The following is a 115,343-nucleotide window of genomic DNA, read 5'->3' as shown; positions in this document are numbered from 1 at the left end:
CGAACAGTTTCATAGCGAACTGAAGAGCGACTTAGATTTAGAGCGGCTTCCATCTGGGAAGATGAAAACGAATGCGCTCGTGTTGGTCATGGGAGCCTTCGTTTACAATCTTCTTCGTCTGATTGGACAAGATCTATTAAGCGATCCGAGACATCCGTTGCACCACAAAGTGAAACGCCGCCGCATCAAGACGATTATTCAGACGGTGATCACGATGGCAGGGCGACTCGTCCGTCGATCACGACAGATCTGGATGAAACTGACGCGAAGGAGTGGCTATAGCGAGCCCCTACTGAACGTCTATCAGAAATGGAGAGAGGCAAGATAACGAACGAATGTTCGGGAACTGATGTCCAACGTCACTCCCTGTGCTTTTTTGTCTATTTTTTTGGTTCGTATACCTAAAAAAGAGATTTGTTCCATTTTCGGAAATAGAGATGACATAGGTCATAAGCATAAAAGGGGTTTTATGGATTATCAATCCATCAAAATTACAACAAAATCAAAGTCGATTTCAATTCATCACGGATTCAGGTTAAATGTCTTCTCACTTCTTGAATAATCCACATGCCCATAATATTTTTTAAAAAACGGTATGTCCCAAACACTCCCCACTCATTTGTATAATTGTAAAATAATGATTTTTCCGTAATGATTGGCGCATCCGATTCAATCCCAATCAAAGACCAAGTTCCGCTGCTTAAATACGCCCAATTTTTTTCAGCAGCAGGTACTCCTGCAACTGCGGAAGCTGTATCATGAGAACCAACTATAATCACTTTTGTTTCGGGCAGATCGTAATCAGGAAAATATTCGTTTCTGACATATCCGAGCATGTCCCCGGGGTAAGAAAACGGCGGAAACTGCTCACGCTCAATTGACAGCAGCTGAAGCAAATCTTGATCAAAATCTTTTTCTTTCACGTTTAAAAGCTGAGTACAAGATGCGCTTGTCACTTCCGTCACTGCACATCCAGTCAGTTTGTATCCTAAGTAATCAGGAACTGTCATAATCATTTTCGTTTTTTCAAGATTTTCTTTTTTTTCTTCATATAACTGGTATAAGGTGTTGAAGGATAAAAACTGAATGCCTGTTTTTTCATATATATCTTTTTTGGAAATATGCTTCGTAATTTTCTCAATCGTCCGTTCTGTTCTTTTATCTCTGTATGCTATGACCTCTTGCACCCTTTTTCCTTCTTGATCGACCAGCACATAATCTGTAGCCCAAGTATCGATTCCAAGTGTACACCTTTTCACTCCCAATGTTTTGGCATATGCCAATCCCTTTACAATTTCCGTCAGCAAATGATCAATATCCCAATAATACGTTCCATTTCGTTCCGTAAAACCATTGGCAAATCGGTGTATTTCTTCAATTGTCAATTTTCCATTTTTTATATCCCCTATGACAAGCCGTCCGCTTGATGCACCGATGTCAACTGCGATATGTGTCATTTTATCCCTCCTAAAATTCACACAATCTATGAAGCTGCTAAATGTTTCGCTTAAAAATTAGGATAGCGTTCCATAACTAGACATTTTCTTGCTGCTCATGCAGCAGGTCAAAATCTGAGTAAACATTTGTAAACAACTTTTCTTCCATTCTTCAAAAAATTCATTGGCAGTAACCATTAAAAAAATTTTCCCTTTCCACAAATCTCTTTACGTTTCCTGCCAATAAAAATATTGATATTTTAGCCTTCACTCTTTTTATTTCAAGGCAAAGAACTTACCAGACCTGCAAAAATAGAAATACTTTCCAAAATAACGAAACCCCTCTCCAATTGCAAAAATGTGAGAGGGGTAATCTCTTTAACGAAAATTAGAAGTCATAGTCTTTGGCATTATCCTTTGTGAAATCTGTAGGCGGTCCCATAATGACCGTTTTACCATCCTCCCAAACTTCCACTTCTCCTACACCATCTATATTTTGGCCGTTTTCAGGCTTTTTGCCATCAACAAGATCTTTAGCTAAAGCGACTGTCAAATATCCTAATTTGTCAGGCTCCCAAAGGATTGCTACATCTAATGAGCCATCCTCTAAAAATGGAGCTGAATCCTTCGGAAGTGCTGTTCCGACAACAGCGATTTTGTCTTGAAGACCTTTCTCTTGAATAGCTTGAGCTGCGCCAAGAGGAGCAGGAGTTGAAAATGCCATAATCCCTTTAAGGTTCGGATATGATTTAATTAAATCAAGCGTTTTTTGGTATGCCACTTGCTGCTTTTCATCAGTCGCAATTTTATCTGTTACTAGCTTTATTCCTGGATAATTTTCTTCAAGTTCCTTCTTCGCTGCATCGATCCATGAATTTAAGTTTGCTGCCGCAAGACCACCTGTGAGAATGGCAATTTCCCCTTCTTCAGTCCCCATTTGTTCAACTAATGATTTTGCGATATGACGGCCATAAGCTTCGTCATCAATTTGGTGGACAGAAAGTTCAACTAAAGATTGATCTGCTGGTGTATCCCAGTCCATCACGATAATTCCTTTATCCTTCGCTTTTTGTAATACAGGCGATAATGCAGCTGCATCATTCGGTGCAACAGCAATTACATCCACATCTTGACTAATTAAATCTTCAATCACCTTAACCTGCTGGGCAGCATCTGCCTCTGTCGGACCTGTATAAATCACTTCGACTCCAAGATCTTTTCCCGCTTGAATTGCTCCTTTTTCAGATGCATTGAAATAAGGAATGCCAATTAGTTTAGGAACAACAGCAATTTTGATTTTTCCATCGCCCCCGCCAGCCTCATCTTTTCCATCTTTAGATGAATTTGAATTCCCCCCTGCACCCTGCTGAGAAACACATCCTGCAAGAAGACCAAATACAAGCAATAAAGCGACAAATAAACCTGCAATTTTTTTCATACTTTTCCTCCTTGTAAATTTATAGTTTATAAATCTTTTAACCAATTAAAGAAAAGTCATTATGCTGTTTCTGCAAGCTTTTTTTGCTTGTTTTCATCAGCCTTTACTTTAATAAAGTTAATAATTAACACCGCGATTAAAATAACCCCCATAATCACTGTCACAATCGGTCTCGGCACTCCCATTAGATTTAAGCCGCTGGATATCATTTGAAAAATCATAACTGCATATAACGTGCCGATCACTTTCCCATAGCCTCCTTGGATTTCAGTACCGCCAAGAACGGCTGCTGCAACGCTTTGCAATAAATAGGATGATCCAAGATCAACTTTTACTGTGTTATATCTTGATGTCATGATGATAGAAGCAATTGCTGCTAACAAAGCACTATATAAATACACCTTCATCAAAACCTTGCTGTTATTAACCCCTGAAAACAAGGATGCAACCGGATTGCTTCCAACCATATAAACTGATCTTCCCCATACTGTTTTATTCAGCAGTACGGAAGTCAAAATAGCGACAAAGAGAAAGATTATAATCGAAAGCGGAATGAGCCCCAGGTAATAACCATTTCCAATCAGCGTGTACTCAGGGCTGAATCCGGATATTGAATTTCCTTTTGTAATGCTGAGAATAAGCCCTTCAAACAATACCATTGTCCCAAGGGTTACAAGAATCGGTGATACTCCGATCTTGGCAATAATAAATCCATTCATAAAACCGCAAAGAAGTCCAACTGCAATGCCTCCTAAAATCGCAATGATTATCGGATATCCATTGCTTGATAATATCGCAATTGCTACCCCTGCCAGCGCTGCCGTATACGTGATCGACAAATCGATTCCGCCTGTTACGATCACCACCATCATGGCTAAAGCAAACAAACCGAACTCAGGCAGCTGAAACATCATATTTGTCAAGTTATTGCTTGATAAAAATCCCGGAACACTTATGCTCATCAAAACAAATAGACCGATGGCAATGAGTCCGAGTATATTTTCTTTTGAAAGCGTAACCTGTTTCATCCTCTCCCCCCTTATGCTTCCACTTCAATTTTTGAAAGCTGCTTTTGCGAGCGTTTATATTGAATATGGTCATACGATACAGCGATTAATATAATTGCCCCTGTAAAAACCTTTTGCCAGAAAGTATCAATTTTCGCTAATATTAATCCATTTTGTATAATTCCTAGCAGAAGAACACCTAATATCGTTCCAAATATTGTTCCGCGTCCTCCCATTATATTGGCTCCTCCCAGCACCACTGCAGCAATAACCATTAATTCCAAGCCAATCATTCCGTTCGGATCTACCGCTTTTGTATAAGAAGTTTGAGCAATCGCAGCAATCCCTGCTAAAAAGCCCATATAAGAAAATACAAATATTTGAACTTTGCTATAGTTAATTCCGACTCGGACAGCCGATTCTTTGTTTCCGCCAATAGCCATTACTTCGCGGCCGATTAATGTGTATTTAAGAATGTACCATGTCAAAGCTGCTGTAATGATAAAAAGCCAAATAATAATGGATATTCCAAAAACAGAGAAATTCGAAAATTTCAAGAAAACAGTTGGGAAGTTGCTGCTGTTCAAGTATTGGCCGTTTGTAATATACAGAACAAGTCCGTTAATAATACTCATCATCCCTAAAGTAACGACAATCGCCGGAATTTGAATTTTTGCAACTAAAATTCCATTGATGGAGCCTAACAGCACTCCGAAAAGCGGAGCAATGACAAAAATCAACACAATGGTCAGTGGGCTATCAGGCAAAAACATCATCGTCTTGCCCAAAACGACACATACTGCGCTTGTCACTGCTGCAACAGATACATCAATCCCCCCTGTAATGATGACAAGCGTCATTCCAATAGCCAAAATGCCTAATACTGCATTTCCTTTCACAACATCCAACAAATTATCTGCTGTTAAAAATACCGGGCTAATGAAGGCCAATATGATGCATAGAAGTAAAATAATGACAGCAACGCTCATTTCTTTTGATTTTAAAAACGCTTTCATAATTGTGCCTCCTCGCGGATCTTACCCTTTTGCCCAAGCAATGCAAGGTTCATGATGCTTTCCTGTGTCGCTTCATGAATCCCGAGTTCGCCTGCAATTCGTCCATGGCGCATAACGATAATGCGATCGCTAACAGCAAGCACCTCAGGAAGTTCAGAAGAAATCACAATGATTCCCATTCCATTTGCCGCTAATCCTCTTAAAAGCTTATGGATTTCTGACTTGGCACCGATGTCAATTCCGTTAGTCGGCTCATCGATAATCAAAATTTTAGGATTTGTTGACAGCCACTTTCCTATGACTACCTTTTGTTGATTTCCACCTGACAAATCGCCGGCAGCCCTGTATGGCAGCGGCGGTCTGACATCTAATGATTGTATATAATGCTCAGCTAATTCTATTTCTTTTCTTCGATTAATCAGCAAAAATTTATTTTTTAATTTTTTCAACACAGGAAGCGAAATATTGTTAATGATTGATTGCCTTAAAATAAGCCCTTGTGTCTTCCGGCTTTCAGGAATATAAGCAATTCCTTTTTTTACTGCCTCTTCTGAAGACTTGATCACAGTCTTTTGACCGTTAATGATGATGTCCCCTTTGTAAGGACGATTAATGCCGAAAATAGCTTGCGCCAGCTCGGTTCGACCAGAGCCTACAAGCCCTGTAATTCCAAGAACCTCCCCTTCCCTCAGTTCAAATGAAATATCTTTGAAATTTCCTTCTTTCGCAAGGTTTCTTACTTCAAGCAATGTTTTGCCTGAGGCTGCCTTTTCTTTATTTTTTTCATATAAAATTTTCCGGCCAACCATTAACGTAATTAGTTTTTCTTCTGTTAATTCATTTGCATGATACGTACCGACATATTTGCCATCTCTTAGAACGGTGAATCGATCAGAAACTGTAAAAAGTTCTTTTAATTTATGGCTTACAAAAATAATTGAAATCCCTCTCTTTTTCAAAGAAAATATAACTTCGTACAGCTTCTCTACTTCACCGGCGGAAAGTGATGATGTCGGCTCATCCATGACGATTAATTTCGCATCAAACGCAAGCGCCCTCGCTATTTCGACCATCTGCTGCTGGGCTATGCTCAGTTTTTCTACCGGTGTTGAAACGTCAATCTCAAAATCAAGCTCTTTTAAAGCCTTTTTGGCCGTTTTTTCCATAAGAGCCCAATCAACTTTTTTCCAAGAATGCTTATCGCTGTCTCTTCCTATTTGAACTACCACTAGGCTAAAGCCGTAGTGGATTCCTAAGTACAGAGTTCTACCGAACTCTAATTGATTAGGCTATCCCCGTAGTTCCTACGGTTAATCGCAAGGCTTCCTTGCGAAGATTTAAACTTGCGTTAATATCTCGGTTATGATGGGTATGACAATTAGGACACACCCATTCACGCAATGCAAGATTTTTAACGTCTTTGTTTTTGTAGCCACAGCACGAACAAAGCTGGCTGGATGGAAAATTTTTCGATACGGTAACAACTTGCTTTCCGTACCATTTCGCTTTGTATTCTAACATCGTTCTAAATTGTGACCATGATACTTCGCTAATTGCTTTAGCAAGATTGTTATTTTTTAACATATTACTTACAGACAAATCTTCCATCCCGATAATGTCGTGGTTTTTGACAATATAGGTGGAGATTTTATGCAAGTAATCGTTTCTAGCGTTTGTGATTTTTTCATGAATACGAGCAACTTTAATTCGTTGTTTGTTCCAATTAGAACCACCTTTTTTACGTCTTGATAGAATCCGTTGTGCTTTTGCTAATTTTTCTTCTAATCTTCGAAAAAACTTAGGATTAGAGTAAATCGTTCCATCTGAAAGAATAGCAAATTCTTTCAAGCCGACATCTATGCCAACAGCAGAGTCAGTTTTAGGTAATTCCTGAACTTCTGTTTCTACAAGAATGGATACAAAATATTTTCCACTTGGATTACGTCTAATTGTTGCATTGAGAATGCGACCTTCTACTTCACGACTCTTTGCAAAACGAATCCATCCAAGTTTAGGCAGCTTGATTTTATTATCATCAATAGCAATATTGTCATTTGTATACTTTGTCGTGTAAGACTGAACAGGATTTTTCTTGGACTTAAAACGTGGTTTATCGTTTTGTTTCTTGAAGAAACGGGAATAAGCGTCAGCAAGATTTTTTAATGACGATTGAAGTGCAATACTATCCACTTCTTTTAGCCAAGTTAATTCTTTTTTTAATTGTGTTAACTGAGCAGAACAAGAATTATAAGTTAAACCTTTTCCTGCCTCTTTGTAAGTATTATCCCATTTTGCTAAAAAATGATTAAATACAAATCGACAGCACCCAAAGGTTTTATTAATTAATATTTCTTGTTCTTTGTTCGGATAGAGCCGAAACTTATATGCTTTATTTACAATCATTGATTTTTCACCTCCTTTAATATATACTAAAAGTATATACTTAATTAAAATATATGTCAATAGTATATACCGAGGAGGATTGTAAAATGGAACGTATACCAAAATTAATTAAATTTCCTGTCGATTTAGTAACAAGAATCGAAGAGTACAAAAAAAAGAACAATATTAAAAATTTTTCAGTTGCAGTTTACGAATTAATTCGTAAAGGTTTAGAAAAATAATGGAATACATTTCTGAAAATCACAGTAAGCATTTACTTTTGTGCCATTTGATATTTGTTTGTAAGTATCGAAAAAAGTTATTATTAAAAGTTGGTGATGATATTAAAACCGAAATCGAATCTATATCTAATCGTTATGGTTGGCAAATTATCGAGCAAGAAATAGACCAAGACCATATTCATATTTTGATTCGTTATTCTCCGAAATGGAGCATTCTTGAAATCGTTAGATTATTGAAGCAACTTACAACCTATCGAATATGGCAAAAGCATAACGAATATCTTTCTCAACATTTTTGGAAAGAAAGAACCTTTTGGAGTGATGGATATTTTTCTTGTAGTATTGGAAATGTAAGCAAAGAGATTATCCAAAAATATATTCAAGAACAAGGTCATTAGAGCTTACATCCCCTAGGCTAAAGCCATAGGGGTTTTACGCCATTTCCTATAAAGCTTTAATCATATTACGCGTTCCAATGACCCATGCAGCAAGACGATTGATGCTGGCATCAAAGAAATCAAGTCCGATTAAAACCTTATGCAGCGCATCATTGCGCACGATTTCAAGCGCTATTTCACGCAATTCATCATCCAAAATCACGACATGGTCGCTGTCCCACCGAACCGGTCTCGATACGTGTAAAGCAAGCCTGTCGCTATAAAGCAAAATCGATGAAATTTTATTTGAGACTGTTTCAGTAGGATGAAAATGACCTGTATCTAATAAATATATTTTATTATTTTGTAAGGCGTACCCTAGATAAAATTCATGCGAGCCGACAACAAAAGACTCAGATCCTATTCCAAACAATTTGCTTTCGACTGCATCCAAATTATATTTCTCATTGATCTCTACACTAAAAATTTTATCCAATGATTCTTTTAATCGCTTCCTTGGAGTCAATCGGTCGCTTGGAATGTCCTTATAGCCGTCCGGAATCCATATATTTGTTAAGCATGGTGTTCCAAGCTCCTTGCCAAAGTACTCACCGATTTTTCGGCTCCTAATACAGTGGTTGATCCAAAATTCTCTAATTCCCGGATCAGGATGAGACAACGTCAGTCCATCTGCTGCTTTTTCATGCGAAAATAAGGTAGGATTAAAATCCAGCCCTATACCAATTTTTTTCGCCCAATTAACCCAGTTTTCAAAATGTTTCGGTTCTAACTGATCTCTTTCCACTTTTTCACCATTTGTTTCTGCATAAATGGCGTGTAGGTTGACACGATGTTTTCCTGGAATTAATGACAGCGCTTTCTCTAAATCCTGCCTTAATTCTTCAGCATTTCTTGCCTTCCCCGGATAATTTCCTGTTACATCAATCCCCCCTGAAAGCTCGCTTGCATCTGCTTCAAATCCTTTTACGTCATCACCTTGCCAGCAATGGATAGAGATTGACGCTTGCTGCAAGTTTTCTAATACTTCTTCAATATTTATTCCCCATTTTTCATAGACTTGCCTTGCTAGCTCAAAAGATTCTTTTATAACCATAAATTATCCATCTCCTTTAGTAAACTAGTACTTTTTTCTAATACATTATGAATGTACCTTATGCTGTTTTTATGAACTGTTATGAAAATTTAGAAATTTTAAAGTAAACGGTTTCAATTTTCTTCACTAACTGTCGAACATTCCTTCACCTTTGGACAAATTAAATTCTTTAGCTTGATAAATGCCAGCGTCGGCGCCAAGGAAAGGGGGAAGAGTTCATGACATCTTTTATTTTCGCTTTTTGCATAAATATAAAAATATTCCAAACATACTAGTTGGTTTTTACTGTAATTTCAATTATATAACACTTTTGTTTGTTATTGAATATATTTTTTTATTTTTGTTCTTTATGTTATTTCCTACCTCTGTCCTAATCAAAGAGGTGAACGCAACTTTAGCATCAATGTTTGAATTTTTGACAGATGCTCAGCTTATTTCGAACTTCTTTACAAAGTCTTATTTCCCGCTTTAATTGATAGAATTTTCATTATATAATGAAAATAACATTTTTTCAGGAGGGTACATAATGGAAGGATTCCGTTTTTCACACCGCCTGCGGGTGCGCTACTCAGAAATTGACGGACAAAAAATTGTCTTTAACGCCCATTACTTGACATATATTGACGTTGCGGTTATTGACTATTTTGAGGAAGTGTTTGGGCGGGATCTCGAGGAGCTTGCCCAAGAAAATATATTTGATATTGCAATGGTCAAATCAACGCTGGAATATAAAAAGCCAGCCCGTTTTAAAGATATGCTTGAGATCTGGTGCCGAACATCACGAATTGGCGGCTCTAGCCTGACAATGGAGTTTATCATCACAAAAGCGGGAGAAAAAGACCCGCTGGTTCAGGCTGAAGTGATCTATGTCAATTATGATGCCGCCGCTGGAAAATCGAGAGCGATTCCTGATTTCGTCCGTCAGCGAATTAAAGAATACGAACCGGGAGTCAGCCTATAAACAAAATACAATCGTTTAGACCTATAGCTGACTCCTTGCGCCCTTCAGACAAGGGGTCAGTTTTTATAAAACTTTATCTGGACTTTTTGGAGCATTTAATAAAGTCACCCCGCCAATGATCAATACTAGACCAACTAATGTAATAATATTAAATGGGTCCCGCCATACTAGAACACCAATTAACGCTGTAAAAGCTGTCCCCAGCCCCGACCAAATCGCGTAGGCCAAGCTTAGCGGAACTGTCTTAAGACATAACGACAAACAATAAAAAGATAATCCATAACCAACTATAACACCAATGGAAGGGAAAAAACTTGTAAATCCATCTGACAATTTAAGCATTGTCGTACCAAATACTTCGCTGATAATAGAAATTCCTAATGCGATATAACCTTTCATACAATTGCCTCCTCTCTCATCGTTAATGAGAACTGCTGAGTTTCAAAACAACCACTCCACAAATGATTAGAACTAAACCTAAACATTTTTTAAGATCAATACTTTCTTTATAAAAGATAACACCAACTAATGCAGTTAAAGCCGTACCGACGCCTGACCATATCGCATAAGCCGTACCAAGCGGTATTGCTTTTAGAGATAAAGATAAGAGATAAAAAGCTGCGCCATACCCCATTACGACTCCGATGGAAGGAAACAACTTTTTAAATCCATTTGATACTTTCAGCATTGAACTTGCAAATACTTCACTTATGATGGCTACTGCCAAAATTACATATTCCTTCATGTGAATCCTCCTAAAACTTAACGGTCCTTCGCACTTTTGTCCTTTGATATAACAATTTGATAGTCTTTGAAAAATACGTTTTGACTGACCTGATAAAATCCAATCCATCGCTTACTCACAGTCATGCACGCAGACTCTCGTCTTTTCACCAGCAACTAGTACAAAATACTAGGAAAAATCATGTCCGCAACATTACGTGGAGAAGAGTTAGAAAAAAAGGAATTCCAGAAAGGTCCAAGGAGATTTTTACAATGGATCTAACGTCTAATCAATAAATGGATCCCCTTGAAAATGGCCACCCACACTATAAATGGTAAGTTCATCGTTTGATGAACTTGAACTTCGTAATCATACATTTCTAAAAGATTTTTAAATATCGAAGAAATTTTGTTCGCTGTCAGAATGACCTCTTTTCCATTACTAATCGTTATCGTTTTAAATGCAAGAGTAGAGTTTATATGAAAGCTGTTCTGGCTATAAACCATTCGAAGCTCTTTAAAAATAGATTTTTTCTTATGTAGTGACAAATTTTTCATTCGTACAATTTCTTTTCCGTCTGGTTGAAGCACAACAAAGGCGTTATGTATGAAATGTTCTTTTGTAGATATTGCCTTATATTCTTCTTTTCCAGAAAAAAACGAATACTTTCCAATTGGAAAGCTCCATTTAGGATGAAGCAACACTTCTTCATCAGTCTGTATTTCACGGATACGAGTTTTCGTTAAATCCATAAATGAATCTTTAAAAATAAACGAATAAGTCATTTTTTCTCTCCATCTTTGTCAAATCCTTTATACTGCTTCCCATTATATTGAAAAAGAATTTCCTTCTATGCATATTTTATCACAGGTTTTCATCATTCTTTCTTCCTCTTATCTATCCACCTTCTCCCCCCTCACCCTTCGACTCCCATACAGCTACAAGGCTTCGAGAGAATAGAAGATATCATCAATTTTCCACAAAAGAAGAAGCCGAACATGCGCCTGGTGATCAAGTTCGACTTCTTGGACACTTTTTTAAACATGAAAATAAAGATCCGCACTGCGGTGATATCGAGCTATCGCTTCCCGTTAGCGGTACTCGGAAGCATTCGCTGGCTTACCAGCATCCTGCACTTCTCCGATATATCGCCAGGCATCTGGCTGTGAGCCATCAAGATCATAAAACCATACACTTGCGCGAGCTGACCGCTTGACACAGATTGACCGTTCCAGCGAGCAATCTTCGGATCACCGGCTAAAGTGGCCGACAAAACGCGGCGTTTCCGAGATGATGAATTGGGGTTCCTTTACAAGGGCATCACGCCAGTTTTCTTCTGTCATACCATAGTGATCAAGCATAATTTCAGAACGCATCCAACCCGGAGTCTGCTACGGCGGTGCATTGATATGGTAAAAGCTTATGGGCTAAAGACTTTGCCATACGAATGACAGACATCTTGGCAAGATCGTAGAACAGTGATAAACGGTAGTTTTTCTCGTTGTATTCTGCCGTGCCATCCGTTATCTCAACGACCAGCCCGTTCTTATTTCGGATTAACAGGGGTAATGCAAAGTGGAGCGTCAAATACTCTATCTGCAGAGGCATCAAAAGAACGTTTCATCGTTAAGGTTATTGTAGATGTACTAACCATTCTCATCACCCTTTACAAAATAATGAATTTGTTGCAAATACTTTATTTTTTTCTCCTTTTTGCTTTATTCAGCTCATGTTCAAGAACGTCAAACTGTCTGTTCCAAAAACGTTCATAAAATCGAAGCCATCTTTAGCAGTAGAAAACGATTTGGAGGTAAGACGACAAATATGCGTTCGTCCTTGCATAGTCCTTTCAAACAGGGTTGACCGTTCTAATGTTTTGATATGCTTAGCAAAGCTGCTAAAGACATATCAAAAAGGTTCCGCCAATTCCCATACTGTTCGGTCATGAGAGGCAAGTAGACGAATTATTTCTCTTCGCGTCAGATCAGTTAGGCTTGAAAGATGTTGTCTAGTAAGTATAGAACTTGAATTTATTCAACTATTAGTTTAACTATTTCTGTACAGTAATTACTTTTAAGTTCAGATGCATGATAGTAATTCTTTTTTATATCCTGCCCGTTAAAACCGGATATTTTTCTGTACAATCATGGGGCTGTCCAGAAAGTCAGATCCCCATTGAAAACAAAAAATCATAAACACCGATATATCAACGTTTCTAAAACATTAATGGGGGCGTCAATAAGCCGTAAAAACGAATTATTAGACACCCCCATCACCTATTTTGTTAAATTTCTCCTTTTTAGCAGGTGAAACGCTTATAAGAAGTGAATTCATTGTATGAGAAAAAATGGCGGATAGCATATAAGGAGAGATATAATGAAATTTTTTACAAAAGAATGGTATGACGAAATGCAGAAGGCGCACCTGCTTACAATTCCCGAGTCTGATGAAGAATGGGTGGATTTTATCAAAAGCTTTGAAGAAGACGGCGAGGATGTTTACGACTATTTGCGGCAAAATCTTGAATCTATTAAAGACGAATTATTGCAAACATTGCCGGAAACATTTCATCCCTATATTCTGGACGGCACCATTAATCAGCCGACACTGCCAAAGGAAGTGCGGGACGAACTCATCATTTGGTTTAAGGCTAAAATAGAGGAATGCGAAAAAGTGTTAGATGAAGCGAATAATCATTTTGAACATATTCGCGAAAATCTGCCGGAAGAGCTGATCAGCATTTTGGAAGATGGATTACATGACGCAGAATTACAATATATCCATCGCGATCACGATGCACTCAGATTAACGTTAAATGGGGAAGGCAGTTTCAGCAAGGGGGATGCCATCGTTATTGAGATTACTGGAATCAAAGAGGAACAATCCGAAATACCTTTAACACCAGGTATGTTTTGGCTTTATGAAGAAGGGGATCTTAATAACAAAAGCTTCATCTTAAGTGTTTTATTTGACAATCCGATGACGGAATGGAAGGTAGCTGCAAAACAATTTTCCATTACCCATTTTTATAAAACACAAATTTTTCACCACGATCAGGAATTTGAGAAGGAAAATCATAGCCGCCATAAAGCAAAAAAAGAGAGACATAGTCTTCCTTACAAACTGCCGGATCAGTATGCGTCTTTCGTGACCGCTTTACACGAAGGAGAAGCGGAGAAAATGTATTTTTTAACGGAAAAGGAAGCTATAGAAATCGACCGCTTTTTATCTCTTGAGGAATTGAAATTAGAAGGCAGCGTCATCCCGATTGCAGTTTGTACCAATGGAAATATTGTACTTCACCTTGAAACTCAGAAAATATTGTATCTTGGTGCAAATACAGAGGAGCTAGCTGAAAACTTTGGAAAATTTTTAGAAGGACTTTATTCAAAACAGTTCGTGGATGAAATGCCCCTATTATCAGAGCCGTTACCGACGGAAGAATTGGAAAGCGCACTGTTCAGTGAAGACTTAGAGCTGATCATACGTGCATGGAACACCATTGTTCAAGAACCAGAAAAACATATACCATTAATAGAAAAAACTCTCCCATATTCTTTACAGCATGAAAATGAAGAGATACAACTAATCGGTGAAGTGTATATGGACCATATTCTTTCCTTCAACATTTTGTCTGAGCAATTCATCAATAAACTGAGAAAAAGCACTTAGGAACGAATGCTAAGGCAAGGCTCTTTCTAAATGATCCTGTTCCATACCCCATCGAATGAATTTGGACAACAAACTTATGGTCCCGGGGGTCATGACCTTTTCACCGCTTCTACTAATCGAGTAGGAGGGGGTGACTAACCCCCGACCTCTCACACCACCGTACGTACCGTTACTTCTGCCTTCACGGCTTGGGGCTTTCACCCTAGAGATTATTACACTCTGCCGGGTGTACAAAAATAGCAGCACAGACCTTGCCGTAGTCTGTGCTGCTAATCTTAATATGTTTTATTTAAAACAGATTTGGGGTGTGCTAAAAGTACGTTTTATTTGTTGATCAGTTACTATTTATTTTAAGTAGCAAGTGTCAAGTAATCTACTAATAGACAGCGTCCCGGATTATTTCAAACTGCGGTTCAAGAAAGCTTTCGTTCGTTCAAACTTCGGGTTTGTAAAAATCTCAGTCGGAAGACCGGATTCGATGATTTCCCCGTTGTCCATGAAAATGACTCGGTTTGCAACCTCCTTGGCGAACCCCATCTCATGTGTCACCACAATCATCGTCATGTGCTCTTCAGCCAGCTGCTTCATTACTTGCAGTACTTCTCCGGTTAACTCCGGGTCCAAGGCGGAAGTAGGTTCATCAAACAGCAGGATTTCAGGGTTCATCATAAGCGCACGAGCAATGGCGACTCTTTGTTTTTGACCGCCCGAAAGTTTTGCAGGATAAGCTGATGCCCGATCGGAGAGCCCGATTTTCTTCAGAAGTTCTGTGCTGCGTCGTTCAATTTCCGCATTTAACTCCTTCTTTACTAGCTTAGGAGCAAGTTCCAAATTTTCTTTAACCGTGAGGTGAGGAAAGAGATTGAAATGTTGGAAAACCATTCCCATCTTAGAGGTGATCCGCTTAATCTCCTGCGGTTTTGAGTAAATCCCGTCCTTCACCAAATAATCCCCGGATATACAAATGCTGCCTCCGTCAATTTCCTCAAGATGGACCAGGCTACGGAGCATTGTACTTTTACCAGAGCCAGATGGTCCGATCACAGCAATTACGTCGTTCTTGTTAACATCAAATGTTATCTGTTTTAATACATCCAACTTGCCATATGATTTTTTGAGGTTGGATACTTCAATGAGAACCACACTCACTACTCCTTTTTAATCAAATTTGAACCGTCGTTCGAGCCACTTAAAGAGAACAGTTAATAAGAGCGTCATGATCAGATAAATAATGCCTGCGATGAAGAAAGGCACGATTGTAAAATCACGGTTCACAGCAGTCTGTGCATAGTGTAATAATTCTGGTACGGCAACAGCATAGAGCAGTGCGGTATCCTTAACTAGTGTAACCGATTCGTTAGCGACGGCAGGAAGTGCGATGCGGAACATTTGTGGAAGTATGATTCGCGTCATCGTCTGCCATTTATTCAAGCCTAGGACTTGTGATGCCTCATACTGACCTTTATCAATAGCCAGCAAACCGCCGCGGAAAATCTCGGCAAAATATGCAGCATAGTTCAATATAAAACCCAAACAAGCTGCGACAAAGCGGTCTAATACCAAATAATCTCCGATCACAGGGATCATCGGCAGTCCAAAACATATAAAAAGCAGCTGAAGCAGCAATGGAGTGCCCCGCATCACATATATATAAATCTGTGTAAGCCACGATAAAGGCTTGAACCTGCTTCTTACAGCAAGTGTTAGTATGAAGCCGAGCGGAATTGACAACACAATGACGATCAAAAACAAGAGAACCGTCATCTGTGCCCCTAGCAGCATCGGCTTAATGATTGAGTTGAAATAATCTACGGACATGAAAGAATTCCTCCAAAAGCAAAACAGGGTTTCTCAAGGAAATCCAAGTTCGGTCTATTTTACTTTAATACCTTATTTTCGCCAAACCACTTTTGCGAGATTTCGGCGGCAGTGCCGTCCTCATTCAGCTCATCGAGAGCTTTTTGCAGTTTATTCAGCAGTTCCTCATTACCCTTTTTAACACCAATTCCATATTCTTCTTGTGCAAGGGATTCATCGAGCAGTTTATAAGTATCTTTTTCTTTCGACATGTAATATTTAATGACAACTTCATCAATCACTACTGCATCAACACGTTTTAGCTTTAGATCCTTCAATGCCAGAACATTGTCGGCATACTCCGTAACCGTCTTGATTTTCGATTTAATCGGATTTTTATCCAACGCATCGGCTGCAGAAGATAGAGATTGAAGACCAACCACTTTGCCTTCTAGATCATCAAGTTTAGAAATGTTTGAATCAGCAAGTGTGACCACAACTTGTGCATTTTTCATATAAGGCTTTGTAAAAAGAACCTTCTTTTTGCGCTCCTCCGTAATGGTATACCCGTTCCAAATGAGATCGATCCGTCCGCTGCTTAATTCAGATTCTTTTGTTTTCCAATCGATCGGCTGAAATTTTACCTTTGTTCCCATTTTTTCGGCAGCTGCCTTGGCGTAGTCAATGTCAAACCCTACAATTTCATTATTCTCATCCCGGAACCCCATAGGTGCAAATTTATCATCTATTCCAATTACTAGCGTTTTGTCTTTTTCCTCCGATTTGGAGCATCCTATCAGGAGCGAGAATAACGCTGCCATAGTTAGAATAAACATTGCTAATCGTTTCATACTGTAGATAACCACCTTTAATTTATTTTCATTTTGTTTTTAACCTATTGCATGTCCAAAAAATTTAAATGTCCCCCGCTACTACTCACAATTAAACCATCCGTAAATGCATCTGCAATAGTTCGGACAACATTTGCATCAAATAAGCTCAAAAAAGCAATAACGATAATTGCTATAAAAACGCATCTATAAAGATATCAGCGAGTGTACTTTAATTCGATAATATATTAGAGTAATAAATTAACATAAAATAAAAATAACACAACATAAAAATGAATGTCAATGGATATTTTTAGTTCATTAGCATACTAAAGTATTTGAGAATTATAGTTTTCTATACATATAATTGTATGTTCAATGTTTGATTTGCTTTTTAAATCTCCACCATAAAAACAGGGCTCGAATGACTTGATCGATTACAATGGATAGCCATACTCCTGCTATTCCTAAATTTAATTGGATGCCCAATACATATACACCTACAATACGAATGACCCACATGCCGACCGCTGTACTGTACATGGGGCTTTTTGTATCTCCTGCTCCTTGTAAAGCTCCAGTCAACACCAATCCCATAGCTAATGCTGGTTGGGCAAAAGCATCAATTCTTAATGCCGTAGTAACCATCTCAATAGCCTGTTTATCTGTTGTAAACCAAGTAGCAAGCCAAGGAGAAAGAAAAAACAACAGAACACCTATAATAGACATAAATAACATGGCGATATAAGTCGTCAGCATTCCATATGTATAAGCCTCTTTTTCAAGCTTTGCCCCAATATGCTGCCCTACAAGTGTTGATGCTGCCGCAGCTAAGCCATATCCTAGCATATAGGAAAATGTTTCGATATTCCCGGCAATTGTATGAGCTGCATACGTTTCCGTTCCAATTCGAACAATTAATCCAAAGTAAAGCACTTGCCCTAAACGCATAATTAAGCGTTCAATTGCTGCAGGAGCAGACAGCCTCAAAATAGGCAATGTGAATTTCTTTATATCCAAAGAAGATTTCTGAAATAAAGAAAATGATATAGACGATTTTTGAATGTAATAATAAAGAGCGATGGCTCCCAGCACTCTTACAATGACTGTCGCCCAGGCTGCTCCTGCTAAGCCCAACCCGTGAAATCCCAATAAACCAAAAATGAAAAAGTAGTCCAAAACGATATGGATGATATTAATCCACCAGCTTACTTTCATCGGTGTTTTTGTATCGCCAGCAGCTCGTAAAATACTTCCAAAGATAAACATTAAAGAAATAAAAACAGACGGGACAGCTACAATCCGAAAATAAACAGAGGCGTCTACTAAAACGCTTGGTTCTGCTCCCATAATACGAAGTAAAGGTTCTGTGAAAAATAAGGTGATAAAACCAAAAAATAAACCTATAAAAAAAGAAAGAATGGTTGACTGCTTAGCAACGGCTTTTGCTTGGCCAATATTACCAGCACCGACATGACGTGCGATCAAAGAAGAAGCCCCTACTCCAACTGCCATGAAAATGGCAATATATACGGCTAGAACAGCATTTGCCACGCCTACTGCTGTGACTTCGTTTAATCCTAATTTTGATACAAAAAGTGTGTCTACAAATCCTACCACTGTTTGCAAAATATTTTCGATCATGGCAGGAACAGCTAATGCTAGGATGATCTTTATTTTTTGTTTTGTTGATCGCTCCTGACTGATACCCTCTGGAATCATCAAAAAAGTTAATCCCCTTATCGAATGAAATTCTCTAATGCTTTTTTTAAATCGTTTAATACTTGTTCCTCATTTCCTTGATGAACAGCATTTACTAGACAATTCTCCATATGATCAACAAAAATTACTTTTGCTGCATTATCTAACGCTTTCCTTACAGCCGCAATTTGCAGAAGAATTTCAGGACAGTCTCTTCCTTCTATCGCCATTTCTTTAATGGAACGAACATGTCCCTCAATTCGCGCTAATCGATTAATGACCTGCTTGCGATATTTATGTTCATGATTTTGATGATGGTGGTTTTGACACATATTTCATTCCTCCTTATTATAATAATATCCCCCCAGGGGGGATATGTCATTTTAAAATTTTTTCACCTTTTCAAAATATAAATATGCTGTTCAATCATAGTTAACATAATAGTCACAAAAACCCCTTTAGGCTATAAGTGGTTTCTTATTGATGTAAACTTCGTTGATATTTACGTGCAACCAAGCACATCTTATATCTGCATAGAAAAAGCTGGATTTTAATATAGGGCGATATTGTGAGAACAACTTTGTAAAGTATACAAGTCCTATTATCACTCTTCACAAAACATACTAAGATTAGTATGTTTTTTTGTCATAGAAAAACTCCCCTAGTGAAGGGGAGCATATATTTTAAGAGAGCCTTTACTTTTTCTTAAAAAATTATTATATCCATTCTTTTTGTTAGGATTATTGTTTTGCGCCAAATGATGACTTATTATGAGCGGGCCATGTTGCCCGTTTTTTATTTGTTGCAATGATGTAAACGGCGGCAACTGCGATCAAGACTGCAATCAAGGAACCGAGATTAAATATTCCCTTTTCGGAGTACCATGCAATCGAGTATCCAATCGAACCGGCCATTAAAGCATAATACGTAAATGGGAGCAATGTTTTTCTAATAACTTCTCCTTCTTTTCCTACCAACCCGACTACTGCCGAAGCAGCGACGACATTGTGTACACAAATCATATTCCCAGCCGCACCACCTACCGCCTGAAGGGCAACAATCCAAGTGGGATCAACACCAATTTGGGAACCTACATTATATTGAAATAAAGAAAACATCATATTACTGACCGTGTTGCTGCCAGCTATAAAAGCGCCCAGTCCACCAATAAATGTGGAGAAAAAGGGCCAATAATTGCCCGCCAGCGCTGCTACTCCGTTCGCCAATTCAATTGGCATTTGATCATAACCTGCAGCACCGCCGCCTGAATTTAAAAACACTTGAACCATTGGAACGGTAAAAATTAGCGCGGTTGAAGCTGAGATCATCGTTTTCCCTGAATGCATCCAAGCACGTTTGTATGCGCTTCCATTCATACCGTGAATAAAAAAGGTAATCAGTGACGCAACAATAAAAATTGTTCCTGGTGAATAAAGCGGTTGAAAGCTAGCCGTAATATTTGTTCCAAACATATTCCGAATCTCAATCGTCCACGCTTGCAGCCATCCGCCGATCGGAAGCGATTTCAACCTGGTCGCCACTAAAAACAGGCCAACTAAAATATACGGAGTCCAAGCGCGAATCATGCTCATCTTGCCGTTCTTGTGTGCGATATCTTTAATCTCAATTTTTCCTATCCAATCCGGATCCCATTTAGACTTTTCTTCAAAATCCCATACTTCTTCTTGAGATGGCATTAAAAAACCTTTTTTCGCAGCGGCAATAACGATTGCTAATCCGACCAAGCCGCCAACCATGGAAGGAAATTCAGGGCCAAGGACATTGGCAACGATGAGATATGGTATCGTCATTGTAAAAGCCGCAAACAAGGCAAATTTCCAAACTTTAATTCCTTCAGAAAACGACTTGTTTTTTCCAAAAAATTTGGTCATTAGGGCTACAACAAATAATGGAACAAGAGTGCCCGTTATCATATGAAGAATAGCAACTTTCGCTCCAATCAAAGTGACCAACGACAGCAAGTTATCAGTAATCGTTGCATCAGCGGATAATCCTGATTGTACGCCGACAAGAATCGGTGTGCCGACAGCACCGAATGAAACGGGTGTGCTTTGTATGACCATGCCCGCCACAACGGCTGCCATCGCTGGGAATCCCAATCCTACTAATAATGGAACAGCAACTGCAGCTGGTGTACCAAAGCCTGCGGATCCTTCAATAAACGAACCAAATAACCATGCGACAATAATTACTTGAATGCGCCGGTCTGGAGAAATATCGGTGAACCCTTGCCGGATTGTTTTAATTCCCCCACTTTCTTGCAAAGTATTTAAAAGCAAAATGGCGCCAAAAATGATGTACAATAGTGTAGCAGCTACAACCAAACCATTTATGGAGGCAGCTATTACATTGGCTGCTGATACTTTCCAAACAAAGAGCGCAAGTATGACGGCCACAACATATGAAATCGGCATCGCTTTGCTAGCTGACCATCGAAACCCAACCAAGAAAATTCCGACGATTAAAATTGGAAGAAGCGATAAAAAAGCCAACAATCCAGTACTCACAAGAGATTTTCCCCTCTCTTATTCAAAATGTAATTCACCCACATGAATGGAAAATCATTGTACACTCATTATATCTTTTATTTTTTTAATTATCAATATTTTCTGAATTTTTTATCATTAACTAATTCCTTTGTTATGCAATAATCAAACCCTTGCCCTATTTGAAAAGTTGGAGCGAAATCCAATTCAAATAAGGCGAAGGTATTACTCAAGCATATTCAACAAAACCAAGCCGAGCAGAAATTTGCTTTCCTATTTCAATCATCCGCGGCTGAAGTTGTTTGAGCCTCTCATCTGTCATTCGAATGGTTGGTCCTGATACGCTCACGGCAGCAATGACCTTCCCCAAATGATCAAAAATTGGGGCGGCAATACAACGAATCCCATATTCGTTTTCTTCTAAATCTAGTGCATATCCTTGTTGTTTTACTCGAATGAGCTCTTTCAAAAATGCATCCTTATTCGTAATCGTATTTTTCGTATGCATCGGCAACCCTTTTCTGTCAAGGATGTCTAAAACGACACTTGACGGCAAATTGGCGAGAATGGCCTTTCCTACAGAGGTGCAATGCATTGGGGCACGCTTTCCGACTTTTGAATGCATGCGCAGCGTTTCATTTCCTTCCAATTTTTCAATATAAACGACTTCTCCTTGGTCATAAACAACCAGATGGATGACTTCGTTCGTCTCATTTTCTAATTTTTGCAGGAAAGGTTTTGCTTCTTTGCGAAGATCAATCGATTCTAATAGCTTCGAACTGATTTCCAAAAATTTATACCCCAGTTTATATCGTCCTGTTTCGGAATCTTGTTCAATATAGCCGTACCGGGCAAGTGTAGATAAGATTCGATACACGGAGCTTTTGTTGATATCAATCTGATTGGCAATCTCTGTGACGCCTAAACCTTCTTTTTTTAAGCTGACAAGTTGAATAATGTCCAACGCCCTGCTTACAGACTTGACCATATTGTCCCTTTCCACAGCCGTTCACCTTCTAAAATCTTGGCGGAATTTGCTAGAGTGCAAATTCCGCCATATAAATTTTCTTGATTCCCTTATATTATGACAGGAAGAACAAAAACTGCCAAGTTCTTTCTGTTCCATTATTCACTTTATCATTTGAATACTAAGATTGTTTCCTTCATAACGTGTTAACACGTTTTTTTTGCAGTAACAACGTGCCGATTCCTTTCATTTCACATTCAATTACATCTCCTGCTTGAACAAAATCGGCTCCAACCGGACTTCCTGTTAAAAGGACATCACCGGGTTTAAGTGTCATGACAGATGGTAAATAGGAAATCATTTTCCGAATGGAAATAATCATCAATTCCGTTGAATTATCTTGTTTTTTAACACTGTTCAACTTTGCTTCAACATGAATGCGAAATGTATCAAGTTCTGTTTCAATGACAGGGCCAAGGGGGGGGTAAATGTGTCAAACGATTTACCGATTGTCCAATGGCCATCTTCATGGAAAACTGCGGCGCCGTTACGTCGTTGCCCACCGTGTACCCAAATACATAATTCAATGCTCCGGCACCATTTTCGTTTGTTTACCGATGACAATTGCCAGCTTAGATTCAAACTTTACCCTGTCTATTCCCTCTGGAATAACAATCTGTTCTTCAGGACAAATAACGGATTTTTATGAACTTCCAGCGCCTTTTCCTGAAGGTTTTTCATACATTCAACTCCTTCATAATAAAACTTTTCATTCATAACCAAAGCCGCGCAACTAAAGATTTTGATCGGTTTTTGTGCATGGAAGATGTAGCTTTTAAATAGAAGGCACCCTTTGGTAGGATGCCTTCATGATGAGAAGTTATTGTTTTACAGCATATTTTGCTTTTGCTTCAAGACGGCGGCGATGCAAAATCGGTTCTGTGTAGCCGTTAGGTTGATCATAACCTTTAAATACGAGGTCACACGCAGCTTGAAATGCGACGGAACGGTCATAATCTTTTGACATCGGGCGGTAGCCAGGTTCATTTTCATTTTGCTTGTCGACTATTTTCGCCATCCGCTTAAGTGTTTCAAGAACTTGTTCTTTCGTAACAATGCCGTGATGCAGCCAGTTTGCGATATGCTGGCTTGAAATCCGCAACGTTGCCCGGTCTTCCATCAAAGCAATATTATTAATATCCGGAACTTTTGAACAGCCGATTCCTAACTCCACCCAACGAACAACATATCCTAAAATTCCTTGTGCATTATTATCTAACTCTTCTTGTATTTCTTCAGGGGTCCAATTCGGGTTTTCTGCAACCGGAATTTGTAAAATTTCATCACGGAGATCTTCAATCGTTTCAGCCAATTTGTTTTGGACATCTGTTACATTTACTTGGTGATAATGGAGAGCATGCAATGTAGCCGCTGTTGGTGATGGCACCCACGCAGTATTGCCGCCTGCTTTTAGATGGCCAATCTTTTGCTTGAGCATTTCCGCCATCATGTCCGGCATTGCCCACATGCCTTTTCCAATTTGCGCACGGCCTTGGAAGCCGCTTTGTAAACCGATATAGACGTTTGAGCGTTCATAGGCTTGCAGCCATTGAGATGTTTTCATATCATTTTTCCGAATCATCGGACCTGCTTCCATTGATGTATGGATTTCATCGCCAGTTCGGTCCAAAAACCCTGTGTTAATAAATACAACACGATCTTTTACTTCCCGAATACAAGCTTTCAAATTCAAAGTTGTGCGCCGTTCCTCATCCATCACACCAATTTTCAGCGTATTCCGTTTTAATCCCAGCAAATCTTCGACGCAGTTAAATAGCAAGTTGGCAAACGCCACTTCCTCAGACCCGTGCATTTTAGGTTTTACAATGTAGATCGAACCTTTCCTGGAGTTTTCAAATTTGCCATTTCCTAAAAGGGAATGTTTAGCAATCAAACTTGTTACAACCGTATCCAATATTCCTTCTGGGATCTCTTCTCCCTCTCCAATGAGCACTGCACTATTTGTCATCAAATGCCCAACGTTACGAATGAGCATAAGTGAACGACCTGGGAGAGTGAACTTTTCTCCTGTTTTGGATGTGTATGTTCTGTCAGCATTAAGCGTACGTGTAATCGTTTTATCGTTTTTTGTAAAAGTAGCTGTCAAATCTCCTTTTATGAGGCCAAGCCAATTGCGATAAACAAGCACTTTGTCTTCCGCATCCACTGCCGCCACAGAATCTTCGCAATCCATAATCGTTGTAACAGCCGCTTCCAATAGAATATCTTTAATTCCCGCATCGTCATTTTTTCCAATTGGATGGCTTCGATCGATCTGGATTTCAATATGAAGACCGTTGTTCTTCAATAAAATGGCAGATGGTTTATCCGACTCTCCTCTATAGCCTACGAACTTTTCTCTTTCTTTAAGAGCGGTTGTCTTGCCATTCATTAAAGTGACAAGCAAATTCCCGTCTTCAACTGCGTATTGAACAGCGTCTCGGTGGAAATGTTCTTGCAACGGCACTACTTCATCAAGGAAGTTTTTCGAAAAGGCAATGACTTTTTCCCCGCGAATCGGATTATACTCTCCTTTTCGTTCAGCCCCATCTTCTTCGCTGATGACATCCGTTCCATAAAGAGCGTCATAAAGGCTTCCCCATCGGGCATTGGCGGCGTTAAGAGCGTACCGTGCGTTATTAATCGGCACTACTAACTGCGGCCCGGCTTGTAGAGCAATTTCCTCATCGACATTTTCTGTTGTAATCTTAAAGTCTTCCACTTCTTGTTCTAAATAGCCGATTTCCTGCAAAAATGATTTATAGGCTTCAAAGTTGAATTTGTTGCGATGTTTTTTGTGCCATTCGTTGATTTTTTGCTGGATTTCATCACGACGCTTAAGCAAATTTTTATTAATAGGTGTCAGTTCATAAACAAGGTTCTCAAACTGAAGCCAGAATTCATCTTTTTCCACACCACTTCCCGGCAATGCTTCATTGTTGATAAAATCATACAAATTTTCAGCTACTTGCAAATTGCCGACTTTTACATAGTTTGTTTTCATGGGCACAATTCCTCCTTTAAATGTTATAATTGTTGTTTGTTATTACGAAACACTGTTTCGTAATTGTTTAAAAAAGGATAACATGATGATGGAATCATTTCAATAATTTTCTTAAAATTCTTTTTTATGATGCTGTAACAGATTTCCCCTCTTTTTTCACTTCCAAACAACGTCCCGGAGTTGGGAAGAGCTTCCCGGCATTTAATAAATTTTTCGGATTAAATACTTCCCGAATATCCGTTTGCGCCGCTATTTCTTCGTCGCTAAAAATGAAGCGCATCTCTTCTCTTTTCTCGATCCCTACTCCATGTTCACCTGTAATCGATCCGCCGGCATCTGCACATGCTTGCAAACAGGCGCTGCCAGCTTTTAAAGCCTTTTCTGTTTCGCCCGGTTTTCTGGCATCAAAAAGTACAAGCGGGTGCAGATTGCCATCGCCAGCATGAAAGATATTTGCGATGCGCAGACCATACTCTCGACTAATTTCGTGAATTCTGTTTAACACTTCGGGTAATTTGCTGCGGGGAATCACACCATCCTGAACTAAATAATCAGGAGAGATCGCCCCCATTGCGCCAAATCCAGTTTTGCGGTTTGCCCACCATCTAGCTCTTTCCTCTTCACTTTGTGCCACTTTTACTTCTCGAACATGATTTCTCTTGCAAACTTCTAAAATTTGATGGATTTGCTCGTCTATACCTGCGGATATTCCATCCACTTCAATGAGCAAAAGCGCTTCAATGTCTTTTGGATGGCCGACAGGAAACGCTGCCGCTTCAACCGCTTCTATTGCTATTTGATCCATCATTTCAAGGGCTGCTGGTACAATTCCGGCAGAAATAATGTCCGATACGGCTTGACTGCCATCCGCAACGTTGTCAAAATAAGCGAGCACCGTTTGCTTTGCTTCCGGGTTTTTTAAAATACGAACCGTTATTTTCGTCACAATTCCTAAAGTTCCTTCTGATCCTGTTAAAAGTCCTAATAAATCATAGCCCGGTGCATCAGGTATTCCATCCTTGCCTATTTCAATGACTTCGCCATTTGGCAATACCACTTCAAGCCCTAAAATGTGATTTGTCGTCACACCATATTTTAGACAGTGTGCACCGCCCGCATTTTCACCGACATTTCCGCCGATGGTGCAGCAATATTGGCTTGATGGATCAGGCGCATAATAATATCCTTTGTCCGAAATGGAGTTCGTCAGTTTTAAGTTGACAAATCCAGGTTCCACTACTGCACGCCTGTTTTCAAAATCAACACTTATAAGGCGTTTCATTTTTACAAGACTAATGATTACTTCCCCATTCAACGGGATCGCCCCGCCGCTGAGACCAGTTCCGGCGCCGCGGGCAAGGAACGGCAAATCATGTTCGTGGCAATATTTCACAATTTTTGCGACTTCTTCTGTATTATTCGGGAAAACGACTGCCCTCGGCAAACGACGATGAATGGTAAAGCCATCGCAATCATAAGCTAATAAATCTTCTTTTTTATACAAGATGGAACGGTTTCCTTCAACAATGTTTGCAAGGTTTTTTATATGTTTGTCATTTGTTCTTATCCCTTTTAGAGACATTCCTCTCCCTCCTTTAGCCGATCTTCTTTTTGGTACGCCCAATCCAGCAGCTGTACGGTATGAACAATTTTTTGATTTCTTCCGTTTCTTTGAACACCCATCGCCATCTGCAGCATACAGCCGGGGTTTCCCATTACAATCATTTCTGCTTCTTTAGGAACATTCTTCATTTTGCTATCAAGCACTTCTTTAGCCATCTCCGGATTTGTTATATTGTAAATGCCAGCACTGCCGCAGCATCGGTCGGCATTCGCCATTTCAACCATTTCGACCCCAGGTATATCAAGAAGAAGGCTGCGAGGTTCGTCACGAATGCCCTGTCCATGAGCTAAATGGCATGCATCATGATAGACAACACGAGCCTTGATTTCGGCGATGGGCCTTTTATAACCAGTGTCATAAAGGTATTTTGAAATGTCTTCCACCTTGTTTGAAAATGTTTCAGCTTTTTGGCGCCAAACGGGGTCTTCACGGAACAGCTCCGGATATTCTTTTAACATACATCCGCAACCGGCAGAATTTACAATTACTTTTTCAGCATGTTGGAATGCTTCAATATTTTGTTTCGCTAATTTTCTCCCCATTTCCCGGTCGCCTGCATGAACATGAAGAGCCCCGCAGCAAGTTTGATTTTGCGGAATCATAACGTCATTTCCATTTCGAGTTAACACGTTAATTGTTGCTTCATTAATTTCGCTGAACATGACATCCATTACGCAGCCAGTTAAAAACGCAACCGTACTCTTCGTTTCTCCTTTTGCTTTAATGACTTTTTCATGTTTGTACTTTTTCCGCACAGGCTTTTTCACTTCCGGCATGATCGCTTCCATTTCGGCTAAGTGCTGCGGTATGATATTGATCAGCCCTGTTTTACGGACAAACGTTTGCATGCCGCTTTTTTGATACAATTTCAACACATTTCCTAACGTGTACAAGCGATTGTGGTGCGGAAACAAACTATGCAAAAACAGATGGCTGACCGCCTTTTTCCAGCCTTTTAACGGCATGGCTTGGCGAATTTGACCGCGCGCTTCTTCTATCAATCCCCCTACATCGACGTCCGCAGGACAAGCGGTAGTACAAGCGCGGCAATCAAGACAAGCAAAGACAGGATCCATAAAATGTTCGTTCACTTCAAGCTTTCCTTCTGCAACTGATTTAATCAAATGGACGCGTCCGCGGGGAGAATGCTGTTCCTGACCCGTGATCTCATAAGTGGGGCACGATTCTAAACACATACCGCAATGGACACAATCCGCCCATTTGTTTTCATCAGGCGGATCACTCCAAAGGTAATTGCTGAAGCTGTTGGTTTGACAGGCTGGTTCTTTGATAAGATCACTTTCATTTAATCCCATATTTAAATCCCTCCCACAAATCGCTTCGGATTGAGAATGTTGTTCGGATCAATCTTTGTTTTGATTCCTTTGAAAAGAAAGAAATATGGCGGATTTTCCCCCCAAACCTCTATTTTCTGGCGTAAAATAAACGGCAAATGTTTAATGACTGCATACCCATTGAGCTCTTTGACAAAATTCCTTAAATGCTGAATTGCTGAAATGACGTTTTCGCTGCCGCCTCTTAAAATGATTTGACACAATCCGTGGCCTAATCCACCGTGGGCTTCGATAAGCAAATTGTGCGTATCCTGTAATAAATGGCTTTCCCTAATAACTTTTAGGACATCTAAATTGACAACTCCGATTTTCAATACTGCTTCAGTCTCCCCTGTCTGATTAGACACCCTGCCATTCGGGCTGATTGTATAAAAAGATTGCCAAAACTTGCGCGCTTTCTCTTGAGCAAGAATGGTCATTTTCGTTTTAGGAGGCTGAATGCTTTTTAGAAAAGATTCTTGGTAATGAACCGAACTTTCATTATCTTCAAAACTAATGGCCAATGTATAAAATTTTTCACCCGTTAGCTTTTCAGCCAAAGACGGACTTATCAGTTCCAGTGAGACAGGTTCCATCTGCGAATCTAAAAACGCCGCGGCAAATGATCGCATTTCAGCAAAATCTCCTTCTGTAAATGATAAAAGAACATTGCTTTCATATTTTGGCAAAGGACGGAGTTTTAAAGTGATTTCCGTCAAAACCCCCAAAGTGCCCATGGAACCGACAAAAAGTTTGTTCATATCATATCCGGCGACATTTTTCACGACCTTTCCGCCTGTTCGGATGACCTTGCCATTTGGATAAACAACTCGAAGCCCGATGACTGCATCTCTGGCGGATCCATATGCCAAACGTTTGGGACCGCTTTCATTCGCAGCGATAATACCTCCGATGGTCGCATAATCCGGCCAAGCAGGATCTAGAGATATTTTTTGGTTATGTTCTTCTAAGTACTGTTGCAATTCTTGAAATGGTGTACCTGCTTTCACTGTTAATGTCATATCTCCCACTGTATGCTCGACGATTCCTTTTAGATTTGCTAAGGAAAGCAAAATATCAGCCGAATCAATTAGACCGCCAAACCCCCGCTTTGTTCCTCCGCCCACAATGGAAACGGTTTTCCCATTTTTGTTTGCATATTGCAAGATGTGTGAAATTTCGTTTTCAGTTTTTGGATAGACTGCGACTTTTCCGCCATTTCCAAGTGGATGACCTTCATTTTCCTTTACTTCCATTTGACTTTCGGGGAAAACATCTTTTAATTCTGTGTACAACTCTCCTTGGAGCAAATCAAGCACCTCCTATGTTTTGTAATAAGAAACACCGTTTCTATAAATGCGCAAAAGAGCAAGCGTTTTAAATCATTTTCTTTCAATCGACTGCAACACTTCTCTTATTACACATATTTGATATGTTATATGTTTACAATTATTAAAACACTCTTATGAAGATTTTTCAACGAATTTTTTGAATTTACAAAAAAATAAGAAAAATGAAATTCTATTAAACTTACCGTACGTCAAGATGATCTGATGTATAGCCCCCTATCTTTTTTCTCCCTGCCAATATCCTATCAACGAAAAAAAGAGACTGAATTGAAAAAGAATTTTTTATGGTCCTTTCCAAACAGCCTCTTTTGAACAAAAATTATTTTGTATCTGGAAGAAATATGGTACAAGCGGCAGCGGAAAATCTTATTATTCAGAATAGTCCAAAATGATAGCCCTCGGAAAAGAAATCCAGTTCTTGGGTAGAATAGCGCTTAAAACAACACTTAAACACGCATGCCTGGAAGTTCAAACGTTAGCTGTTTCAAAAGTACAATATATGTCAACGAACAACAGCAGCAAATTAATTGGATATTTAACAGCTGTTTATGGTTTCCACCCGTTTATACTAATGAAGAAAGGAACTAGAATACTACACAAGAAAATCCCAATCCCTACACCACTATAAAACAAACCGTTAAATATTTGCATATTATGCTTTTTCAATACTTGAAGCACTATACTAGAAACTAAGACAAAGACTACACCGCTGCTAAGGCCTGAAAAAAACCTGAACAGGTACCAAAATATATTATTTACTGACCATTCCCATGAGCAGAGTCGTAAAAATGTTCAAAGCTAAAAATATCTTTAAATAAATTGATTCATATCTTCTCAAATTAAAAAAGCTAACAAATAAAGTTCCAGCCAAATTTCCAGCCATCGATTTAGTTATATTCAAGTAGGGGAGGATAGGGGTATAAGCAAATCTTCTGATCCCCATTACAATAATCAATGCAATAATACCGCCGCATAAAGTAAGCCGCGGTTTCATAGTCATCCTTTTATTAATGGGAAGTTACTTATAATTTCTTCTATTTGATTGATGATTGTTTCGATCAGTTCGGCGGCATGCAAATTTTTGCTTAGTCGAGGATTTTGCCCGCACCAAAGCGACATCCACTCTTTATTTTTCTGTTTTGCAGCTTCTGACCGGATATCTTGGGTGAGCATATTTTGAATCGGATAAGCTGGCAAAGCATCTTCATGCTCTTTCATTTTGATGATAAATTCATTTTTTAATCCCCTTGCTGGCTTGCCGCTGAATGCTGAAGTGATTACTGCCTGTTCTTCGGTACCGTTTAATATTGCTTCTTTATGGAGTTCATTTGCTCCGCTTTCTATACAGGTAAGAAAGGCTGTTCCCATTTGAACCGCTTGCGCTCCCAATACAAGAGAAGCTAAAACTCCTCTGCCATCCATGATACCGCCAGCTGCAATAATAGGAATTGAAACATGATCCGCTACTTGCGGAATAAGGGCCATTGTTCCGATCATTGAATCATCAAAGGATCCTGCAAAACTGCCCCTATGCCCCCCAGCGTCACTGCCTTGAACGACAATCATATCCATCCCAGCCTCTTCATTCAATATGGCTTCTTTTACTGTTGTGGCTGTTCCAATTGTGACAATACCATTATTCTTTAATTGATGAATAATTTCTCTCTGAGGAATGCCAAATGTGAAGCTGCAAACGGGTACTTCATATTTTAAAACGATTTGAATTTGTTCATCAAAAACAGAAGTGTTGATTTGCGGAACATCATTCTTTTTTTCGATCCCTAACATTTGGCGGATAGGTTCCAGCAGTTGATTCGCTCTTTCAATTTCTTCTTGAATGACTGCCGGATGTTCAGGAACAAACAGATTGACACCAAATGGTTTTGAAGTCAATTCCTTTATTTTTTGAATATCCGACTCCAATTTTTCCGGCGTCATATAACCCGCCCCTATCATCCCTAGACCACCTGCATTGGATACAGCAGCAACAAGCTCGGGAGTCGTGATCCCTCCCGCCATTCCCGCTTGTATAATCGGAATTTTAATTGATAGTTTGTCTGTTATTTTTGTATGATTCCACATGCCATGTTCCTCCTTGCCTTATATACGTCAAATCTATAGGTTAACAATACAATAATCATAGCTGTTGGCATTCAATTAATAATGCCATTCATACGATTTGGTCAGCAGCAGAAAAAACGATCACCCAAAACTTAGTGAAACATCAGTTGTCCGGCTTTTTTATTTCTCTTGTTCCCATCCTTCCATCCTAAAATTCACATTATTGGACTGAAATCATGTTGTTCATTCAAGCTGCCTCTACATTCATCTGAAATTGACTTGTATAAAGATGAAAATTTATTTTTTTAATATTTCGCAAATTGTCTTCTATAAATAGTTTATGACCCCATTTTGATGGTGTAAAATAGAAAAAAATGATAATTGTTGTTATGAATCAATTTGAGTGATGGGGGAGAAATAATGTTTGAGCTACAAGATTTAAGAATCATTGCAGCAATAGCAAAAAATAAGGGGATTACGAAGGCTGCAAAAGAGCTTGGATATGTACAGCCCAATGTTACGGCTAGACTAAATAAATTAGAAAGCTGTTTAGGTTTTCCATTATTTATAAGAACCAAAAAAGAGGTTATTCTCACACCGAACGGCAAAGTCTTTCTTAACTATGCTAATTTGATTTTAAATTTGTGTCGCGAAGCTGAAAAAGCAATGACTAAACTGGCAATCCCCGATGGAGAATTAAACATAGGCTCCATGGAAACAACCTCCTATGTACGTCTTCCCCACATATTAAAACAATATTCAGCTAATTATCCTAATGTAAAAATTAAATTGCAAACCGGTACCACAAAAGAATTAATAGATAAGGTCTTACATCATGATATAGAGGGTGCATTTGTTGCTGGACCTGTTAATCATCCGGATCTTACCGAAAACGTTATTTTTAAAGAAAGACTGGTACTTATCACCAATACTCCTGACAATCCTCTTAAAAACAAGGAATGCACTTTAGTTGTATTTAAAGAAGGGTGTTACTATCGAGAAGTGTTTACCAGAATCATGAACGACTATCATATCACGATTCAAAATGTCATAGAGGTAGACGCCGCACAAGCTATTTTAAATTGTGTTCGTGCAGGAGTTGGAATTTCTTTGATTCCCGAGTCTATGTCAAAATTAACAAAAAGTCTATACACATATCCCATTGATAAGGACTACGTAAACGTAGATACTGTGTTTATCACTCGTAAGTCACTTGCCAAAACATTAGCTTTTAACAAATTTGTTGAACTTTTAACTCTATAAAAATGAAGCAACAAGTTTTTTCAAGAAAATCATGAATGATTGAATTCATAAAATAGCTTTCTTTTCTTTTGATAAATGACTCCTGTTCTCTGCGGCTTTACCCAACTATATCAAGACATACTTATCAAATTTAAGATGCGAAAGTTGAGTAAAATTCTGGCCTTATAAAAAATCCAAATTAAATATTCGGCGCTTTTATTGCACTCTGATCCGGAAAGGAAAGGTGAAACAATTTAATAAATATATAATGAAAAAAAATCTTGGAAAGACGATAGGAGGTGTAAAGAAAGGAAAACATAAGGAAGAAAACTAAATTTCATTCTTAAAGAACTACAAAGTTTAAACAAACGGGTAAATGATATAAAATCGGCAATAAGGATTAGGAGAAATAGTCGGCGCGATTCGTAACCGCAAAGAAATACAGTGCAAGCTGGAAGCTTTTGCAATAAAAGTTCATAAAAATAAACAGAGTAGTTAATGGATATACGAAAAAATAGATGCAATTGTTAAAAGTCAACATGAGACACTTGCACTTCGTTAAATTGAGCAAGAATCAGAACTTTGTAAGTTAAGTGAAATCAGCTTGGACATAATCACTGTCTGGCTGAATTGAATTAGAAAACTTCCTCCAATTGTACAATAGGTTGTTCAAAAACCTTTAAAGCAAGCGGGGACAGTCCCCTCTTGTAAGCAACTGCCCCTACTTCCCTTATTCAAAAAGGTCAGTTGATAAATATCTCAATCCAGTATCCGGCAGGATTGTAACAATTCTTTTCCCTTTGTTTTCTTGACGTTTTGCTAACTGCGTTGCTGCCCATATGGCTGCACCTGAGGAAGTTCCGACTAGAATACCATCGGATTTGGCCACGGCTCTTGCTGCTTCATAAGCTTGGCTTGTTTCAACTTCTATAATTTCATCAATCACATCCGTATGCACATTATCCGGAATTCTATCCTCTTCTACATCTGAAAATCTGTGTACACCTGTTATTTCGATAATATCAGGATTTTCTAGAGTTGCAATAGATGCCCATCCTGGTTCTACTCCAACCACTTTTATATTAGGATTTTTCGACTTTAAATACGCTCCCGCACCGCTAATAGTTCCGCCTGTACCTACAGTAGCTACAAAGATATCTATATTGCCATCTGTATCTTCCCAAATTTCCGGACCTGTGGTTTCTTTATGAATGTTAGGGTTTGCTTTGTTAGAAAGCTGGTCTAAAAAAACAACATTTTCTTCTTTTTCAACGACTTCCTTCCTGAAAACATTAATCGCTTTTACAAAGTCCCCATCTGTTTCTTCAATTGTTTCTGCAATTTGTGGAACATCGGAAAATGGTATGACTTCCGTTCCAAATGCCCTAATTACTTTTGTTCTTTCTTCACTCACCCCATCCTGTATATAAACTCTCAATTTGTATCCCTTTGAAGCTGCAATCGCTGCCAATCCAATTCCTGTATTCCCACTAGTCGTCTCTAAAATCGTAGCTCCTTCTTTTAGTACTCCCCGGTTTTCAGCGTCTTCAATCATTGCCTTTGCAATTCTATCTTTGACACTATTTGCCGGATTGAAGTACTCGAGTTTTGCAACAATTTCAGCCTTCAGTTGATGTTCCTTTTCATAATTCACGAGTTCCAATAGCGGCGTTCTGCCCACTAACTCAATAATTGATTTCTTAATTTTGTTTGTAGCAACCTTACTCATGCTCTTTTCCTCCCATCTTTGTTTACAAATTTATATTTATCCGATTTGAATAATGAGGTTTGAAAATAAAGTATCATGTTAAACCGTAAAATAGCAATACTTTAACTGATTCGAAAAAATATTCTATTAATAGAAAAGAATGATTAATAGGTTCTTGTTTGCAATTTTTCTAAAGTGATATGATTCAATAAATTTCTCGCACTTTCAGATAAAAAATAAGCCGCCTTTATAAGGGCTTTCTCATCGACTGTGAAGGCAGGATGATGCCAATCTTCAGTACCGCTTGTTCCAAAAAAGGCAAAAGTACCAGGAACAAGCTGCAAATAACTTGAAAAATCCTCTCCAGCCATCGATGGTTCAGGATCGATTACCTTTAACGGAAGCTGTTCAGCCGTTTGTTTTACGATCTTCGTTATCCTTTTATCATTAGCAAGGGGGGGAGGTCCTGTATACCAGGAAATAATTGATTCTTGGGAAAAGGCTGCTGCAACATGCTTTACTATAGTTTCGATCCTTTGTTTAACCTCTTCGCGGATAATTGGATCGAAAGTTCTCACTGTCCCCTCCAGTTTGACCTCTTCTGGAATCACATTCCATGTTTTACCGGCTTCTATTTTTGTCACACTTATAACGGCACTTTCCAATGGTGAAACATTCCGGCTAACTATACTCTGCAGTGCAGTGATTAGGTGTGCAGAAGCAACGACAGGATCCTTTCCTGTATGAGGAAGAGCCCCGTGGCCTCCTTTGCCACGAATGGTGACATACAGGCGATCTACAGCTGCCATTAATGGCCCTTCTTTCAATCCGACCGTTCCTACTGGAAGATCCGGCTTGTTGTGCAGTCCTATAATCGCATCAACCCCATCCAACTGACCGTCCCTAATCACCTTGACAGCTCCGCCTCCTGTTTCCTCTGCAGGCTGAAAAATCAACCTTATTGCGCCATGAAGCTCTGATTCCGATTCCTTTAACAAATAGGCTGCCCCAATCGCAGCTGCCGTGTGAAAATCATGGCCGCATGCATGCATTACTCCTTTGATTTTGGATGCATAAGGAAGCCCTGTTTGTTCTTCAATCGGCAAAGCATCAATGTCCGCCCGGATAGCTACAACCGGTCCGCTTTTCTTCCCCTTAATTTCTGCAAAAACACCTGTTGGGAGTTTGGTCTTGCGAATTTCAATGCCTTCTTCAAGAAGCCAATTTTGAATCGCTTTAGTTGTTTCGAACTCTTCTTTTGATAATTCCGGATACTGATGCAAATGGCGCCTAATCTCGATTAAGCGCGTTTCTAATTCTTTCTCATTCATGCGATCACACCCCTTATAAATCTAAGCGGAAGCACTTTACTAAATAATCTGATTTTTGGAATTCCTTCGTCTGATCACGTTTAAAACCCAGCCATTCATACAGTCTGATCGCTTTATGCATTTTATCGCTTGAATGGAGGTACAAGCTTTTTGCTCCCAGTTCTTTCGCATATGCAATACTGGCTTTTAATAACTCCTGGGCCACCCCGCGTCCTCTTGCTTTAGGATGAACACCAAGCAGCCTCACGATTGGTGCTTGAATGTCAAGTTCCGGTATACCATAAGCTTGCTCCGATGAACGAAACAGCTGCAGTGAACCAAGTACTTCCTTGCCGCTCTTTGCAACCAAAATTTTATCTACTTTAGGATTATCAACCGAAGCCTTAATTTCCTCCAAATAATCCTTCCATACTTGCGGATCCGTATATTCTGTTTCGTACTCTAAATAACTTTCTACTAAAATACGACGCACCTCTTCTTTATCTTCCTCCGCTAGTTCTGATACAACAATTTGCTCTGCAAGTTTGGGATCTGACAATGTAAACCCCCCTTTTCTAATTTTTTTACTTTCTCGCCTCCCTTTCATCGGGATTGTGATAGCAACAAAATGCTTATTTTTCACCTCCGACCAAATAAAGATTGGACTTGCTTTCCTTGCGCTTCTAAATTTTAAGTTTTCCGATGAGATTAATTAAATTATTTTCAAGTATCCTAACATTGAAAAAGCAAAAACATCAATACTTTTACTGATAGAAAAAAATATTGTTTTCATTAAGAAATTTAATCATCTAGCCAGCTGTTTTTCTCTTTGTCTTCCTTCATTAAACATTTCTACTGTTATGAGAATGTCATTCCAAATCTTAGAATAATCAAAACTATTTTCTAAATAGGCAGCAATAATCGGCTGGTTAATTTGAATAATATTAGAGATATCAATTTCAATAAGTTCTCCTCTTTCTAGTTCTTGTTTAATGCTTAAGTAGGGCAAAAAGCCGATGCCGTTTCCGCTTCTAATGATCGACTTAGCCACTGCAAGATGATCAACCAAAAATTCAATACGGGGCTCCAGCTTCGATACCTCAAATAGTTTGTAAACACGGTTCCAGTCAAAGGCACCACATTCAAAGAATACTAATGGCTCTGCGGCTAACTGCTGAACCGTTACACCATTTTGCTGCTCAAAAGGATGACCTGGAAAAACAACTAATCGAACAGAATTGTCAAGAAGCTCCTGCTTGTGAATGCCGCGATGGGGTGTATCTCTCATAAAGGCAATATCAATTTGATTTTGAAGAAGTTTTTCGAGCAAGATCTCGTTTGAAGCCGAAATAAGTTTAAAACGCAACTCCGGATTTGCTTTTTTTAACAGAGGAAGGGCAAAAGGAAGAAAATATTGTGAAGTAATGATATTGGCCCCGATCACAATTTCATTTTTTCTGTTTTCTTTTTTAAATAAATTTTTCCCTTGGCGGTATGTGCGGATGATTCGTTCTGCATAAGGGATAAATGCTTTCCCTTCTTCTGTTAAAATCATACTTCTGCCTTTTCGTAAAAACAGTTGTGTGCCAAGGTCACGTTCTAATGTTTTAATCCTTGCTGTAATAGTCGGCTGGGATAGGTACAATGCGTCGGCCGCCTTATGGATGCTCTCCAAATGAACGACATACATAAATGCTTCAAGATATTCAATATTCATATCTTTCATCCCCACTTTATAAATTATGAATTAACTATAAAGACTAAAAAACGATATCTTTTCAGACCATCTTAATCCCTGTTTTCCCCCGCCTGGATCAGTTACAGATTTAACCTTTTTTCATAACTAAAAAGGAGGAACCCAGTCCAAGAATCATCTTGAATTGAGAGCCTCCAGTTTTCCGGTTGGCCATATGGATTTTAAAATCAACAACCTTTCAGCATGTACTCTCGTTTAATACTAAGAAAGATTAATTGATCACAACATGCTGAAAAATAAATCGCTATGAAATCTCTGTGAATTCTTCTTTCATCTGACATTTCCATTCCTCCCGATTTTTCGACAAAACCTATAAAATCAATGGGAATAATTTTGTTTATCTACTAATATAAACCTTATTTACTTTTATTGTCAACAAAAAATTAAGACTTTTCGTAAAAATTAGATTTTTTATAGTCCTCTAAAACACAATTTTTACAGCCTTTTTCCATTTTTCAGATATGCTATTTAAAGCTATAAAATTCTTGTTATTGTCCTCGAGATTGAGAAAAAACGAATGATTGTACTTTGGAGGTTCTGAATTTTTATGCATCATCGTAAAGACGGCATCGTTTAATGCTTCCTCCGTTGTATTCGATATATGCAACACTCTTGCCACCGGTCCAATCAGGCTTTTTAGGTTCATTGCCGTAATAACCAAGCCTCTCGCGGTATGTTCAATCAACTTATCCATAGGATGAAAGTATTTGATGAAAAAATCGGGTCTCTATTTTTCGGTTAGGTTCACTAGAAAGCTTACTTGAAGCACTGCTTAGCCAAATTCGCATCTGTTTTGAAACGATTGCGGCAGAATCGTCACTTTTTCAATGGAGGTCTGTATTTATCGGACCTCGTAACATGTTCTCTTCATTTCATAACTTTTTAAGAAGGTAATATCGCTCCGCAATGGATGATTTCCAACGCTCATCCTCTCTTATGCCAAAAGCGGATTGTGGCTGGGATCATTTCTTTGTCCGATGATCATATTAACCGACCTGCTGAAAGATTGTCCAACGTGAAATTGTTTCTATAACACGGACGGTATTAAGAATGATAACGGCAACAGTTGTCAGAAGCCGGATTTTTGAATTTTTTTGGCACAATGGCCCACTCAAGAACCGCTGTTGGGAAAATACAATGTCTCTCATCAACACCATTACCGCAAAACCAAATTTTTAGGAAAAGATGTTTAATACCTTTTTGAAATACTTGCTGCTCTGTCAAAGTCTTGTCTGTTACACTATTTGAATGTTTATTCATTAAATAAAACGAATTTCATGATAAACCTCCAAGATTTATGGAGTGTGATACGGCAGATCTTAAAGACAATTTTCCAGCATTTCATATTTTAAATATGATCAATTTGCTGGAAAATTGTCATCATGGAATGTTGCTTTATTGGCTATTTACTAGGATTTTAACAACCTTTTTGTTATTAAGTTCTTTCAAGCGCTTTTTCCAGATATTCTAGGCCCAATTCTGTTATCCCTTTATATACGGATCCTTCTCCAATTTCTACAACAGGCACATGACGAACACCGTATTTGATCTCCAAAATATCCCGATATTCATCATGATTGGTTACATCCACTGTTTGATAAGGAATACCTTTATTCTCTAAATAATTTTTGACCTCTGCACAATATTTGCAGCTTTGCTTTGACCAGACAATAACGGATAATTCTTTACTCAACGGTTATGCCTCCTTAAATGTATTTTACTAGACGGAACTTTTTCTATCCGAGTTTCTTCTATAAATCTTATTGTTTTAATGCTTCAATTGTATATCTATTTACAGGGAAGGGAAGCCCTAAATTGCCCCGTAAGGTATCTGCCTCGTATTCAGTACGGAAGATTCCTCGTTTCTGAAGGATCGGAACAACATGATCTACAAAATCCTCCAGCGTATTTGGTACGGTCACAGTTAAGTTAAACCCATCAGCCCCTCTTTCCTCAAACCATTGCTGCACTAAGTCTGCTATTTTTTCCGGAGTTCCAATGAAAGGGGATCTAGGTGTAGTTTCCCTTAAGGCCACTTGACGAAGCGTTAAATTTTGCTCTTTTGCTTCCCTCTTGATTCGATCTGTTGTACTTTGGAAGCTGTTTTTACCTATATCGCCAATGTCAGGGAAAGGTGCATCCAAGTCATATTGGGAAAAGTCATGATGATCAAAATATCGTCCTAAGTAATCAAGTGCTTTGTCAATCGATACTAAATTGGCAATTTCCTCGTACTTCCGTTCTGCTTCTTCCTCCGTTGAGCCAATTATCGGAGAGAAGCCTGGCAAAATAACAATATCATCTGGATTTCTTCCGTAAGCCCTTGCTCTGTTTTTCACATCGCGATAAAATTCCTTCGCTTCCTCTAATGTTGGATGTCCCGTAAAAATTGCATCGGCCTCTTTAGCAGCCAAGTCTTTTCCTGCTTCCGAAGAGCCTGCCTGAAAAATAACCGGGTGGCCTTGCTTAGACCTGGAAATGTTAAGGGGACCTTGAACAGAGAAAAATTCCCCTTTATGATTTAATCGGTGCATTTTGGAAGGATCAAAAAATACGCCTGATTCTTTGTCTCTTATAAATGCATCATCTTCCCAAGAATCCCACAGGCCCTTGACCACCTGTAAAAATTCAGCAGCAATGCGGTAACGCGTAGGATGATCAGGATGTTCTTCAACCGTTTTGTTATAATTTAAAGCTGTCTTTTCAAGAGGGGTCGTGACTACATTCCATCCTGCACGTCCATGGCTGATATGATCGAGGGAAGCAAATTGCCGGGCTACTGTAAATGGCTCACTGTAGGAAGTGGAAACGGTTCCTATCAGACCGATATGGGAAGTAACCGCAGCAAGTGCAGACAAAATAGTAATCGGTTCAAACCTGTTTAAAAAATGTGGAATTGATTTTTCGTTGATATATAAGCCATCTGCAATAAACACTAAATCGAACTTTCCTTCCTCTGCTTTTTGTGCCTGTCTCTTATAAAAGTCAAAACTGATACTTGCATCAGGCTGAACGTCCGGATGCCTCCAGGCGGCAATATGTCCTCCAACTCCATGAATAAGTACACCAAATTTCAATTTTCTTTCCTTCGACATGATAGACCCTCCCTTTGATAAAGTTAAAAAACATATTCCCCATTTTCGGCATTGTTGTTATCTGACGAATTACCTTTTTCTAATTGTTGAGGGCTCAACAATTCAAATGACCTAAATCGTTCTTCTTTTTTTAAAATTGGGGTGTGTAAAATAAACTCATCTATTCCCAATTTAAGGTGAAGTTCATTTAAAATCTTAAATACATATGAAGGAGTCCCCGATACAATATTGGAATCCTGTTCTTCTAGTTTGTAAGGTTCTCCAGACTGCTTGCCAAACAATTCTCCTTGCTCCATTGTTAAAACTCTAACCGTTCTTCCACTCTGCAAAGTAACTTTCACAATTTTGCCGTAGTCCCTTGCTAGTAATTCAGCTTCTTGCTGTTCAGGAGCAGCTACGACGCCAATTCCCACCATAAACCTTCCTTTAGGAAAAAGTTCATGGTATATATTTGCAGCCCTTTCCAGTTCGTTATGGTCACTGTTAAAAAAGAGCCCATAAACAAACGGTGTTTCGTATTCAGCAGCCAGCTTGGCGCTCGATGCACTTGCACCAAGTAAAATTAATTCCGGCTTTATCGGAGGAAGAGGGGTTGCTTGAATACCCGCAAGTGGATGGGATTCTTCGACTGAATCTTCAATTAATTTTTTCAAAAAGGAAAAACGGCTTTCGAAATCACTTCCATCGTTTAATGTTCCATACTGGAGCGCCCTTGTTGACAGCGGAAGTCCTCCAGGTGCTTTTCCAATTCCTAAATCTACTCTCCCTGGCGCTAAATTAGATAACACATGGAAATTTTCTGCCACTTTGTACGGACTGTAGTGCTGAAGCAGAACACCTCCAGATCCGACCCGAATCGTCTTCGTATGTGCCAGCAAATAGGATATAAGTATTTCAGGTGAAGCCCCTGCTAGTTGATCCGTGTAATGATGTTCAGACAGCCAAAAACGTAAATACCCCCATTTTTCAGCATTTTTGGCCAAATTTACTGTTTCTTGCAAAGCTTCCGCCGCAGAGGTTTCCGGAAAGATAGGGCTTTGATCTAAAATGCTAAGCTCATAACTCATTTTTCTTCCTCCTATTTTCATTTCATACTTTTTCAGTATGAATAGTTCACATTAATTAGGATTAATCCTATCACCTAAATCCATCCATCGGCAATAGTTTCCATGATAGAAAAAATATAATATATTGATAGAAAATTTTAATGAAAACAATTTTTTACTACATACTAAATCCCCCATCTGTGATGGTCTGACGGGGGATTTAGGTCTATGCCATGATTAATGACCGTTATAGTCAGGGATTGCCTTGAAGAACATTCTTTCAAACAGTTCTTTCTCATCAGTAGTCGGTTCAAGAATTCCCTGCTCTTTTTGTTCTTTAATGAAGAATTTTACACTTTCCTCTGCTGTAAGCACACCAGGTTTCCAATGATATCCGCCAATCAGTTTTCCTGCTTCTTGAGCATCTACAGGAACATGTTTTGCATCTGCTACGATATGTCCCGCTTCACCTGTATTGTGACCTACCCAGTCTGCAGCTTTCAAAAGTGCTCGTGTTAAAGCAGCTGCTGTTTCAGGATCTGCTTTTGCCAGTCGTCCGCTGATGACAGAGTAGCAGCAATATCCAGATTTAAATGGTTCGTCATGAGCATTGCTCAGCAAGCGGTGAAATTTTCCTGTGTCAAGTGCCTTTTGGGCAGCCGGATCCCATGTAATAAATGCATCAATTTCCCCTTTTTCTGCTGCTGTGGCTAGCTGCGGACCAGGATATACTTTCCACTCAACATCTTTTTTTGGATCAATGCCCGCTTTCTTTAACTGAATAGTTAGAGTAATTTGCGGTCCTCCCCCTATTAAATCGATCCCGATTCTTTTCCCTTTCAAGTCTTTAATTTCTTTAATACCTGAACTTTTCAAAGTTGCAGCTTGAATACATCCCGCATGCAAACCGCCGGTCAGCTTCACATCCAGTCCTTGTTCAATTGGTTTAAACCAGGCGAAATTCCCGACAGTCGCGTCCACTTTTCCGGAAGCAATTCCATTTTTCAGCGTTTCAAAATCCATTTTTACAAGCTCTACATCCAATCCTTCTTTCTCGAAGAAACCTTTTGTTTCTGCTGAGAATATCGGTGCTTCACATGGAGAAGTACCTGCGTGGGCTAAGGTTATTTTTTTGATTTTTTTATCCCCTTGTTGCTGATCACCTTGTGCAGTGGTTTGTCCAACATTCCCCCCGCTGCTTTGTTGTTCAGATTGACATCCTGAAAATACACTTATTCCAACAATCAGTCCTGCTGCAAAAAGCAATTTTGTCTTTTTTGATAATGTGTTTTTCATTTTCCTCTCCTATCCTCCCATTCTAAATTTTTTCGGTAAAATGATAGATTAGCCCTGATAGAATCGAATCGCCCCCCTGCCTTACTAAGATTCAAGAATTTTTATATCAAAGACCGGAGTTCGGTCTTAGCAAACTAATCAAAAAATTCGAAATAATCAAATAACTATGTTGACATCCTCTCAAACTAAATTTATAGTAAACATATCTGAATAATATAATTTAGACAAGGAAGTGGATAATTGATGAAAAAATCCATTCAAATCTTTCTGTTTAGCATATTTTTCCTTCTCATTGGCTTCACGATATACTCTCAGCTCTTTTCAAATCAGAACGATGAAAAAAGAGCATCGGGACAAACAGAACAAAAGGAATACCCGGATATAGGATACTTAGCTCCTTCCTTTTCCTTAAAAGGACTTGACGGTAAAACCCATGAGCTCAAGGACTATCTTGACAAGCCCGTTGTTCTTAACTTTTGGGCCTCCTGGTGTCCGCCTTGTATCGAGGAAGCACCCAATTTTGTCAAGTTGCACAATGAATACGGCAAGAATGTCCATATTTTGACTGTCAACTTGACCTCTATAGATGATTTACAAGCTGCAAAAATCTTTGCGGAGGAGTTTGGATTTGTTTTTCCAGTGCTTCTTGATGAAGATGGAAGTGTGGCAAAACGATACCACATCAAGCCCATTCCAGCTACATTCTTCATTAATCAAGAAGGAACCATTGTCGACGGAGCATATGGCGGACTTACCTGGTCCGATTTAGAATCCCGAACCAAAGAATTAATCCAAACGGATTCTTCTGCATAGATAGCCTTTACGGCTGTCTTTTTATTATTGGATTGTAAATTGGAATGTTTGCATTTGGTGCGAATACAAAGTACTTACATGGGCAATGAGACTGTAAGTTCCTGCCTCTGAAAATTGTCCTTTAAGAGTATACGTTCCCTTAGAATCGGATTTTGTATTCATAAAAAGTGGTTCATTTAGTCCTTCCTTCCAAATTTCAAACACAACCTCTGCATCTGTAACAGCTTTCCCCTTAGATGTTACTTTTACTGATAACGCAGCAGCCTCATTAACCTGAAGCTCTTTTGGATTCGTTGAGAATTCCATTGTTAGATCTGTTCCGGTTTCGGCCATCCCGCTCTCAACAGGCTCTGTAAACTTATCTTTTTTTTGTAAATCACCCGATGCTTTATTTTCAGAACAACAAAACAAAAGGACACTTAACGAACATATAACGAAAAAAGCGAAAATTAATTTTATTTTTTTCATGGGTGAAACCTCTTCAATTTTTGATTAAATGGTATATTCCGGTTGCGGTATGTCAGGGACAATATGCAAAGTTTCCAATATTCTTGATCTATACTCAAAAAACTCAACACTGTTTCTCAATCTTGGGCGGGGCAAATCAATTTTGATAATTTCTTTGATTTTAGCCGGCCTTGGCGTCATGACGATAACACGGTCGCTTAAATAGACTGCCTCGTCAATATCATGGGTGACGAAAACCATCGTTGTTCCCCGTTCTTTCCAAATGCGCAAGATTTCATCCTGCAAATTCATTCTTGTAAATGCATCCAATGCACCAAGGGGCTCATCAAGAAGGAGGACCTTAGGATGATTAACAAGGGCTCTTGCTAATGCCACCCGTTGTGCCATCCCTCCCGAGAGCTGATGAGGATAAACTTTTTCAAATCCTTTTAATCCAACCAAATCAATAAATGTATCTACTTCTTCTTTTTTGTTCTTCAGAAGTCCCCTTGCCTGAAGGCCTGTTGCCACATTATCCCACACTGTTTTCCATGGAAACAGGGTAGGATCCTGAAATACAAGGCCGCGGGAATAATGAGGACCCTTAATTTCTTCACCATCTAAGGCTATGCTCCCCGTTGTAGGGTAATCTAAGCCTGTGATAAGGCGTAATAATGTAGATTTCCCACATCCGCTTGGACCGATAAGAGAAATAAATTCCCCTGGTTCAATATCTAAATTCACTTGATTTAACGTAACGATTTTTTGTTTTGCATTGTCTTCAAATATTCGTGACACATTGTGAATAGAAATATGTCCACCTTTTTCCGATCTTACCATTTCATCATCCCCTTCTGATAAATCAAGATGCGATCTCTGATTTTAAAGAATATTGCAATAATACAGGAAAATAAAACTGCCATAATCAACAATGCTGCGTACACCTTGTAATATTCCGCCCATCCTTGTGCCCATTGTATATACCATCCCAGTCCTGCCTTAACCCCAAGCATTTCAGCAACAATTAAGGTGACGAATGAAACTCCAAGCCCCATAAACAGCCCTACAAAAATAGATGGGAAGGCCGATGGAATAGCTACCCGAAGAATTAAGTATCTTTCATTTGCCCCAAGTGTTTTTGCAACTTCAAAATAGGAATTGCTTACGCTTGCAACACCAGTCCATGTCATAATAGAAACAGAAAACCATGTACTTAGCGCAATCAAGAATGTACTTGCCGAAAAACTGTTTGGAAAAACAACCAACACAACAGGAATCCATGCAGTTGCTGGTACCGGTCCGATTAAACGCAAAAAAGGATTTACCCAATAACGGAATTTTTGATACCAAGCCAGCAGAATACCTGTTATGAAACCGACCAATGCCCCGATCAAATACCCGATAAATAAAAGTCTCAAGGAATGAAGAGTACTAATAGCCAGTAAACCTTTATCTTTAATGATTGCTTCAAAAATCTTAACCGGTGATGGAAAAAAGGGCATCGGCAAGAGATTCAATTTTTGCGTAATGATCTCCCAAACAATTAAAATCACAAACACAAAAGTTAAAAATGGAGATTTGTTCTCCAGCCAGTTAAAAACTGATTTATTAGAAAAACCAACGGCAATCAAAACAATAGACAAAAATAAAACAATTAATAAAAGCCAGCTATATTGAGTCTGCACAGAGATGATCTGTTTATCAGGCAAAAATTGATGTTGAATAAGCGTGATGATGATAACAACTGGTAGTAAAGCGACTTTCGTTTTTTCCCTAATGGATAAAGGCTTTTTATCCTCTGTGTTCAAGGAAATTTTTTCAACTGCTTCTACATTCATTTGTATCCTCCTTTTTTTCTTGTAATGGATAACATTTGGATCACCTTGATGATTATTTTTTTACGGATCCTCATCTCCTTTTACAAAAATTATTCCTATTTTTCAGGTACGAATAATTTGTTTTAGTCGATTTTTAGACTTATCCTATCATCAAATCCTTTGAGTAGCAACATATTCCATGATAGAAAGAATTTTTGTTTACCAAAAAAAAATCTATTAATCTCGCAAAAAACGTTTAATAACGTTGTTTTTAAAACCAATCTGAAAGATCTGTTTTAAATAAAAGAACTGCAACAGGTAAAATGGTTAACAAGCCTGAATGTTAGCTGCGGAAAAAAATGATAAAAGTGAGAGTTTTCTAGTGGAATGAAAGCGAAACAACATAAGGGCATTGTACATGATCTGGATAGTTGAGGAGTCAAATGCAGTTAAATTATCATTAAGGAAATAGTTCAATGTTAATAAGAATCATAGCTTCTCTGGCATGATGCTTAGTATGATACAATATGGAATTAGTCTAACGAACCGCATTATACTGAAACCTCTTCAGATTTTTTAATAGTCTCATAGCAATTAACAAGAAATTTAATTGATTTCTCAGAAGAATTATAAAAACCCCCGCTCTTGTCCATGATTATCTCACGGATCCCGAGCAAAAAACCCTTTTGGTAAAGATCAATTGCTAATATGAAGACTAATTGAGAGAACACAAGAATTAAGGAGGAGCCTGAAAAAACGTTCAAATATTAATGAAGGAAATCAAAGGCATAAAAAATGAAATGCAAGAAACTAAAAGTAATCTTAAAAATGGAGAATCTCAACTTAACGAAAAACACAAAACTGGCAAAAACCATTTACTCATTAACTTTCGCTAGGGGGTAGCGGACACTATGCTTGAGGTTTCTATCATATGTGTAAATTCGCTGCTAAATTAAACTTGATTGAATAAGCTGTCAATTCTTTACGTGTGTAATCAACACAACTTAAATTTGCCTCTCCTTTTGTACCAATTTTTACCTAAATCAGTATTTGTGAAATGCAGCTTCATTTTCTAATCTCGAAAGGAAATTCTCACAAATTTCCTATTTCCCAAATATAATCACCACTCTGAACAAAATTAATGGTAATATATTGAATATTGCAGCATGTTTATTTTACATTTTAGCTACTGCACTATTTATCGCAATAAGAGGCAGGATACTGCCACTCTAATTAGAGTAAACGAAAATCAAGAAGCAATAAATAGACAATAAAAGGTTTGTTTCACTTTTCTCATAGTCACAGCAAAATCGTGATGCTCATCCAATAGCGAAACATTTTAAAAACATGGCTTGTACTCTATATAACACCTTGTCAATGAATCTTTGGCATTTTTCTCGATGGATGGCAAGCGGTTGAAGTCTAGACTTGCCGCTATTTTTGTATTATCAAAAATTGAGGTGCTTGTCTCGTTTTTTTGTGCACATTTTCACAAATAAATTCAGTTTGACTTGTTACATTAATTTTTGAAGCAAGGTTTCACTCATATTTTTTACACTTTTTCAACAGTGCCTTGCTTGTAATACTTGAACTTTGTTATTTTTTCTGTTCTTAAACAAACCGTGCCTTCATTACATCTGTCAATTTCCCAGCCGGTTGTAATAGGAATTGGCAGATTTCTCGGAGTATTTATTCGCGATTTTGCCTTACATGTTTGTAACCAGTAGGGCAGGAAAACTTGAATTAAATAGTTTATCTATAGGTTTATTTGATCATAATAACGGAAGTAAGGAAAATGATTTGAACATTTTTCCTTTGTATCATTCGACAAATTGAACGCCTAAATTTGTCGTTTTATACAAAAAGAAATTGAAATATAGTATGATAAAATTTATTCAAATCTAAATGTAAGCGTCACAATTTGATTATCAAGAGGAGTTGCGGGGAATAATAACTTAAATTTTTCGATCATAAAATCTGACATATGATGACCTTCGCAACAGAACATTGAAAGGGATTTCATTTATAAACTTAAGGAGGAGCGATCATGGAAAATCAGCTGCAAAGAGGTTTAAAAGAAAGACATATTACTCTGATTGCATTAGGTTCTGCAATTGGAGTCGGGCTGTTTTTAGGATCTTCAAGCTCGATCAAGCTGGCAGGTCCCGGTATAATGTTATCCTACCTTTTCTGTGGAATCATTTTATTTTTCATTTTAAGAGCGTTAGGAGAAATGGCTGTCCATCATCCCGTTGCCGGTTCATTCAGCCAATACGCCAATGATTATCTTGGTAATCTGGCAGGATATATTACAGGGTGGAATTATTGGTTTGTATGGGTCATTACTTGTATGACCGAGCTGACAGCCGTTGGAATCTATATGGAATTTTGGTTTCCGGAGGTTCCGCGATGGATTTGGATTCTGGCAGCATTAATCATCATGATGAGCTTTAACTTTCTTCAAGTCAGTGCTTACGGTGAGTTGGAATTCTGGTTTGCCCTAATCAAAATTATTGCGATTATCTTTATGATTATTATTGGCTTAGCCATGATTTTGTTCGGATTCGGCAATAACGGAGTTCCTACAGGAATCAGCAATTTGTGGGAGCACGGCGGTTTTCTTCCTAACGGTCTTGAAGGTGTCTTAATGTCATTTCAAATGGTTATGTTTGCCTTTCTAGGAATCGAAATGATCGGCGTAACAGCCGGTGAAGCAAAAGATCCTGAAAAAACGCTGCCTAGAGCCATTAATTCTACTTTACTTCGTATATTAATTTTTTATGTGGGTGCGCTGTTTGTCATTTTGTCCATTTATCCGTGGAATGAAATCGGGACAAGTGGAAGCCCCTTCGTTTTAACCTTTGACAAAATCGGTATCCCGGCCGCAGCAGGCATTATCAACTTTGTCGTTTTAACCGCTGCCCTTTCCTCCTGTAATACAGGAATTTTCAGTTCGGGACGCATGTTATACAACCTTTCCCATAATGGACAAGCTCCGAAGGCATTTGGCACATTAAACAAAAAAGGCGTTCCTTTTAGAGGGGTTATGGTTACATCAGCCGTTTTATTATTAGGAGTTCTGCTTAACTATTTAGTACCGGCTCAAGTATTTACTTGGATTGCATCTATCTCAACATTTGGCGCTTTATTGACTTGGTTTATTATTTTATTAGCACAATGGCGATTCCGAAAATCGATTACACCTGAACAACAAAAAAATATCAAATTTAAAACCCCGCTATACCCGTTATCCACTTTCATTGCAGGGGCGTTTCTCATATTTGTCGCAATTCTGCTCGGCTACTATCCAGACACAAGAATCGCCTTAATAGTCGGTCCGCTTTGGGTTGCCATTTTAGTCATTGCATATTACGCTGCCAACTTGAATAAAAGACAAAACGAAGCTGAAGTGAAAGAGACTTGATCGTTTTGGACAGCGGTTCGCTATCGAATGTCTTACTTTTAAAAATGCGGTTTACAATTTTCTAACCGCCTGATCAATCGTTAAGAGGCCCCCATCTCTGATAGGGGTTCTCTTTTCGTTTTGATCTGGTATCTTTCGAAAAGGAGTCTATATTTTCAAACGATCTTTCAAGCTGCATTTAAAACTTTTTAAGGGGGACTGCAAATTTTTGAATAGTTCAATTACATTTATTAGGTTTACAGGCTATTAGCCATAATAAAGCCGAGGAAGCGATGACACTTGGAACAAATTATTCAATACCTGCAACACTTAATTCCATCATTTCGGAACGATACTGTCTAAATGTTGACGAACAGCCTCTTCGGTCATTTCGCCGGTAATTTTATCCACGATTTCTCCCTTTTCATTAATGAGAAAAGTAATCGGAAGGGTTTGAACTTTGTATAGATCGGCTGTATCTCCTTTCCAATCCAACAAAACGGGAAAACTCAATCCTTTTTTAGATACGAATTGATCCACTAATATTCTTGATTCACCTACATCAACGGCCAGAATTTCAATTCCTTTATCTTTATATTCTTTATAAGCCGATTCCAAATACGGCATTTCTTTTTCACAAGGAGGACAATAGGTTGCCCAAAAGTTAAGCAGAACCCCTTTTCCTCGATAATCTTCTAAATTGACTTCATTCCCTTTTAAATCAATTAAAATAAAATTAGGAGCAAGGGTTGTTCCAGTTGAAGCAGTTGCTCCTTTGTCCTTAATAAAATTACTATAAATTGCGTAACCAATTCCTAAAACTAATATGGAAGTGATGACCCCCCGTATGAATAGCACCACCTGTTTTCTTTTATTATTCATTTAAATAGTCTGACTCCTTTCACTCCGTTAAATGAAATGAGAGAATGGGCATTTCATGAAGGCCTTGATAATCGACATGAGCAATCACTTGATGTTCACCTGGCTCAACAAATTTCACATCTAATTGATATATTCCATCTTCGTTTGGCTCAACAGGCAATCTGCCGAAAGATACTCCATTTTCGATCACTTCAAACGTAACTTTGGCTTCTTTGCTCACATTTTCAGTCCCGTATGTCACTTTTGAAGTAAATGTCACTTTTTCATTCAGCTGAATCTGTTTTGGATCACTTTCTAATGTCACTTTTAATTCTGGCTCTTCACTATTTTTTTGTTGATTAGCTGAATTGGAACATCCAGCCAGCAATAGCATGAACAGAACAAGAACCGTAACTATTATTCGCATCATACTACTCCTTTATGGAACGAAGACTCTTCCTTTTCTCATCAGCGCATTGCCGGGAAAAAGAAGAGTCTTACAATTATTATTTTTTTAATTGGCTTCATTTTTTAAATTTGTCCAGAACAGCAGACGCTTTTTGATTTTTTCAAAAACGATCATGGTAATCAGAATGACAATACTATTAAAAATAATTCCTGCCAGAACTAAATCATATTGAGTAAAATCGGTGTAATACTGTATAAAGCGACCCATTCCTGATTCAGCACCAAACATCTCTACCATTATTAAGACAATAAACGCGAATGCGAGAGATGTCCCGACTCCATTCAAAATTAACGGCGAGCTTGCTGGAAGAATCATTTTCAAAAACAAGTCTTTTCCCTTCAATCCGATTGTTTTTGCATTGTCCCAGTATGGTTTGTCTATTAAAAGCACCCCTTGAATCGTGCCGAGAAAAATAGGCCAAAACGTTGCAATGAATAAGATAAAAATCGAAGCCGATTTAAAAGATGGAAACAATGCAATTGCATACGGAACAAACAATGTCGGCGGAAGCGGGCTGAAAGTCTGGAAAAACGGCTCTAAAATGGCACGGAATCGATGATGCAAACCAAAGTATAAACCGCCGCCAATCCCTAATACGAGCGATAACACAAAACCAGGAACTAATAACCCCATTGAACTGACAAACCCTTGCAACAATTCCTTAATGGCTTTCACAAACGCCATGACAACAATTTCAGGAGATGGAAAAATAACTGGATCAAGCAATTCAGTGAAATTTGTAATGTAAATCCATAGCCCAAGAAGGGCTACGGCGATCAGAGTTGAATAAATATAAACATGTAAAAACTTTTTCACAGTATCTCTCCTCCCCTATAAATTTTGTTTTTTAAATCTTTCTAATACCTTTTTGTAATATTCATCATTTGGATTTTCTTTAATTAGTTCGTCTAATGCCTGTTCATAAAAAGTCAGATTCAAATGAGAATTAACATCGATTTTCTTAGCATCCTCTTCTTTCACGTATCCAATTTTTATCATTCTTTCCCACACTTCTAAAGTTTCTTTTTTATTCGGATCAGCTGAGTTAATTAAATGCGGCTCATTAACAATTTCATTAATCTGCTCTTTAGGTAAATTTTTAAATCTGTCTAATGAAGCTTCTAGATTTTTTTCAGGGCTTTCCAATTTCACACGTTCAGCTTTAATGAGAGCCTTCATAAATTTTTTATAAGCAATTGCTTGATCATCTGAAATCTCGCCTCTTACCGTCACACGGCAGCAGGCAGCATTTTTATCCAGATCATTAATCCATAGAATAGGAGCTAAACCTAATTTCAATGTTTTTGTTAAATGAGCTGTACCCGATACCCCGACATCAATTTTTCCTGTTTTTACAGCCTCAAGTATGGCAGACAACGTTTTAAATTCTACAAATTTTACATCCTTATGGATATCAATGCCTGCTTTCTGAAGCTCCGATTTAAAGTAAACATCATTCGTATGCAAAGGTATAGAACCTATTGTTTTTCCTTTAAAATCTTGTAACGTTTTATATTCGTCCTTATGTTCTTCTTTTACAACAATCGGATGTCCACCTTCCATATGACCGCCAATCAGCTCAAAATTTGAACCTTGGGCAATAAAATTCAGCGGAGCAGTTGAACCGAAAGTTAAGCCGATATCAATTTTTCCTGCCTGCAATGCATTTAATCCGTCTGCTGAACTTTGAAATGGCACCATTTCCACTTTTAAATTCTCTTCTTCAAAAAATCCTTGATCGATGGCAATATCCGCAAGAGGTGCACCATATATTGAACCATAACCAACTTTTAACTCATATGTTTTTTCGTTATCCTTCTCTTCAGCTTTTTCACTTGATGATGCATTTTGTTTTGATGCTGCTTCATTTGCAGTTTCTTTGCCGCCGCAAGCGGATAAAACTAAAATAGCTGATAAACCAATCCCGATTAGCCAATTTTTCTTTTTCATTTTTTTCCTCCTCTAATACACTCCAACTATATACTCTAAAAATTCATGTGTCTTTGTAATTTTTACAGATTTTAAGACATTATTTTGAATGGTTTAAATTCCTGAACCATCCACAAGAGCTTCCTTACTTTCCTCTAATTTGTCGAAAATGCCTTGGTTCATGACACCTAAAACATAATCTCTGAATTTTACAAATTCTAAGCTTTGATATAGCTGTTTCCGATTTCTCGGCTTAGGAAAAGGAACGTCAATCACTTCCGCAATTCTCCCTGGCGGCCCCGGGGTAAACATGACAATGCGGTCCGCTAAGAAAATCGCTTCTTCTGCATCATGTGTGACAAACACAATGGTTCTCTGCTGTTCCCTATTCACTTGAAGAATTAAATTTTGCAAATGTATTCTTGTCAACGGGTCGAGTGCCCCGAATGGTTCATCCATGAACATCAAATCTGACCCTATTGATAATGCTCTCGCAATCGCCGCTCGCTGGCGCATCCCGCCGGACATTTCCCCTGGATATTTATCAACAGCATGACTAAGCTGAACTAATTCCAAATAACTTTGGGCCAAGTGTTCTAATTCCTTTTTTGTTTTTGATTTTTTCAGCTTTTGCCTTAATGCCAGAATGACATTTTCTTTCGCTGTCAGCCAAGGAAATAGCGAGTAGTCCTGAAAAACAACAGAGCAATCTGGTATAGAGTCAGTAAGTAATTGATTATTGACCAAAATTTCTCCTTTATTAGGCCGGGACAATCCGATTAGCAATCGTAGAAGTGTACTTTTTCCCGAGCCGCTCGGTCCCATAAAGACGATAAATTCTCCTTCTTTTATCGTTAAATTAATATCTTGCAGGATTTCTAAGCCGTCGTACTCAAAATAAATGGATTTAACTTCAATTTTATTTTGGTCTGCGATTTCCTTTTGCTCTGCGCTACGATTAAGAACCATTGCCATTTTTGATCCACTCCCTCAGTTGATTTTGAATTTTAAAATTACTGATTGTTCTTTGATCCCTTCCTTTAACTGCTAACTAACCAATTTTACAAACAGCTTCACTTTCACAATTTCGTTTTCGACCTTTGAATTCCGCAGTCAGTTTGCCCCGCCAAACCGCACTTCATTTTCACGATTTCGTTTCCAACCCTGTCCTCCTTTTTCCTATAATTCTTCTTTTTTTAACAACGGTCTGAAGTTTGCAGAAATTGGCGACTTCTTTTTCACGGTAAACCATGAGTAAATGAAACTGACCACACATAAAGCAAGAACAATCCAAGGAAAATAGCTTACCGGTTCCGGCTGACCGGGCTGCACCATCGCCCAAATAGGGATAAGAATACTGAGCAAGCCTAATGATGGAAACAAATATTTTTTATGAAAAGGCCATTTTTCTTTTTTATAAAATATCATTAGCATTGCATAAATATAGTTAGAATTTTCTGTTAATTATTTTTTGTGAATTTGTTCCAAAAAGACAAAACCTAAAGAAAGGTGGCACTGCCCATTTGGTAAATATATACAGTTAAACCAGAGCGACAACGACAAAAGGGAGATTATGGACTGGCTCGCCCATCAAATTTTCGCAACCAAACATAAGCTGGTTTCCACAGAGCTCTCTTTAACCAACGAGTAATTCGAAGTAGGGATTTCTTACTTTTCATCTCCAATTGAATGAGAACATGTAAGCAATACGTGATCAGGGCTAAGAAAATTTGATTTTGAATAGCTGTTTCACTCATTCCATAAAAGTGCTTAATTTCTACGTGTTGCTTGAGCCATTTGAAAAAGAGTTCAATAGCCCAGCGAGATCGGTAAATATCACTTATCTCTTCTGGTTTTAAATCAAATCGGTTGGTGATGAAACGAAGTAAGTTCCCTTTTGTGTCCATAACTTCTAGTAGACGAAAGACATTTTCAGTACGATTTTGTGTGGTACCAATGTAGACCATTTTATCGGATAGAACGTGACAATCATCAGGAAGTGAAAATGTATAGACTTCACGAATGACTGCGTTTTTCTTCAGTCTTGAAACGAAGAAATAGCCATCATCTGTCATCCGATCAAAACGTTCATAGTCCACATAACCGCGGTCAAACACATACATGGCTTCTTGATCATCCACTAGGACTTCGAGTTGATTTCGGTCATGTTCTTTTGCTGTCGTAATCACTGCTTTTTCAGGATAGACGGTGTCTTTATCCATGAAAACAAGCCGTAAGTGTAGCTTTACACCAGCTTTTGTTTTCCGGAATTTTGCCCATTTATAATTGGTCAAGTTCAACGGGAGTGTACTTGAATCAATGATTTTCAGTGGCATATTCTTTCCGTTTTGATAATGGTACCGTTGAATTTTCCAAACAAGATCCAAGAACAAATTTGCAAGAATTAGTGGGTGGATCTGATTGTTTTTTCGGGATAGCTGAGAGGCACTTATCGATTCAAATCCGAGTGCTTTTTGAAGATCTTCGTCTACAAGTGCATCACTCATTTCCTCTAAGCTCTTAAATTCGAGCAGCTGGGCTACCAATAAAAGTTTAATATAGGCTTCTGTTGTCAGCTTTTTTGTGTAATAGTCCTGTTTCAATTCTTTGACTTGTTCGCTAAGTTTTTGAATATTTATGGGTGAAACCCATTTACCAAATGATGAAATTAGTGTATTCTTGTCCATAAAGGTTATCCTTTACGATTGGATTTGGGCAGGAACCACCTGTACTTCCATTGTAAAGGATTTTTTTGTTTCGAAATCAATAAAAAATTGAACATTCTTAGTATTTTGAATCATCAGATTTAATTACTGCAATGCTAGTGATAAAATATAACTGCAAGATTTAATAAAGAATAAATGAGCAAGAGCGGGATCGTGCCAATTGTACTGAGATAACCGAATGCAGTTACCCATCCTTTACTAAGCAAACCAATTAAAATCGCAGCCAACATTCCTAAGATAAAAAGAAGTGTCAGTGTGCCGATAGGCGTCCCCCATTTTGAAACCCTTGATAATTTTCTATAAATTAATCCTTCTCGAGCTGAGTTAAACGCAATTCGGGAGAAGCCGTTCAAGCAGGCGATGGTCATTCCAAGTATGCTAGTGAATCCTGCAATAATAGCTAATACAGAAAAGCTGCCTAAATACTGATTAGAAAGATCAATAAACGGATTAGTACTTTTAACTAAATCATCAATTTGATTCGAAAATCCTTGAATGATACTATAATTGACAAATATATAGAAGACCGACATGATCGCAATGCTTACGAGAACTGCACGAGCAGTATTTCGTTTTGGATTATCCGTTTCTTCTGCCAAAGCAGCTGAGTTTTCAAAGCCAATAAACAAATAGATCGCAAGCGGAAAGGCTAAGCTAAGTCCTGCTATGCCATTCTGAATTGAAGAAAATGCAAAAGGCTTTAAAGATAACGGCGCTGGCGGATGCAATAAAACTAACACTGAAACGAAAACAAGCACTGCTACCTCAATGAATAATGCCACCGCAGCAATTTTAGTCGAACTATAAATTCCCACCACTGTAATGGCCCAAACGATTAAACCTAAAATAATAGTAGGGACGATCCAATGAATGTGAATGTTATATAAGGCTAGTGAATCAGATGTCCATCCCCCAAGCTCAATAAAAGCTGAGCCTGCTAAAAAGATAGTACCGATTAAAAAAACAAGTGAAGCTGTAGTGCCGACAATATCACCAAAAGTCATACTAATATACTTGATGAGCGATCCGCTGCTAGGATGAATTTTTGAAAAATTTGTTAAGCTGAGCCCAACCATTGTGATCGCTACTGTAGCAAGTAAGAGTGTTAACGGAGATCCAATTCCCGAAGCCGCAAATATAACTGGGAATCCATAATATATTGCTGCCGCTGGAGCCATTTGCGCCAGCGTAGAACTTATGGCATCAAAAGCAGTTAGTTTTTTCTTTGGTTTCAGCTGGATTTTTAAATTTTCTTCCATTTCTCCACCTCCTCATAGATTTTATTCAAAAGTAGTTTTTAATAGGGTTTCAAACTTGCGCCTCAATAGGCTGCGTCATTTTTTCCTTATCCCGTACGAAAGGGTAACGGAATCCCCCTTCCGTCGAAATAATGTAAAATTCGATCGGACACTTGCTTTTGTGTACCTATAAGCGCCGTTAAATTAGATTTCAATTTTATCCAAGATCGTTTTCCGAGCTTCTTCTCAGAGCTTGCATCTCCATTGCATAAAATCGCTGGGCTTCTTAACCAGCATATCTTTCATTTCAGCATCTTTTCTAGCGGCAGAGATGCGCTGTTCCAAGCTTACTTGAATGAAGTTTGACTTGATGAAGCATTTTATTCATTTCTCCTTCCCAAAATATAATTATTCATATATATTTAGTGGAATTTTTGAGTAAAAATCTCGGTAAAATCTATACTTCTCAGTGTAATTATTTTTTCTGCAACAGGCGCCCGAGGTTTCGATATTTTGCACCTATATGATTTTCTGATAAACGAGAATTTCCTTTTCCAAATAATTTCTCTCGAAGAGTTCCTTCTTCATAATCTTTTTTCAACAAACCTCGTTTCTGAAGTTCAGGCACTACGAGATCCACAATATCCTTAAATGTTCCTGGTGTAATTGCATAAGCCAAGTTAAATCCATCAATATCAGTTTCATCAATCCATTCTTCAAACGTATCAACAATTTGTTCAGGTGTTCCAACTATCACTGGTCCCATGCCGCCAATGCCTGCGAAATTTGCCAGCTCGCGAACGGTCCATTTCTTATTTGGGCTTGCCTTTGTTAGTGATTCAAGCATGGATCTAACGGCATTTGTCTCAATGTACTCAATTTCTTGATCAGGTTCATATTTAGAGAAATCCACTCCCGACCAGCCGCTCAGCAAGGAAAGCGCTCCTTCATAACTGATATATTGGGATAAATCCTCATATTTAGCCCGCGCCTCTTCCTCCGTCCGGCCAACAATTACCGTCATTAATGCAAACACTTTAATGCTTTGAGGGTTTCTTCCCAATAAAGCTGCCTGAGCTCTTAAATCCTTGACATATAAAGTGATCGCTTCCTTTCCAGGAGCAGAAATAAAGGTGCATTCTGCATGTTTAGCAGCAAATTGACGGCCTCTAGTTGAACCTCCAGCCTGATACAAGACAGGAGTTCTTTGCGGCGACGGTTCACATAAATGTATACCAGGCACATGAAAATATTTACCGTGATGGTGAATTTCATGAACCTTTGTCGGATCTGTAAAAATTCTTTTTTCTTTATCTTTTATGACCGCATCATCTTCCCAGCTGCCTTCCCATAATTTATAACAAACTTCGATATACTCTTCCGCAACATTGTATCTTTCCGAATGGATAAATCGATCTCCAATATCAATATTTCTTGTCCCGCTTTCTAAGTACGAAGTCACAATGTTCCAAGCAATCCTTCCTTTTGTTAAATGATCCAATGTGGACATCCTGCGTGCAAACGTGTAAGGATGTTCAAATGTTGTCGAGCATGTAATTCCAAAACCTAAGTGTTGCGTTGCGTTCGCCATCGCCGAGACAAGCATCATCGGATCATTTACGGGCACCTGTGTCGCTTCACGTACTGTTGTAGTTTTATCTCCCCCGTACACATCATAGATCCCGATTACGTCAGCAATAAACAGGCCGTCAAACCGCCCTCTTTCCAAAGTTTGAGCCAATTCAACCCAATAATCTATATCCTTATAACGATACGACTGATCTTCAGGATGTACCCATAAGCCTGGTGATTGATGGGCCACACAATTCATATCAAACGCATTTAAATAGATTCGTTTTTTCTTCATGTTACTTACCTCAAACTCTCATTTTTTATTGGTGTTAAAAAGTTGCTGTTAAACAAAACAGAGACCCATTTCCAAGCTAAATTAAACTTGAAAAAGAGTCTCTGGTTGTCCAGTCAACTATCATTTATTTTTCAATGTTTATTCTATTTTAGAATAATTTGATGTAAAAGAAGGAGGCACCCCATTTCAAGATAAGTTTCAACTTGAATTGAGAGCCTCCGGTTTTCCAGTCAGCTTATTTAAATTTTCAAAATCTTTAATGAGATTTTAAAACCAATTAAACATATCTGTCAAGTTACTTTTATGAAATTTTTTTCTTGTATTTCTATCATAATTGCTTTTATTGATCCGATTTTTCTTCAGCATCGACTTTTTATAGTCTTTGTACAAATAATATTAAACAAAATAGATTAGCCAACTTGAACGAAGACACTGTATATTCACCTTTTAAGATATGTAAAAAAGCACTTAGTATGTAAACCAAGTGCCTCCAGTGTTCTGGTCGGAAATCCAATTATTCATATGCGAATAAATTAACATGCCAACTTTTTGTTGTCAAGATTATTATATTTTTATAGTTTAATATGTCGTTGTATCAGCATAAGGCGATAGAGGATTTCTATTTTCATGCAAAAGCAATAAGCAGTTTGCAGAAGGAACCTATCCCTCTAATGAAATTTTTTCTTGTGATTTATTCAACGAAACATTTGTGTCAAAAAATAAATTTAAAATCTTTTCACGTATTTTTACAAAATCACGGCTATTTCTGTCTCGCGGTCTTGATAAATAAACTGGAATCGTCTTTTGGATGCGGCCTGGTTTTTTGGACATGACAATCACCCTGTCACCTAATAACACAGCTTCATCAATATCATGAGTCACTAAAATCATAGTAACATTGGCCTGTTCTCGTATTCTTAAAATTTCATATTGCATTTGAATCCGGGTCAGTGCATCCAGCGCCCCAAAAGGTTCATCGAGCAAAATAATGCTGGGCTTTTTTACTAATGTACGCGCCAATGCAACCCGCTGAGACATACCGCCTGAAAGCTCTCCGGGCCTTGCTTTTTCGAATCCCTTTAATCCGACTAATTCAATATATTCATTCACTAGTTTTTCACGTTCAGATGCAGGCACTTTTTCAAGACCAAAGGCTATATTTTGCTTAACAGTCATCCAAGGAAACAGCCGATGATCCTGAAAAACCATGCCTATGTCGGCTCTTATACCTTTTATATTTTGATTATCAATGGCAATCGTTCCTTCAAAAGAGCTGTCAAGACCAGCAATTATTCGCAATAACGTACTTTTTCCGCATCCGCTGGATCCAACAATGGCCAAAAATTCGCCTTCTTGAACCTCTAAATTGATATCATCTAATACGTTTAACGTATTCTTTCCTTGATTAAATGATTTTGACAAATTAGTAATCTTTATTTTCGGTTTCGCTACCTGAAACTGAACGTTTTCCTTTATTGGCATGTAAGCAACCTCCTAAGATTTAATGCCTGCTTGCCAAGACAGGATGCGCTGCTGGATAAACTTAATAACAGCATCCATTGCGACTCCAATTATCCCAATCATGATCATTCCAATGATCATGGCATCGGGCTGGGAAAGCTCCCGGCCTTGTGTGATTCGGTAACCGAGTCCTGAATCGGAAGCAATCAATTCCGCAGCGACCACAGCCATCCAAGCCGCTCCTAATCCCAATCTAAGCCCAACAAATATAGAAGGCAAAGCAGCAGGAAAAATCACGTTAAATAACGTTCTTCTTTTGCTTACTCCCATCAGTTTTGACACTTCCAGAAATCCTTTAGGCACTCCTTCGATTCCTTGAATTGTATTTAACAGGATGGGGAAAAAGGCGCTTTTAAAAATAATAATGACTTTAGAAGTTTCACCGATACCAAACCAAAGAATAATGATCGGGATCCAGGCTAATGGCGGAATTACTCTGATCGCATTCAGAATTCCAGCAAAAAATTGATCGACTCTAGCAAATAAACCCATTAATACCCCGAATAGCAGACCAAAGAAAACGGCTAAGGAAAAGCCTTGCAGCATTCTTTTGACACTTGCCCATGAATCCTGCAAAAGGGTTCCATCCTCTATAAATTGAACGATTGTGTGGATAACCGTTTTCGGAGATGGAATTAGGTATGGTGCAATCAATTCACGTTCCGTCAAATAAATCCAAAGAAAAACAAGCAGGAGCGGCAAAACAACCGGCAAAATATAATACTCATACGTTTTTTTCATATCTAACCACCTCAGTTGCATAAACAGGATAGAAGGCTTTTAAGACAAAGCCTTCTACAAAAACTACTGATCTTTTAGCATCCAATCTTTTATGGCAAAATCTTTTTTAATCAATCCTTGTTTTACTAAAAACTTTTTCGTTCCTTCCAATAATTCCAACCCCTCTTTCGGGAAGTTCTCTTCTCGAATATTGTTAAGAGGGAGGCTTTCCTTCACAACATCTAAGTCCTGTTTGGTCACTTCAGCCACATATTGATAAAATTCTTCTTGATGTTCTTTTAAATCTTTTACTGCCCTTTCACGGGTATCTGTCCATACTGATAAAAACTCCGGATTCTGTTCTAAAAATTTTTCTGACGCAATGGTGACAGATGTTCCGGTTAAATGCGGTGTCGTTTTACTTGCTTGGTGAAGCAAAGGAAAACCAAGTTTTACATGTTTTGGACCCATATATGTTGGAAATGCATATGCTTGAATATCGCCGCGCTCCAAAGCAGCAGCTGCTTCTGGCGGAAGTAAATGAACAATTTTTACATCTTCAAGCAGATTATTTTCTTCCAATAGACCTGTTAAATAACGAAACATATAAGATCCATTTGATGTTGCTACTGTTTTTCCTTTTAATTCCTCCAAGGAAGATACTCCATTTTTCTTATTAGTAACTAACCAAATATCTTGAAAAATATTAGCAAATCCTATTAATCTTGTTTTTTGTCCTGAGCTTCTCGCCAATAAAGCAGGTGTATCACCTAAAATTCCTACATCAATTTCTCCTGAAGCCATTGCTTCGTTTAGGTTAGGGCCGTTAGGAAAAGAAAAATATTCAATATTTGTAATTCCAATTTTCTTTAATTCTTCCTGCAAAAATCCTTTATTAAGCGCCCACCCTTCAGCTCCTGAAGCGGCAGGTTTGTCCTTGTCTTTGTTTCCGGTTGAGTTAATATATCCGAGCCTTAATGTTTTTCCTTTCTCCTCAACCCCTGCATTAGAATGATTCTCCGTTTCCGCATTTTTGTTTGTAGAAGTATTATTGGAACTGCACGCTGTTAAAAGTGCAAAAATTGCTATAAAGAATATGAAGGATTTTTTCTTTGATGATTTTCCCATTCTAGTCACACTCCGCTAGGCAAATAAAATTTATAAGCTGGGTCTTGGGCAGCGACCGGTTTTTGTCCCTTCTGCCATCCCATGTTTGTTCGATAACTTCCTACTAAACCTGTTGTTAATAATTCCTGCTCAGAAATTTCTACGGCCTCATCAGCGTTTGGAGCTACATAAAGTGCATCAACAGGGCAATACAATTCACACATATAACACGTTTGGCAATCATCCTGCCTTGATATAACGGGTACCTCTCCCTTTCTTTTTTCAAACACGTTAGTGGGGCAAATATTGACACAAAGATTGCATTTTACACATCGTTCCTCAAGCAGAACCTGTATCAATTTTCTTCCTCCTTATACAGTCTGGAAATTATGAGTATCAGCAGTCACTTTTATTTCGTCTAAACCGCTCGTGATCAGACGATGCTGCTGGTTTTCATCAATTTTAGGAAAATCAAGCCGTTTATGCATGCCTCGAGTTTCTTTTCGCTCTAGTGCTGCTGTGTACATCCAACGGGAGGTGGCTAACATTGCGGCTGCTTCCCGAACCCTTACGATGTTTCCTTTATTTTCCTTCAGACTTGTTTTTGCTTCATGCCATATTGAATGAAGCCGCTGCAAGGAGGCGGATAACTTTTCTTCTGTTCTAAACAAATTAATATCAAAAGGCATCACTTCCGCTTGAACATGCCGAATCACCTCATTTGCATCAAGGCCATTATGACTTGTGCGCTGTTCGTTTATTCCAATGACATGTTTTCTTGACAAGGTTCTATCCAGATTATTTCGATTAAAGGAAAGGGCATACTTCGCTGCTGCTTCCCCGGACCAATAGCCAGAGGAAATGGCCCATGCCGCATTGTAGCTTCCCCCTCCTGTAAATCCGCCGCAAATCAACTCTCTAGTCGCAGCATCACCTGCGGCAAATAATCCGGGAACTGATGTTGCACAAGTTTCATCAATAATCCGGATGCCGCCGGTGCCCCTTACTGTCCCTTCTAACCGTAATGTCACTTCAAAGCGATCCTCAAAAGGATTAATGCCCATTCGATCGAATTGAAGGAAGAAATTCGGTTGGGCAATTCTCATCCACTTTTGTAGCTCAGGGTTATCCTTCGCCTTATCCAGCTGTGCAAACACTTTTTTTCCTTTCTGCAATGTTTTGGCAATGATCGAACGCCCTTTATGTGAACCCGCCCCTTCAATAATGGTTCCATCTTCATAAGTGAAAGAAGCCCATTGATAAAAAGCTGTTTTTGTAATGGAAGAAAATTTTGGAGTAATGGCATATGCATTGGAAAATTCCATGCCTGAAAACTCAGCACCAGCTTCTGAAGCCAATAAGTACCCATCACCAGTTAATACATTGCATCCTAACGCCTTGCTTAAAAAGGCGCATCCGCCTGATGCGATAACGATAGAACTGGCTTGAACAGACCAGGTTTCTCCAGTTTGTGTATTGACGCCCGCAGCTCCGGCAACTCCATTGCTGTCATACAAAAGCTCCAGCGCAGGGCTGTGATCTAAAATTTTTACCTTCGATTTCACCAATTTTCTTCTCATCAATCTCATATATTCAGGTCCTTGAAGGCTTCTCTTATGTACTACGCCATTTTCATCTACTGGAAAAGGATATCCCCACTCAGCAAGCTGATTGACACTTTCATATGTTTGTTCTAGTACCCTTTTCATCCATTTCCGTTCAGAAAGAAACCCTCCTAAGGCTTCACGGCTTCTCATCGCTTCTTCTCTTTTCTCTTTAACAGGCGGTATATACCATACTCCATTGCCTGAAGGAGCCGTCGCCCCGCTAGTGCCGCAATAACCTTTATCCACCAAGATAACCGTTGCCCCGTTCTTTTTGGCTGATAATGCAGCCCAAGCGCCGGCAGGCCCTCCGCCTATAACAAGAACATCTGCTTTAAAACTTACATCATATATTTGATTGATTAATTTTTCAGAATGATTGAATGCCATTTTATCCATCCCCTTTTCATCATTTAAAATCGTTTTTACTTTTTTAAACTGAAATTCCCATAAAAAATGAAAAGAGACTTCCATAAAATGAAGGAAGTCTCCAGTCGTCTGGTCAACTCAGACTAAATCCCGTAATTTTCACTAATTGATCCACTTTGGAGCTGCTGTTTTCTGTAAAGCCAAACCTTTCCTTGCTGATGAGCTGCCCGCTTTCATACTGTCTTATTTCAAATTAAACATATTTATTTACTTTGGTTTTAACCAAAAAGAGCCGCTGTTCTCTATGTGACAGATGAAAATCTTTCTGCATCATCCTATAAGAGACATGATGGTTATCACCAATTAAAATCAAGCATTTTCACAATCCTCTTGTTGTCACCTCAAATTGTTTAATGAACCTGTTATTTCGCAACAGCCGATTTGATATCTCCTCCGAATGGGCTAAGGAATGTCTTCTGATGAGAAGTATCCTTTTTATCAATTGGAAGTTTCGGGAATAATAATTCCGCTGTTCTATAGGCTTCTTCTAAATGCGGATAGCCTGAAAGAATAAAGGTCTCAATGCCTAAATCAGCGTATTCTTTCATACGGGCAGCAACCGTATCAGGATCTCCTACTAGCGCCGTGCCTGCACCGGTCCGTACCAATCCAACACCGGCCCAAAGATTTGGACTCACTTCTAATCTTGTACGATCACCTTCATGCAAACTCGTCATTAAGCGCTGGCCTTCAGAATCCATCCGCTTAAATACTTTCAACGCCTGCGCAATAGTTTCCTCATCCACATGTTCAATGAGCTTATTGGCAGCTTCCCATGCTTCCTCTTCTGTTGGACGGACAATGACGTGCAGCCGGATGCCGAATTTTACTGTTCTTCCTTGGGCAGCAGCGTACGCCCGCATTTTATTGATTTTTTTCTCCACTTGTGCCGGTGGTTCTCCCCATGTTAAATAGACATCGATATGCTTTGCCGCCACCTTCATCGCAGCAGGTGAAGATCCTCCAAAATATAGCGGCGGATATGGTTTTTGAACTGTCGGGTATGGCAATTGCCCACCTCGAATTCGTAAATAGTCTCCTTCTAAATCAACTTCTTCTTCTGTAAATAATTGACGCCAAATGGTTAAAAATTCATCTGTTAACTCATATCGTTCATCGTGATCTAAAAACACACCTTCTCCTGCAAGCTCGACCGGATCTCCGCCAGCCACCACATTAATTAATAACCGACCGTCAGAAAATCGATCCAATGTCGCCGACATGCGTGCTGCAAAGCTCGGTGACATTAATCCTGGCCGCACCGCTACAAGATACTTTAAATTTTTTGTTACGGGTGCAAGCGTTGAAGCGACAATAAAGCCTTCTTCACATGTTTTTCCTGTTGGAATTAACACGCCGCTATAGCCTAAATCATCGACAGCCTGTGCAATTTGTCTGCAATAGTTATAGGTTGCAGGACGTGAACCTTCTTGATGATTTAATTGACGAAAGTCGCCATTTGTGGGAATAAACCAAAAGATTTCCATTTATAATTCCTCCTTGAATTTGGACGATTAAATATGTCTTGAGGTGCTTAAAATAAAAAAGGAGACTCCCTTAAAAATGAAAGGAAGTCTCCAGTGGTCTGGTGGACTAATGATTGTCATCACTTCATCAGCTTGCTATTGGACTTTATCATGTATCCATGCAAGATATGCTCAGATTTCCAATCAGTGATTATTTTGCTTCTTGTGCTGGTATGCTCTAAGGTTAAAGAATCGCCCAATTGATAAACAAATAAATCCAGATAGCTTTGCAAATTCGCTGTTCGACATGAATGAGATATTCCATTTCAAAGGGAACGGAACGTCTGAATGTATTTCCGAAAATTACGCAACCGAAACATAGTATTCCTAGTTGATTACTAGATATTATATAGCTTGGATTTTTGTTTTGTCAATAACCAATACGTGTTTTTTTAATGTTGCACAAGCAAAACGCAACAAGCCGAATAATCAATACGTGTTTTTTAAGGGAGAAAATGCACTTCTCCAAAAATACTTGGCGAATCGTATTAAAGTTTGTTTTGCCGGAAGCAATGTATGAGACTCAAAGAGTTAAACACTTATGACTCTTTCTCAATTGTTCAACTTGATCCTTTCATCGCTTCAGGAGATTCTCCTGTGTTTCTATTGCTCTTCCTTGAGCTAATGGGAAATAGAGCTACTGCCGTATCACCGATTTTTTAGATTCAAGTGTTAATGATGTTTTATCGAATGAAACAAAATTTCCTTTATGATTCACCGTTTCATTACAACGAGGAGAGCGTATTTTTCAAATCAAAATATCGTTCCGTGATAGAAGGAAGGACTAAAATGGAAGATGCAGTTTTTTCAATTTCGATCCAATTCGAACCTGTTACAATAATGTCATTATTTATTTGCACCTATCCAAACGGATAGTTTGCTTGTAATGTTATGAAAAATTTATAGAGAAAAGTACAACCGAAACCAAACAACAAAATTCCAGCAATAATCGAAACAGTCATTATTGCTTTTTTATTCATTGCTTTTCGTGTAACCGAAATGATAGTAAGAAGTATAATGTCATGTACCAATATTCCTGATAAGATTCCTGATGCAGTAATAAAAAAATCAGCTGTATTCGCTTGAGAAAATGAATCTGTCAGCACTACACCAAAAATTGATATCCAAAAAATTAAATTACTTGGCGAGATTGCAACAAGTATACCATTTCGATATGTTTTTCCAATCGATTTATAAGTTGGTTCGCCAATCATTGTCATATCGTGATTTGCATTTTTTATCGAATCATAGGCTAAATAAAATAAAAAAACAGCGCCCAGCAGCCATAATGGAATTTGTATTAAAGGGGCCGATAATAGGGGAGCCAACCCTAAATAAATGGCAATAATTAAAAGAAAATCAACTGTCATCCCGCCTAATCCCACCGCCCAACCATGTAAAAAACCATGTTTAATCCCTTGTTTAGTCATTTCAATTGTGATGGTTCCTATCGGTAAAGCAATCGTTAACCCCATTAAAAAGTATTTCAAATATATTTCCATTTATATAGCCTCCTAACTTATTTTGAAAATAATTTTTTTGTTTATAAGGAACAATTTTTAAAAAATAAATATGTCAGGCAGGACAAATGGAAAAGTTAACCTTTTTATTGTAATGATACTGACTCGGTAACGTCAATAATTTTGTATAATGCAAGATAAATAAAGTACCTCTGATGGAATTTTAGAATAGAGGGCTGTTTTCTTCACACAATGCGGCTAAATTTTAAGTCTCCTGTATGGCCTTTTTGCAATAATGGTTCATTGCAACATTTACCAAACATTTGCTGAAAGACTTCCTTTGCTTCGGTACTCCTCTCTACTCTTGCTCTGCCCATTTCTCATGAAAGTCTTATATCATCAAATATACAACTTTTCCCCACGATTTCTAAACTGCTCAAATGCCCATCGATTTCAACTATTTCCGAATTTCTTTCGATCGCATTGGTCGTATAATGCACATTCCGACCCCTGCTTGAAAAGTCCATAATATTCAAGTCGTTCCACGATTGCACCTTTCTCGGGAACTTACTTGACCAGTTGGTTCAAAGAAAAATGAAAGAAATAGCAGTTCCTAAAACGCAGGAAGAATGATGTGGTTTTTTTACATTCGACTCAAAATCGAAGTAAAAAAATGTCAAGACACATCAAGGGTGATCTGCAGATGATCCTTGCAGGGGGGCGAGTTTGGAATTGTGGCAATAGTTCACAGCATCCTGAAAATAGTGGATCCGCATCTTCAACTCAGACAAGAATCGAAAAATTACAAAAGCCAGCGGAGAAAAACAACTATTTTTCTCTACTGGCTTCATTTTAGAATTTATCGGACCGTTCCTGTACTTCTCATTTGCATAATAAGGCCTATTGAAGAATTGCGTTTTTGCTTTTATTACTAGTTGAAAAGGTAATAAAAATCCAAATTATATTTGACATAATATATAAAACGGAAAGACATAATAAAGCATATAAAATCATACTAGTTGTAGAAGTAAATATAAATAAAATAGTACAGTAGCGTTGCATAAAAAAATTTAATGTTTGTCAAGCTCAATAAAAATTCCAGTTATTTCATGTAACTGAATATTCAGACATACAATCTTTCTAAGCAAGCTTAAAAGGACAATGACGTCTTAATCGGCAGTCCATTTCCACAATTTGGTAATATATTACAGAAACATTGGATCATAAACTAAATCGTCTAGGTGTTCCACCTCCCCTTCTTCAAATTGGTACACGATGGTTTCAAAATCTTTTTCCCAATGGTATTTTTTCCGACCGTTGGACGTTCGAATTGGCTTTTTAAAAAGGGAGCGAACAAAACAGTCAAAACCTTTAAAAAGCAGATTCTGTAAAGTTCGCTTGATCTCTAATAAAGGACCATCGTGATTCACTTTTAATTGGAGCATGGCCTGTAAGCAATAGGTGATTAGGGCGATCCAAATTTGATTGTAAACGGCATTTTGACTTTTTCCATAAAATCTTTTTATCTTAAGGTGCTGTTTCATCCATTTAAAGAAGGTCTCTATCTTCCAGCGATATCGGTATAAATCTGCAATCTCTTCCGCAGAAAGATCAAAGCAATTGGTTATGATGATCACGGGATTCCCTTCGCTGTCGACCGTTTCGATCAATCGGAGAGGATGAGTCATTTTGGTATGATTACGGTCATTTCCTAAAATGACAATCTGATCCCTATAAATCAAACGTTCTGGATTGGGAATCCGTTCCGATAAAACTTCAATCTCTGCGTTCTTTTTAAGCCGGGTAATGAATCGCACCCCTTCTCGGCATAAGCGGTCGAACTGTTTGTAATCGACATACCCTCGATCAAACAAGTAAATCGCATTTGGATCGATTTCAATGAGTTCGTCCATCTGTGTGCGATCGGCATGTTTCGCGGGTAAGATAATCCCTTGATCCGGAACAGTGATATCCTTCGTTACAACAACCTTTAAATGGAGTCGAACACCAGCCTTTGTCTTACGAAAAGTTGCCCATGGATATTGGCTCAAACTCATGCTCATCGTGGTAGAATCAATGACCAGAAGACGACCAATGTTTCGGATGATCGGGGCATTTTTCATTTGCCCTTGGATCTTTAAGACCAGATATTTAAATACTTTTTCAAACAGTTGAGGGGATAATTGGCCTAATTTGCGAGAAAGTTGCGAAGTACTAATTGCATCAAATTCCAGATATGTCTGCAACTCTTCCTTGTCTTTCAAATGTTTGGCCAATTTTGTTAAGCTTTCCAATTCGTTTAACTGAGCGATGATACAAAGTTGTAAAAACTTATACGCCGTTAATTTTTTAATGTATTTGTCAACGTCAATCACATTAATTAGTTTTGAAAAAGTTATTGGATCGATCTCTTTAAATAGTTCATTTATTGTGGATTCTGTGGTATTCTTATCCATAATGGTTTCTCCTTATTCTTAGGATTTGGATAGGACTGCCAATCCTAATTATAAGGAGTTTTTTTATATCCAAAAAGATGAAATTTAACATAAAATTGGGCTTGACAAATTAAAATTAACTTAATGCAATGCTACTGAAAATAGTAGTAAATATAACAGCCATCCCTATTAGAAGACCTAAGCCACAGAGTGCAGCCATTACATACTTAAATGCATCAACCCCTAAACTGTAAATAATTAAAGGGATTGCATAAGATATAAGAATGAGAATGATAGACATCCACATACCGATGTCTCCAAATTGATTGACATTAGGTCCTGAATTAGATATTGGAGAAAGTGAAGCCAATACAATGATTGAACAAAGAATGGTTGCTGAAATTGCGCTTACAATGATAATTTTAAGTTTTTTATTCTTATTATCCAAAATGAACATTCCTTTCTTAGTTTTATGTAGTCATTTTCCCTTAGCTAATTGATAAAATGCTAAATATTAAAAAACAAAATGTTTAATGCCCCTTGTTCTAGTTGAACAATAGAGAGCTCAACTATAAATTGTCGTCAGCACCTATGTCTTTGTAAAAATCCATTGTATCCTCGAAGAAGAAGCATATCGTTTCGTAATTTTTATAAGGCAGTATATCTTCGATGTTTTACTGATAATGTTTATTCAAAACTTTCCTAAATTTTTATCATTTTTATTTGCATTTCATGCTTTGCTATGATTATCTCATTAAAATAAAACACAGTCATTTAGAGTTATTTCCATTTTACTCCATGACATATGTTTTTTAAACAAAAGTTTAGATACTAATAAAATTCATGTTAATGTTGTTATTTATGTTCTTAATGAAAATTAAGTTTGTTTATAAATATCAAACAAATATTGAACCGTAAATAAAAAAGAATCCATTTGGAAAAAAGCTTGATCAAATGGATTCTTCCATCAAACATAAAATTGTTTTTTTAAAAAGAATAATCATTCTTCTGACCGTTAATACGCTTTTTTATTAGTTTTCATCAAAAAAATCACCAAAATCCATGCCAGCTAAATCAAAATTCTCTTCGTCCAAACCTATGGCCTCTGCCGCATCTTCTAACATTTCATCTACACCGATGTTATCCATTAGTTCATTTAGTACCATACCACCTAAAACACCCATCGCCAATCCTCCAACCATGCTTCCAATGCCGCTTGCCATACTGCCTTTATGATGAGGCTGATAGGTAGGATAGGTAAAAGGTTGTTTATACAATTCCGGTTGCTGGACTGCTTCTGCAATATATTTTTCGAACGAGGACACCAGCTTGTCTTCGTTCTCTACTATTTCTTTAGTCAAAACAAATTCTCGTTTCGCTTCGATTTTTCCATAGCCAGATCGACATTCCACTTCCATCCAAACTTTGACTCCTTCTTCTACATAAGCAAAACGAATTTCTAATTCATGAACTTTGTCTGCGAATAACTGTGTCGGAAAAAATTCAAATTCTTGGCCATATTGATCAAGCTTTCCTGAAGTAGATTTTTCTCGGAAGCCTAAACGGGAAAGAGCATGAAAAATGGATTGGATCTCTTTCGATGCTCCAATGGTGATATAATCAATATCTGTCCGATCTACGCCTCCCTCAATATCAAGATGGGTATCAAAATAATAAGATACAGGGCCTCTAGATAAAGGCAAGGCTTGCGGAATTCGATAATTAAATGGGATGCGTTTTTCTTCTTTTTTTGAAATTACAAATGATCCGTTTAAAGGAATCCTCTCAACCTCCCGTGAAACAGACTGGCCATTCTTTGCTCTAACAGTCATCATGAATTGAACTGCCAACTGGTTGATCTGTTGATCTACTTCGCCTCCCTTAATGACAACTTCTCCTTGTACTACTTCACCAATCTGATAAGGACGATTTTCGAATTGTAAATCTACTGTCGCTGCTCCCTTACCGAATTTCGCTAAAAATTTTTTAAGCATTTTTGAAATTCTCCCTCCATTTATTTAAAAATTTTTCTTTCTAAGGAGCGACATCCCATTCCACTTATTTTAAATTTTAATGATACTGATTCGCTTGAGATATGCGACCATTAGAAGGAGTGAACTCAATTTAGAGAGCTTCGTTTAAATGAGTTTGGCGGATGACAGATTTTTATTTTCGCCGCAACTATAAGCACGTTTTGGGGATTACAGTATTCCCCTGTGGGTTGAAATATCGAAACCTTTTGGCAGACTTTTTTGTATTCTGCTAGCGGGGGGATCTTGTCGCCAAGTCTTATTATGATTAATCTTCTACTAGAACTGGCGAGCCTTTATCAATTTTAGTAATCTCAATCGTTTTAATATGGTTCCCGGCCATTTCCACTACGTGAAAGGTGTACGGTCCAAATTCAATACTTTCCCCTTGTTTAATATCATAACGCTCAGTTAACATCCATCCGCCAAGTGTATCTACATCCGTTTCTTCAATTTTCAACCCTAACCAATCATTTATCTCGCTAATTAAGATGCGGCCATCAACTAAGGCTCGATCATGATTTATTTGTTGGATGATGGGTTTTTTATCTTCATCAAATTCATCTTGAATCTCACCGACAATTTCTTCAAGAATATCTTCAACTGTGACCAAACCGGATGTACCGCCATATTCATCATATAAAATCGCCATGTGTATTCGTTCTTTTTGCATTTTCAGCAACAGATCATGGATTGGAATGGATTCAATGACTTGAATAATTGGACGGACAAAATCATCTATGGATTTTTCGGTATTTAAGCTATCGTAAGAGGAGATTTCTGTAAATACCTCTTTGATGTTGATAAGGCCAATAACATGATCTTTATCTCCGTCAATTACCGGATATCTTGTAAATTTTTCTTTTTTGATGATTTCCAAGTTTTCTTTAATGGTTTTATTTTTATCAAGTGCAACAATTTCTGTTCGGGGAACCATGATTTCTTTTGCGATCCGGTCATCAAACGTGAAGATGTTATTCACATATTTGTATTCCGTTTGGTTAATCTCGCCGCTTTTGTAGCTTTCAGATAAAATAAGCCGCAGCTCTTCCTCTGAGTGTGCAAGCTCATGTTCGGAAGCTGGTTTTAAGCCAAATAAACGGATAATGCCCCTTGCAGAACCGTTTAATGCCCAAATAAATGGATACATGATTTTATAAAACAAAACTAAGGGTCTTGCTGTTAATAATGTAATAGCTTCTGCCTTTTGAATGGCTACCGTTTTCGGAGCCAATTCTCCAATAACGACATGTAAAAATGTAATCGCAGCGAAAGCAATTCCAAATGACAGTATATTAGACACATATGGGGAAAAATCCATTTTTTCAAAAACGGGGTGAAGAAGATGCTCAACAGTCGGTTCTCCTAGCCAGCCTAAACCTAATGCTGTTATGGTGATTCCAAGCTGGCACGCTGATAAATATTCGTCCAAATTGGAAATGATTTTTTTAGCTACAACAGCATTTTTATTTCCTTCCGAGATAAGCTGATCAATTCTTGAAGATCGGACTTTTACAATGGCGAATTCAGAAGCGACGAAAAATGCTGTGAAACCAATTAATACAGCAACCATAAATAAATTAAATATTTCCAAACTACGGCCGTTCCCCTAGAAAAAGGAACGACTTACACCTCCTAATAACGAAATGTCAACAGTAATTATGCTTTTTTCACTATTCCCTTGTATAGATCTCTCTTTATCATCCTAAAAACATGATTAATGATTGTAATAATGCCATCGTCTGTGGAGACAATTGATTCGAAATCTTTTTCTTACATTCATCATCCAATTTGCCTAAAAGATCATGAATTTCTTTAATTTCATCCTCCAATAATTTCATATGTTCAGCAATTGTTTTGGCTTGTTTAAGAATAAGCTCTTCCTCGGCTGCTGTTTTTTTTCTATGCAACTCTAGCCTCTCTTTTATCATGTCTAATGAATAATTCAGTTTTTTGTAATGGTCAATTAATTTTAAATCCTCAAGAGCAGATGAATCATAATATCGATAATTCGATTTGGACCGTTCTGCTTTAAGCAAGCCTAGTTTTGTATAATAATCGATTGTTCTTTTAGAAACATTTGCTATACTTGCTAGTTCACCAATTTTATAGACGACCCCATCCATCTATACCCCCTTTTTACCCTTCTAATAAGATCATATTATAATCAAACTGTACAGTCAAACGTTATACTTTGATCTTCACAAAATTGTAAATTTTTATACAATTATTCTTCTGATCAGACTTACATTACACAAAATTCTTGAAGGTACCATCCATTGTTCTCAATAGTGAAAGAAATATCTAATCTTTAGTTTTCTCTTTTATTGCTTAGAAGAATTAAATAGTCCTGTACTGGATTTTTGGTCAAACCAAAACAGAAGTAAAAGAAAATGCTGACTTAGCAATAAGATCTTCCATAAATGAAATAGAACAAGATGCGAAAAACAAGATTAAAAATTTAATTGATCCTATATTTTTGGATTATATCCTTTACCTCACCATAAAATTGTTTTTTAATCCCCAGACTCCCTTAATACTTTCCACTCTTTGATTACTTCTCCCACCTCATTTATTTCATTTAGCATTTGCTTAACCCTACGTAAGCGGAAATCTTGGGCAGACTCAACGACTTCCTCAATAAATGCCTTTGTTTTTGGCATTTTGTCCAACTTTTTTTCTAATAATGATCTCTCTCCAATCAAATATCCCACCTTTCCAGAGGATGAGACAACCTTGCAGGTCCTGTCTGAACCGGATCGGCCAGCAACGTCGACTTCCTACATATAGCTTTATCGTACCGGTCGCGGGGATACACCTATCGTCTTATACGATTACCAGCAAACCCGTTCAGGCAAGCACCCACGCATTTTTTTTGACGGCTTCCGGGGATATTTGCATGTGGACGGGTATGCGGGTTATAACGTCCTCCCCGATGTAAAATTGGTCGGGTGCTGGGCCCATGCCCGCCGCAAATTCACAGAAGCCCTGCAGGTACTGCCTGAATCGGCGAGCACTTCCACCGTCAAAGCAAAGGAAGGTCTGGCCTATTGCAATAAACTTTTTGAAATTGAGCGCAAGCTTAAAAGATGCAAGTCCAGAGGAGCGCTATCAAGCACGGCTGGAGCACTGCAAACTCGTGCTTGAGGCTTTTTTGTCATGGCTTAAAGAGCAAATGCCGCGCGTACTGCCAAAAAGCGCACTTGGCAAAGCGATCAAGTATTGTCGTACCCAATGAGAGCGGTTGGAGACATTTTTAGAGGACGGCCATTTGGAGATCGATAATAATCGCGGGGAACGGTCAATTAAACCTTTTGTGATCGGTCGCAAAAACTGGCTCTTCAGTAATACGTCAAAAGGAGCAAGGTCCAGTACGATCATCTATATAGTGTTGTGGAGACAGCCAAGGAAAATTGGAGCGAGTTGGATTCATTCAACTACCTTGCTACCTGTTTCAAGAGCTTACCAATATAGATACGACAGATAAAACAAAATTAGCTAAATTCCTGCCATGGTCACCGACGCTTCCGCAGGAATGCCGTGTTCCTAAAAAATCTAAATAAAGCATACATGAAATCCCCATCGAAATACAGGTGGGAATTACTTTACGCATGAATTGGTAAGCGGGAAATTAAAACGAAACATACTAAATCGAGTAGGAGGGGGTGACTAACCCCCGACCTCTCACACCACCGTACGTACCGTTCGGTATACGGCGGTTCAATTAAGTATGACGTAGTGCTTGATATCTTTCGAATAGACTTCTTAACCCTCGACGCTTCCAATAGGAGTTGTCGAGGGTTTTGTGTAGAATGGGACTGCAGGCAATCCGCCAATATTTCTTGCGTGTATTGCCCCATTCGAATGCTTTATGGCTTGGAACTTCTAATCCTCTGAGTTTCCGAATTCTTGTTTTCGGGGTTTTCCATTCTTTCCACAAACACATCCGAAGCCTTCGTCTAATCCATTCATCAAATTCTTTGAACTTACTTGGTGTTTCTGCCAAGGCAAAATATCCGCACCATCCCATTAAATACTTATTCAGTTTCTCAATCCTTTTCTCCATTGGATACGGTTTCGACCTTGATGTAATTTCACGAATCTTGTTCTTCAAACGTTTCACACTTTCGTTCGCAATCCGTACCTTTGGAGTCTTATTGAGTGTGAAGCTGAAACCGAGAAACTTCCGTTTCCAAGGACGGTCTACCGCCGATTTCTCTTTATTTACCTTGAGCTTTAACTCCTTCTCTATAAAGTTCGTAATGGAGTTCATGACACGAATTCCTGCTTTCTTTGTTTTCACATAGATGTTACAGTCATCCGCATACCGAACAAACTTATGTCCACGTTTCTCAAGCTCTTTATCCAATTCATGAAGCATGATGTTTGATAAAAGTGGACTAAGCGGGCCGCCTTGAGGCGTTCCCATGTCCGTTTCCATTACCACTCCATTGATCATCACGCCTGATTGAAGATACCGGCGAATTACCTTCAGTAGAATTCGATCTTTGATCGTTTTCGCCAAGATCCCCATCAGTTTGTCGTGATTCACCTTGTCAAAGAATTTCTCTAGGTCTATATCGACTACCCAACGATATCCTTCTTTGATATAACCCTTTGCTTCCCTAACCGCATCATGTCCCCTTCTACCTGGTCGGAAACCATAGCTATGGTTCGAGAAGGTCGGATCAAAGATTTTCGTCAACACTTGGGCAATCGCTTGTTGGATGAAACGATCCGTCACGGTAGGGATCCCTAGAAGTCTTACTCCACCGTTCGGTTTCGGGATTTCGACTCGACGGACGGGTAAGGGCTTGTAGGTTCCTTCTCTCAACGACTGTCGAATGGAGTCCCAATTTTCGTAGAGGTGTCTTCGTAGGTCTTTTACGGACATGCCATCTACTCCGTGACCTCCTTTATTCTGTTCGACTCGTTTCAGTGCCGCCAGGAGATTTTCCCGTGACAAAATCATTTCCATCAACATTGATATCCTCTCCACGTGAACGAATTCTTCTATTTGTGCCATCTTCTGCTCCACCCTCTTGAAGTCCCCCGTGGGATTCACCACTTCCTCCTTCAAGTAAGTCCTATCGGATTGTCTGCTTCCACACAGAAGGTGAACGCCTAGCGATTCGTTCTCCTTAATTGTTCAGTCCTTCCTCTTTCGTCTCGAGCTCGAAAAGAGTACTATGACTTCTGCTGACTTCTGACTGTTCAGTTATCTATCACTAGATAGGTTACCAAGGTTACTTGGCGTGCCAGCCAGACCTCCCCGGGTAAGTACATGCACTTTCACACCATCTATCCGCCTCATTTACTCGATATGACCTTCGACAGAAAGAGCTTTGTTTTGTTTCGCAAACTCACTCAATCATACCTAGCCTTATATGAGGTTCGTGTTCCTCGGACCGGTGTTTTGCCTCCAGCTTCCTTCAGATTCCGCGTCACCACGGACACCCTTGCTCTTGGCTAACCTCTACTTCTGTCTTCGGGGTTCGGGACTTACACCCTATAGTTCATGTACATGCCGGGCGCACGATTAGTAGCACAGACCACGGCCATGGTCTGTGCTACTTTTTTTTATAGTAGAAGTGGAGAATAGGCCGTGACAGCCCCAGAACCTTGAGTTCGTAATGAAAAAACTGGCCTACTTCACTGCCCTTATAAGAATCAGTTTCAGTATGTTGGATCCTTGAGATCGTGTATAAGAAAAGGGAATCGATAAGGTGAAGTGAAGACTTCTACATACTTTAGCTATTTTGAGAAAACGTGAGGAACTGATTCAGCAGATGGTTGTTCTTTCAGAAGAACGAAATGAATATCAAATCTTAATCAGTATTCCTGGTATAGGGAAAAATACAGCCGTTCGTTTAATTGGAGAAATAGGCGACATGACACGCTTCGAAAATCATAAGCAACTCAATGCCCATGCAGGAATTGATATAAGGCGTTTTCAATCAGGCACATTGTTTTACAAAGATAAAATCAATAAGCGTGGCAACAGTCATCTGCGCAAAATCCTTTATTTTACGATTCAAAATATGATCCGCCAACGACGCTTTGGACACAATCATTTTGTAGAATACTACGACAAATTAAAAACGCAACCCTATAACAAATGTCATAAAGTTGCGTCCATCGCATGTGTGAATAAGTTATTGAAGTGCCTCTTCCACCTTATTACACACAATTTAACGTACAATTACGAAATCGCTTCAGTATCTTCGTAATTGTGTAGGAAAAGTATAACATAATGGGCCTAGCGAAAAAAAGCAAAAATCGCTAGGTCTATTTGGTATGCGAAAATCTTTTTTTGGCGGAGGGGGTACCCCTTCCACCAAAAAAAGATTCATTATCTCAAATAACTATTGATAAACCTCTTGACTAATCGTAAGAAGGGGGTGTCTAATAAGTCGATTTTCCGGCTTATAGACGCCCCTTTAATGTTTTAGAAACGCTGATATATCAATACTTATGATGTTTCTTTCAGTGGATTTTGACATTCTGGACAGCCCCTTAATCATTGAGAAAATTTTGATTTTGATATTAAAACCTTTGCCTTTTTAAAGTATGCACAAATTTATACCGATCCGCCCGGTATGCTGATTTTACAAATTCGAATGGCGTCCCGTCATGAAGATAAGAGGTTCGTAATATTAACAATATCGGCGATCCTTTTTCGATTTGCAAATGCTTTATCTCTGACTCCTTGGCAATTGATGCTTCAATTTGCTGGAATGCCTCGCTGATCACCAGGTTTAATTTTTCTTCGATATAACTGTAAAGGGATTGATGGATAATTTCTTCCGTAAGCCCTTTTACTAGATTGGCCGGAACATAAGTAGTTTCTAAGGCCATCGGAACGTCATCCGCAAGACGGACCCGTTTGATTTCATATACGGGAGCGTTTTTCTTTAGCTTTAAATGGCTGGCTGTTTCCAAGCCGGCCGGAATCACTTCAAAGGATAATAACTTGCTGCTTGGTTTCATTCCACGTTCGAGCATATCTTCTGTAAAACTGGTCAGACCATGGAGCCGCTGTTCCACCTTTTGTTTGCTAACGAATGTTCCACGGCCTTTTTGTCTGTACAAATACCCTTCGTTTACAAGATTGTTGATGGCCTGGCGGACTGTCATCCGGCTGATTTGATAGCGCTCCGCGTATTCCCGTTCTGAAGGAATTGCTTGATCCGGCTGCAGTTCACCATTTTCAATCTGTTTTTTTATAAATTCTTCCAGCTGATAATATATCGGAATTGGTGATGATTTATCAATCATTGAAAACTCTCCTTGTTGTGAAGCTAAACCAATTGCAATGCATCTTTGTCCGCAATGATTGTCACATTGTTATGAAGCTTTAGTAAGGATGCCGGGAAATCTTCATTTACTTCGCCATTTACTAGTCTTGCAATTGCTTCTGCTTTTGATGTGCCTGATGCTAGTAAAATAATTTCCTTGCTTTCCATGATCGTTGCAATTCCCATTGTGATCGCATGAGCAGGCACGTCTTCTATAGAAGGAAAAAATCGAGCATTTGCTTTTCGTGTACTTTCAGTTAGTGCTACGACATGAGTGCGGCTTTTAAACGAAGTTCCCGGTTCATTGAAGCCGATGTGACCGTTATGGCCGATTCCCAAAAGCTGAACGTCCACACCGCCAAGTTTTTGAACGACGCTCTCAAATCGTGAACATTCGAGTTGAAGATCTTTCGCCATCCCGTCCGGAATGTAAGTCTGTTCATGCGGGATATCAATATGGTTGAACAATTGTTCACACATGAAATAATGATAGCTGTTTGGATCGTTTCGGTCGATTCCGCTGTATTCATCAAGATTGACGGTTGTGACTTGTTTATAAGTTGTTCCGTTCGTTTTGTGGTCTTCAATTAATTTTTTATAAACGCCTATAGGAGTGCTCCCGGTCGCAAGTCCAAGTGTTATTTTTGGATTGATCCTTACCTTTTCAATGATTTTTCTTGCAGCCATATGGCTCATTTCATCATAATTTTCAGCTTTTATAATATTCATTTTACTCAGTTCTCTCCTCCCTTTTTATATGCTAATTTTCCGCGGCAGAAAGTCGTAAACACTTCATTGTTTTCATCAAGAATGACGATATCAGCGTCTTTTCCGGGTGCCAAGCTTCCTTTACGGTCATAGACACCCATTTGTTTCGCCGGGTTTACGCTTGCCAGCTGAATAGCTTCTAAAAGTGAAATCCCTGTGAATTGTATCATATTTTGAATCGAATCTTTCATTTTTAAAATGCTTCCGGCGAGGGTTCCGTTTTCTAACAGTGCTTTCCCATCTTTTACGGTCACATCCTGGCCTCCGAGGTCATATGTTCCATTTTTTAAACACTTCGCCCTCATAGAATCTGTAATTAAAATCATTCGGTCTGTTCCTTTTGTCTGCAAAGAAAGTTGAATCATTTCAGGACAGACATGAATTCCGTCTGCAATGATTTCGACCATCAATTGTTTCAGTAGAAGAGCTGCTCCTGCGATTCCGGGCTCGCGATGATGCAGTCCTCTCATTCCGTTAAATAAATGGGTGACATGTTTCGCGCCGGCATCCACAGCCTTTACTGTTTCTTCGTATGTCGCATCCGAATGGCCGATTGAGGCAACGACTCCGGATTGATCCAGATAACGGACAAACTCCAAGCCGTTTTCTTGTTCAGGTGCCATCGTTACAAGTTTTATCCCGTTTTCAGCCAACTCTTGCCATCGTTTAAAAAGGTCAATATCCGGCGCGAGTATATGCTCGACAGGCTGAGCTCCGGCCCGTTTTTCATTGATAAACGGCCCTTCAAGATGAATGCCGAGAATTTCAGCTTCTCCGGCTTCATTATGATGTTTCCGGTAATTTGCAACGTTTTTTAAGGCATCTTCAATGCTCTTTATTTCCTGTGTAATGGTTGTTGCTAAAAAGCTTGTCGTTCCTTCAGCCGGAAGAATGCCCGACATCGTTGATAATGCTTCTGTCGTTGCGTCCATCGTATCTGCTCCACCCGCTCCGTGAATATGAAGATCGATAAAACCGGGAACTGAAATGTATTCTTCTGGCAATTCAATAACCTGTATATCTTTGCTCAGACTGGGAAGGCTGTCTAAATTACCAATATCAATAATTTTGTTACCTTCTATATAGATAAAGCCTTTATTTATGATCTCTTTTTCTAGTGCCACTTTTCCGTTTTTTAAAAGAAGTCGGTTCATAGACTTCATCTCCATTCTTTTGCAGATCTATAGATGGTTAGTAATGAATTTATTTTAAAGAATAAAATCCCTCAATTGCATTCCGCAAATAACCGGAATGCTTTTCTAATAGGTTTATGACATCGTTTCCTTTTAAGCCAGTTACAATTTGTAAAATAGCCGCTTTTGTATTGTAGTTTTGTTCAGCTAGAGCCTTTTTAACTTCCTCTGAATCCGCACCGGTAGCCATTTTAACAATATTTTCAGCCCTTTTAAACAACTTTTCATTCTTCATTTGGACATCAACCATTAAATTACTGTATACTTTTCCCATCTTAATCATAGAAGCTGTTGAAAGCATATTAAGAACAAGTTTTTGTGCTGTTCCGGCTTTCATTCTTGTAGAGCCTGTTATGACTTCAGGACCAACAATCGGGGCAATCGTATATTTTGAGATTTTTTCCATTTTTGAGTCCCTTGTACAAACAACAGAAACAGTTAAGGCTCCTACTTCATTTGCATATTGCAATGCTCCTATTGTATATGGGGTGCGGCCGCTTGCAGCAATTCCAACAACTACATCTTTTTGAGTTAAATGTAAATTCCTTAAGTCATTACTACCTTGCTCCAAATCATCTTCCGCTCCTTCGATGGCTTCGGTTATTGCTTTTTTCCCTCCGGCAATCATTGCGATGACCATATTCGGATCCGTTCCATAAGTAGGAGGGCACTCAGATGCATCAAGGATTCCAATTCTACCTGAGGTTCCGGCCCCAACATAAATTAACCGTCCTCCTTTTTTAAAGGAATCAATAATCAGATCAACGACTTTCGCAATGACTGGAATTTCTCTTGCGATGGCATTTGGAACAAGTGTGTCTTCCTGGTTAATTACAGAAATGATTTCTTCGGTAGACATCAAGTCAATATCCATTGTTTTCGGATTACGTTGTTCCGTGTTTAATTTTGAAATATTCATATTCAATCCCTCACCATAAATTGAAATTTTCCTCCGGCTTTTATGAATGATAGAAGGGGGAGATCCTCTTCGATAACATGTCCAATTACATTTACACGATCATCTTTTGGCAAATCATGAATGGTAATTTGCAGTTCTCCTGCATAGCGTCCATATAATTGATTATCAATGGTAATCGTTCCTCTCTTCCGCTCCATCTGATTTGATGGTGCAATAAGTACAGTACCTTTTTGAGCATAGGAACGGGATTCAACTGAACGAATTACATCCCTGGCTGGATCCATTCGATTTGTATGGATCTGGTTAAATAATTGCTTCTCGATTCGGTCATTAATAGGCTTCATTCTTAATGGAATCATACCGTTTCCGATAATTGATAAGCGATTTAGAGTATCATTTGTAACAGAAAGATCGCCAATTAGAACCTTGTCTGTATCGTATGAATGGAATAATTCAGCTGCAGCAGTAACAGGTGATGCGGTCCTGTGCTTTTCCAAGGTCGGCAATCCGGCATAGACAGGTCCCCGCATCTCTTTATCTCCCGGGATAAAGGCTACTGTTGTGAAACCTTTCGATTTTAAAAACCGGTTTCTGTTCATGAGAAAGTTAGTGTCTAATCCAGTTTCTGGACGGGGGTAAAAATTGTGCCACGCTTCGACATTCTTAACGATAAGCCCTTTGTTTATCAAGATGTCAATTTCCGTCTCTGATACGGTGCTTGCATTAATACCGACTTTCATTTTTTTCGAAAGCTCAACAATCTCCTCGGATGTAAATCCATAATCAACACGGATTCCCGTCAGTCCCCATTGAACCAATTCATCCAACGACTGAAAATCCAGGCCGAGATAGCCTAGAGATTTCGGGGAAACGTCTGCGAAAAGCTCCATGTTAAACTTTTTCGCCAAGCTTCCTAAATCTTTGAGAAGATATAGGTAAGTGTTTGGATCATCCTCAGGAATATGAAGGGATGTAAAAATAGAACGCAATCCCAGAGATGCTGCTTTTTCAATCCATTGAACGTTCTGTATTGTCCGTTCTTCACTTAAATAAATGGAGATTCCGATCATATGATCACCTCATTATAGTCAGAATTTTACGAAAATGAATCAATACGGAAAGAAGGAGGAATTATGTATCCTCCTTCAAAAAATAAGTTTATCAGCTAGATATTTTTCGCCATTTCTTCTTTAAATCCAAATATCCAGGTAAAAATAAATCCGAAGAAATAAGCAACGAGTAATCCTAACAGATAAAGAATAATTTGATCCGTGTGTACAAGGAAAGCTAACGGAATTCCCGAGACTCCAATTGCGATGGTGGCAATTTTAAAGAATGCCTGAAATGCCCCGCCGACGGCTGCCCCGAGACAAGCTGTTAAGAATGGGCGTCCGAGAGGCAGGGTTACACCGAAAATTAAAGGTTCGCCGATTCCAAGAATTCCAACTGGAAGACCCCCTTTAATTACTTTTTTCAAACGTTCATTTTTCGTTTTAAAGTAAATTGCAAATGCGGCACCAACTTGGCCGGCTCCGCCCATGGCAAGTATCGGGAGTAGAGGGTCATCTCCGATTGTATTGATCAATTCCATATGAACTGGAGTTAGACCCTGATGCAAACCTGTTACAACAAGAGGAAGGAATGTTCCGGCGAGAATAAGCCCTGCAATTATTCCTCCCATATCAATAAGCCCTAAAAGCCCTTTTGTAATCAAGTCAGATATAAAGCCGCCGATAGGCTGCAGGACGATCAGTGTTACGATACCGGTAATGAGTAAAGCTAGAGTCGGCGTGACAATGATATCTACAGCTGAAGGGACAAATTTGCGGATCCGCTTTTCGAGAAACGCGATAAATGCAGCTGCAAGCATGACTCCAATTAAACCGCCTCTTCCCGGCACCAGTTCTTCTCCGAATAATGTAATGTTGGCAAGTCCAGGGTTAATGATTAAAATACCTGCCGCACCGCCAAGAGCAGGAGATCCTCCAAATTCTTTTGCAGTATTAATTCCCACAAAGACACCGAGGTAATTAAATAATCCCCATCCGATAAAGTTTAGTATCTGAATAAGGATTGATTCAGGATCTGCACCTGAACGGACAATTACATTTGTTATTCCAGCAATAAGACCAGAAGCAACAATTGCAGGAATTAATGGAATAAAAATACTGGCAATTCTTCGTAAAAATAACTTGAAAGGAGTTGCGTTTTTCTCTTTCAATTCAGCTTTTGTTTTGGCTGCCAATCCTTCAAAGGGATTATTGTTTTCATCGTCAATGTTCCTTATATTTTGACCTGTTAAGTCTGAAACCTCATTCGCAACCTTAGTGACAATTCCGGGTCCAAGAATAATTTGTAATGTTTCTGCTTCAACTACGCCCATGACACCATCAACATTTTTTAACCCATTGAGGTTTACCTTTTCGTAATCAATAGGTTTAACTCGGAGACGAGTCATGCAGGAAGCAAGATCAGCAATATTTTCCGTTCCACCTAACTGTTCTATAATTTCTTTGGCCAAACGCTCTTCTTTATGCACAGCTTTTCCCCCTTATTGTAAGGATAATCATTTAAACAATATGAATCCGTTTACAATTTCATGTTATCAGCTATTAGTATAGTTGTCTAGACCATTCCAAAAATATTTATCTATCAAACTAGAGCAAAAAGCATTCTAACAATTGGATACTGTATATAACGCAATGAGCAGTAAAAACGAAAAGGCACTGTGTTTTGATGAAAATTTGGTTCAGAGTGAAAAATGCTAAAATAAAAAATGATATATTGGATTGCTGTGATAAAGGAGGTTAAAAGGTTGCCAAAGGTACGAACGAGAGACATAATTGAAAAGTTTCAATTAGAGCTCATCAGCGGAGAAGAGGTGATTAACCGCCCGATCACGACGAGTAATATTTCTCGCCCCGGAATTGAAATGGCCGGGTATTTTGATTATTATCCAGCAGAGAGAGTCGGTGCAGTTCGCAGCCATAAGCGAATTTCCCTTGTCAATTCCTCATGACTTTTTTTGAACATGAACAAAATATTGATTGGAGAAAGAAAGTTGTTTAATCACTTCAAATTCTGGAAATTCTAGTGATATAAAAAGCACTTACGAAACCTCCTTATGTTTGTGTGGTAGCTAACATTATTGCCAGGTTTTCGTAAGTGTTTTCTTCTTTTTTGCCAAAATCACAAAAAGTGGTGATGAATTATACTTATCTTCGGGATATATATTTTTAAAATTTACTAGATTGACAATTACTATGAAATAATATAAAGGAGTGGAATCAAAAAAATGATAATTAGTAGAGAACTAAAATCTAATTCACTTGAAATTTGGAAAATTGAAATACCCTACATAGAAAGTACAAATTTTTTGATTATTGAAGATAAAAAGAGGCCAAGTACATTGAAGGACTATTCTTGGCTTAGTGAAACAGATAAGCAATTTTTTGAGCCGAGAGAAAACTATATAAAGGTTCAATTTATTTCAAATAAAAATATAGAGGAATTAAACATAGAACATAGTGAAATAGCAGCGTTAACCGAAAATTTATTAGGTCATGTAGCACAAGCATATTGTAGTTGGAACTTAGATTTTTTATTTAACATGAATCCAGATGATTATATTCGAGAGGTATTAGAAACATATGGGATTGATAGAGCTGATATTTCAAAATTTAAATATCTTTCCCAGGACTAAAAACCAATTTTAATGGGTTATTTCAATGTTCTTTGGCTTCATCACTTCATTACCTCTGTAAATTGGAGAACCCGATACTTGGATATATTGGGGGTTATTGAAAAAAATAATGACGAAAATAAAATTACAGATGAACAATTACAGACTTTGATAAAAGCAGAAGAAATAATGAGTCCTATCTTTTACGGAAACGAAAAGAATCAATAGACTTTATTGTATCGAAAAAGAAAATATGGTTAACGATCATGTCATGGAAAGATAAGGTTCTTGGGCTAATCGTTCAGCATTTTTGGGATCCGAAAAATACACCAACTTAAACTTTTTAAAAGGGCTTTCCATCATGTTTCAGTTGTGATTTCGGCTTTGGCTGTTCTATCTTCTTCAATTTATTATAACTCATCAGCAAAGATGATATGATTACTTACAATTACATTTTGTATGTGACTAACTATTTAAGTCAGAAGACATAAAAAGTTCTCTTCTAGCTAGATAAAATTTGGTTGGCGAGCCAAAATACTAGGAGGGGCTTTTTTATACCTCGCTTAAAGCTTTCCGAAAACCATACACCGCTGTGCGTATGGTTTTCATTTAATTAATGATCAATACTGTTATTGAGAGGCAAATTATGAATATCCGCATACAGAATCGATTCGGATAGAGGTACGTATGAAAAAAAGAGGATATATGCTCTTGAAGTTCGAACATATATCCTCGGATTCATATACACTTACAACGCCTAAGCAAGTGCCAAAAGCCAGATGTTATTCTTTTAAATGGTACGGAAGCGTTGCAATGACGATGTCTTTTTTCAGGATCAAAAAGAATCTTAAAAAGATCGCTGTTTGGTTATGAAGTAAAGTATGCCACCATTTTTTCACAATAAATTGCGGCATTAAAATAGTTATGGTTGCTCCTTTTGTTTCTTTTTCTACTTTATTAATGTAATCCAATAATGGAGAAAGGATTGTCCGATAAGGTGAATAAATAATTTTCAGCTCGATATCTGGATACAACTTATACCATTTGTCGCGTATTTTCTGTTCTTCTTCTTCGGCAAAAACAATTGTAATGGCTGTAATATCGTCTGAAATACTTTTTGCATATTGTACAGATTGATCAACGACTTTACTAATGCCTGAAATCGGGATGATCACCTTCGGAGTCACAATTTCTTTTGTTTCAGTCCGATCACTTTTATCCAATTTTAATTGCTGAGCTAATGTTTCATAATGAGCATGAATTTTGTTAAACAAGACAACGATTAATGGAATGGCTACAATCACTAACCATGCACCGTGTGTAAATTTCGCTATAACGGTAATGATCGTTACTAATCCTGTAGCAATTGTTCCAGTGATAATGATCGACAATGTGGCCATATTGCTTTTCGATTTTTCTTTCCATATTTTTTTAATCATACCGTATTGACCGATCGTAAAGGAAAGAAATACTCCGACTGCATACAGCGGGATCAGAGAATGTGTTTTACCATGGAATACGATAATTAAAATGATCGCTAAAATACTTAAGAGAATAATTCCATTGGAAAACACCAAACGATCTCCTCGCGCTGCTAAACTTCTCGGCAAATAACGGTCAGTAGCTATAATCGAAACAAGCTGCGGAAATCCGGCAAAACTTGTATTCGCAGCTAATACTAAAATTAACATGGTGATCATTTGAAAAATATAAAATAATATGCTATTGCCAAAGACGTGACTTCCAATTTGAGAAATGACAGTCTTATGTTCGGCTGGAGTCACTCCGAAGCCTGCACTTAAAATTGTAATACCTAGAAACATGATGCCTAACAGTAAAGACATCCATCCCATTGTAATTGCAGCATTTTTGGAACTGTTAGGTCTAAACGATGGCACACCGTTGCTAATGGCTTCCACTCCTGTCATTGCTGAACAACCGGATGAAAAAGCCCTTAATAAAATAAACACGCCGTATCCACTAGTGAAGAAATGTTCAGGTGTAGCGTGATTTGCATAATTAAAACCATGCCATCCTTCATTATATAATTTCCATCCTCCTGCAATAATGAGAACTAGTACTGAAATAATAAATAAATAGGTTGGATAGGCAAATACAGTGGCTGATTCGGTAATTCCTCGCAAATTTAAAATCATGAGCAATAATACAAGAGCGACGGCTATTTCCACTTTCCAAGTAAGCAAGGCTGGAAAAGCAGAAGTAAGAGCCGCAACGGCTGAGCTAATACTAACCGCAACCGTAAGAACATAATCAATCATTAATGCTGCGCCTGCTACTAGGCTTGTGGTGGTATTGATGTGGTCTCTTGCCACTACATAAGCTCCGCCTCCTGATGGGAAGGCATAAATGATTTGTCTATAGGATAAAGTCACAATGACTAAAAGCCCTACAATCGCCAAAGCTATGGGTAAGGAATAAAAAAACACGCTGGTTCCTAATATCATCAATACTAATAATATTTCTTCTGTTGCATACGCAACGGAAGACAATGCATCCGAAGAAAATACCGCCAATGCTTTCCATTTTGGTAATTTTTCATGTTTCAATCGTTTCGTTTCCATTGGCGAACCGATGAATAACCGTTTCAAATAAGCCATTTTCAAGACTCCTTCTTTCTTAAAAATATTAGGCTTTTCCTCTCCTTATAGCTTGATGAACTGTATGGACTTTTATGTGCATCTTCATAAACATAAAAAACCACTGAGGATGCACTCAGTGGCCAAAAAGACATCATTCAACTTACATCCCTCCCAAAACGCTTACGAGGTTAGCTGTCGGATTAGGACTATGAGAGTAGCCCCTCCTTTTTCAAGGATTCACCCCAAGTAACAAAACGTTACAAAATGGTTCCCCCGCTCCTTAAAAGGATTCAGCGATTTAATCATATTCAATTTTACAGAAATTATCTTACTCAGTTTATGAAAAGTTGTAAAGAGACAAATAATCGTTGCCATGTAAATGGGTAAGGCGTTAAAACTTTTATATCGCCCTGATTTTTAAACAATTATTATATATTTTTAAACAGTTTTATTATTCGTGTACAAAATTATCTAGTTTTGTAAAAAATTTCGATTAAATTTACTGAATAAAACATCAATGCTTCTTTCCAAGTTCCGTAGGTTATAGTATAGGCTGTATCAATAGTGGTTTATTTGGCACTCACCCCTCTTATAAAATAAAAAAAGAAACCTTGAAAGAGTGTCGCACACTCATTCAAGGTGTTTATAATTACTTATATTGTACGGTTCCTAAAAATCTAAACTGATTTTTTTCATTGACATTTCCATTATATTGAAAGTTATAAAGTAAAATAACTGAGTTCGCTTCTTGATTTAAACGCTCACCGCAAAGCTCTATAAATTTTGGAATTATCTCCTCATCATAAGAAAAACCTTCAAGTAGAACACGTAAATCATTCGATGGTTCATCATAGAATTCTACTTCTCTAAAATCTTCATTATAGTAATCAATGTTAAAGTCTTTTTCAAATTCGGAAGATAGTAAATCTCCATCTTCTGTATAACTATTCAAAATATAGTTTTGAAGATCCTTATATGACTTAGAGTTGCCAATAAATAATGATACAAACCCTTCCTTTTCCATATATTTCATACTCCTCCTTAGCTTTTTTACGGTCTAAGACTTTCCGGTAAAGATTCCACTCCACCTTCTAGTCTATAATTAACCCAATTTTGGAGTCGTCTCTTAAATGTTGCATAATCTGGTGAAGAATCAATAATCTCTAACAATTCATTATGAGCTTTCGTAGAACCCTTCCCGCCATGAACTCCTTTTGGATTAACAAACTTCACATCTTCTATAGCAGTTCTTAATTCCTTAATTTGTTCTGCTGTTATACCCCACCGTTTAAAAGTAGGAGCTCGAGATACTAAATGCCACTCATGAAATCCACCTGGATGTCTAAGTCTACTTTCAATGGCTTTTCTTAACCTAGGGTCAGACCATACTTTATCAAACTTATCAGGAGCTAGTGAATTAAACCATCTATTAAATTCACCATTCTTTACAGATGGAACTGAATTAAGATTAACAGTACCCTTAGGAAATTATAAAAATGTGGTGTTATGTCAAGAAAACGGACACGTTAAACAGAGAGAAATAGCTGAATTTAGGCAGCTACTTTTCTCTGATTAGCGTAGTAAGCAGCTTCAAATTCACATGGCGATACATAGCCAAGGGCTGAATGACTTCTTTTGCGGTTGTAGAAGCATTCGATGTACTCAAAAACGGCTTGTTTCGCTTCTTTTCGCGTGCGGAATCGATTCAGATAAATACACTCTTTCTTGATAAGGCTATGAAATGACTCTATACAAGCATTGTCGTAACAGTTCCCACGTCTCGACATGCTCACTTGAAAATGATGTTCCTGTAAAAGTCGCTGATAGTCATTCGAAGCATACTGGCTTCCACGATCCGAATGATGAATCACTCGTCCCGTTGGTTTTTCGCTGTTTAGAGCCCGTTGTAACGCTTTGATGACTAACTCTTTCGTCATTCGTGTATCGATATACCATCCTACAATCTTACGAGTATGTAAATCCATGATACTCGCTAAATACAACCAGCCTTCGTCGGTAGGAATGTACGTAATATCTGCCATCCATATTTCATTCGGAGCCGTTGCTTGGAAGTTCTGTTTCAATAGATTGGCATATAACGTTGTAAGGATGGTTACTGTTCGTAGTGGCTTTGAATTTACGGACGGTAATGGATCTCAAGCCTTCTTCGCTCATGATGCGAGCGACCGTCTTTTGAGACACACGAATCCCTTCGAATTTGTTGAGTGCGTTGTTCTTTTCGTTCTTTCTGTTTACTTTTCGCACACTTGAGCCAGTCGTAATACCCACTTCTTGAAACACCGAAAACTTGGCACATCTTCACAACAAGAAATTCATTACGGTGTTGAAAAATGAAGGCGTAAATTACTTCTGGTTTCTGGTGAAGATGCCTAACGCCTTTTTTAGGATCGCTAATTCCTCCTCCAACTCTTGATTGCGACGGCGTAACTCGATGATTTCTTGATTTTGTGGCTTGATGTTGCCTGAACCTACAAAGCTTGTTCCATTGCTTTCTTTGTATTCTTTGACCCAATGATGAAGAGTGTTGTAAGCCAAACCTAACTCTTTTGCCACTTGGGCGATGGACTTGTCCCCCTCCAAGCATAACTCAACCGCTTGAATCTTGTATTCTTGATCAAATGTTCTCTTTTTCATGATTGGACACCTCGAACCTATTGTAATTAAGTTTATTATAATCTCCCTGTTCTCCGTGTCCAATTTTTAGACTAACATCAATACAATGGGACATTGAAGTGATGGTCGTGAACAGTGTTAACAGGAGAGAGAGTTTTACACATTTTAACATTAACATTTGATTAGATAAAAAAACCCCAGACGAGCCTTGAGTACTCGTTTTGGGGTAGTATTGTTAGTCTTCATCATCAAATAACAATTCATCCATTCTTTCTCTCTTCAGCAATTTGTCGTGACAACTCGAAACTATTCATAAAATGCTCAAGAGGTAACTCCTTCATTCATCGTCATTATGCTCATAGAGTTTAAAATTTACTTTATCTTTTAAAAACTCCAAAACTAATGCTCTCATTGTCTTCGTTGTTCAAATAATCTACAACCATTAAAGTCTCTTGCTTAATGCCAATCCAAGTATAATTTCTTTTTAATAACTATCTTCAAATAGGCAATGAAATACTGTTACCTTTTCCTCTCTAAGTTCTAACGAAATATTAGGTACTTCTATTTCTAATAAGCTTTTTTCAAGAACTTCTATCCCCTCATTCTCTAATAATTTCAAAATATCTTTGCCGATTTGTTCTGTTTCTTCATCGAATGGCTGGTATTGTTCTTGCATTTCAATCTCTCCATCAACATATTCATACCTAACATATTTTATTGCTGCAAATGGAGCAATTGCCGAAATATAAACCAATAATCCGTTTAAATAAGTGTGTTCTCTGATATATGCTCTAAATTCATCCGTACCAATTTTTATCTTAGGATGGATCGAAGGCATAATATATAATGTGAAACATTTTGAATAATTAAAATCTGTTAAATTCTCAACGTCTATTCCTTTTATTTCATGAGTGATTTTATTAGCCCAAACATTAGTATCGACATAATTCAATAAAACATATCCAAAATCACCATGGTGATATAATTGTTCAATTGTATTTAATACATTTTGTTTCATGATATACCTCCGTTATTTTACTGGGTAACCATGGATGTTTCTTTTTTTATCCATATGAACTTTTACTCTAGTTTCTCCATTCACCCCAATTGGTTTGTGAAAGTCATAAATTTTAACACTACCATCTGGCTTAACTACAGTTCCCTTTACCCATGCTTCTTGAGTCAATTTAACTCCATCTTCTCCTTCTGGCCATTGAGTTTTCTTACCAGGCATACTATCAGGATGACCTAAAACATGCTTTCCTTGCTTACCAGCATCTACTTTTGGTGCTCCCGGAACGCCTGCGTCCACCGTCCCTTGGCTTGGTAGCTTAACAGTTTTACCCGTACCCTTAGGAAATTATAAAAATGTACTTTATAAACGGGTGGCAGTTTCACTAACCACCACCCATTATATCAACTGACTTTCCGTTCAGGCATGATATAAGCGGTCTTGTGTTTCATCATACCATAGATAATATTGACAAGTCCTCTCATAATGCAAATAAGCGCTTGTTGTTTGGTTTTACCTTCTGCTAGCTTTTTCTGATAATACTCGTAAAACACAGGATTTCGAGGAGTTTTACTGCCTTTACAAATATGTATTTTTTGAACAGCCAAGTTATAAAAGATAGTGTATAATTTCCTGTTTCCTTGCCGCCCGAACCCATTCTGACAGGGGCTATACCTGCGTATCTTGCGAGTTTGTCAGAATGAAAGAAACGATGAATATCCCCGATTTCTGCAATGAAAGCGGATGCGGTCACCGTATTAATGCCTGGCATCGTTTCAAGCTGCATCCCTAATGGCTTGATAAGTGCTTTTAACTCTTTATCCACTTTTTTGATTTCTTGCTTCTTAAAGCAAAATGATGTTATGACTAGAAATATACTTTTCTCTAAAGACAAGCATATTTACCTAATTTGTTTACTTATTCCTTCCCAAAGTGATTTGTCCATTTCCATGTATATTCCAGCTTCTTCGATTTTGCTAAAAATATCTTTATCAATAGTGATATCCTCTTGTTCAATTACACTGCATATTGTTTCTAGAGCTAATCCCCACTCTTCATGTTCTATAAACTCTAAAATGTCTTTTTCATCTTTCAATGGAAGATTAGTAATATTTCTTACTATTTCTTTTAAAAGAATATTTAAATTCATAAAATCACCCTCCTAAAATTAGTTATTTAATAGGGAATGCAGTTATTATATCTTTTCCATCTGTAATTACCTTTATTTTAATTCCATCCCTAATTCCTATAACCTCATATCTTTGGACACTCTTAACAACTCTCCCCTCTTCCATTTTAGTGTAGGGTCGGTAGCTATATCTGATACATTGTGCATTACTCTTTCCGCACTCCAGTTTTTAGGGTTTCCAGTTCCAGGCATAAATGCCCACCACCTGTTTTATCTCCGTAAAGTATATGCTTTGTTCGTTTTTTACTAGCTATATTTACAAAATTAGCTTTTCCCTTACCCTTCCCAACCATCCCCAATTTTGCCAACCATGTTCATCGTAGTTTCTTTTACTTCTTCCTTAGCTTTGCTCATCCACATGCGGGGCGCCGGCCGACTCCTGCCAAGGCCGGCTGCCATTGGACAGACGGAACGCTGGCGAGAAGGTCTTCTCATTGCTTCTTGAATGAGTGTATCGTTTAGATAATCAGCCTTAAAATAAAAAACCTTGAAAGGCTTATAGCCTTTCAAGGTTATCAAAAATCATAGTTTAAACTTTCTTAAATACTTTCTATTTCAATGTCTGACTTTATTTTTAAAGCTTTATTTAATGCTTTTTTTAAAATAGTTATTAAATCTTCCCCATCACTTGTAACAAAATAGTTAGATAAGTCTGTAATTTCATCACTTATATTATCTCCCCATGGAGGTGTTTTTGAAAGGTCTTCGATATCCCAAACGACTTGTGATGGACTGTAATTTTTCAAACTTTCTTGAATTTCATCTATTTCTTTAATAACATCTTTAATATATTTATACTCAAGTTTACCATTATATAGTTTGTTTAATAAAAGAGGATACTTTGTTCCCCAACCATTTGGCTCTAAATGATAGCTTACTGTTGAAAAAAACGAATGTAAAAAATCACCATGACCAATTGGATACCAGTAATATTTTACTTTCAAACCTACAGCCAATTCTGTCACCTCACTCATTAGTTTTAAATCTAATATTTACTTTACCATTTGTTTTTTTCATTATTCTATCATACAAATCATCTAGTATTTCTTCCGATACGTTTTGTCCCCGTATATCGATAATAACAGTTTGTTTAGTACCTCTCGGCAAATCACTTAATCGTTTTTCAACTTGGGTAGAAAGTACAATATAATAAAAATAATGTGCCCGTTTAGTATCGTCACAGTCAGTTAAAAGTTTATACCCTCTTTCTCGCCGCGAGAATGCGTTCGCACGTGTTTCAAAGCATACTCGCGAAGGGTATTAGTGTTGTTAATAGTTTCACCATGCATCACAGCCAAACTCATAGTAGGCGGAACCATTATGAAGTCTGAATTAAAATGTTGGTAAAAACGATATATAAATTTTCTCGTAATTGCACTTTATTATTTGATACATCTGTTAGTTTTAAAATAAAAACCTTGAAAGGCATAAAGCCAATCAAGGTTCGATTCTTATTCACTATGAACTTCAAAACAAAAATATCCAAAAGCTAAATCTTCGTCTTTTAATTGCATTTTTCTTTTAGCAATATCAAATAACCTCGGTAAAAGCGTATCTAAATAATCACGATATTTTTCTAATGATAGCTTAAAACTCTCTACATCATTGTGTTGACATAGTGGATATAGTATTTTCCCCATCTCAAATTGCTCAGTAGACACACTTGGATAATGTGCATCCAGGCAATCTAAAATATGTTCTTTCAGTTCTTTCTCATCGAACTGTTCCCTACATTCCAAATAAAACATATATTCATCGAATTCAATCTGCATATTTGCCTTTTCATTAATATAAAATGGATTAATTCTTAAATATTCTGTCGTTGAATTGGATTCAATTATTTTTTCTAAAATAATTTTTAAATCTGTAATTGTTGGATAAAGCCTATATTTTCCGCTGTGATATGTTGTATATTCATAGACTATCTCGTTAATTTTGCCTTCTTTTTTTATTATCATGAAATCACCTCCTATTTAGAAAACGTAGGGTCAAATACCCAATTTGATTTATTTAAATCCGAAACCTGTATTACTTTCCCTGTACCATCATCTACTGCAACATAGTGTATCTTATCTTTATAGTATACAGTTACTGAGTTTCCTGTATATTTGTTTACCGATTTAGCAGTTTTGTATGGATTGTTTATTGCTTTAGCTATACTTTCTTTAGTCCATCCACGCTTGAGCAACTTGATTTTTATATTTTGGCTTTTTAATACTCTTTCAAGGTCTTTAAATTTATGCATTGTGTAACACATTTTTTGCAGCTTCGCTATTTGGCATTATCTTTAATATTTCTTGAGCAATTGCTTTAGCTTCTTCTTTACTAATTAACTTTTCTGGAATGTCATGGAATAACAACAAATGTTCTTTCAAGCTAACATCTTCAGGGCTTAATTCAACTGCTCTTTTAGAATGGTATAATGCACTTGCGTAAGCGTCTGGTAAATGGCACAATGCAGTACTTAATAACTCTGAAGCTAAGTAATGATAATATGCAGTCTCATTATTATTTATCAAATAACAGACAAATGAATAAGCACTTATACTCTCTTCATCAAAACCTAATTCAAGAACAACTTGCTCTAAAGTATTTCTATCTTCATTCTCAATATATTCTTTTGCTTTTTGAAAATCACCCGATGTTATTAATTGCTTTATCTTTTCCTTCATAGTTATTTCACCCACGCATCAGATATTCTTATTGTTCCATCAGGTAGTTTTTTGTATGTCACCTGTACCAATTGTCCATTAACCATTTTAACTCTAGAAGAAACAGATTTATAAGTTATATCTGCACCATTATGTATTACATCGATGATAATTTCTTTTATTTTCCCCCAATTCTTATCAGGCACAAGTTTTTCCCATTGATGATTAGATTTTTTACTTCCATTTATAATATGCTTTATCTGATTACTGTTAAGTTTCCCTATTCCATCATGTACTTTAGAAGAAGGCAATAGCTTAACTTTACCCGTACCCTATGTAGTAATCTTAAAAGCTATTATAAAAAAAGACCACCTATTAAATTACCTTTCGCTCTGTTATATTCGGCAATTGATAAGCGGTTTTATTCTTCATCATGCCATATATAACGTTCACAAGCCTTCTCATGATACAAACCAACACTTGTCCTTTTGTTTTGCCTTCCTTTCGCTTGCGTTGGTAGTATTCATAAAATACAGGATTTCTTGGCTTTTTACTTTCTTTTGCCACTTGTATTTGTTGTATCGCTAATTGATAAAATAACGCATGTAACGTTCGATTGCCTTGTTTGCTTTTGTGGTCTTTTCCTTTTCCTCCAGAGCCAACATGCACAGGCGCAATTCCCGCATAACGAGCAAGTTTATTGGCATTTGGAAAACGCTGAATATCTCCAATCTCGGCAACCAAGGCGGATGCTGTCACTACATCAATCCCCGGCATTGTCTCCAGTTGGTAATCGAGTAATTTCATTAATTTTCTTAGTTCTCCTTCGACCAATGCCATTTCCTGCTTGTTAAGTGAAACCATTAATAATAAAAAGAACCTTGAAAGGCATATAGCCAGTCAAGGTTTTCAATTTATTGTTAAATACCTTATATAATTTTTTAAATCCGGGGAGGAATCCTGAGAAGCATCCTTTCTCAAAAATGGCTTTAAAAATCATCGTAAGCATCACCTAACGGTATAAAATCTTCTTGTAGCCAGTACCAATGTCTACCTCTATTTTCTATCAATCGTTCTAATAAATCGGTAAAAGAAGTCGCTATAATAGAACACTCTCCTACCACCCCATGCCTATCATAAAAGCTGTCATAGCACCTACCGAGCCTACCCGGATTCAAATCAATCGTAATGTACTCTCCATTTCTATCCGTTGCACAGATATACCAATCGGATGAAATATCTTCTTCACATAACTCCCCTACAATAATAGGGTTAGCTAACTGAAAATCCTGAGGAGGGACTATTAAAATGGAATAATCAGCCTTTTCAAATAAAAGCGCCCCCCCACATAACTCATAAAACTTATACACATCATCAGGTAAAATATGCGATGTACTCACATTTGGAATACCAGCTGGAGGATAAACTACACAATCCCCTAAACTTTTTATTTTATTAATTAAATTCTCAATCCTCATTTTTCTTCACTACTCCCGATGAATATATTGATGAAATGCACGATAATACCCTCTTCTAGCAGACTGGGGAACACCAGCAGCATCGAACATTCTCTCTGTTAATTGTTGCATTTCTCTCGGCGAAACTGTTTTCCAATCTACTTTTCCTCCAACGTTTTTACCGGTTTTTTCGTATAACCATTGTCTATATACTGCTTTTGTGACATCATGTTGTGCTTTTGTCAAAGCAACTGTAGGGGTATCAGCACCTCTACTTACATAGTTTGGTACATTATGCTTAGCCCAGACATCTAATATACCATGGTGATTTTCTAGTGGTGCATTGCTTGGACGATACGGTACGACATCATACGGTCTAACATTACCCGTACCCTATGTTGTAATCTTAAAAGTTAAAAATAAAAAACAACCTATCTAAACCCTTATTAAACTACTTCATTCCCTTTCATTTTTGGCATTTGATAAGCTGTTTTGTGCTTCATCATGCCGTAGATAATATTCACAAGTCTTCTCATGATACACACCAATGCTTGTCCCTTTGTTTTCCCTTCTTTAAGCTTGCGTTGGTAGTAAGCATGGAACACAGGGTTCCTCTTCAATTTACTTCCTTTTGCCACTTGTACTTGCTGTACGGCTAGATTGTAAAATAAAGTGTGTAGCGTCCGATTTCCCTGTTTGCTTTTTTGTTCCTTACCTTTCCCACCAGAACCAAAGTAAACAGGTGCAATCCCCGCAAATCGTGCTAATTTGTTAGCATTGGGAAAGCGTCTGATGTCACCTATTTCTGCTATAAATCCAGATGCTGTGACGAGGTCGATGCCCGGCATCGTTTCTAATTGAAAATCTAGTAAACTCATTAACTCTTTTAATTTTCTTTCCACCTTGCCGATTCCCTGCTTTATAAACGAAATCTCTTGCACGATGTTTCTCACGAGAAAGTCTCGTGTATCTTGATGTTCTTTCATTGTATGTCCATCTTCTTTCACAAGCTTTAGTATTTCGTTTGCTTTGTTTACTGAACATGTATTATGACTGACATCTAATAAAAAGCATGTCAACTGTTTCACACTTACTCCGTCTAAACATGAAGGTGACGGGTATCGTTCCCAAAATGCTAATGCCGTTTTTCCATCCACCTCTGAGAAAAACTTTTTGTAGCTTGGATAGTGGTAACTCAATTGAATGTGCAGTTGATTTTTTAAAGCACTTTGTGCTTTGACTAATGCATTTCTTCTTGTCACCAATTGCTGTATTGACCAATATAAGTCATTCGGTTTTGCATCTGGTAAATGGTCTAGTTTGTTGACGAGTATGCGTGCCACACATTCTGCATCCCAGCTATCACTTTTTTGTGTCGTCATGTGACTTTTCCGTTCGGCGAACGACAAAGCCGGATTCACTTCTTTCACGATTTGTTCATGATCCATTAAATATTTCGCTAATGCTCGACCATATCCTCCCACATCTTCTAATCCAAACACAGGTGTTAACTGTTCACCAGCGAGCTGATTCACTTCTAATAAAAACGTAGAGAAAGCAGATGGCTTGTTTTCAATCTGTATTTCCCTAAGCTTCTCCTGCCAACAGTTCATGATGACAGCCGTGTGATGCTGTTTATGTAAGTCAACACCCACATACAAGTACCTCTGCTTTTTGTGCATCGCTCATCCTCCGATTCAGTTGTCAATCATTAGATGAAAATGCCGGCAACCTTAGTTCGAGCGTTCACCTTCTGGTGCGCATTGGTACGAAAGCCTATCCATTTTCAACGTTACATGGTAACCTATAAGAAAATGTGCACTTTTTTTAAATTCATTTGTTAAATTATTGCTTGATGTTTACCATTTGCTTGTATTTGTCCGTATGTGTAAATCCCTTGATAAAATCTTTCTCGATCTAAAATCCGTTTCACTTGTACTTTCGTAAATCGTTTACCTTTTGTTGTTCGATAACCTTCGTCATTTAATGCTTCTGCCAGTCTAGACAAAGACCAATGCTTATATCTTTACTTAAGCTCAAATACTCATTTCACTGCTTCTGCTTGAACATTATGTATCTTGAGTTCCTTTTCGCCTTTTTGCTTAGTGTAACCAAATGTTACCCGACCTCCTGCATATCCTCCTTCCCTTGCTTTTTTATTTCTTCCTTTCGTTAGTTTGAGTGCTATTTCAAGCCGTTGATATTGGTCTAACAATTCCATCAAACCATTTACTAAGAAATCATTTGGGGCTTTTTTATGAATACTGTAAAACGGCTGTTCAATGCTTTTAATATCACAACCATATTTTTTCAGTTCTCGTTGAATCAGTACTTTTACAATATCTGACCGCCATAATCGACTTGTGTTTAGCACTACCACATACTGTATTTGTGTAGACGCAAGATGAGCCAACATCTCCTGTAAGCTCACCCTATCGATTTCTAGTGCTTCTTCGTTTAGTTTTGCGCCACTGATTCCTTCATCTCTAAAAATATGTACCAAGTTCAAGCTATTCTCTTCACAGTATGCTTTGATTTCCTCTTCTTGATATTTTAAACTGTATCCGTCTTTCGCTTGCCCTTGTGTAGAGACTCGTATATACCCGACAACGTTCAACTTTTCACCCTCCCGTTACATAAATTTTAATTTGTGTAACGCTTTTTAAACGAATAGCGAGTATTATACGACCGTCTCAATTAAAAATACAACCCAAAATTTATTGGCCAGCGCTGTCTTCGAACACCTTTTTACGTTCCCCCTTGTTTATCGCCACGAGCTTTGTCATTCTCGTTAGTTTGTTAGCTATGCCATGTCATAACTATCTCTCCTATGTAAAATGTCATCTCGTCTATTTCTCGTTTTTCTCACCCTACCTAAGTATTAAAACAAAACTCCATGATGGTACAGCCTTCATAAGTTTTTAATTCAAATATGACGTTTTTAAACATTTCATACGAAAATGCAAAAAGCACTTGTCGCCTGTAATAGCCAATCAAGTGCTTTAAGTTTATTCGTTATCTAAATTTATCAATCTCTTTAAGGTTTTAAGTTTAATGTACTCTATATCGACAGTATGACATCTTTTTTATTTCTTGACAAGTGTTATGTTTAAACCCTCGAACTTGTTCGCTCTCGTTCATTTGTTGCTTATGCAATGTCATAACAATTCCTGTCTAAAAAATGTCATCTCGCCTAATTCTCGTTCTTATTATCTTACCCTAGTATTAAAACAAAACTCTATGATGGTACAGCCTTCATGAGTTTTTGACTTTTAAAGGGGCATCATTCTGCCCAATTTAAAAACTTTCTTTTTAGATTGCATACCTTAAAAAAGTTTGAAATGCTTATTCAACTAAGCATTTCAAACTTCATATTAGTAGAATGCTCTACTTTAAATATTCAGCTTCCCATTTTTCTTGTTTTTCTACAGGAGAAAGGTGAGAAATATCCTCATATCCATAATTTATCTTCATTTTACCTGTGTTATCTAAAATGAAAGTTAGGTTTGTCCACGGTTCTTGGTCTTGTTCTATAAATTCTTCACGTAACTTAGAAAAACAGTTATACAAATCATTTTCTAACCCATCATACTCTTCTTCATTGACATAAAATAAATCATTTATGTCAAGACTATACACTGGTTTCACTCCATTTTCAGGATAATAGTAGAAAAAAACTTTTTTATAACCTTCTCTTAACTCAGCATACAAATAAATCTTACTCCAATCTTCTGGAATCATCTTAACTAATGTGTTCGCAATTTTTTGATATATTTGCTCCATTTTTTTAGTTTCCAACTTAATTACCTCCTGTATAATTTGTTAATCTATCTGAATATTTTTTTCCATCAATAGTGTAATTGATTTTAAATTCACTTGGTCTAACTGAATTTCCCTCATATATGGGTTTCACATTAATTATTACTTCTTTACCTTCTTGTAACGCCTTTTTCCATGCGTTTTCTAACGATTTATACTCACTCCTATTTAATTTAGCATTCATCGGTACTAGATTGTCAATTTCACCTGGACCTTTGAAAATACTAGCTATCAAATGTCCTCCATCATCATTTGATAATCTATCTTCCCTACCAACTGTCCTTTGTGCATACGGATTCCGGTCAGCTTTACCAAGTTGCAACTTAGCTTCTACACTTGATATTCTTCCATTACCATCAGTTTTATAATGGTAACCTTCTTTGGTTGTATATTCAATATTAGGTTTCAATGCTTTCTTACCATCAACTTTTGTATAATGCTCTCCATAGCTTACCTTTTTAGAAGTATTACCCGTACCCTTAGTGCCAAGTTCAACGCCATCGTTGCCTGCTTTACCTTCGCCTAGATTTAACCCCGTCTTCTCACTCAGATAAGCTCGAACTTTATTCTCCAATCCATAGGTGTTTTTGGGCGGAACTTTAACGTTCCCAACCCCTTCCATGGCCAATCCCATTTGCCGGTCAGGGATTGTATTTTTCAGATTGGTCAGGGCGTTGTCTACGAACCGGGCGGTTTTCAGTGCACTGTTTGCGCTTTTGTTTTTCAAATGGTGCGGGATTTCTTTTGCCAAGCTTTTAGCATTTCTGATGCGGGGGAATATGCCTTTTTCTGCACGAACCACCATATCCCGGACAGATGATTTGGACTGCAAGCCCGTTTTCGTCGCTAATAATTTTAGATCACTGGCTTCTCTTAGATAGGAAAAACGGGCGGCGCTGCTGAATTTAGAAAGCCCCTTTACGCCAGGGACGATATCCAGTGGAGAAAGGACACCACGAAATACTCGTTCGTCTGTTTTCAACTCTCTCCCTGAAATCCAGTCTTTTCCGGAAACGGCTGAACTTAATTCTAGTGTACCATAAGCTGCCCCCAATGCCATCCCTGCTGGCGGACAAATGAAAGAAGTGCCTACTATGACAGCAAGTGCTGTTATTTGCCCCCAAAATTCTTTGTTCATCTGCCCATCTTTGATCGATTCATACTGAAAAGCCCGGGAATTCAATGCTGTTTGTATATATTCTTGTTTCGAAAAATTTGCTTTAGGGTTCAGTTCTTTCCATGAAGCGTATTCCTGTTCCATCAGTCTGGCATAGTAGTTCCTTTCGCTGAACAGATCTTCTAGTCCAACTTCCGCTTTCGGCACGTCGATTGTTTGTTGTGTGCCGTATGCTCTGGGAGCGACAACTGTTTTTTTGGCGCCAATGTGGTTTTTCGTTTTGATCTTTGATATAGATAAGTTGCGCATCGCTTCCACAAAAGCATCGATCTCTTGATAAAACGGATCATCGATGGTGCGGTCAACAATCTCTCCGACACGGCTGCTAAAGCGGTGCAAGACGAGATAATCTTCATATAATAGTTGATATTGTTTTTTTCGGTCTGTGTGGGTGAAAGAGATGACACCGTCTGTGTCATATTTGGCGATGTCTGCTTGAACGTCTTCGAGAAGATCGTTTAGATCTTTTAATTTATCAATCATGCCTTTGCCCCATACACCGAGACCGACCAGATCGCCAATACCTTTCTTCGTCTTTTCCCATTCAGAAGGGATATACTTGACATCCACTGCCTTCATGCCTCCGATTGAAACGAAATGGATTCCAATATGTGGAATAGCTGTCTGTTTCATTATATAAGAAAATAATGGAAGTTTTGGTAAATTGAAAGAAAAAAAGGGAATTTTAAGTAAAAAATACCATTCGTTTTTCAGATCATGTTCTTATTTTAGATCGTAGGAACCGATCGAATAGACCTAAACCAATTTTTCCAGAATGAAACGTTAAAAATATGGTCTCACTCTTCCTTCAATTGAATGAGAAGGGAATGAGCCGGATGTTTACTTTATTAAAACAGATGGGTCAGGTAAAATGGTTGATACAACATGGATTTCATTGTCGGCAGGCAAACTTTGAAATCTGTTTTAAACGGAAATAAAAAAGAGTCGTCGACCCCCAATCGTGCAAAAATCCCCGGGGATCGACGACTCTTTCAAATCTTCATTGAGCACAAGCAAATCAAAGATTTGATAAAAATTCCCCTTTTCGTTAAAATAAAAATAACCAGTCAAGCATTAAAAATGAAATGCTTATTTAACAACATTTTTTGAGGTTTTTATCTTAACTATGAGGAATTGAAACAAGATAATATCCGCATATTTGAATCTACTTTCTTTTAGTTTTTATCTTAACTATGAGGAATTGAAACCGTTGTTTGCTATCGGAATCCTAGTTTGTGGACTGTTTTTATCTTAACTATGAGGAATTGAAACCTTGTTAGGGTCATCTCTAAGTCCTTGGTAATTGACCGTTTTTATCTTAACTATGAGGAATTGAAGCATTGGTGCAACGAAACGACTAAATATTAGTGCTTTTTGTTTTTATCTTAACTATGAGGAATTGAAACCTTACATGAATAATTAATAGAAGAAGTATTCGTTCCACTTTTGAAATGAGGGCTTTCAACATTAGTTACATCTAGATCCTTAAGTCTCAACATTCTTTTGCAATACTTATTTTCAAATGTCGATTCTATACCGTGAGAAACACCACAGGAAAAAGACCAACAAAGTCTGAGATCTCATCGGTAAAGGGATTATAGAGATTTTAGGCAGAAGAAAAAGAAAGTCTGACGGAAAAGCCTCGGAAAAATCTTCGGATTGCTTACTTATACTCGATATTTGCATCTTTGATCAATCTTTTATATGTTCCACTATTCAAAATCCTTCTTTGAAGTTATCACCCTATAAATCAACATTTCACGTTGTTTCTCTGACATTTCATTTAAGCACGCTTCTCGTTAGAGAATCCATGTCAAGCCCTTGATGGATAGATCACATACATATATGTATATTTATTCAAAATTTTGATAAAGATATACTGCAACACTCTGTATTTTTTTCTTGCAGAAAACAAACTAAACTTTTTGAGCTAGTAATAACTTTACAAAAATTTTATAAATCACCGTAAAAAAGATTAAATGAATTGTTTACTTTTTCCTGACTTTTTAAAGATTTTTACTATATTTTTCTCTTTTCTAAACAAAATAAGATTGAATTGTAAGTTAATAGAAAAGAAAGGAGAAAAGGAGAATGGATGAAAGAGTTTTAGAGGTTCAAAGATGACTGAATAAAACCTATGGCGGTAGAGCTGGTTTTAATGAAGTGACTGAAGACGGAATTACTGGGTGGAAAACGGTCTATCGCTTAATCCGGGCACTACAATTGGAAATGACAATTGTTTCTTCCAACGGCAATAAAGGAAACTGTTCTCCAATATCAACATAAAAATCAGAATATTCAGTTAAATAAAAGTGGTTTCGTTCTAAATCTGATAAAAACTCGTGCTGCCTATTCGTTTTAATTCCCTTTAAATGAGCAGAGCGATCTAGTAAAGGTCGTCTTGAATGTTTAACCAATGCCAATATCAAAACCTATACTTGAGCAACGATCTACTTAAATCAGCTTTAAATGTTCTTCTTTTGGACATAAAAACACCCCTTTAGACAATCATAATCTAAAGGGGTAAAACTGTGCAATTTTTTATGACTTTATTCAAAGCCACATATCCACTGCCCAATTGCTTTATTCGACTGTTACGCTTTTGGCTAGGTTGCGTGGTTTGTCGACGTCGCAGCCGCGGTGAAGGGCAGCGTAGTATGCAATGAGCTGCATTGGAATGACGGCAACAAGCGGAGTTAGATCTTCATGAACTTTTGGCAAGATGAAACGGTCATCATCTTCTTCAAGTCCTTTCATGGAAATAACGCATGGATATGCACCGCGGGCAACAACTTCTTTTACATTTCCGCGAATGCTTAAGTTTACATGCTCTTGGGTTGATAAAGCAATGACCGGTGTTCCGTTCTCAATTAACGCAATGGTTCCATGCTTTAACTCGCCGCCGGCAAATCCTTCCGCTTGAATGTAGGAAATTTCTTTTAATTTGAGCGCGCCTTCTAAGCAGACGTAATAGTCAACGGCACGGCCGATAAAGAAGCAGTTTCGAGCTGTCAAAAGATAGTCTCGGGCAATTTGTTCCATTTCATCCTTTTGGCCGCATAGTGTTTCCATTGCATTCGAAATAATGGCAAGTTCTTGCAATAGGTTAAAATCAAGCTTGATTCCTTTTGTTTCAGCTGCAACAGCTGCTAAAATGGCAAGAACCGCAATTTGTGCTGTATATGCTTTTGTAGACGCAACCGCAATTTCAGGTCCGGCATGAAGCAGCAGCGTATAGTCCGCCTCACGGGAAAGAGTTGAACCCGGAACATTCGTTATAGTTAATGCTTTATGTCCAAGCTCCTTCACTTGAACAAGCACTGCACGGCTGTCTGCCGTTTCTCCGCTTTGTGAAATGAAAATAAACAGCGGATTATTTGATAAAAGCGGCATATTGTATGAAAATTCACTGGCAACGTGCACTTCTGTCGGTACTTTTGCCCATTTTTCGATTAATTGCTTTCCTACAAGCCCTGCGTGATAGCTCGTTCCGCACGCTATAATATAAATGCGGTCCGCTTCATGAACAGCTTGAACAATTTCTTGATCAATTTTTAATTGATCGTGTTCGTCTTGATATTTTTGAATAATTTTACGTATAACAAGCGGTTGTTCATCAATTTCTTTCAACATGTAGTGAGGGTATGTTCCTTTTTCAATGTCGCTTGCATCAAGTTCAGCAGTATATGGAGCGCGTTCTATTACGTCCCCGTTTAAATTTTTGATTGTCACTTGATCACGAGTGACAATAACGATTTCTTTATCCATTAATTCGACAAATTGATTTGTTACTTGCAGCATTGCCATGGCGTCTGAAGCAACAACATTAAAGTCTCCGCCAAGTCCCACAAGAAGAGGGCTTTTGTTTTTCGCAACATAGATCACGTCTCGGTTATTTTCATCTAATAGAGCGATCGCATAAGATCCCTTCAACAAGGATAATGTTTGGCGAAATGCTTCTTCGACACTTAAACCTTTGTTGACAAATTGTTCAATTGTTTGAACAATAACTTCCGTATCCGTTTCACTTTTTAATTCAACATTTTGTAAATACTCACGCTTTACTTGCAAATAGTTTTCAATGACACCGTTATGCACAAGTGTAAAGCGTTTGGATGCACTTTGGTGAGGATGCGCATTTTCTTTGCTAGGCGCTCCATGAGTAGCCCACCGTGTGTGGCCAATTCCGATGGAAGCTGAAACACTTCTGTCCACACCTTCACGAAGCTCCGCAATGCGTCCTTTTTCTTTAAATACATATGTTCCTTCTCCGTTTAATACTGCAATACCTGCAGAGTCGTAGCCTCTGTATTCTAATTTTTCCAAACCGCGCAATAAAATTTCCTTGCAGTCTTGTTGTCCGATATATCCTACAATTCCGCACATAGTCTTTAGTTTCCTCCCCATTTAAAGGGGACAAAAGAAGCCTGAACAACTGGGGACAGATCTCTTTCCAGCCATCAAAGCTTCTCTGTCCCCTCACACATGTTTTGTAAAATGTATCCCGTTATGTCACAGTCTTTTTGTGCAAAGAGTCGCCTCTTTGTTTTAAGACGTGACTTTACGGCTGTACGGGAAGGCAACCGGGAGGCATCCGCCGAAACTTCGATAAACCTCCTCCTCGTCAACTAAGCAGATGTCCGCTCCTGCTTAGTCCAGGCGCTTTACAATAAAAAATTTTCTAACTGCCCACCTTTCTATTCTAGAATGTGCTAAAACAATTTATATATTACAATATGGAAAAGCAGTTCGTCAATTCATTTCTGTCTTTCCATATTGTATTATATGATTTCAAGCGTTTTCTCGATACAATGAATATTCAATAAAGAAAGGGAGCTTGCCTCCCCACAACCTCCTGAAAGTAACCGGCATCCGCCAGCTACTTTCAGGTAAAAATCGAAAAATAAATCGAGTAGGAGGGAGCGATTAACTCCCGTCCTCTCACACCACCGTACGTACGGTTCCGTATACGGCGGTTCAATTAAGATAATTGACGCAAGTCTTTATAACTTCCGTGAATAGCTGTTCTCTTTATGCCAGTGGTCACTCCACCCTCCAAGAGATCTCCCACGGGATTCACCGCTTCCTCCCTCAAGTGAGGTACTACGTTTTCTGTGTTCATCATGACTCACTGAATGCCAAGGGCTATTCTCTCTTAATTGTTCGGTCCTTCTTAGTTGTTCTAGACCAACTAATACTATGACCTCTGCTGACTTCTGACTGTTCAGCTATCTATCACTAGATAGGTTACCAAGGTTACTTGGCGTGCCAGCCAGACCTCCCCGGGTAAGAGTGTAATCTTTCCTTCCATCCATCTGCTTCATTTACTCTGTATCACCTTCGGCAGAAAGGGCTTTGTTTTGTCTTGCAAACTCACCCAGTGATACCTAGCCTCATATGAAGTTCGTGTTCCTCAGACCGGAAGTTTGCCGCTCGCTTCCTTCAGATTCCGCGTCACCACGGACACCCTTGCGTTAAGCTAACTGCTACTTCTGCCTTCGCAGCTCGGGACTTTCACCCTATAGATTACACCCATGCCGGGCGCACAAGCAAGTGGAGAAAAACGCATTGTTTTTCTCCACTTATTTATTTTAGAGACTTATCGGACAGCCCCCGTCTCTTCATCATTCAACGCCCATTTCCGCTTTGATGACTTCCACAATTTTTTTCACGTACCGCTGGCATTCATCTTCCGTCGGCGCTTCGGCCATTACACGAACGAGCGGTTCTGTTCCGGAAGGACGTACGAGAATTCTTCCATTTCCGTTCATTTCTTTTTCTACTTCTTCTATAACAGCTTTTACTTTTTCATTTTCCATGACAGCCTGCTTATCCTGCACCTTTACATTGATCAAAAGCTGCGGGAATTTTTTCATTTCACTCGCAAGTTCAGAAAGCTTTTTGCCTTTTGTCTTCATTATGTTGACAAGCTGAATCGCTGTTAAAAGACCGTCACCCGTCGTATTGTAGTCAAGAAAAATAATATGTCCGGATTGCTCTCCACCTAAATTGTAGTTGTTTTTCTTCATCGCTTCGACAACATAGCGATCGCCGACAGCGGTTTGAACACTTTTTAGTCCATTTGCCTCCAAAGCTTTATAAAAGCCTAGGTTGCTCATAACTGTCGATACAACAGTGTCCCCGTTCAGCATTCCCTGCTCTTTTAAATATTTGGCGCAAATAAACATAATTTGATCCCCATCAACAATTTTTCCGTTCTCATCAATGGCAATCAAACGGTCCCCATCACCGTCAAACGCTAAACCTATATCTGCTTCTTTTTCTTTCACAAATTCCGCTAACGTTTCTGGATGAGTAGACCCAACCCCATCGTTAATATTCAGACCATTTGGAGATGCACCGATTGTCGAAACATCTGCATCCAAGTCGGCAAAAAGATGTGTAGCTAGTGATGATGTGGCTCCGTGCGCACAGTCCAAAGCGATATGTAAACCAGTGAACTCTTCGTCAACCGTCTGTTTTAAATATTGCAAGTATTTTTGTACGCCTTCAAAATAATCGCTCACTTGCCCCAGATCAGAGCCGGTCGGTCTAGGAAGGTTATCTTCTTCTTGATCGAGCAGCGCTTCAATTTCTTCTTCTTGTTCATCGGAAAGCTTAAAACCATCAGGGCCAAAAAATTTTATTCCGTTATCTTGAACAGGATTATGCGAAGCGGAGATCATAATGCCTGCTTCGGCTCCTAATGCCTTTGTCAAATAAGCAACACCTGGTGTGCTAATGACTCCAAGCCTCATTACCTCGGCGCCAATGGAAAGAAGCCCGGCAACTAAAGCACCCTCAAGCATATGACCTGAAATGCGGGTATCCCGGCCAATCAACACTTTTGGTCTATTTTTATCTTTTGTTAACACGTACCCGCCAAAGCGTCCTATTTTAAACGCTAATTCAGGAGTGAGTTCACTGTTGGCAACTCCTCTTACTCCGTCTGTACCGAAATATTTTCCCATGAATCATCGCTCCTTTTAAAAAATATCACTTAATTTGAAGCTTCTTCAGCAGACTTTTTCTGTTCAGATGGTTCAACTGAATCGTTATTTTCTTCTATTTGATTTCTTCTTTCATTATCTGCTTCTTCCAACGAGTTTTCTTTATTGGATAAGCGAATCTTCACTTTTTCACTCGATAAAACTGTCGAGAGGTTGTAACGGTTTTTGGCCTCCACATTTACTTCATGTTCTCCTTCATCTAACCCTGCAACATTCACATACAATTCGATATCAGATTCTTTTACGTTTTTCAAAACACTGTCTTTTCCTCGCACAACAACATCCAGCTTTCCTGTGTCCGGATCAATAAATTCAATTTCCTGATCGTTTCCTAAACCGATGACTTTGATCGGCACCTGTTTAAACGTCTTTTCTTCTCGTTTTTCAATATCTATTTTAATTTGAACTTTATTCGGGACTACGTTTGTCACTCCATCCGGAGCCGGAACATCAGCTTCAACTGTCGCATTTTCTTTGATTTTGCTTAAGTCGACAGATACATCATCAATAGACTCTATTTGCTCTAGCACATCCTTTGGACCATAAATTATCACTTGGCTAGGGATCGATTGAATCGATGATATGCTCAGTCCATCAGAAAGCTTTCCTGTTGTTTTGATTTTTAAGGGTACAGATTTCGATTTCGTTGGGCTTTCTACCGGCACTGTTACGGTAACCGCTGACGGTTCGATTGTAACAGGCAGGATGTTCCCATTTGCATCGTATACTGCCACTTTTGACTTCTGTACAACTGTTCCATCAGCACCTTCCAAACTTACTGTTGCTTTCACAACAGCTACAGCATCAATATGCTCTTTTGCGCCTGTAATTTTTACACTGTCCGGTTTAACAATCGGACGCTCCGCAATGTAGCCTTCCTTCATTTTGTTTTTATTAATAACATCCACTTCAACCGGAAAATTTTCAGATACCTTTTCATGAATACCTACTGTAATGACAGCCGGATCAATGTCAACCTCCAATTGGTCAGACAAGTTTTTATGTTTCAAACGGACACTGTGCGTGCCAACGGATAAATCCGTTAAATCTGCAAAAATTTCAAAGTCCTTGACTTGTTTTGTCGTAGTGACAATACTTTTGGGCCCTTCAATCGTAACGGTGACGGTTTGGGGAATACCGGTGACAACAAATGCACGGTCGTCATAGTATACGTTTACGGGCACATCTGTAATTGTAGCTGTTTCGGTTGTGGATGGCGACCGAAATATATTGTATTTTTCTTCATTATTCGAAGCAGGCGATTCTATATTCACTGAAGCATATAGCATGAGCGCTAGCAACAATGCAATGATGCGCATAAACCAGTTGCTATTCATTAATTTATCCATTCTTTTTCACCCTCCATTGCCAGCGGCTAGAGGAAGCAGCTTTCGTACGGTTAAACTCAGCCAAGAGCATCTCCTTTAACGTTTCTGGAGTTAAATGTCTATGCAGCTCACCATCCTTGGCAATCGATATACCGCCTGTTTCTTCAGAAACAATGATAGTTATACTATCGGTTACTTCACTAATTCCCACTGCAGCGCGATGGCGTGTGCCCAGCTCCTTCGATATAAACGGGCTTTCGGAAAGCGGCAAATAACAGGCAGCAGCGGACACTTGATCTTTTTGTATAATAACTGCACCATCATGTAAAGGGGTATTGGGGATAAAAATATTAATTAATAGTTCAGCAGAAATATGGGCATTTAGCGGTATACCGGTCTCAACATAATCCTCCATTCCTATTTTTCGTTCAATCGAAATGAGAGCACCGATTCTCCTTTTCGCCATATACTCAACAGCTTTTGCTATTGCTTCGGTCATGTTTGTTTGCCCATCATCTTCCTGGCTAGCTGCCCTTGCAAATAGACGCCCCCTTCCTAATTGCTCAAGGGCTCTGCGAAACTCCGGCTGGAAAATAATGATGATAGCCAAAAAACCCCAAATCAACACTTGGTCCATTAACCATTGCAAAGTATTCAAGCCTAAATATTGGCTTAACACTCTAACGATAATGATTACGATAATTCCTTTTAAAAGCTGAACAGCTTTCGTTCCACGAATCACCATAATCAATTTATAGATAACGAACCAAACGAGGAGAATATCAATGACATCTATGAGGTAATGCAAAAGAGAAAAATCCCCTAAGGTCATATTGTTTTCCTCCAATAGTTCATCAAATCGCGATTGATCTATTCTAATCAAACTTCTAGGTTTGAAAATCTCTCTAATCAAAATTCCACTTTATTATATCATAACTTTTCCTAAATGCACTTAAACATAAAAATAGACCATCCTACTAAAGATGGCCTATTGTTTAAAAACCTCTGACAGAGTCGATTTTACTTCATACCACAGCCACTCAAACAATTCGTTTATTTCCTCAACCTCTCCGGTAACTTGACCGGCAGAAGCCAAATATTGGTCTCCGTTAATCACCGTTACATTTCCTTCAACTTTTCCTTCTATTTTAATATCACCGTTTTTAACAGTAATATCACCTTTCACCGTTTCTCCTTCAGGCACAATAACAGTACGGTTGTCAACAACCAAATTATCATACTTTGTTACGCTGAATTGGCTTTCTTCATAAGAAGCAAATAAACTTCCAGTCATTAGAATAACAAATAGTGCAGCGGCTGAAAAGAAAGGATGATTTCGGAACCAGCGTCTAGTTGAGACCGTACGCTTTTCTTTCGGCAATTTTTCTAACACCTTTTGCGTAAAATCTGCCGGTGCTTCAACATGTGAGATACTCTTGACAAACGCTACAGCTTTTTCCAATTCTTGATAATGTGCCTTGCAATCCTCACAAGATTGCAAGTGTTTTTTTAACTCACGGCCTTCATCCTCATGCAAATCCCCGTCCAAATACTTATGGATCATCTCCACTACATGCTTAGGACATTTCATCTTACTCACCCCAATCACAAATGCCTTAATTGTTTGCGTAAAGCCTCCCGTCCCCGGTGTATTCTTGTTTTAACTGTTCCGACTGGAAGTTCCAATATCTCTGCGATTTCTTGCAAGGATAGCTCCTCAATATATCTCAATACGATGACTGATCGATATTTATCCGGCAGTTTTAAAATTTCCTTTTGAATCGTTTCTTGCAGTTCAATTGCTTCAACTTCTTTTTCAGGCATTGCAATATCAGATGATACTTGGGAGTACATTGTTAAGCCATCAGTCCCCGCAACTTCTGCATCTAAATAATAGTCCGGCTTCTTTTTCCGAATACGATCAATCGATAAATTGGTTGCAATCCGATAAATCCATGTAGAAAATTTTTTGTTCATATCAAATGAATGGATGTTCATATACACTCTTATAAATGCTTCCTGTGCTATGTCCTCAGCTTCATGGACGTTTCCCAGCATTCGATAACAAAGTTGAAAAATTTTATCTTTATATAATTCAACAACTTCTGCAAATGCATTTTGGTCGCCTTTTTTAATTTGTTTGATCTTTTTATTTATAAATTCTTCCATTTTTCTACCTCCGCAGTTGCGGGTACATCATGATACGAATTCGTTCCCCAAAGGTTTCATTTTTTTATAAATCTATTCTAGCAAATTTTAGGAATTTATGTTTTCATCTGCAAGAAAAATTTTTTCCTTTTGTAGCAAAAACCTTTCTTATTCCCATTTCTGGGCTTTTTATAAAGAAACGTCCAACTTGTCATAATGAAAAATGACATTACAAATTTTTTCAGAGGGGTTGCACCTCACGCCACGTTAGGTATTATGATCACAATAGGTTTATAAAGATAAGTGTTTGGGGGGCGATGTTAAAGTGAAGGAAGAGACTTACTTTACGATTGGCGAATTTTCTAAAAAGACGGGAACAACAATCCGAACATTGCATTATTATGATCAAATTGGACTGCTCAAACCGAAAAAAAATCCTCGTTCTGGACACCGATTATACTCTGCTCATGATGTATTGACACTTCAAAAAATAGTCAGTCTTAAATTTTTAGGATACAGTTTAGAACAAATCAAAGAGTTAATTAATGAAACCAACTTCGATTTAAACTTAAAGGAAACTTTACAGTTCCAAAAAGAAGCGCTTGAAGAACGAAAGGAACATATTGAAGAAGTGCTCAAAGCCATTAAACGAATTCTTACGATTTTAGAAGAAGAAAAAGAAGTGGATAGCAATGTTTTAATGAGTCTTATTCAGAGCATACAAACAGAAAAAGAACAGCGCAAATGGTTAGAACATTATACGTCAAAAGAAGTAGCTGAAAAGCTTTTTGATCAGCCTGAAGAGGTAATGATCTCCCTTGACAAAGAATACATCCAATTATCCCAAGAAACAAAAAGATTGGCAGGAAGACCTGTCGATGATCCTGAGGTAGAAGCGTTAGTCGAAAAATATATGAAAACAATATTAGAATTTATCGGAAAAGAATTAATTAGTGCTATCGGGAATTTAGATGAAGCTGAAATTAAAACTATTGAAAATAAATTGGCATCTCCATTTACACAGGAGGAAGAGGAGTGGCTTCAGCAAGTGATGGAACATTATGCGATGAAAGCTGGGTTTCTCCAAGATGAAAATATTGACCGACTTTAGGCAAATGAAAAAACTTCACCTCCCCTTTTCCAATTGGGGAGGTCATTTTTTATCTTTGAATTACAGGATGATGGATATTCATTCAGCTCCCATTTTCCCGAAACCTTCCCCAAATTTTATCGAGTGAAGTGTTCCGCCGGAAGCCCAATTATCTCTTTCATATTCATCGAAAACTACTGTAACCCATTCTTCTTTCACGTTTAGTATTTGCGCTGCTGCTTTTGTTATTGCCTCAGTAAACTGCTGTTTCTGTTCTGCGGTTCTTCCTTTAGCCAGCTTTACGTTGATAAAAGGCATCGAATCACACCCCCTTTAAGCCATTTGAATTTATAATCATCCGGATCTGTGCTATTTCAAAAAATGAAACAAGACAGAAGTTTGTCGATATACTTCGTCACAACACCCGTAAAAACCTTTGCTGGGCAGTCATTGTATGCAAAATGTTTTACACAAATCATCCTCTACAGCAACAATCTTCTGGAAAAGAGACTAATTTTTAAAATCAACCAAAAAATCATTTAGGTCATGGTTCCATTTCGGAACAACCGCATTACCAATACTAAAAGGAAAAATACAATTCGCCTTCAATGGTATATCCAAATTTAAAAGGCTGTTATGGGACTAAAAAGGCGAATGCTCCTGCATATAGTCTATTACATTATTTTGAGATTCAAAAGCGAGGATTAGATATAATCGAAGAATTAGTAACATTTCAAATAAAAAAATCCTGACAATTTCTTGTCAGGAATTAAGTTCATCTCATTTTATAAAGTTTTCCCCGTTGAATTTAAAAAGCGGAAGACGGGACTCGAACCCGCGACCCCCACCTTGGCAAGGTGGTGTTCTACCACTGAACTACTTCCGCACAAATGGTGAGCCATGGAGGATTCGAACCTCCGACCCTCTGATTAAAAGTCAGATGCTCTACCGACTGAGCTAATGGCTCGTAAAAAAATTTTTTCTTCTAATCCATTTTTCATTTGTCAGATGTCCCTTCCTCTTCCTGATCTTTCGAGGATGCTGGATGCGTCGGGACAACTCGCTGCTTATTCGACGAGGCTTTGCCCTTTGTAAAATCTAGTTAAATCTTACTTTCTATCTAACATTTTTACAAAAAAAAGAACAGACATGAACTGTCTTTTTATAATAAATGGCTGGGCTAGCTGGATTCGAACCAGCGCATCACGGAGTCAAAGTCCGTTGCCTTACCGCTTGGCTATAGCCCAATATCACCATTCATCTCTTGACTAATTATATTGTACCAATAAAAAAATCACTTTATACAACATTTTGTTGTTTAATGTGATTTCAATGTTTCATAACATTCTTCGGCATGGTGGAGGGGGACGGATTCGAACCGCCGAACCCTAAGGGAGCGGATTTACAGTCCGCCGCGTTTAGCCACTTCGCTACCCCTCCGATTATTAAAAATGCCGGCGAGAGGAATCGAACCCCCAACCTACTGATTACAAGTCAGTTGCTCTACCAATTGAGCTACACCGGCGCAATAAATACTTTAAATCACACTCAGTTTTTACCTTTGTTTAAATTGTTATGCCAGCCTCATTAAACTTGTTTAAGAAAAGCTTGTTTAGTACATGGTGGAGGATGACGGGATCGAACCGCCGACCCCTTGCTTGTAAGGCAAGTGCTCTCCCAGCTGAGCTAATCCTCCATGGTGACCCGTACGGGATTCGAACCCGTGTTACCGCCGTGAAAGGGCGGTGTCTTAACCACTTGACCAACGGGCCATTTCATTTTCATAACTTAATGACAACCGACATTCGACATTTTAGCACATGGCATAGATAGAAATCAAGAAAAGATTTGCTTTGCTTTTGAAAAGCTTCCAACCGGGCTCGAACCGGTGACCTCTTCCTTACCATGGA

The 115,343-nt window shown here is 38.2% G+C and carries 92 protein-coding genes, 8 tRNA genes, 13 pseudogenes, 1 CRISPR repeat array and 1 riboswitch (2 of these 115 only partly in view); of the genes and pseudogenes, 14 read left to right on the top strand and 99 right to left on the bottom strand.

Translation table 11 applies throughout. The features are described from left to right. On the top strand, nt 1-328 hold the 3' portion of the coding sequence (locus tag NSU02_RS01585) for an IS1380-like element ISGsp2 family transposase (RefSeq protein WP_044899598.1). It extends 1,046 nt beyond the left edge of the window; the window shows 328 of its 1,374 coding nt (coding positions 1,047-1,374); the start codon falls outside the window, past its left edge; the stop codon is at nt 326-328. Between the two features lie 208 nt (nt 329-536). Here the strand turns inward: NSU02_RS01585 and NSU02_RS01580 are convergent. The 6 genes and pseudogenes from NSU02_RS01580 to tnpB form a co-directional block, all read right to left on the bottom strand. Further along, nucleotides 537-1,457, bottom strand: a pseudogene (locus tag NSU02_RS01580) (FGGY family carbohydrate kinase); the annotation flags it as partial. A 367-nt stretch (nt 1,458-1,824) separates the two neighbouring features. Next, nucleotides 1,825-2,874 carry an autoinducer 2 ABC transporter substrate-binding protein gene (locus tag NSU02_RS01575; RefSeq protein ID WP_144596905.1) on the bottom strand — a complete coding sequence of 350 codons (1,050 nt, stop codon included), beginning with the start codon at nt 2,872-2,874 and terminating at the stop codon, nt 1,825-1,827. A 59-nt stretch (nt 2,875-2,933) separates the two neighbouring features. After that, on the bottom strand, nt 2,934-3,902 hold the full coding sequence (locus NSU02_RS01570; protein WP_311066776.1) for an ABC transporter permease: 969 nt from the start codon (nt 3,900-3,902) through the stop codon (nt 2,934-2,936). An 11-nt stretch (nt 3,903-3,913) separates the two neighbouring features. After that, complete coding sequence (locus NSU02_RS01565) at nt 3,914-4,897, bottom strand: ABC transporter permease (RefSeq protein ID WP_339193948.1); 984 nt, start codon at nt 4,895-4,897, stop codon at nt 3,914-3,916. Next, nucleotides 4,894-6,126: a sugar ABC transporter ATP-binding protein gene (locus NSU02_RS01560; protein ID WP_339193946.1), complete on the bottom strand. Its 1,233-nt coding sequence runs from the start codon at nt 6,124-6,126 to the stop codon at nt 4,894-4,896. The genes NSU02_RS01565 and NSU02_RS01560 overlap by 4 nt, the downstream gene beginning before the upstream one ends. A gap of 55 nt (nt 6,127-6,181) precedes the next feature. Further along, entirely contained in the window at nt 6,182-7,300 is a 1,119-nt protein-coding gene (tnpB, locus tag NSU02_RS01555; protein ID WP_339193944.1) for an IS200/IS605 family element RNA-guided endonuclease TnpB, read from the bottom strand. An 86-nt stretch (nt 7,301-7,386) separates the two neighbouring features. Here tnpB and NSU02_RS01550 point away from each other — a divergent pair, with 86 nt between their 5' ends. Both NSU02_RS01550 and tnpA read left to right on the top strand, forming a co-directional pair. Next, entirely contained in the window at nt 7,387-7,521 is a 135-nt protein-coding gene (locus NSU02_RS01550; RefSeq protein WP_264467635.1) for a hypothetical protein, read from the top strand. Continuing rightward, on the top strand, nt 7,521-7,919 hold the full coding sequence (gene tnpA, locus NSU02_RS01545; protein WP_339193942.1) for an IS200/IS605 family transposase: 399 nt from the start codon (nt 7,521-7,523) through the stop codon (nt 7,917-7,919). Before NSU02_RS01550 ends, tnpA begins: the two co-directional genes overlap by 1 nt. A 49-nt stretch (nt 7,920-7,968) precedes the next feature. Here the strand turns inward: tnpA and rhaA are convergent. Next, nucleotides 7,969-9,012: pseudogene (gene rhaA, locus NSU02_RS01540) on the bottom strand (L-rhamnose isomerase); the annotation flags it as partial. Between the two features lie 526 nt (nt 9,013-9,538). Here rhaA and NSU02_RS01535 point away from each other — a divergent pair. Then, on the top strand, nt 9,539-9,973 hold the full coding sequence (locus tag NSU02_RS01535; RefSeq protein ID WP_339193940.1) for a thioesterase family protein: 435 nt from the start codon (nt 9,539-9,541) through the stop codon (nt 9,971-9,973). A gap of 63 nt (nt 9,974-10,036) precedes the next feature. Here NSU02_RS01535 and NSU02_RS01530 read toward each other — a convergent pair whose 3' ends face one another. The 4 genes and pseudogenes from NSU02_RS01530 to NSU02_RS01515 all read right to left on the bottom strand — a co-directional run. After that, entirely contained in the window at nt 10,037-10,372 is a 336-nt protein-coding gene (locus NSU02_RS01530; RefSeq protein WP_144596916.1) for a multidrug efflux SMR transporter, read from the bottom strand. A 22-nt stretch (nt 10,373-10,394) separates the two neighbouring features. Beyond that, nucleotides 10,395-10,718 carry a multidrug efflux SMR transporter gene (locus NSU02_RS01525; protein WP_066250422.1) on the bottom strand — a complete coding sequence of 108 codons (324 nt, stop codon included), beginning with the start codon at nt 10,716-10,718 and terminating at the stop codon, nt 10,395-10,397. A 257-nt stretch (nt 10,719-10,975) separates the two neighbouring features. Next, nucleotides 10,976-11,482: a hypothetical protein gene (locus NSU02_RS01520; protein WP_339193937.1), complete on the bottom strand. Its 507-nt coding sequence runs from the start codon at nt 11,480-11,482 to the stop codon at nt 10,976-10,978. A gap of 306 nt (nt 11,483-11,788) precedes the next feature. Then, a pseudogene (locus NSU02_RS01515) lies at nt 11,789-12,284 on the bottom strand (short-chain dehydrogenase); the annotation flags it as partial. A 789-nt stretch (nt 12,285-13,073) separates the two neighbouring features. Between NSU02_RS01515 and NSU02_RS01510 the strand changes: the two are divergent. After that, nucleotides 13,074-14,369 carry a DUF4085 family protein gene (locus NSU02_RS01510; RefSeq protein WP_339193935.1) on the top strand — a complete coding sequence of 432 codons (1,296 nt, stop codon included), beginning with the start codon at nt 13,074-13,076 and terminating at the stop codon, nt 14,367-14,369. Between the two features lie 396 nt (nt 14,370-14,765). Here NSU02_RS01510 and NSU02_RS01505 read toward each other — a convergent pair whose 3' ends face one another. The 13 genes and pseudogenes from NSU02_RS01505 to NSU02_RS01445 form a co-directional block, all read right to left on the bottom strand. After that, entirely contained in the window at nt 14,766-15,512 is a 747-nt protein-coding gene (locus NSU02_RS01505) for an amino acid ABC transporter ATP-binding protein (RefSeq protein WP_063386500.1), read from the bottom strand. 15 nt (nt 15,513-15,527) lie between these two features. After that, the gene (locus NSU02_RS01500) at nt 15,528-16,187 is read right to left on the bottom strand and encodes an amino acid ABC transporter permease (protein WP_063386499.1); all 660 of its coding nucleotides are present in this window, start codon (nt 16,185-16,187) and stop codon (nt 15,528-15,530) included. Nucleotides 16,188-16,246: 59 nt separating this feature from the next. Then, nucleotides 16,247-17,017: an amino acid ABC transporter substrate-binding protein gene (locus NSU02_RS01495; protein WP_063386498.1), complete on the bottom strand. Its 771-nt coding sequence runs from the start codon at nt 17,015-17,017 to the stop codon at nt 16,247-16,249. 354 nt (nt 17,018-17,371) lie between these two features. Beyond that, nucleotides 17,372-18,718, bottom strand: coding sequence for an MATE family efflux transporter (locus tag NSU02_RS01490; RefSeq protein WP_339195631.1), 1,347 nt, complete (start codon nt 18,716-18,718; stop codon nt 17,372-17,374). Nucleotides 18,719-18,735: 17 nt separating this feature from the next. Then, nucleotides 18,736-19,029, bottom strand: coding sequence for a metal-sensing transcriptional repressor (locus NSU02_RS01485; protein WP_063386497.1), 294 nt, complete (start codon nt 19,027-19,029; stop codon nt 18,736-18,738). Nucleotides 19,030-19,437: 408 nt separating this feature from the next. After that, nucleotides 19,438-21,225, bottom strand: a complete 1,788-nt coding sequence (locus tag NSU02_RS01480) for an L-lactate permease (RefSeq protein ID WP_144596922.1) — start codon at nt 21,223-21,225, stop codon at nt 19,438-19,440. A 208-nt stretch (nt 21,226-21,433) separates the two neighbouring features. Continuing rightward, entirely contained in the window at nt 21,434-22,207 is a 774-nt protein-coding gene (locus NSU02_RS01475; RefSeq protein ID WP_063386495.1) for an IclR family transcriptional regulator, read from the bottom strand. A gap of 160 nt (nt 22,208-22,367) precedes the next feature. Then, nucleotides 22,368-22,829: pseudogene (locus NSU02_RS01470) on the bottom strand (fumarylacetoacetate hydrolase family protein). 222 nt (nt 22,830-23,051) lie between these two features. Further along, nucleotides 23,052-25,235: a malate synthase G gene (locus NSU02_RS01465; protein WP_339193933.1), complete on the bottom strand. Its 2,184-nt coding sequence runs from the start codon at nt 25,233-25,235 to the stop codon at nt 23,052-23,054. 124 nt (nt 25,236-25,359) lie between these two features. After that, nucleotides 25,360-26,817, bottom strand: a complete 1,458-nt coding sequence (locus NSU02_RS01460; RefSeq protein WP_311066762.1) for an FAD-linked oxidase C-terminal domain-containing protein — start codon at nt 26,815-26,817, stop codon at nt 25,360-25,362. Next, nucleotides 26,808-28,175, bottom strand: a complete 1,368-nt coding sequence (locus NSU02_RS01455; protein WP_339193931.1) for a (Fe-S)-binding protein — start codon at nt 28,173-28,175, stop codon at nt 26,808-26,810. The genes NSU02_RS01460 and NSU02_RS01455 overlap by 10 nt, the downstream gene beginning before the upstream one ends. Nucleotides 28,176-28,177: 2 nt before the next feature. Continuing rightward, nucleotides 28,178-29,449 carry an FAD-binding oxidoreductase gene (locus tag NSU02_RS01450; protein WP_130157041.1) on the bottom strand — a complete coding sequence of 424 codons (1,272 nt, stop codon included), beginning with the start codon at nt 29,447-29,449 and terminating at the stop codon, nt 28,178-28,180. Between the two features lie 1,089 nt (nt 29,450-30,538). Further along, nucleotides 30,539-31,624, bottom strand: coding sequence for a nitronate monooxygenase (locus NSU02_RS01445; RefSeq protein ID WP_063386490.1), 1,086 nt, complete (start codon nt 31,622-31,624; stop codon nt 30,539-30,541). A 399-nt stretch (nt 31,625-32,023) separates the two neighbouring features. Between NSU02_RS01445 and NSU02_RS01440 the strand changes: the two genes are divergently transcribed. Then, nucleotides 32,024-32,866, top strand: coding sequence for a LysR family transcriptional regulator (locus NSU02_RS01440; RefSeq protein ID WP_339193928.1), 843 nt, complete (start codon nt 32,024-32,026; stop codon nt 32,864-32,866). A gap of 709 nt (nt 32,867-33,575) precedes the next feature. On the opposite strand, the gene NSU02_RS01435 is transcribed toward NSU02_RS01440, so the two are convergent. The 8 genes from NSU02_RS01435 to NSU02_RS01400 form a co-directional block, all read right to left on the bottom strand. Then, entirely contained in the window at nt 33,576-34,574 is a 999-nt protein-coding gene (locus NSU02_RS01435; protein ID WP_339193927.1) for a cysteine synthase family protein, read from the bottom strand. Nucleotides 34,575-34,717: 143 nt separating this feature from the next. Then, on the bottom strand, nt 34,718-35,884 hold the full coding sequence (locus tag NSU02_RS01430) for an amidohydrolase (RefSeq protein WP_339193925.1): 1,167 nt from the start codon (nt 35,882-35,884) through the stop codon (nt 34,718-34,720). 13 nt (nt 35,885-35,897) lie between these two features. Then, complete coding sequence (locus NSU02_RS01425; protein WP_327856034.1) at nt 35,898-36,422, bottom strand: GNAT family N-acetyltransferase; 525 nt, start codon at nt 36,420-36,422, stop codon at nt 35,898-35,900. A 246-nt stretch (nt 36,423-36,668) separates the two neighbouring features. After that, entirely contained in the window at nt 36,669-37,580 is a 912-nt protein-coding gene (locus tag NSU02_RS01420) for a LysR family transcriptional regulator (protein ID WP_339193923.1), read from the bottom strand. Between the two features lie 1,474 nt (nt 37,581-39,054). Then, a complete protein-coding gene (locus NSU02_RS01415) occupies nt 39,055-39,312 on the bottom strand; it encodes a glutaredoxin family protein (RefSeq protein WP_327856032.1) in 258 nt (85 codons plus the stop codon). Between the two features lie 67 nt (nt 39,313-39,379). Beyond that, nucleotides 39,380-40,714, bottom strand: a complete 1,335-nt coding sequence (locus NSU02_RS01410) for an LLM class flavin-dependent oxidoreductase (protein ID WP_327856031.1) — start codon at nt 40,712-40,714, stop codon at nt 39,380-39,382. 23 nt (nt 40,715-40,737) lie between these two features. Then, a complete protein-coding gene (locus NSU02_RS01405) occupies nt 40,738-41,781 on the bottom strand; it encodes an MsnO8 family LLM class oxidoreductase (RefSeq protein WP_327856030.1) in 1,044 nt (347 codons plus the stop codon). A 216-nt stretch (nt 41,782-41,997) separates the two neighbouring features. Beyond that, nucleotides 41,998-43,056, bottom strand: coding sequence for an ABC transporter substrate-binding protein (locus NSU02_RS01400; RefSeq protein WP_339193920.1), 1,059 nt, complete (start codon nt 43,054-43,056; stop codon nt 41,998-42,000). Between the two features lie 243 nt (nt 43,057-43,299). Here NSU02_RS01400 and NSU02_RS01395 point away from each other — a divergent pair, with 243 nt between their 5' ends. Continuing rightward, the gene (locus tag NSU02_RS01395; protein ID WP_339193918.1) at nt 43,300-43,869 is read left to right on the top strand and encodes a TlpA disulfide reductase family protein; all 570 of its coding nucleotides are present in this window, start codon (nt 43,300-43,302) and stop codon (nt 43,867-43,869) included. A 24-nt stretch (nt 43,870-43,893) separates the two neighbouring features. On the opposite strand, the gene NSU02_RS01390 is transcribed toward NSU02_RS01395, so the two are convergent. From NSU02_RS01390 to NSU02_RS01380, 3 genes are read right to left on the bottom strand one after another with little or no spacing between them, the layout of a single operon-like run. Continuing rightward, nucleotides 43,894-44,337: a FixH family protein gene (locus tag NSU02_RS01390; protein WP_339193916.1), complete on the bottom strand. Its 444-nt coding sequence runs from the start codon at nt 44,335-44,337 to the stop codon at nt 43,894-43,896. Between the two features lie 24 nt (nt 44,338-44,361). After that, entirely contained in the window at nt 44,362-45,156 is a 795-nt protein-coding gene (locus NSU02_RS01385; RefSeq protein ID WP_339193914.1) for an ABC transporter ATP-binding protein, read from the bottom strand. Then, nucleotides 45,150-46,154 (bottom strand): ABC transporter permease, encoded by a 1,005-nt coding sequence (locus NSU02_RS01380; RefSeq protein ID WP_339193912.1) that lies wholly within the window; start codon nt 46,152-46,154, stop codon nt 45,150-45,152. The genes NSU02_RS01385 and NSU02_RS01380 overlap by 7 nt, the downstream gene beginning before the upstream one ends. A 2,026-nt stretch (nt 46,155-48,180) precedes the next feature. Between NSU02_RS01380 and NSU02_RS01375 the strand changes: the two genes are divergently transcribed. After that, the gene (locus NSU02_RS01375) at nt 48,181-49,557 is read left to right on the top strand and encodes an amino acid permease (protein ID WP_339193910.1); all 1,377 of its coding nucleotides are present in this window, start codon (nt 48,181-48,183) and stop codon (nt 49,555-49,557) included. Between the two features lie 318 nt (nt 49,558-49,875). Here NSU02_RS01375 and resA read toward each other — a convergent pair whose 3' ends face one another. From resA to NSU02_RS01270, 21 genes are all read right to left on the bottom strand, one after another. After that, nucleotides 49,876-50,418 (bottom strand): thiol-disulfide oxidoreductase ResA, encoded by a 543-nt coding sequence (gene resA, locus NSU02_RS01370; RefSeq protein ID WP_339193907.1) that lies wholly within the window; start codon nt 50,416-50,418, stop codon nt 49,876-49,878. Between the two features lie 19 nt (nt 50,419-50,437). After that, the gene (locus NSU02_RS01365) at nt 50,438-50,827 is read right to left on the bottom strand and encodes a FixH family protein (protein WP_339193905.1); all 390 of its coding nucleotides are present in this window, start codon (nt 50,825-50,827) and stop codon (nt 50,438-50,440) included. A gap of 84 nt (nt 50,828-50,911) precedes the next feature. Further along, the gene (locus NSU02_RS01360) at nt 50,912-51,682 is read right to left on the bottom strand and encodes an ABC transporter permease subunit (protein ID WP_327856021.1); all 771 of its coding nucleotides are present in this window, start codon (nt 51,680-51,682) and stop codon (nt 50,912-50,914) included. 15 nt (nt 51,683-51,697) lie between these two features. Beyond that, complete coding sequence (locus NSU02_RS01355) at nt 51,698-52,816, bottom strand: ABC transporter substrate-binding protein (RefSeq protein ID WP_339193902.1); 1,119 nt, start codon at nt 52,814-52,816, stop codon at nt 51,698-51,700. A gap of 93 nt (nt 52,817-52,909) precedes the next feature. Beyond that, nucleotides 52,910-53,770 (bottom strand): ABC transporter ATP-binding protein, encoded by an 861-nt coding sequence (locus NSU02_RS01350; protein WP_339193900.1) that lies wholly within the window; start codon nt 53,768-53,770, stop codon nt 52,910-52,912. Nucleotides 53,771-54,366: 596 nt separating this feature from the next. Beyond that, on the bottom strand, nt 54,367-55,482 hold the full coding sequence (locus NSU02_RS01345; RefSeq protein WP_339192845.1) for an IS4 family transposase: 1,116 nt from the start codon (nt 55,480-55,482) through the stop codon (nt 54,367-54,369). A gap of 134 nt (nt 55,483-55,616) precedes the next feature. Then, the gene (locus NSU02_RS01340) at nt 55,617-56,780 is read right to left on the bottom strand and encodes an APC family permease (RefSeq protein ID WP_339193898.1); all 1,164 of its coding nucleotides are present in this window, start codon (nt 56,778-56,780) and stop codon (nt 55,617-55,619) included. Nucleotides 56,781-57,234: 454 nt separating this feature from the next. Then, on the bottom strand, nt 57,235-58,626 hold the full coding sequence (locus NSU02_RS01335; RefSeq protein ID WP_339193896.1) for an LLM class flavin-dependent oxidoreductase: 1,392 nt from the start codon (nt 58,624-58,626) through the stop codon (nt 57,235-57,237). A 660-nt stretch (nt 58,627-59,286) separates the two neighbouring features. Further along, complete coding sequence (locus tag NSU02_RS01330) at nt 59,287-60,108, bottom strand: ABC transporter ATP-binding protein (RefSeq protein ID WP_327847839.1); 822 nt, start codon at nt 60,106-60,108, stop codon at nt 59,287-59,289. A 12-nt stretch (nt 60,109-60,120) separates the two neighbouring features. Beyond that, a complete protein-coding gene (locus tag NSU02_RS01325) occupies nt 60,121-60,888 on the bottom strand; it encodes an ABC transporter permease (protein ID WP_339193893.1) in 768 nt (255 codons plus the stop codon). A 63-nt stretch (nt 60,889-60,951) separates the two neighbouring features. Next, nucleotides 60,952-61,995, bottom strand: coding sequence for an ABC transporter substrate-binding protein (locus NSU02_RS01320; protein WP_339193891.1), 1,044 nt, complete (start codon nt 61,993-61,995; stop codon nt 60,952-60,954). 5 nt (nt 61,996-62,000) lie between these two features. Then, a complete protein-coding gene (locus tag NSU02_RS01315; RefSeq protein ID WP_063386477.1) occupies nt 62,001-62,333 on the bottom strand; it encodes a 4Fe-4S binding protein in 333 nt (110 codons plus the stop codon). 12 nt (nt 62,334-62,345) lie between these two features. Beyond that, the gene (locus NSU02_RS01310; protein WP_339195628.1) at nt 62,346-63,968 is read right to left on the bottom strand and encodes an FAD-binding protein; all 1,623 of its coding nucleotides are present in this window, start codon (nt 63,966-63,968) and stop codon (nt 62,346-62,348) included. A 401-nt stretch (nt 63,969-64,369) separates the two neighbouring features. Beyond that, nucleotides 64,370-65,494 (bottom strand): FMNH2-dependent alkanesulfonate monooxygenase, encoded by a 1,125-nt coding sequence (gene ssuD, locus NSU02_RS01305; protein ID WP_063386476.1) that lies wholly within the window; start codon nt 65,492-65,494, stop codon nt 64,370-64,372. Between the two features lie 899 nt (nt 65,495-66,393). After that, nucleotides 66,394-67,035, bottom strand: coding sequence for a LysE family transporter (locus tag NSU02_RS01300; protein WP_339193888.1), 642 nt, complete (start codon nt 67,033-67,035; stop codon nt 66,394-66,396). A 1,163-nt stretch (nt 67,036-68,198) separates the two neighbouring features. Further along, nucleotides 68,199-69,449 (bottom strand): IS4 family transposase, encoded by a 1,251-nt coding sequence (locus NSU02_RS01295; protein WP_339192832.1) that lies wholly within the window; start codon nt 69,447-69,449, stop codon nt 68,199-68,201. A 115-nt stretch (nt 69,450-69,564) separates the two neighbouring features. After that, nucleotides 69,565-69,876: a DUF5391 family protein gene (locus tag NSU02_RS01290; protein WP_339193885.1), complete on the bottom strand. Its 312-nt coding sequence runs from the start codon at nt 69,874-69,876 to the stop codon at nt 69,565-69,567. 583 nt (nt 69,877-70,459) lie between these two features. Beyond that, nucleotides 70,460-71,422, bottom strand: coding sequence for a sporulation protein (locus NSU02_RS01285; protein ID WP_339193883.1), 963 nt, complete (start codon nt 71,420-71,422; stop codon nt 70,460-70,462). Nucleotides 71,423-71,726: 304 nt separating this feature from the next. Further along, a complete protein-coding gene (locus tag NSU02_RS01280) occupies nt 71,727-73,052 on the bottom strand; it encodes a hemolysin family protein (protein ID WP_339193881.1) in 1,326 nt (441 codons plus the stop codon). A 106-nt stretch (nt 73,053-73,158) separates the two neighbouring features. Then, nucleotides 73,159-73,584: a MerR family transcriptional regulator gene (locus tag NSU02_RS01275; protein WP_063386472.1), complete on the bottom strand. Its 426-nt coding sequence runs from the start codon at nt 73,582-73,584 to the stop codon at nt 73,159-73,161. Between the two features lie 390 nt (nt 73,585-73,974). After that, nucleotides 73,975-74,163: a hypothetical protein gene (locus NSU02_RS01270; RefSeq protein ID WP_327847851.1), complete on the bottom strand. Its 189-nt coding sequence runs from the start codon at nt 74,161-74,163 to the stop codon at nt 73,975-73,977. Between the two features lie 19 nt (nt 74,164-74,182). On the opposite strand from NSU02_RS01270, the pseudogene NSU02_RS01265 reads away from it, so the two are divergent. Continuing rightward, nucleotides 74,183-75,021, top strand: a pseudogene (locus tag NSU02_RS01265) (IS66 family transposase); the annotation flags it as partial. 161 nt (nt 75,022-75,182) lie between these two features. On the opposite strand, the gene ltrA reads toward NSU02_RS01265, so the two are convergent. Next, nucleotides 75,183-76,442: a group II intron reverse transcriptase/maturase gene (gene ltrA / locus NSU02_RS01260; RefSeq protein ID WP_094245397.1), complete on the bottom strand. Its 1,260-nt coding sequence runs from the start codon at nt 76,440-76,442 to the stop codon at nt 75,183-75,185. A 772-nt stretch (nt 76,443-77,214) separates the two neighbouring features. Between ltrA and NSU02_RS01255 the strand changes: the two are divergent. After that, a pseudogene (locus tag NSU02_RS01255) lies at nt 77,215-77,688 on the top strand (transposase); the annotation flags it as partial. Between the two features lie 316 nt (nt 77,689-78,004). Here the strand turns inward: NSU02_RS01255 and NSU02_RS01250 are convergent. The 6 genes from NSU02_RS01250 to NSU02_RS01225 form a co-directional block, all read right to left on the bottom strand. Then, on the bottom strand, nt 78,005-78,736 hold the full coding sequence (locus NSU02_RS01250; protein WP_311066757.1) for a GntR family transcriptional regulator: 732 nt from the start codon (nt 78,734-78,736) through the stop codon (nt 78,005-78,007). Nucleotides 78,737-78,759: 23 nt separating this feature from the next. Then, on the bottom strand, nt 78,760-79,485 hold the full coding sequence (gene nagB / locus NSU02_RS01245) for a glucosamine-6-phosphate deaminase (RefSeq protein WP_311066756.1): 726 nt from the start codon (nt 79,483-79,485) through the stop codon (nt 78,760-78,762). A 5-nt stretch (nt 79,486-79,490) separates the two neighbouring features. Continuing rightward, nucleotides 79,491-80,678 (bottom strand): N-acetylglucosamine-6-phosphate deacetylase, encoded by a 1,188-nt coding sequence (gene nagA, locus NSU02_RS01240; RefSeq protein WP_339193877.1) that lies wholly within the window; start codon nt 80,676-80,678, stop codon nt 79,491-79,493. Between the two features lie 49 nt (nt 80,679-80,727). Then, nucleotides 80,728-81,636, bottom strand: a complete 909-nt coding sequence (murQ, locus tag NSU02_RS01235; RefSeq protein ID WP_327847848.1) for an N-acetylmuramic acid 6-phosphate etherase — start codon at nt 81,634-81,636, stop codon at nt 80,728-80,730. 2 nt (nt 81,637-81,638) lie between these two features. Continuing rightward, nucleotides 81,639-82,706, bottom strand: coding sequence for a MupG family TIM beta-alpha barrel fold protein (locus NSU02_RS01230; RefSeq protein ID WP_327847849.1), 1,068 nt, complete (start codon nt 82,704-82,706; stop codon nt 81,639-81,641). Between the two features lie 95 nt (nt 82,707-82,801). Further along, nucleotides 82,802-84,175: a PTS transporter subunit EIIC gene (locus tag NSU02_RS01225; protein ID WP_327847850.1), complete on the bottom strand. Its 1,374-nt coding sequence runs from the start codon at nt 84,173-84,175 to the stop codon at nt 82,802-82,804. A gap of 276 nt (nt 84,176-84,451) precedes the next feature. On the opposite strand from NSU02_RS01225, the pseudogene NSU02_RS01220 reads away from it, so the two are divergent. The 3 genes and pseudogenes from NSU02_RS01220 to NSU02_RS01210 form a co-directional block, all read left to right on the top strand. Then, nucleotides 84,452-84,607: pseudogene (locus NSU02_RS01220) on the top strand (HPr kinase/phosphorylase); the annotation flags it as partial. 324 nt (nt 84,608-84,931) lie between these two features. Beyond that, nucleotides 84,932-85,339 (top strand): hypothetical protein, encoded by a 408-nt coding sequence (locus tag NSU02_RS01215; RefSeq protein WP_339193875.1) that lies wholly within the window; start codon nt 84,932-84,934, stop codon nt 85,337-85,339. Nucleotides 85,340-85,417: 78 nt separating this feature from the next. Next, nucleotides 85,418-85,546, top strand: coding sequence for a hypothetical protein (locus NSU02_RS01210; protein WP_339193873.1), 129 nt, complete (start codon nt 85,418-85,420; stop codon nt 85,544-85,546). A gap of 554 nt (nt 85,547-86,100) precedes the next feature. Here the strand turns inward: NSU02_RS01210 and NSU02_RS01205 are convergent. The 27 genes and pseudogenes from NSU02_RS01205 to sigW all read right to left on the bottom strand — a co-directional run bounded on the left by NSU02_RS01205 (nt 86,101) and on the right by sigW (nt 112,364). Next, nucleotides 86,101-87,936, bottom strand: coding sequence for an APC family permease (locus NSU02_RS01205; RefSeq protein ID WP_339193871.1), 1,836 nt, complete (start codon nt 87,934-87,936; stop codon nt 86,101-86,103). Between the two features lie 144 nt (nt 87,937-88,080). Further along, nucleotides 88,081-88,224, bottom strand: a riboswitch (cyclic di-AMP (ydaO/yuaA leader). Between the two features lie 343 nt (nt 88,225-88,567). After that, the gene (locus NSU02_RS01200) at nt 88,568-88,942 is read right to left on the bottom strand and encodes an immunity 22 family protein (RefSeq protein WP_339193869.1); all 375 of its coding nucleotides are present in this window, start codon (nt 88,940-88,942) and stop codon (nt 88,568-88,570) included. Between the two features lie 526 nt (nt 88,943-89,468). Then, a pseudogene (locus NSU02_RS01195) lies at nt 89,469-90,573 on the bottom strand (IS3 family transposase). 463 nt (nt 90,574-91,036) lie between these two features. Then, a complete protein-coding gene (locus NSU02_RS01190; RefSeq protein WP_339193867.1) occupies nt 91,037-91,570 on the bottom strand; it encodes a hypothetical protein in 534 nt (177 codons plus the stop codon). A 12-nt stretch (nt 91,571-91,582) separates the two neighbouring features. Continuing rightward, complete coding sequence (locus tag NSU02_RS01185; protein WP_339193865.1) at nt 91,583-91,864, bottom strand: hypothetical protein; 282 nt, start codon at nt 91,862-91,864, stop codon at nt 91,583-91,585. Nucleotides 91,865-91,968: 104 nt separating this feature from the next. Further along, a pseudogene (locus NSU02_RS01180) lies at nt 91,969-92,414 on the bottom strand (transposase); the annotation flags it as partial. 51 nt (nt 92,415-92,465) lie between these two features. Further along, nucleotides 92,466-92,714, bottom strand: coding sequence for a MafI family immunity protein (locus tag NSU02_RS01175; protein WP_003251249.1), 249 nt, complete (start codon nt 92,712-92,714; stop codon nt 92,466-92,468). Nucleotides 92,715-93,029: 315 nt separating this feature from the next. Then, nucleotides 93,030-93,188, bottom strand: a complete 159-nt coding sequence (locus NSU02_RS01170) for a hypothetical protein (RefSeq protein WP_235600496.1) — start codon at nt 93,186-93,188, stop codon at nt 93,030-93,032. A gap of 104 nt (nt 93,189-93,292) precedes the next feature. After that, a complete protein-coding gene (locus tag NSU02_RS01165) occupies nt 93,293-93,709 on the bottom strand; it encodes an immunity 70 family protein (RefSeq protein ID WP_181556890.1) in 417 nt (138 codons plus the stop codon). Nucleotides 93,710-94,204: 495 nt separating this feature from the next. Continuing rightward, nucleotides 94,205-94,711: a hypothetical protein gene (locus tag NSU02_RS01160; protein ID WP_063389141.1), complete on the bottom strand. Its 507-nt coding sequence runs from the start codon at nt 94,709-94,711 to the stop codon at nt 94,205-94,207. 11 nt (nt 94,712-94,722) lie between these two features. After that, the gene (locus NSU02_RS01155; protein ID WP_339193857.1) at nt 94,723-94,998 is read right to left on the bottom strand and encodes a colicin E5-related ribonuclease; all 276 of its coding nucleotides are present in this window, start codon (nt 94,996-94,998) and stop codon (nt 94,723-94,725) included. After that, on the bottom strand, nt 94,991-95,425 hold the full coding sequence (locus tag NSU02_RS01150) for a hypothetical protein (RefSeq protein ID WP_063389142.1): 435 nt from the start codon (nt 95,423-95,425) through the stop codon (nt 94,991-94,993). Before NSU02_RS01150 ends, NSU02_RS01155 begins: the two co-directional genes overlap by 8 nt. Nucleotides 95,426-95,427: 2 nt before the next feature. After that, nucleotides 95,428-95,715, bottom strand: a complete 288-nt coding sequence (locus NSU02_RS01145; protein ID WP_339193853.1) for a polymorphic toxin type 35 domain-containing protein — start codon at nt 95,713-95,715, stop codon at nt 95,428-95,430. Nucleotides 95,716-95,779: 64 nt separating this feature from the next. Next, nucleotides 95,780-96,235 (bottom strand): annotated as a pseudogene (locus tag NSU02_RS01140) (transposase); the annotation flags it as partial. Nucleotides 96,236-96,393: 158 nt separating this feature from the next. Further along, nucleotides 96,394-96,882 carry an SMI1/KNR4 family protein gene (locus NSU02_RS01135; protein ID WP_144598439.1) on the bottom strand — a complete coding sequence of 163 codons (489 nt, stop codon included), beginning with the start codon at nt 96,880-96,882 and terminating at the stop codon, nt 96,394-96,396. 9 nt (nt 96,883-96,891) lie between these two features. Further along, nucleotides 96,892-97,242, bottom strand: a pseudogene (locus NSU02_RS01130) (hypothetical protein); the annotation flags it as partial. A 65-nt stretch (nt 97,243-97,307) separates the two neighbouring features. Next, the gene (locus tag NSU02_RS01125) at nt 97,308-98,543 is read right to left on the bottom strand and encodes an IS110 family transposase (protein WP_144598441.1); all 1,236 of its coding nucleotides are present in this window, start codon (nt 98,541-98,543) and stop codon (nt 97,308-97,310) included. A gap of 158 nt (nt 98,544-98,701) precedes the next feature. After that, nucleotides 98,702-99,478: pseudogene (locus NSU02_RS01120) on the bottom strand (recombinase family protein). Between the two features lie 770 nt (nt 99,479-100,248). Continuing rightward, nucleotides 100,249-100,659 (bottom strand): immunity protein YezG family protein, encoded by a 411-nt coding sequence (locus tag NSU02_RS01115; protein WP_144598442.1) that lies wholly within the window; start codon nt 100,657-100,659, stop codon nt 100,249-100,251. Between the two features lies 1 nt (nt 100,660). Next, entirely contained in the window at nt 100,661-102,436 is a 1,776-nt protein-coding gene (locus NSU02_RS01110) for a DNA/RNA non-specific endonuclease (RefSeq protein WP_339193850.1), read from the bottom strand. Between the two features lie 532 nt (nt 102,437-102,968). After that, a CRISPR array of direct repeats spans nt 102,969-103,263; the repeat unit is 30 nt; unit sequence GTTTTTATCTTAACTATGAGGAATTGAAAC. Nucleotides 103,264-104,079: 816 nt separating this feature from the next. Next, a pseudogene (locus NSU02_RS01105) lies at nt 104,080-104,345 on the bottom strand (hypothetical protein); the annotation flags it as partial. 95 nt (nt 104,346-104,440) lie between these two features. Beyond that, nucleotides 104,441-106,243: a glutamine--fructose-6-phosphate transaminase (isomerizing) gene (glmS, locus tag NSU02_RS01100; RefSeq protein WP_066251722.1), complete on the bottom strand. Its 1,803-nt coding sequence runs from the start codon at nt 106,241-106,243 to the stop codon at nt 104,441-104,443. Nucleotides 106,244-107,481: 1,238 nt separating this feature from the next. Continuing rightward, complete coding sequence (gene glmM / locus NSU02_RS01095; RefSeq protein WP_063388716.1) at nt 107,482-108,828, bottom strand: phosphoglucosamine mutase; 1,347 nt, start codon at nt 108,826-108,828, stop codon at nt 107,482-107,484. Between the two features lie 29 nt (nt 108,829-108,857). Continuing rightward, complete coding sequence (locus NSU02_RS01090; RefSeq protein ID WP_339193847.1) at nt 108,858-110,216, bottom strand: CdaR family protein; 1,359 nt, start codon at nt 110,214-110,216, stop codon at nt 108,858-108,860. Further along, nucleotides 110,209-111,027, bottom strand: coding sequence for a diadenylate cyclase CdaA (cdaA, locus tag NSU02_RS01085; RefSeq protein ID WP_063388714.1), 819 nt, complete (start codon nt 111,025-111,027; stop codon nt 110,209-110,211). The genes NSU02_RS01090 and cdaA overlap by 8 nt, the downstream gene beginning before the upstream one ends. 156 nt (nt 111,028-111,183) lie before the next feature. Further along, the gene (locus tag NSU02_RS01080; protein ID WP_063388713.1) at nt 111,184-111,786 is read right to left on the bottom strand and encodes an anti-sigma factor; all 603 of its coding nucleotides are present in this window, start codon (nt 111,784-111,786) and stop codon (nt 111,184-111,186) included. A 14-nt stretch (nt 111,787-111,800) separates the two neighbouring features. After that, entirely contained in the window at nt 111,801-112,364 is a 564-nt protein-coding gene (sigW, locus tag NSU02_RS01075) for an RNA polymerase sigma factor SigW (RefSeq protein WP_063388712.1), read from the bottom strand. Nucleotides 112,365-112,668: 304 nt separating this feature from the next. Between sigW and NSU02_RS01070 the strand changes: the two genes are divergently transcribed. Then, nucleotides 112,669-113,454, top strand: coding sequence for a MerR family transcriptional regulator (locus NSU02_RS01070; protein WP_066251727.1), 786 nt, complete (start codon nt 112,669-112,671; stop codon nt 113,452-113,454). A gap of 78 nt (nt 113,455-113,532) precedes the next feature. Here the strand turns inward: NSU02_RS01070 and NSU02_RS01065 are convergent, their stop codons facing one another. From NSU02_RS01065 to NSU02_RS01025, 9 genes are all read right to left on the bottom strand, one after another. Beyond that, the gene (locus NSU02_RS01065) at nt 113,533-113,751 is read right to left on the bottom strand and encodes a 2-hydroxymuconate tautomerase family protein (RefSeq protein ID WP_066251730.1); all 219 of its coding nucleotides are present in this window, start codon (nt 113,749-113,751) and stop codon (nt 113,533-113,535) included. Between the two features lie 496 nt (nt 113,752-114,247). Continuing rightward, nucleotides 114,248-114,319, bottom strand: a tRNA-Gly gene (locus tag NSU02_RS01060). A gap of 5 nt (nt 114,320-114,324) precedes the next feature. Then, nucleotides 114,325-114,400, bottom strand: a tRNA-Lys gene (locus NSU02_RS01055). Between the two features lie 205 nt (nt 114,401-114,605). Beyond that, nucleotides 114,606-114,680: transfer RNA gene (locus tag NSU02_RS01050), tRNA-Gln, on the bottom strand. 108 nt (nt 114,681-114,788) lie between these two features. Then, a tRNA-Tyr gene (locus NSU02_RS01045) sits at nt 114,789-114,873 on the bottom strand. 12 nt (nt 114,874-114,885) lie between these two features. Continuing rightward, a tRNA-Thr gene (locus tag NSU02_RS01040) sits at nt 114,886-114,958 on the bottom strand. A 95-nt stretch (nt 114,959-115,053) separates the two neighbouring features. Continuing rightward, nucleotides 115,054-115,129: transfer RNA gene (locus tag NSU02_RS01035), tRNA-Val, on the bottom strand. A gap of 1 nt (nt 115,130) precedes the next feature. After that, nucleotides 115,131-115,205, bottom strand: a tRNA-Glu gene (locus NSU02_RS01030). A 93-nt stretch (nt 115,206-115,298) separates the two neighbouring features. Then, nucleotides 115,299-115,343, bottom strand: a tRNA-Thr gene (locus NSU02_RS01025) (it continues 28 nt past the right edge of the window).

This window comes from Aeribacillus sp. FSL W8-0870 (assembly GCF_037963755.1).
In the GTDB taxonomy this organism is placed as follows: Bacteria; Bacillota; Bacilli; order Bacillales; family Aeribacillaceae; genus Aeribacillus; species Aeribacillus composti.
Note: the sequence above shows the minus strand (reverse complement) of the source record. Positions and strands in the feature narration are given on the sequence as shown.

Excerpts from the sequence above, each read along its gene's own strand:
- NSU02_RS01575 (WP_144596905.1), bottom strand. The coding sequence starts at position 2,874 with ATGAAAAAAATTGCAGGTTTATTTGTCGCTTTATTGCTTGTATTTGGT.
- resA (WP_339193907.1), bottom strand. The coding sequence starts at position 50,418 with ATGAATAATAAAAGAAAACAGGTGGTGCTATTCATACGGGGGGTCATC.
- NSU02_RS01450 (WP_130157041.1), bottom strand. The coding sequence starts at position 29,449 with ATGGAAGTAAAGGAAAATGAAGGTCATCCACTTGGAAATGGCGGAAAA.
- NSU02_RS01215 (WP_339193875.1), top strand. The coding sequence starts at position 84,932 with ATGATAATTAGTAGAGAACTAAAATCTAATTCACTTGAAATTTGGAAA.
- NSU02_RS01160 (WP_063389141.1), bottom strand. The coding sequence starts at position 94,711 with ATGATAATAAAAAAAGAAGGCAAAATTAACGAGATAGTCTATGAATAT.
- nagB (WP_311066756.1), bottom strand. The coding sequence starts at position 79,485 with ATGAATATTATAAAAGCTGAAAATTATGATGAAATGAGCCATATGGCT.
- NSU02_RS01510 (WP_339193935.1), top strand. The coding sequence starts at position 13,074 with ATGAAATTTTTTACAAAAGAATGGTATGACGAAATGCAGAAGGCGCAC.
- NSU02_RS01155 (WP_339193857.1), bottom strand. The coding sequence starts at position 94,998 with ATGCATAAATTTAAAGACCTTGAAAGAGTATTAAAAAGCCAAAATATA.
- NSU02_RS01405 (WP_327856030.1), bottom strand. The coding sequence starts at position 41,781 with ATGAGTTATGAGCTTAGCATTTTAGATCAAAGCCCTATCTTTCCGGAA.
- NSU02_RS01310 (WP_339195628.1), bottom strand. The coding sequence starts at position 63,968 with ATGGCATTCAATCATTCTGAAAAATTAATCAATCAAATATATGATGTA.
- NSU02_RS01460 (WP_311066762.1), bottom strand. The coding sequence starts at position 26,817 with ATGTCTCTAAAAGGGATAAGAACAAATGACAAACATATAAAAAACCTT.
- NSU02_RS01385 (WP_339193914.1), bottom strand. The coding sequence starts at position 45,156 with ATGGTAAGATCGGAAAAAGGTGGACATATTTCTATTCACAATGTGTCA.
- NSU02_RS01065 (WP_066251730.1), bottom strand. The coding sequence starts at position 113,751 with ATGCCTTTTATCAACGTAAAGCTGGCTAAAGGAAGAACCGCAGAACAG.
- NSU02_RS01435 (WP_339193927.1), bottom strand. The coding sequence starts at position 34,574 with ATGAGTAAGGTTGCTACAAACAAAATTAAGAAATCAATTATTGAGTTA.
- NSU02_RS01205 (WP_339193871.1), bottom strand. The coding sequence starts at position 87,936 with ATGGCTTATTTGAAACGGTTATTCATCGGTTCGCCAATGGAAACGAAA.
- NSU02_RS01355 (WP_339193902.1), bottom strand. The coding sequence starts at position 52,816 with ATGAAAAAGAAAAATTGGCTAATCGGGATTGGTTTATCAGCTATTTTA.
- NSU02_RS01275 (WP_063386472.1), bottom strand. The coding sequence starts at position 73,584 with ATGGATGGGGTCGTCTATAAAATTGGTGAACTAGCAAGTATAGCAAAT.
- NSU02_RS01190 (WP_339193867.1), bottom strand. The coding sequence starts at position 91,570 with ATGAAACAAAATGTATTAAATACAATTGAACAATTATATCACCATGGT.
- tnpA (WP_339193942.1), top strand. The coding sequence starts at position 7,521 with ATGGAATACATTTCTGAAAATCACAGTAAGCATTTACTTTTGTGCCAT.
- NSU02_RS01565 (WP_339193948.1), bottom strand. The coding sequence starts at position 4,897 with ATGAAAGCGTTTTTAAAATCAAAAGAAATGAGCGTTGCTGTCATTATT.
- NSU02_RS01570 (WP_311066776.1), bottom strand. The coding sequence starts at position 3,902 with ATGAAACAGGTTACGCTTTCAAAAGAAAATATACTCGGACTCATTGCC.
- NSU02_RS01455 (WP_339193931.1), bottom strand. The coding sequence starts at position 28,175 with ATGGGATTAAATGAAAGTGATCTTATCAAAGAACCAGCCTGTCAAACC.
- NSU02_RS01175 (WP_003251249.1), bottom strand. The coding sequence starts at position 92,714 with ATGAATTTAAATATTCTTTTAAAAGAAATAGTAAGAAATATTACTAAT.
- NSU02_RS01350 (WP_339193900.1), bottom strand. The coding sequence starts at position 53,770 with ATGGCAATGGTTCTTAATCGTAGCGCAGAGCAAAAGGAAATCGCAGAC.
- NSU02_RS01090 (WP_339193847.1), bottom strand. The coding sequence starts at position 110,216 with ATGGATAAATTAATGAATAGCAACTGGTTTATGCGCATCATTGCATTG.
- ltrA (WP_094245397.1), bottom strand. The coding sequence starts at position 76,442 with ATGTTGATGGAAATGATTTTGTCACGGGAAAATCTCCTGGCGGCACTG.
- NSU02_RS01250 (WP_311066757.1), bottom strand. The coding sequence starts at position 78,736 with ATGATTGATAAATCATCACCAATTCCGATATATTATCAGCTGGAAGAA.
- sigW (WP_063388712.1), bottom strand. The coding sequence starts at position 112,364 with ATGGAAGAATTTATAAATAAAAAGATCAAACAAATTAAAAAAGGCGAC.
- NSU02_RS01330 (WP_327847839.1), bottom strand. The coding sequence starts at position 60,108 with ATGCCAATAAAGGAAAACGTTCAGTTTCAGGTAGCGAAACCGAAAATA.
- NSU02_RS01375 (WP_339193910.1), top strand. The coding sequence starts at position 48,181 with ATGGAAAATCAGCTGCAAAGAGGTTTAAAAGAAAGACATATTACTCTG.
- NSU02_RS01495 (WP_063386498.1), bottom strand. The coding sequence starts at position 17,017 with ATGAAACGATTAGCAATGTTTATTCTAACTATGGCAGCGTTATTCTCG.
- NSU02_RS01445 (WP_063386490.1), bottom strand. The coding sequence starts at position 31,624 with ATGTGGAATCATACAAAAATAACAGACAAACTATCAATTAAAATTCCG.
- NSU02_RS01530 (WP_144596916.1), bottom strand. The coding sequence starts at position 10,372 with ATGAAAGGTTATATCGCATTAGGAATTTCTATTATCAGCGAAGTATTT.
- NSU02_RS01285 (WP_339193883.1), bottom strand. The coding sequence starts at position 71,422 with ATGCTTAAAAAATTTTTAGCGAAATTCGGTAAGGGAGCAGCGACAGTA.
- NSU02_RS01200 (WP_339193869.1), bottom strand. The coding sequence starts at position 88,942 with ATGGAAAAGGAAGGGTTTGTATCATTATTTATTGGCAACTCTAAGTCA.
- NSU02_RS01345 (WP_339192845.1), bottom strand. The coding sequence starts at position 55,482 with ATGGACAAGAATACACTAATTTCATCATTTGGTAAATGGGTTTCACCC.
- NSU02_RS01320 (WP_339193891.1), bottom strand. The coding sequence starts at position 61,995 with ATGGGAAAATCATCAAAGAAAAAATCCTTCATATTCTTTATAGCAATT.
- NSU02_RS01485 (WP_063386497.1), bottom strand. The coding sequence starts at position 19,029 with ATGTGTCAAAACCACCATCATCAAAATCATGAACATAAATATCGCAAG.
- murQ (WP_327847848.1), bottom strand. The coding sequence starts at position 81,636 with ATGAATATTTCAAAATTAAACACGGAACAACGTAATCCGAAAACAATG.
- tnpB (WP_339193944.1), bottom strand. The coding sequence starts at position 7,300 with ATGATTGTAAATAAAGCATATAAGTTTCGGCTCTATCCGAACAAAGAA.
- NSU02_RS01550 (WP_264467635.1), top strand. The coding sequence starts at position 7,387 with ATGGAACGTATACCAAAATTAATTAAATTTCCTGTCGATTTAGTAACA.
- glmS (WP_066251722.1), bottom strand. The coding sequence starts at position 106,243 with ATGTGCGGAATTGTAGGATATATCGGACAACAAGACTGCAAGGAAATT.
- NSU02_RS01230 (WP_327847849.1), bottom strand. The coding sequence starts at position 82,706 with ATGATCGGAATCTCCATTTATTTAAGTGAAGAACGGACAATACAGAAC.
- NSU02_RS01295 (WP_339192832.1), bottom strand. The coding sequence starts at position 69,449 with ATGGATAAGAATACCACAGAATCCACAATAAATGAACTATTTAAAGAG.
- NSU02_RS01335 (WP_339193896.1), bottom strand. The coding sequence starts at position 58,626 with ATGAAGAAAAAACGAATCTATTTAAATGCGTTTGATATGAATTGTGTG.
- NSU02_RS01340 (WP_339193898.1), bottom strand. The coding sequence starts at position 56,780 with ATGGAAGAAAATTTAAAAATCCAGCTGAAACCAAAGAAAAAACTAACT.
- nagA (WP_339193877.1), bottom strand. The coding sequence starts at position 80,678 with ATGAACCGACTTCTTTTAAAAAACGGAAAAGTGGCACTAGAAAAAGAG.
- cdaA (WP_063388714.1), bottom strand. The coding sequence starts at position 111,027 with ATGACCTTAGGGGATTTTTCTCTTTTGCATTACCTCATAGATGTCATT.
- glmM (WP_063388716.1), bottom strand. The coding sequence starts at position 108,828 with ATGGGAAAATATTTCGGTACAGACGGAGTAAGAGGAGTTGCCAACAGT.
- NSU02_RS01325 (WP_339193893.1), bottom strand. The coding sequence starts at position 60,888 with ATGAAAAAAACGTATGAGTATTATATTTTGCCGGTTGTTTTGCCGCTC.
- ssuD (WP_063386476.1), bottom strand. The coding sequence starts at position 65,494 with ATGGAAATCTTTTGGTTTATTCCCACAAATGGCGACTTTCGTCAATTA.
- NSU02_RS01170 (WP_235600496.1), bottom strand. The coding sequence starts at position 93,188 with ATGAGAAGACCTTCTCGCCAGCGTTCCGTCTGTCCAATGGCAGCCGGC.
- NSU02_RS01135 (WP_144598439.1), bottom strand. The coding sequence starts at position 96,882 with ATGAGGATTGAGAATTTAATTAATAAAATAAAAAGTTTAGGGGATTGT.
- NSU02_RS01400 (WP_339193920.1), bottom strand. The coding sequence starts at position 43,056 with ATGAAAAACACATTATCAAAAAAGACAAAATTGCTTTTTGCAGCAGGA.
- NSU02_RS01465 (WP_339193933.1), bottom strand. The coding sequence starts at position 25,235 with ATGAAAACAAACTATGTAAAAGTCGGCAATTTGCAAGTAGCTGAAAAT.
- NSU02_RS01300 (WP_339193888.1), bottom strand. The coding sequence starts at position 67,035 with ATGGAAATATATTTGAAATACTTTTTAATGGGGTTAACGATTGCTTTA.
- NSU02_RS01410 (WP_327856031.1), bottom strand. The coding sequence starts at position 40,714 with ATGTCGAAGGAAAGAAAATTGAAATTTGGTGTACTTATTCATGGAGTT.
- NSU02_RS01080 (WP_063388713.1), bottom strand. The coding sequence starts at position 111,786 with ATGAAATGTCCTAAGCATGTAGTGGAGATGATCCATAAGTATTTGGAC.
- NSU02_RS01440 (WP_339193928.1), top strand. The coding sequence starts at position 32,024 with ATGTTTGAGCTACAAGATTTAAGAATCATTGCAGCAATAGCAAAAAAT.
- NSU02_RS01500 (WP_063386499.1), bottom strand. The coding sequence starts at position 16,187 with ATGTCCGTAGATTATTTCAACTCAATCATTAAGCCGATGCTGCTAGGG.
- NSU02_RS01365 (WP_339193905.1), bottom strand. The coding sequence starts at position 50,827 with ATGATGCGAATAATAGTTACGGTTCTTGTTCTGTTCATGCTATTGCTG.
- NSU02_RS01110 (WP_339193850.1), bottom strand. The coding sequence starts at position 102,436 with ATGAAGGCAGTGGATGTCAAGTATATCCCTTCTGAATGGGAAAAGACG.
- NSU02_RS01125 (WP_144598441.1), bottom strand. The coding sequence starts at position 98,543 with ATGCACAAAAAGCAGAGGTACTTGTATGTGGGTGTTGACTTACATAAA.
- NSU02_RS01395 (WP_339193918.1), top strand. The coding sequence starts at position 43,300 with ATGAAAAAATCCATTCAAATCTTTCTGTTTAGCATATTTTTCCTTCTC.
- NSU02_RS01390 (WP_339193916.1), bottom strand. The coding sequence starts at position 44,337 with ATGAAAAAAATAAAATTAATTTTCGCTTTTTTCGTTATATGTTCGTTA.
- NSU02_RS01520 (WP_339193937.1), bottom strand. The coding sequence starts at position 11,482 with ATGACTTATTCGTTTATTTTTAAAGATTCATTTATGGATTTAACGAAA.
- NSU02_RS01525 (WP_066250422.1), bottom strand. The coding sequence starts at position 10,718 with ATGAAGGAATATGTAATTTTGGCAGTAGCCATCATAAGTGAAGTATTT.
- NSU02_RS01430 (WP_339193925.1), bottom strand. The coding sequence starts at position 35,884 with ATGAATGAGAAAGAATTAGAAACGCGCTTAATCGAGATTAGGCGCCAT.
- NSU02_RS01490 (WP_339195631.1), bottom strand. The coding sequence starts at position 18,718 with ATGATTCCAGAGGGTATCAGTCAGGAGCGATCAACAAAACAAAAAATA.
- NSU02_RS01535 (WP_339193940.1), top strand. The coding sequence starts at position 9,539 with ATGGAAGGATTCCGTTTTTCACACCGCCTGCGGGTGCGCTACTCAGAA.
- NSU02_RS01380 (WP_339193912.1), bottom strand. The coding sequence starts at position 46,154 with ATGAATGTAGAAGCAGTTGAAAAAATTTCCTTGAACACAGAGGATAAA.
- NSU02_RS01150 (WP_063389142.1), bottom strand. The coding sequence starts at position 95,425 with ATGAAGGAAAAGATAAAGCAATTAATAACATCGGGTGATTTTCAAAAA.
- NSU02_RS01420 (WP_339193923.1), bottom strand. The coding sequence starts at position 37,580 with ATGAATATTGAATATCTTGAAGCATTTATGTATGTCGTTCATTTGGAG.